Source organism: Ruegeria sp. G2 (genome assembly GCF_056533505.1).
In genome coordinates, this window is record NZ_JBQFON010000001.1 from 114959 (window position 1) to 225156 (window position 110198).

Sequence of the window (110198 nt, forward strand, 5' to 3'; positions counted from 1 at the left end):
CTGGCGCGGCTGCGTTTCGGCATAGGCGGTCCCAACAAGAGGAACAAGGAAGGCGAGGATCAGGAACAGGCGGCGCATTGGTTACTCCAAACGATCCGAGCGGATCGCGTATTCGGTGACAGTGAAGCCGAAGGGATTTTGCCAGACATCGTCGATCGACCGGCTGTTCTCCGGCCGAAACTCAAACATCAGGGTTGCGGTAAAGAGCCCGTTTTGACTGCCGCGCGGTGAGTTCAGCCGCTTGCGCAGGCGCACCTGGGCGCGATTGGCGCTGATATGCGTGATCGACAGAACCTCGACATCAAGCCTGGCATCTGTGCCGTAGCTGTCGGGTGGGTATGCCTCGTGACCACTGGTCCAGAGCGCACGCAGACCTGTTGCGGCCGCTCTGTCCGACTGATCCAGGACCCGCCGCACGCGCACGTCATTGTCGAGCTGATTGTACGTCTCTCGATCGATGACATAGCGGTAGACCTGTGCCTCGATGATAGCGGGGCGTTCCGTGAGTGAGACCGCTTCAACCACGGCATTGGGGAGGGCCATGCCGGTTTCGCTATCAAAGGGCACGATCATGGGCGGCGGGTCCACGTCGAACAGGGCCACGAGGGCGGCGGCGAGGCAACCTGCCATGCCAAACGCTATGCCTGTCAACCCCAGCTTCTGCCACATGAGCTCGCGTCGTCGTGCGCCGTAGACGAGCTCTTCTTCGATGATTTCTGCCTCACTGTTCATGGGATCAGTCCGCGCGCAAGTCTGGCAGGGTGAAGTCCATGTATCGGCGCTCTTCAGCCAGCGTGGCGGCATCCACAACGCCAGATTGGCCCGCGCCGACAGTCTGGATGGCTTCGAGCTCCCACATGCGCGTCATGGCAATAGCCAGCTCGGCTGTGACACGGGTGTTGTGATCGACGGCTTCCTTGAGCGTTTCCATGTCCGGGATTAGCGAGACCAGCTGTTCGACCCGTTCTAGGGATTGCGCGGCTTCTTCATAGCTGTTCTCAGCGGCCGCTGACATCACCGCCCCAGTACCCGCCTGACTGGCAATGCGCTCCGCCCCCGGATTGCCGCTGCTCGCCATGTCGGACAGGCTGTCTTGGTCAAAGCCTGCGTCCTCCAAGGCTTGCGTCATGCGGCCCTCCATCTGAGGGGCGGCATTACCGATCAGGCCGCTGTAATCGCCGCTCTGGATTTGCCTGATGGTGCCCAGAAGATCGCCGAATTCCTGATCGAGAAGCCCGTCGAGATCGCCACCCATGGCCATTTCAATGATGTCCGTCGCGCCGGTCAGCGCGGCGTAGGTCTCATTGAGCGTGTCGAGTTGCTGCTGCACCAGATCGAGCTGCTCGAGAAGCGTGTCGAGTTGGTCGGTCTGGATCCCGAAATCTTCAAGCATCTGCTGCAGCTGACGAATTTCCTGGGCGATGTTGCGTGTGTCGACCGTGGGAACGCCTTGGGCAGACAGGGGTGAGGCAACCAGCAACGCGCAAGTGGCTACGGTGGAAAAAAAGCGGATCATCGGAGTGCCTCCAGATCAAATTGCATGAAGTCTTGTTCGCGCGCCTGAGCGGCCGCCATGGCCAGCTCTGCCGCGCTGAGGGGGCGGGTGTGGGCGGCCTTGAGGCGCGTGCGGATGGCGATCAAGCGGGCGAGTTCGGCCCGCGCATAGGTGTTGAGCGACATGGCAGCGTGAATGTCATCTGTCTCGCCAATGCGCCTGATGATGTCCTGCACGCGCAACGCGGCCGCTTGCACGGAGACCAAGGAGTAATCGCCATAGACCCCTGCGCCGAATGAGGTCAGGCTCATTGTGGAGTTGGCGAGCAAAACTGGATCAATGGTGCCAAGCGCGTCGACGCCGCCCACGCGGACGAGGTAGAGATTAAAACGCTCGGGGATCACCTGAACGTAGTGTTTGGTTTCAGCGAATGGCGGCACACCGCCGTAGCGCTGCACATTGCCGGGACCGGCATTGTAGGCGGCCAGCCCGTGAATGATGTTGCCATCAAACATGGCCAGCATCTGCGCCAGATAGCGCGCGCCGCCCGTGACCTGGATATAGGGATTTTCATAATAGGCGGGATAAATCCCGAGATCCTGCGCCGTACCGGGCATGATCTGGGTCAGGCCGAATGCACCAACGGGCGAGCGCGCGCCGATGGTGAAGCGGCTTTCCTGCCAGATCAGCGCCTGCAACAAGCAGCGCCATTGTTTGGGCGATAGACCGGCAGCGCGCACGCCGGACATATGATGCGTTTCCTGAGAAGCGCGAATGATCAGCTCTTCAATTGATCCCGAGGCATCGCCGAACATCTGGCCCGCGCCGGGGTTCGGATCGACCGAACCATAGAGCATGTCAGCGGCGCTTTCAGGCGATGAACCAGCTTCCAGGCTTGCGACCAGTGCGCCTGAGTTCCCGCTGGCCAACGTCGTGGCATTGAGGATGTCTTCCAGCGCCTGGAGTTGTTCTTGCTCGAGCTCTTCAAGCTCTTCCTCTTTGGTTAACCGATCCCGCTGCAGCGCCAGATCTTGTTCACCTTGCTGCAAGACGCGCTCGCGCTGCAAAAACATGCCCGCATCAAATGTGGGCACGCCCTGGGCAAAGGCCACTGGCGCGGCGAGCGACACCAAGCCTGCAAAGATATGCAGGCGGTACTTACTCACTGAGACCACCAATCGGTCCGAGCAGCTCGAAATTGCAGTTACTGCGGCTGACCTCGGCAAAGGAGTTGAAGCATTCGGCTTCAGATGGCCGGTATTCCGCGCAGGCTGTCAGGGTCAAAAGGGTAAGGGTCAGCACGCAAAGGCTACGCATCAATCTGTCTCCAAAAATCGGGGTTTTGGCGATAATCCGCGCCGACCAGCGCCTCGCCTTTTTCCATGCCGCCAAGGATCGTGAGGTAGGGGCCAAGTACGCTGAGATCGGCATCGATCACGACCGAGCCTTGATCATCACGCACCAGCGCAAGGCGGGAATTGCCGCCGGTGCCGAGCAAGACGCTCAGCTCTTTGTCAGTGAGCCCCAGCATGGTGTAATCACTGGCCGAGGTGCGGATGTTGGGAAGCAGGAGCTGCGTCGGCACAGCCTCGACAATCGTCTTGCCGGTGCGAGTTTTCTCGAGCTGGCTTGCGTATTGGGTCATCATCACGACAACCGCGTTTTGTTTGCGCGCCGTGACCAGCCAGTTACTGAGCCGATCCGCGAAATACGGGTTGTCGAGTGCCTTCCAGGCCTCATCAATGATGATTAACGTCGGCTGGCGGTCTTCGATCACGCGCTCCACCCGCCGAAATAGGTAGGACAGGACCGCCATGCGTTCTTTCTCGCTTTCGCTGTCGAGAATCCCGGTCAGGTCGAATCCCACCACATCACCATCGAGCGAGAAGGTGTCCTCAGAGCTTTGACCGAAGATCCAGCCATAGCGGCCATCTGCGGTCCATTCCTGAATCCGTTCGAACAGATCCCCTTCATCCGCCCCAGCCACAAAGAGCGAGGCCAAATCCTGCCAGTTGCGTAGGGCGGCATCGCTCGCCCCGGCGTTTTGGCGCACCACTTCCTGAATTCGATTGATCTGGACTGGGCTGAGGGGCTTGTCGGTGCGATGTAAGAGCGTGGCCAGCCAATCGGAGAGCCAGGCTTGCCCGCGCCCGTCGATCTCGGTGCGCAGCGGGTTGAGACCAGTTGCTTCACCTGCCTTGATGGCGCTGTAGCGCCCGCCATTCGCGCGCACAGCCATTTCCATGCCCGCGCGATAGTCGAAGACAAAGACGCGCGCGTCGCAGCGACGGGCTTGGGTCATGAGGAAGGCCGACAGCACTGACTTGCCTGAGCCAGGACGGCCGAGGATCAAGGTGTGCCCGCCAGTCGGTTCTTTGTCCGGCTGACCTGTCTCATGGTAGTTAAAGAGAAAGCCCGAACGCTCAGGTGTCGGGAAGAGGGTAATCGGCTTGCCCCAAGGCACTTTGTGTCCGGGTTTGCCCAGTTGACCGCGATGCAGCGCTGCGAGGTCTGCAAAGTTCGTATTCGTGATTGCGGCCTTGCGGCTGCGCATCTGCCCATTGCCCGGATGCTGCGCGAAATAATGCGTCCGAGCCGCAAAGCTCTCATTCACCAGATTAACGCCTTCACTGGCCGCGATGTTGCGCACCTCGGCGGCGATTGCTTCCAGCTTTTCCTCGGTCTCGGCGAAAACCGTCACCGTCATGTGATGATCGCCAAAGCTAAGGCGCTTGGATTCAAGATCGTCGAGCGCGTCGACCAATTCTTCAGCAAGAGAAATCGCACCATCATCACTGGCCTTCATCAGACGCTGTTGGCGTTTGATCCGGCTGGCCATGATGTTGCTGTTGATCGGCGTGAAGGAATGCGTGACGACCAAGTCGACGGGCAGGTTCAGCTCATCAAACATGGTGCAGTTGGTTTTGGCCGGGTAGGTCTTAATCGCAAAGCTGGTGCCAAACCGTTTGCCCGCCGTCCCCTCTTCGAGCAAAAAGCCATGCCCCTGAAACGTGACGCGGGTGTTGGCTACATCTTCGGCAATGACGCCAAAGCGGGATTTTGCGAAGAGCGGCCTTTCCTGGCCGATGTTTAGCGCCCCGAGGAACCCGAGTAGCTCGCCGCATTCAGCGCGTAGCAGGCGCGGGTTTATCTCTGCAAAGGACGACAGCAGAAACCCCACGACTTCCTCGAGCTTGCGCAGTTGCTTGGCTGTCTGGTCTTTCAGCTGTGCGATGGAGTCTGAACGTTTCAGGCGCAGTCGCGCACCGAGGGGCGGACGTTTCAGTACCGTGAGTGTGAGAGTCTTGTCCCGCAGGCCTGCCCGCGCCATTGCCATTTGCCAACGGCTGTCCAGGGCTTGGGCAAACCCCTCATTGGGCACTGGTGGCAAGGCGGTCTCGATCGCTTTTGAAACCTTGTGGACGTAGAAACTGTACTCTGGCCCAATCTGCGCAATGATCGCCGCGAAGAGCGCGCGGATTTTCTCCAAATGCGCGTCATCACTGGTCATGCTGTTGACACCATCAAGGCGGATGCACTGGAACAGCGCATTGCCGCGTGTGCGGATCGTCACGTCATTCACGAGGCTGACATAGGGCAGCATGCTGGCGATTGGGCGCTCTTTGCGCGCCCAGTCCGGTAGCACGGTAAGATCATCCGACGGATCACGGAGCATAGCTGTCCGCCGAATGGATCTTGCGATTTGGCGTCGGAGGCGTTTCCTGTAGGGCAGTGACCATCACCTCAAGAAAGGCCGGATCCCAATCGGCCGCTTTCCACAGCGCAGGGTAGGCCAGAGCGGCGATGATGATCACCGGCCAGCTTTGAACCCAAAGAAACAGCAACGCAAACCCGAATAGCCAGACCATGGCATACATGATCGGCAAGCCGATGAGCTTTGGCGGCCGGATCAGGCCCAGGAAGAGGCGGGTTTGCGTTGCCATGCCAAATTTACGCGCCCCAGATGGCGGTCACGATGGTCGGCGCAGCTGCGATGCCTGCGATAGCGACCAGCACCCAAAGGGCCTGGCGGAAATCCAGAATGCCAAAGAGCCATGAGAGGAACACGCCGATCAGGGCCAAGGTGCCGATGACTATGCCCAGGGGGCCGGTGATCGTGTCGACGATGCCTTGCAGAAGGTTCTGCACCGGCGAGAGGTCGATGCTCTGCGCCAAGGCGGGATTGGCAATCATCAAACTGGCCAGAGCCAGCGACAGGATCGTGCGGAATTGTAAGTGCATCAGGAGGCTCCAGTCAGTCGATCACGCACGGCCATGACGCGGCGCACGTGATTTTGGGTTTCTCGGTAGGGAGGGATGCCGCCATAGCGCGAGACCGCGTCTGGTCCCGCGTTATAGGCAGCGAGCGCGAGTTCGGGCGTGCCAAACTGCGCCAACATCATCAGGAGGTAGCGGGCAGAGCCATCGAGGTTGGCCTGCCAATCATGCGGATCCACACCAAGCTGCGCGGCCGTCGTTGGCATCAACTGTCCGAGGCCGATCGCACCTGCGGAACTGCGCGCATTCGGGCGATAGGCGCTTTCAATCTCTATATTGGCTTGGAACAGCGCCTGCCATTCCGTCACCGACAGCCCGGAGCGACGCAGTGCAGGATGCCCGCCATAACGATGCGCGGTGCTTTCAAGAGCTGCGAGGATTTCGGGCCGGGGAACTGCGCGGGCCGGTGCAGGAGGGGGAGCTTCAGGCTCAGGCGCTGCGAAAACGATCAGCTCTGGCGGGTTTGCACCAATCCCGTCGACGTAGCTTTGTGCAAAACCTGATTGGGGTGCTTTGGTTTCCAGCTGCCCATCGGCTCGCATGGAAAGAACGAAGCCTTCAGAATAGGCGGGTGCAGCAAGGAATGCTGCGAGGACGGCAAGTGGCTTAGCCCGCGTCGTCCAATTTGTGCGAGGCAACCTTGCCTTCGAGCATGGGGATCGAAACGATCGAGACGCCCAGCCCTGCAAGGAAGCTGGATAAGCCGTTGATTGTCTTGAACTCTCGGGCAGCCATGTTGTTGCGCGCAGTGACGAGCAGGCGGCGCGTCTCGCCATCTGGCGAGACACAATGCACGGTCCAAACTCCGGACCACTGAGCACCTGTACGTGTGGGCGTAACCCGGCACACAACATCCGCCGAATGACCCTCGGCAAGTAGTGTGCGCAGCCCGTCTTCACTGACAACATTAGGGGCGTCTTGCATCAAATTCATAGGATCGAGCCTTGCAGAATTGTGCATTAGCCCGGCAGTCCCTCATGGACTACCGGACCGATACAATATTATAATCTTGCAATCAATAGGTGCAATTTGCGTTATTGCGCCATTCATGCGTTGAAACAAATTTACTGCAACGGAGTGGCTGAGCCAAGATAATATGGCGCTTTTGAAACAAACATGGGCGGTTATGGTCGTTCTGAGCTGGGGTTCTGCCGCGATTGCGGGCACTTGCCTGCCGCCTGCGCCGCCTTGGATGCCGACCAATGCCGACGACGTGCGGGCATATGCTGACCTGTTGAGGCGCGATGCGGAGACGTATTTTACCGATGTCGAGAAGTATTTCCGTTGCCAGGATCAGGAGCGACGGGAGCTGTTTGTGCAGGCGCGAGAATTTAGCGAAGCATATGCGCGATTTCTAGAATTTGAAGCTGAGTAGGTATCACAATCAAATTTCTCAGACTTGTCCGGGTGGGGTTTGCAAATGCTTAGCGACAAACATCTGGTCGAAAACAAAAAAGTGGGATCATCAGTGATGCCGGTGTTATGTTGGCTGTGCAGGTTATTTTTACTAGGTACTTTAAATGGATGTATCGCTAGAACACGAGCTGGACGCGCACCAGAAAGAGGTCCAGCTTTTTCTGGGAAAATGCATACTGCGGCTTCAACAATACGAGCGGCTCATTAAAGCTATCGTGGCAGATCACAAAGTATCAGGGCCTGCCAACAGCATAGAGCAAGTTCGAGCGGCGCGAGCGGAGGAAACCGCTCGTAAGACACTTGGCTCGCTGGTTGGTGAACTCCTCGGTTCTTATGTCGTTCCCATTGACGAAAGCGCACCCCAAGATTCATCCTCAAGCTTGCCTGAAGATGGCGCTTGGATTGCCCAAGCGACGCAATTGAGCCTTCCAGCTTCGGAATTTGCGCGAATAGATCAGGAACTCAAGGAGCTTGTAACCTTGCGCAACGATTTGGTTCATCACTTTTTCGACCACTTTGACATGCAAAGTGTGGATGGTTGCGTTGTGGCTAAAGAGTCCTTGAGCGTGTCGCTCAAACTTATCGAAGATCATTTCCAGCAGCTGTCGGAGTGGGCGAAAGATATGATTCGAATGCGCAGGATGTTGTCTGACGTGATTCAATCTGACGCATTTAGAGGTAATGTATTCAACCGTGTTTCCAAAGACCAGGCGCTGGAATGGGAACATAATGGCGTTGTCATAGCACTAAGGGAGGCATTTTCGGTTCTGTCGGTCGACGGGTGGGCATGTGTCGACGAGGCTGGTAGATGGATAGCTGCACGGAATCCCGAGCAAACTCCATCGAAATACGGCTGCAAGAGTTGGCGCCAGGTTGTACATGAAGCGTCTAATTTTAAGCTAAAGTATTTTGAAAAGCAGGGGCGGCGATCAGCGTTCTTTCAAGAAAAATAACGTCTCAAAGATCGCGTGTGTGCTGGGCGGTTTATGTGGCGTTGGTCGGAAAATCAGATCATTCTGATGGTGTTCCAAGGGTGGGCTCACTTAGAGCTCGCACAAACGCACCCAACGACACGCATTGCTGGAAGCGCCCTCTAAACGCTCGCGCCAAAGTACATGCGCGAGGGCGACTAGGCTACCACCGGATAAAATGGTTTACCCCAGTTTTCATTTGGATTGTCCATCATGATGTCGATGAACACAGGCATCAGAAACCCAAGGATTTCAGCACCGTCCCGAACCTGCGCCCGGTTCACATCGCTGTTCCAGGTTGACCCTCCATGAACGAGCTGATTACGCAGGACATACAACCGGTCGAAGACAAAGCTCAGGACGCGTGCACTGTCGCCCATTTGGAATGATGATGCAAAGGAGCGGGACGAGGAGGCAAAGCGATCCTCCCAATCCTCGAACTCATCAACCCCATTGTGGTATTGCCAGAATGGATTGAAGACATACCGGTTTTCCATGAGCATCCGAACCGGGCCTGAAAACCGTTGCCACAGTGCCTTGTAGATGCGTTGGTCTTCATCAAGAGCGACGAGCCGACCGAAGTATTCGACGAAAGCAGCGCGTTCTCCCGGGGCGATCGCTTTAAACTCCTGCTCGTCGGCATATGCGGCGTTGAATGCGATCCAGAGGAAAATGAAGCGTGCATCATCATCCTCGCCGCAGGCTTCTGCACGGCCGACCCAACTGATGGCACGATGAGCGCGCAGTCCCATGGTTTCGGGGAAACCTTCGCGAATGGCGCGTTGTTTTGCCTTTAGAGCTGCATGGTCAAGGCCGTTTGTCATAGTAAATTCCTGTTCAATATCTTCATGGCAAAGCGTCGAAATCCGACCTCTGGTGGCCCGCAATCAATTCGCGCAATCCTGCTGGCGCCAATACGTCTACCTTGTCGCCCCATTGATAGAGGTGCCAAGCCATTTCCAACCAACCCGCTGCCTTGAACCTGACGATCAGACTGCCATCGTCCTGAGGCTCGACAACTTGGGTGGGATGAAAACGGAATTCGGCGGCGCGCTCCGCGGCTTCAGGTGTGAAGCGCCACACGACTTCGCCATATTGTTCGGGGTCCTGATAGACACCAAACGCCTGAGCGGCATAGGTCTCTAGAGAGAAACCCGAGGCAAACTGGAAGCTTTCGTTCAGAACATCCGCCTCATGAATCCGATCCATGCGGAAATTCAGAATGCCTTCTCCACGCGAGGGTTGGCGCGCGACGAGATAGCTGCGGTGTCCCAGCAGTATACCGTGTGGCTCGATCACACGCTGCGCAGCACCCTGAGGCCCATAGCAGACGCGCAGCCGAAATGGACCGCGCAGCGCTTCGATGACAGCATCTGTCACGGCAGGCTTCAGTGTGACGGTAGGGCCGGGGCGCGTGACTTGGCCCAATCCAGCCAGCACCGCTTCAGCATCGGCTTCCGAACGAAGCGCGTCCCTTGGATTTAAACGTGCCAGCAGCGCGTCACGGAGATCCTCCAGAGCGCGTGAATGCCGTATTCGCCCTTCATCGCGCGCGGTACGTGCCGCAATTTCAAGCGCCTCGATCGCCGTTTCCTGCCGGGGCTGCAGTCGGTCTGGCAAGGGTGCGTCCATCCGCCAAAAACGCCGCCTTTCCACATCGTCCTTGGTAGAAACATTTGTAAAAGCTGCTTCGAGAGCCTCGGTCATCCGTTGAGCGGTGCGGTGCGAAACATCAAATTCAGCGCAAATGTCCTCGAGACTGACGCCGCCCCGGCGGGATGCAGCCATTTGAGCGAGGCGAAGCAGATCCTGCGCTTTGGCGAAAGACATTTGACCTCCATGTCAGAAATTGACACCCTTGTAAGGTATTGATGAACTTACAGTCTGTCGAGGTGAATCCCTTGGAGATTGATCTATATTTGTAATGGAGTAGTCATGAGGGATCTCGACGGCCGCATCTTTCTGTCCGCCACGGATCTCATGCGCTTCATGGGCTGCGCACACGCGACCACCCTTGATCTGGCGCATATGCTCGGAACGGGCCCGGCGCCGGGAGAAGACACCGAGGACGCAGCACTGTTGCAAAAGCAGGGCGATGCACATGAGGCAGCACACCTGGCACGCCTCAAGGACGCCGGACGCACGGTCGTGGAAATCGAGCGTGGCAAACTTGGCAAAAACGCCGAGGCCACGCGCGCAGCGCTTTCCGCTGGTCCGGATGTCGTGTTTCAGGGCGCGTTTCTGTCGGGGAGTTGGGGCGGCTGGTCTGACTTTCTGGAGCGTGTCGAGACCCCCTCTGCGTTTGGACCGTTCAGCTATGAGGTGACCGACACCAAACTGAAACGTCGGGCCGATCCCAAACATGTGCTGCAACTGGTTCTGTATTCCGACCTGTTGGCGGAAATTCAGGGTGTGGTACCTACGTTCGCGCATGTCGAATTGGGCGACGGCACGCGCGCGACGCTGCGCCTGGCGGACTACTCTCCTTATGCGCGCATGGCGCGCTCGCGGCTGGAAGCCTTCGTCTCTGACCCACAGCCGACCCGCCCGGTGCCATGTGCTGATTGCGGCCTGTGCCGCTGGGCCGAACATTGCAACAGCGTCTGGCACGCCGAAGACAGCTTGTTCAATGTCGCCAACATCAGTCGTGGTCAGGTGAAAAAGCTAGAAACAGCGGGTGTTCACACATTGGAGGCTCTCTCGACGTTGGATCACCCAGTGCGCGGAATGGCCGAAAACACCCAGGCCCGTTTGGTCACTCAAGCCCGTCTGCAGCAGGCCCGCAAAACCGGGGAGCCAGATTTCGAACTGCGGGCACTGGAGCCAGGCAAAGGCTTCGGCCTCCTGCCTGAACCCCAGCCCGGCGACCTGTTCTATGACATCGAAGGCGATCCGCATTACGAGGGCGGCCTCGAATATCTGCACGGCATCTGGTTCGACGGGCAGTTCCAGGCTTTCTGGGCCCATGACCACGATGCCGAGGCGCGGGCATTGTCGGACTTGCTAGCGTTCTTTCGCGCGCGGATTTCGCAATACCCCACTGCGCGCATCTATCACTACGCGCCATACGAGATCACAGCGCTCAAACGCCTGACCACGAAATATGGGATCGGTGAGGCTTTCCTCGACCGGTTGTTGAGAGAAAGCCGCTTCGTAGATCTGTTCGCCGTCGTGCGCGGCGGGCTGATCGGATCGGAACCGAACTATTCGATCAAATCGATGGAGGCTTTCTACGACCGCAAGCGCGACGGTGAGGTCAAGACGGCGGGTGGCTCGGTCGTGGCCTATGAGCGCTGGCGCGAAATGCAGGACCAGCAGATTCTGGACGAGATTGAGGATTACAACCGCGTCGACTGTATCTCGACCGAGGAATTGCGCGATTGGCTGGTTGGCATCCGGCCTTCTGGTCCTTGGCCAGCACTCGCCCTGGATGCCGGAGATAAGGAGGTCGAAGAGGACGCCGATACGCAAGCTCTGCGCAACATGCTGGCAGGGTCCGGCTTGCCCGAGGCGCGGCAGGATATGCTGTTCAACCTCGGCGTCTTTCACAGCCGTGAGGTGAAGCCTGCACAATGGGCCGTGTTCGATAGCGCTGCGAAAGACGAAGATGATCTGCTCGACGATCTCGATGCGCTTGGCGGGCTTGAGGCAGCGGGTCCTGTCGAACCCGTCAAGCGATCCTTCGCGCGCCGATACACCTATCCCGAACAGGCAACGAAGCTTCGCAGCGGAAAAAAGGCGACGGTTCCCGTATTCGACAGCCCCCCGATAACGGTCGGCATCGAGTCCATGGACCGGCGGGCACGTGAGGTCACGGTCAAAGCAGGCCCGGGCAAGGCCGACCTACTGACGGAACAGCTGACGCTGCATCCGGACTGGCCGATCCAGACAGGTGTCATTGCCGGTGCTTTGCGCGATGTGATCGCGGATCAGTGCGGCGCGCGCCGGTACACGGCGGTGGATGACCTGCTGTCGCGCGCTGCACCGCGTCTGCGCTCTGGTCCAAGGGGCGATCTTCTGGGCGGGGCAGACCCCGTTGCAGGCACCATTGCCGTGGTGAATGACATGGATGGGACGGTCCTGCCGATCCAGGGACCACCCGGTACCGGCAAGACCTATGTCAGCGCCCGCGCGATCCTGTCCCTTGTCCGCCAAGGGTTCCGCGTTGGAGTCGCTTCGAATAGTCACGAGGCGATCCGCAATGTTCTGATGGGCTGTATTCTCGCCCTCGAGGATGACGATCCCGACATCACGTTGGAAAACGCCGAACTGGCGCACAAGGTTGGCGGCGGTGAGGATGGGTATCCCGACGGTTTTTCCGGGATTGCCCGCGCCCAGTCGAACGACGACCCTGCGCTATCAGACGCCCATGTCGTGGGCGGCACGGCGTGGTTCTTTTCCCGCGACGAGAATGTGCAGGCTTTTGACTGGCTGTTCGTCGACGAGGCGGGCCAGGTTGGCTTGGCAAATATGGCTGCCATGGGTCGTGCCGCGCGAAACATCGTGCTTGTGGGCGACCCACGCCAGTTGCCGCAGGTCATTCAGGGAGCGCATCCCGAACCTGCGAACCTGTCGTGCCTGGATTGGATGCTCGGTGAGCACGCGACGGTTCCACCCGAGCGGGGCATCTTCCTTCCCACATCCCGGCGCATGCACCCGGAGGTCTGTCGGTTTATCTCGGAACAGGTGTATGAAGGCCGACTGACCAGCCATCCTGATACCGCTCACCAGCGCGTGGCAGGCACGGCGCTTCCCGAAGCCGGAGCTTTCTGGGTGCCGGTCCCCCATGAGGGTAATGCACAGATCGCACAGGAAGAAGTCGACGTTATTGGCAAAACCGTCACTGACCTTCTCGACGGCAGCTGGACGGAGAAGAACGGCAGCACGCGGCCGATGCTCGAGACGGACATCATTGTCGTCGCTCCGTACAACGCTCAGGTAAACGCTCTGCGGGATGCCCTTCCGTTGGGTGTTCGTGTCGGAACCGTGGACAAGTTTCAGGGGCAAGAGGCGCCGGTCTGCCTGGTTTCCATGACGGCATCTTCCGCCGAAGAAACCTCGCGCGGGATGGAGTTTCTGTTTTCTCTGAACCGCATCAATGTCGCGGTCTCCCGCGCCAAGGGCCTCGCATTGGTATTTGGAGCCCCGCGATTGCGTGAGGCGAAGTGCAATACTGTCGAGCAAATGCAGTTGGTAAATACGCTGTGTGCTCTTCCTCTAGCGCCAGACTTTCAATTGGGAGTTGATCGGAGGTTTAAAAGTGACTGAATTCAAGATACTAACATCAATTAGTGCAGCTTTATACCTTCCAGCAGGGTTCCAAATCCTTCGCCAAGTCTTGAAGTGTTCGGACCGTCTGTCGCTGCTCAGTCTAATCGAATTGTTGAATGCAGTTACGCACGCTCAGACAGAGGTCTGAAACCATGGCCCACCACCCACCTGCCATTGAGCAGCCTACAGACCAAATAGAGGGTACATCGCTGACTCTCCACAGATCCATGATCGAGACGCTAGCGGCCGATAAAATCCGCGGGTTTAGGGGAACCATCGGCGAAAATGGTGAGTACTTGGACGAGGTCTACAAAAGCAATGCAAGCCTAACCGCCAACGTTGCTTCGGACTATCGTGACCGCTTTTTGATCGAACTAATTCAAAACGCCTACGATGCTCATCCGATACAGACGCGGGACGGTCGAATCGAGATAACGCTTGATTTGCGTTATGAGGTTGAAGGGACGCTCTTCGTGGCTAACACTGGCCGGGCTTTCACCTCAGAGAATGTGAAGGATCTTTGCAACATCGGCCTCTCTCGGAAGCCATTGGGTGAGTCGATCGGAAACAAGGGCCTTGGCTTTCGGAGTGTCGTACAGATCACAGACACGCCGAGAATCTATTCCCAGCAAACTGACGCTCCGAGACAAGACAGTTTTTCTGGTTTTTGTTTTCGCTTTGCCGGCGCGGCGGATTACCGGACACTTATCGATGATCTGCGGCATCGTGAACTAGCGACACGAGACCTGCCAATCTTTCATATTCCAGTATGGCAGGATAAGCAAAACGACGCAGTTCGCGCTTACGCTGGCGACAATTTCTCAACTCTCATCGAGCTGCCGCTCCGCAATGCGGCTGCTCAGGACACAGTTAGGCGAGAAATCGAGCAACTTCGTGCTCAGCAGGTTCCGATGCTCCTTTTTCTGGATCGTGTCCAATCATTGAAGTTTCGGATTTTGGGCGTGGACGGAGAAACTGAAACAGAGTTCGTGTTCACACGCTCAGAAGAGACAAAAGAGATTGGGGACATTGCCCTTTCGCGAGTGAATCTTGGAGCCGCGGGGACGTTACTCGTCGCGCGCCGTGCCGTTGCAGAGCGTGTCATGAAGGAAGCCATCTCAGAGGCAATTTCGCAAAAGGAATTAAACGAGCATTGGGAAAGGTGGACTGGAGCAGGTGATGTTGCGATTGCGGCCCGGCTCGATGCGCCGGTCGAAACATCGCGGCTTTACACATATCTGCCGATGGGCGAGCAGGCCGAAGCTCCTTTTCAAGGATATCTGCACGGCAGTTTCTTCCCTTCGTCGAACCGAAAACACCTGAACGCACGAAATCGGTTGAACGCGGTTTTATTGGAGGAAGCGACAGGCCTAGTATCCGAGGCGGTATATCAGATCGTCATGGACCCGGCTGGTATGATCTCAAACTGGCTTACAGATGATGAACGCTCCGCAGCTGTTGCAGACTTCATGTGCTGGGAGAAGGTTGGAAGTCTGGAGGCCGACGAAAATCTGGCGGAAGTTGTTGCGCTCAAAGTGGCAGAAGTCTTTGGATGTGAGGAGTTTGATGACGCTCCAATTGTCCCGTGTTCGGAATCGGGGCCCCATGGCCTTGTCTTGACATGGAAGCCGCCGAAACTCTCGCGTTTGTGGCCGGACAATAGCGGTACGTTCTCCGCCAATGAGGCGGCGTACTTCGCGGCGGCTCTTGGTGTTTGGCCGATCTGGCACTCGATAGCATCCCGGCGAGATCGCTTGGACCACTATCTCTCAAACCATGCTGAAGGCTACGCTGGAGAGCCCGGTGGAGAAGAACGTGCGCGGTTTGTTGAAACCGTGGCCAAAAGTCTCCACAAAAATAGCCGAACAGCCAAGGCCAGTTGGCAGGAGTATTTCTTACAGATTCCAGATTTCATGGGGAGTGACGGAAATCTCTTAGCGGGGCTTTCTGTGCTGATTGGAGACGACGGGCAACTTCACGCTGCCATGTCGCCACCACCCGAAGCAGAACGGAGTTCGCGACCGTCGCGCAGGCGTCGCAAACTTGAGACTGCAATATTTTCTCCTCCCGACCCGCGCAGGTCAGATACGGATGAAGACCTAGAAATCGATCCGCCAAAGAAACTTTCTGAGCGTTTCGGTTTCTTGTCGAGCGCTTATCCTTGGCATCGGGAACTGTCCGGGACACGTGCTTATCTCGAAAAGCACAAACTCGTGGAGGAGTTTGATCGCGAAGCAATACTCGCGCATCTTTCTCGGACACTGCGAAATGAGCGCAACAAAGAAGTTCTTAAGGGCGGCTTGCGTTGGGCGTTTCATTTGTGGCGCCAGCCCCGCGCAGCCAATCGATCTTTTCGATTGCAACCTCAACACCGGTTTCGGGTGCCGACACTTGACGGTCGATACATCGAGGCAATAGAAGCTGTGTTCTCGGAAGGATGGCCCAGCCGAACCTCGGGGGGGCTGCTCCAGAATTTCCTTGATGCCGCTCCGCCGAATATTCCTGACCTGAATGCTTTGTCCTCTCGCCGACTGGCAGCACCCGATCATCTAGCTTTTCGGAACAAGCAGATCGAGGATTGGGTGGAGTTTTTGACCGAACTCGGGGTTGAAAGTGGCATTAGACTCGAGCGAAAATCATCGAAGAAAAACCGTTTTCGAGCAAACGAGATCAGTAGCTTTTCATTTGTTGAAGACTATGGGATGCCGCAAGCATTCGGCGAAGTTTGGCAGGAGAGTATCAGGTCTTCGGATCCGTCTCTCCTCAATCTTCCATCTACCACAGAATACGTGATCGATGGCGAAATTCACTGGCTGCCTGGGCAAGCTGATGTGGATTCCTTTTCTCCTGCGTGCAAGACACTGTACGCCCGACTGATCCTTGATTGGTTGGCGAAAACACCGGAGCTAGCGTGGGAGCTTGAAGTTCACCATCACTTTTCGCGTTGGGCGGATCGCCGAAACTGGCCCACGCCGCTTACGGCGTTCCTACGCTCGTCGAACTGGTTGCCAGTAGAGGATTTCGGGCACTCTGACCTTGGCCAAGTGGCTTCTACGCCATCTGATGTCTGGTTGAACGATGCCGACGGCGAACGATTTCTGTCATACCTTCCGAGACCAGTTCGAGAGGTCAGGCGAATACTCGAGCGATCAGGGAATGACCTCTTCCAGAAATTACGGGAACGAGCGGGTCTTCGCATTCTCGGCGACCCTGACACTTTGGCTGATCAACTTGCTTTTCTCGCAGAGCATTTCAGTAGTGAGGGAGTTGACGATCATTTCAGACCACGATTGCTTAACCTTTATATTCGAACATGGAGGCAGTTCCTCGCGCTCGTAGAAGACGGCACGGAAGATCCGCGCGAAACCGTAGTTCCTGTGGAGATCTTAGTTCAAAAACAGAACAGTAGAGTATCTGTGAACATGTTTGACGAGGACGAAGATCAGGGCGAAATCGTATATATCTGCGACACCGAAAGGGAAAGCGATGCGGGTCTCCTAGCCGCCAGTGGGCAAGCATTCTTTCAATTGAAGGAGAGCGAGCCGGAACGAACTGGAGAGCTCTTCGAGGCGTTCTATGGTGCGCGTATCAGGCGCATGTCCCGTGTCGATTACACGCTTCGTGCTGATGGAAATTCTATCGATGACGCGAAGAAGACCCCAATCCTCGAGGTTTGCCCTATCTTTCGGCCTATGCTGGCAGTCGCGATAGAAGCCCTCATCGGTACCGATGCACAACGCCTTCCATCCGACCGTTCTGAACTTCTGGCGAAACTTGAACGAATAAGTCTCGCAAAAGCATCTACGTTAGGCTTCGTTGTCGACGGTATCGGCATCTCGCCGGAGCAGATAGCCTCTCAGGCCTTTAGTCTGACTGCTGAAAATGGGCAGTCCGTTGTTTTAGTGGGGAGTGGTGAAGAGTGGAACTGGGAGCTCGTCGATCGGTGTATCCCTGCGATCTGTGAGGCTCTGGGACAGCGTGCTCTCGCTCCACATCTCAGGTTGCTCTTAGCTCACATCAGCCGCGACATTCCGCTTGCTGATACGCAAGCATATCCCGGAATAGATGTCGGACGCATGGCCGAACTTCTGCAGCTTTCCGCCTCTTCGACGACGGCTGCAACTACTACGCTGAATGCTGGCCTTGAACGTCAGGCGCCTTGGATACGTGCCGTTCTCTACCATGTTGCGGGCCATTCTGTGGTCGATGCGTTTGATAGAGAGTTCGACCATACATTCAAGGACGAAGGGCTGCTGCGGGCCACACTGACGAAATTGCTTCTGCAGACCTCCATCGATGTCGGCGAACTGTTGCAAGTCTGTCGCACTGCGTTGGGTCCGGGAGATTTCCGAGAAGGCCTTGGTCTTGATTTCGCTGAATTCAATAAGAGCCTAACTGCTGTTGGCTTGGAACCCGAGACATATCCCGAGCAACATGCCTGGTGTCTTGAGAATTTCTTACGGGAGCGTGAGATCGAAATCACTGAGTGCCTTATTTCGGCTTGCGCAGAAAAGCTGAATTTGATGCAGCCCGCGGATGGCTACGCAGTGACCAGAGATGCTATTCGCACACTGAAACCAGATCCGGCTTGGCTTCTTCGGTTCAAAGAGCCTCCAAACTCGGAGATGGAAGTATTGGTGAACGCGTGGCTCGACCTTCAAGGTGCGCCGCCGCTGGGCGATCAGTTTACGACGCCTTCAACCCTGGTACAGGTCCGTGACCATAATCGGAAATTCCTTTCTGACTTCATTCGGAGAGCGCTGCCAATTCTTCGAGCTTGGTGCGCAAAATTCCAACCAGAGAGGCGCCCTGACGCTTTGATCGAGAAAGACGGAGTCGATGATCTTCGCAAACGACTGGATAGTATCGGCGTGTTGGATTTTCGCATGCTTGATGACACTTCGGCGGCAAAGTGGCTTCAGATCTTGGACCTTTGGCCTGCCGGTATGCACCATTCACTTGACCTCAACGAGCTCAAGCTGTCCGAGGATGATGTTAAGGACGAGAGCGTGAAGGCTCGGGAAGCGAAAGAAGAGCGCAAGCGCGAGGCGCGCCTAGTTGAATTCAATGGGAAACTGATTGATCCGACGGAGGTCGATCTTTTTGCTCTGTCAGATGAACTACAGCAGTCGCTTTCAGCGGAGGTGCTAGGAAGCGCTTTGAGCTCGTCTGCTGACTTGGAAAAGGTTCAGCACGATAACGATACGCCCAAGACTGGACGCGAACGGAACAGTGGAAAGAAAAAGCTGCGGCGACCTCGTGTCCCTGAGGAGAAGACTGAACTGATCGGTCGATTGGGCGAGATGATTGTATACCATTGGCTGAAGCGTATCCTAAACAAACAGGATATCGACTCCGCATGGCTTTCGGAGAACGGAGCCTTGATCACTGGTCGCGATGGGAACGATGGGCTCGGTTATGATTTTGAGGTCACTTACAGGAACCAGACCTGGCAGATTGAGGTCAAAGCCAGTGTGGATGACCCTCAGTCTTTTGAAATCGGGGAAACTGAGGTGAGGGCAGCACGATTGGCTGCTCGTGCGCGCAGTGGCGTTCAATACAAGATCGCATATGTCAGTCATGTTGCAAAACCAGCCCAGACAAAAATAGAAATGCTTCCCAATCCTATGACCGACGAAGGCGCACGTGTTTTTGAGCTTCGTGGTGAGGGGATAAGATACGGTTTTGAAAGGAAATAACTACGCGCCAATGACACTTGTCTTTGGCCGATGTTCTTCGTAGGCCCAGAGGAGGTTAGACGTGGGTCCCGTCCCCTCCACCAAAGTTCCAACGCCGTTGCCCCCCTGAATTTCCTCTTCTGGGTATCCACATCTCGACCAGCGGCAGCTTTTCCGCAGCTCCTGGCTATTCGTGCCTGACGAAACAGCCGACAGTCCCGTTCTTGACGTTAGCTTCTGTCAGGATCACGGTTTGTATCTTGCTCAGACATGTTTGGCGTACCAGTTGGGTTTTTCTTATACGGCTCATAAAGCGCTGCCTGGCTATCGCCGTTATCCCACTGATACAGCAGCCCTATTTCTTCGCCAGTCTTGATACACGTAATGCGACCGATGGCTTCGGCTGTTGTGCGAACACTCTCAAGTTCGGGCAAAACTAGCCCCTCTCGTTAAACAATTCCTTGGGATCGACCTCGAGAGCATCCGCGATCCGCTCCAGAACATCGATTGATGCTGAATTTTTGGCGAGTTCGATCTCGCTGATATAGCTGCGATCTATGTTTGCAGCCAAAGCTAGTTGTTCTTGGCTCAATCCTCTGGAACTTCTTAGATTCCGGACATTTAACCCTACTCGTTCCCGTAATTTCATGGCCTCTATTCGGCCAGATCACAAGAACCGCTCTACGGAATATATTCCACAAAGCGCACGCGATTATCATAAACACTATGCTCGCATATGGTGTGAAAGTTGAGGTTGGAGTTAGTGTATCGATAATATAGTAATGTAGTCAAAGGGCATTTATTGATATGCGGTGCAAACTTATCAGGAATTGGACTGCCGGAGTTGCTTTGGCTTTGCTTTCAACCGTGGCCCCGCAGGCGGCAAGGGCCTATCAGGTCGATTGCGCCATTCTGCTTTGCCTGGCCGGTGGTTGGCCCGCGTCAGCAGAATGTGCCCACGCCCGAGCAGTGTTTATCCGCCGGATCACGCCCTGGCCGATTGAGCCGCCGTTGCAAATCTGGCGTTGTCCGATGGGTGTTTCTGAGCGTGCGCCTTTGCAAAGCACGGCCCCGAAGATCTGGGAGGCCAGCAACCACAATGGTCAGACACTCGCCCAAGTTATTCAGTCTCAGGTGGCTGAAGGCAGTGCCGATATCGACATCAGTGGTCTGGAATTCGATTTTGTGCGCTCCATCCGCGTCTGGGATGTGCGGTACTACAGCCATCGCGAGCGCGGTCGCGACGATGATTGCTCTGAGAGTTATTACATGCGCCTCGGGACCTACGGCACGCAGGGCGAATTCGGCTGGCAACGCACGACTCCAGCGGCCGCCCCGCAGTGGGTTCTGCCTTCACGGCGCTGCTCATCATCGAATTGGCGACGAGGTGTCGGTGTGGAATGGGAAGATCACGAAGGCAACCACGGATATGAGTGGGTAGCCTACTAAGGCTATTCGCCGATGTCTTTCATGCGTTCCGCGATATCGCCCGCAATGCGCTCATATAGCGCGGCTTGTTTGTCCCTTGGCGTCCCAGGCTTTGGGTTTCTTCGACGGATGCGTTTGGCGAGCCAGAACAGCATACGGGCCGCTGGATCGGATGTCGCATCCGGTTCTGCGGCCGGATACTTCTCCTCAAGGGCGACGACGATTTCCTGAGACAGGCTGCGCCGGTTCAGTGTGGCATGCGTTTCCAGACGCTTCTTGAGCGCGGCAGGAAGCAAGAGTTTGAATTGGACCAAGGCTTCTTCTTTCATGATTGCATGATGGACAATATTTGTCCTCAATGATATGGACATTTTATGTCCTTTTGTTGAGGTGTAAATATGAAGACAACCCAGTTCAAACTTAACCTTCCAGCGGACGTGAAAGCCTGGCTCGAAGAGGAGGCTGTGCGGAACTTACGCTCACAGGGCGCTCAGGTGGTGTCTTGTTTGCGGGCCGCCATGTCGCGGCAAGAAGCCGTGGGTGAGAGGGCTGAGAAATGAGCCCAAGCCATATTCAGCTGATTCCAACCCCAGAGCTCGCGCTTCTCTTCGGCTACAACGAGCCGAGCGCGTCCTTCTATGACTTCTGCCGTAGGACGGGTATCGCTCCGGTGCCAGGGCGGCGCGGGTGGTATGACCCGAAACTCATTCGCGCGCGATTGGATGCTGTTCAGGGCATCGGCGCGGCAGAACGCGAAGCCACTTCGCAACCGAGTCTCGTTGCACAGCGGAGAGCACGCCGTGCCCAGAAGTAACCTTCCCAAGGGCGTCCACCGTGTCCGACGCAAGGTTGTGTCCGGTGTGCGCTACCATTTCTATGCTTGGCGAGGCGGCCCCAAATTCTGGGAAGGGACGGACCCAAGCCCCAAAGAACCCGAATTCTTCCATGCGTTTTCACAGTGCGGTACGCCCGTGAGCCCGGCTGAATACCTGACGACTCACTTGGTCGACGATTTTCTGTCCAGCGCGTCACTGCCCAAGGCTGAGCGTTCTAAGGCTGATATCCGCAAGTGGCTGGAGCTGTTTCGCGAAGAATTCGGTGCCGATCCTGTCGCGATGTTCGAAGAGCGCGCCTCAAGAGGCGAGGTTAACAATTGGCGCAAGAAGTGGCTTCATTCGCCCAAGCAGCACGATATGGCGGGCACCCATGCGACGCGCGTCCTCAATTGGGCGGTGGAAGAGGGGAAGTTGAAAGAGCATCACTGCCACAAGCTCAAGAAGCTCTACCAATCGAACCGCACAGAAATCATCTGGACGAGCGGCGATATCGCCCAGTTCAACAAACATGCTCCCAAGTGGGTCCAAAGGATCCTGACCGCCGGATGCGAAACCGGTTTGCGAGCGGCTGATTTGGTTCAGGTCAAAATGGACCAATTCGAAGACACTCCGCACGGCAAACGCCTTCGTTTTCGGACCAGTAAGCGTGGCCAAATTGCATATATCCCTGCCACATCGGCACTTGAGAAATTGATTGCAGAGACGCCGGAAGGCCAAGAGGTGTTGCTGGTGTCAGAGCTTGGCAGGCCTTTGACGGCCCGTTGGGCATCGAACCAGATCACCAAGTGGCGGCGCGAAGCTCAGATCCCCCCTTGGATCGACGGCCGAGAGAAGACTTTGTCTGATACGCGCGGGACGGCGGCGACAAGATTGCTGAATGCCGATCTGTCTTTGCGCCAGATTGCGGTGCTGATGGGGTGGTCGGTTCGCTACGCGGCGCAGGTAATCGAGCATTATGCGCAGGTTAGTCCGGACGAAAGCGATGCGGTTCTGCGCAAGCTCAATCGAGCAAAATCACTGTCTCAAGACACAAAAATGTAAACGCCCCTGTAAACGCGGGGCCTCAAACACGGCAAGGAGTGATGTAAGTGATTGTTATTAAATGGAGGCGAGTACCGGAATCGAACCGGTGTACACGGATTTGCAATCCGCTGCGTCACCACTCCGCCAACTCGCCTTTTCAAGCAATATCAGATACTTGCTGTGGTGTGGTCGGCGTTCTAACAGCTTTCTGAGTGAACGTCCAGAGCTTTGAGTGCGATTGTTTCTGCTCTTGTACTAAATTGCGAAGCGCTCTGATAAGATCATTTTGCCGCGCCCGAATTTGCCGTCTGAGCCGTTGCTGCTGGCAGGCGGATGTGGCACAAGCCAATAAGCAGAATGACAAGGATTGAGCGATCAAATGACAGATTTCGCAGCCCGGCGTCTTACGATGGTTGATACTCAAGTCAGGCCCTCGGATGTGACAAAATTCCCGATCATTGATGCGATGCTGTCAGTGGCACGTGAAAATTTCGTGCCGGATTCGCAGCGCGAGGCAGCCTATGTCGGCGATCTGATTGAATTGGGAGGCGGGCGTTGCCTGCTGGAGCCCAGAACTTTGGCCAAGATGTTGGATGCAGTGAATATTTCCAACGATGAAGTGGTTTTGGATATTGCACCTGGATTGGGCTATTCGACTGCGATTGTGGCGCGAATGGCTGAGTTAGTCGTGGCTGTGGAATCCGAAGACGATTTGGCGGCAGAAGCGCAGACACTTCTGATGGAAGCTGATGCAGATAATGCAATTGTTCACACAGGCCCTCTCGAAATGGGTGCCGTTGAGCATGGCCCTTATGATGTAATCTTGGTTCAGGGCGGTGTTGAGCAGTTGCCCGCCACGCTGCTGGATCAGCTCAAGGATGGTGGACGGATCGTTTGCCTGTTCATGGAGGGCAGTCTTGGGACTGTGCGGGTAGGTATTAAGGCTGCAGGCCGGATTTCGTGGCGCTATGCGTTTAATGCCAGCGCTCCGGTTTTGCCCGCGTTTTGCGCTGAGTGTGCATTTTCGCTATAGTTGGCAATAGAAGTATTTTTGATGCCTTGATTACTTGAAAACACCGGCGCAAACTGCTCCGGTGGTTGCGTAATTTCGATTTGAGAGGATTTGGTAATGCGCGGGACGACGACAGGAAAGCTGCTCAAAGGTCTCACTTTGGCTGCTGGTATAGCGTTTAGTGCAATACCCGGACGGTCAGTTTGGGCTGACAATCTGACAGATGCGTTTATCGGTGCGTATAATACCAGCGGTCTGCTCGAACAGAACCGTGCATTGCTGCGGGCAGCGGATGAAGACGTCGCAATTGCGCTGTCTGCATTACGTCCCATCATCAACTGGACTGTGCGTGTTAGCCGCGACTACACGCGGACCAGTACGAGCAGCCTAATCAACACGACCGAACCCTCCAGTTTTTTCTCGGGCCTTACGCTTAGCCAGTTGATCTATGACGGCGGCGCTTCGGTTCTGGGCAAGCAATCGGCGCAGGAAACCGTTCTTTCTACACGTCAGTCTTTGATCGATATCGAACAGCAAATCCTAATTCGTGCAGCGAATGCTTATTTAGGTGTTTTACTGCAGGAAGAAACTGTCGCGATCCGCCAAAACAACGTGGAAGTGTCAGCCGAGGAACTCCGTGCCTCGCAAGACCGTTTCGAGGTTGGTGAAGTGACACGTACAGACGTTGCGCTGTCCGAGGCACAGTTGGCCAGTTCGCAAGCGGATTTGGCCGTTGCCCGTGGTAACCTGAGCATTGCGCAGGCTGAATACGTGAATGCAGTTGGCAAAACGCCCGGAAGGACGGCTGGCCAGCCGAGGTTGCCAAATCTGCCGCGTTCAGAATCCGATGCTGTCAATCTGGCGCAACGTAACCACCCGGCTATCCTTTCGGCGCAGCATCAGGTTCGCGCGCTGGATCTGATCGTACAGCAACAGCGAGCCAATCTTGGACCGAATGTCAGCTTGAATGCTGATGCAGGTATCACCGAGAGCTATGACAACGACGACTACATCAACGATGCAACAATCTCGTTGAATTTCAATCAGCCGATCTATGCTGGCGGTGGTCTGGCGGCTGCAGTGCGTCGGGCGATGGCGACACGTGACGCGTCTCGCGCGAATTTGCTGAATGTACAGAAAAACATCACTCAAGGAGTTGCGGATCGCTATGCGGCATTTCAGGCCGCTACGGCCAGCTTGCGGGCTTCGACCGAGCGTGTTCGCGCCTCGCAAGTTGCCTTTGACGGTATCCGCGAAGAAGCGACGCTAGGTGCGCGTACAACTTTGGATGTTCTGAACGCGCAGCAGGATTTGTTGGACGCTCAATTGGCTGAAGTTGCGTCTCGGACTGAGCGGTCTCGTGCTGCGTATGAGTTGCTACAGGCACAGGGTTTGTTGACGGCAGAGCGCTTAGGCTTGGCGGTGCAGATTTATGACCCGACCTTGTATTACAACCTCGTCAAAAAGGCGCCATCGCAGGTTAGCAAGCAAAGCCGCGATTTGGATCGGGTGCTCAAGGCATTGCGCCGGGATTAAACAGTATCGCTACCTGTTGTGGCGATGGTTTTGATTAGCTACAATCGAACCAAGGTTAGAGCGGTAGAAAAATATGTCGGATCGTGTTGTAAACGCCAATATTCAGGACGTTCTCTCGTCGGTTAAACGAATGGTCGACGAAGACGCCAGTGGCGAATCGGAATTTATCTTTGTCCCTTCGCCCCCGGCGTCCAAGCCTGGGCGGTTGGTTTTGACCGACGCCCTGCGCGTCAGCGAGGAACCGCTGATTGCCAAGAAGCGGGCACCTCTGAAGTTGATGCCTCATAGCAACGCGGGCGATGAGGCAGAAAGACAGGCCGCGAATACGCCTGACAACCCAGATGAACCGATGCGTTTGCAGTCCAACGAATTTGTGCCCGCGAAAGATGCGGAGGTCAGCACCGAAGAACCAAAGCGTGATCTTGCGGGGAGTTTGAGCGCAAAAATCGAAGCCTTGGAAGCCGCGATCGCCCGGACTGAAGATCAGTGGGAACCGGATGGTGAAAGCGACGATGATTACTCTGGTACCAAGACAAAGGCTGTCGAGTGGCCAGTGGACAAGGGATTTGCGCAGTCTAAGGTCGCACAGCCCGACACAGAGTCCAAAACAGAGGCCGTGTTCATACGCGATCCTTCGGTAAAAGCGGATCCGACACCAAAGCCCACTGGTGCAGTGTTTGAGGAGCAGCAGTTGCGCGAGCTTGTTGCGCAGATCGTCCGAGAAGAGCTGCAAGGCGCATTGGGCGAGCGGATTACCAAGAACCTGCGCAAGATGGTTCGGCGCGAAATTGTGCGCGCATTGGCCGCTGGGGATCGAGACTAATCCTCAGCCCCGATTTGGTGTCTGCGCCATCGAGAGAAACAGGTCCAAATCCATGTGCCGCTCAAGATGGTCGGCAAGGTCGTCCAGAACCTGTTCGACGCCGTCTTCATAGGCGTTTTCTGATACAACGCCCAATCCGGACAGATAGCTGGCGCGAAACGCGTCTGATGTGAAAATCCCGTGCAAATAACTGCCGCGTACGCGTCCATTGGCGCTGGCGGCACCTTCTGGCCTCCCCCCCACCTGCAGCCACGCGCGGGCGCAATCCGGACCTTCGGTCCTACCCATATGGATTTCATAACCGCTGACAGGTTCCTTACCGGGTAGGGCGGCCGCTGATCGCAATGTAACCTGCTTTTCACCGGCCATAGTGGTGGTGACATCCAGCAGCCCCAAACCTTCGACGTGACCTGGGCGACCGTCTACGCCATCCGGATCCGCGATGGTTTTTCCCAGCATCTGATATCCGCCGCAAAGGCCCAGAACGTGTCCTCCCCGACGGACATGGGCATAGAGGTCTATGTCCCAGCCTTGCGCCCGAAAATAGGCCAGATCGCCAATCGTGGATTTGCTGCCGGGCAGCAACACCAGATCGGCATCGCCGGGCAGGGGGCGGCCGGCAGGAATGATCTCGACCGTCACACCGGGTTCTGCCGACAGCGGGTCAAGATCATCGAAATTGGCCATCCGCTCTAGCTGAGGCACAATGATCTTGCACGCGCCTCCGGCATGAGAACGAATATCCATCATATCCTCGGCGGGCAGCTTCCATGCATCGTGAAACCAGGGCACTACGCCAACACAGGGCCAACCGGTCCGGGCCGCGATGTCATCGCGACCTTCATCAAATAGGGACACGTCGCCTTTGAACCGATTTATGGCAAAGCCTCGGATCATCTCGAGATCCCTTGCGTCCAGGACTGCCTGTGTTCCAACGATTTGGGCGATCACTCCGCCACGATGGATATCGCCGACCAGAACAACCGGAACGTCAGCGACACACGCAAATCCCATATTGGCAATATCACCCTTGCGCAAATTGGTCTCAGCCGGGCTGCCCGCGCCCTCGATCAGCACCAAATCGGCGTCGCTGCACAACCGGCCGAAGCTTTCCAAAGCTGCACCCAGAAGCTTGGATTTATCTTTGCGGTAGTCGCCCGCTTTCAATGTGCCTGCGCGCCGGCCCTGAAGGATGATTTGCGCGCCTGTGTCGGTTTCTGGCTTCAACAGGATCGGGTTCATGTCGGTATGCGTCGGCCGTTTCGCCGCCCGCGCCTGCAGGGCTTGCGCGCGCCCGATTTCTCCGCCGTTTTCGGTGACAGCGGCGTTGTTCGACATGTTCTGTGGTTTGAACGGCGCAACCCTCAGCCCGCGTCGGGTATATGCGCGTGCCAGTCCGGCCACCAAAACCGATTTTCCGACATTGCTGCCGGTGCCTTGAATCATGATGGACCGCGCCATGGCCTGTCTCCTATGTTGACGCGCAGATGACCTGATTTAAGGGCAAAGGAAAAGCCCCCTATGAACACACCTGCGCATCTTTTGATCGGCGCCGCCGCTTTTGCACGCCCAGCCCAAGGAGCCGCATTATGTGCAGCGTTACTTGGATCGGTGTTGCCGGACTTGTCGTTGTATGTGATGGCAAGTGCCTCGCTGTATATTCTGAACATCCCGGCACAGGTTGTATTCGACCAGCTTTACTTTTCGCCAGCCTGGCAAACGGTGTTCGCCGTCGACAACTCGTTCTTTGTGTGGGGAACCGCGCTTGGCCTAGGGCTGTGGCGAGGTTGGCACCTATTGACCATAGGTGCGTCCGCAGGGCTGCTGCACTTGGTGATGGATTTCTTTTTGCACGCAGGAGATGGTCGGCCACAATTCTGGCCGCTCAATTCTTGGGTCTTCGACAGCCCCATCAGCTATTGGGACAGTACGCATCACGCCATTTGGATCGCGCCCATATCCATGGCGGTGTGTTTGGCGGCCTATGCGGTGCTGTGGCAACGCGGCCTTTCGATAGGGGCTAAGCTCTTTTTTGCTGTTTTTCTTGCAGCCGAGCTCTGGGTTGCAAGGCAATGGATAATGTACTTTTAGCCTGGTCAATGAAAAACGCGCCCCGTCGTCAGGGCGCGTTTTTTCAATCGGATGCGGGGTTCAATCAGGCCGCTTCGGCCTGCTGAGCCGCATTCCTGCGTTCGCTTTCTTCGCGTGACAGAGCCACCGAAGTCCGGACGCCGCGACCGACGAATTCCATCAATCCACCAACAACCCGCTCATTGGGGTCGATACCGGCGCAGGACAGTACTTCGCGACCATCGCGCGAACGGGCCCAGCGGGCAATTTGTTCTGGCCCATTGCCGTATTTCTTGTCGTCAGCGATGGCATCATCCAGAGCAGCCAGTACAACGGCTGCGAAAAGTTTGCGTGCACGATTGCCTTGTTCGTTATTGAAGGCAGTGCCGTCAACGAAATCTCTCATCTCGTTTTTCCTGTTTTTCTTGCTCTTGCAATTTTCGGCGTGACGGTCCTTATGACCTATTACATGCGATTCGGATACACCTAAATTGCATAACTACGTTGCGTCATTTGCATGGCTCGCTGCATGTGCAGCACTAGGTTTCGTTGTCTTGTCAGGTGTGGTCACGCCAGATATAGGGACAACAACTGACGCATCAACCGTTTGTGAAGGATTTAAGTCATGCCCAAGATAAATGGGAACGAAATTCGCCCCGGCAATGTGCTTGAGCATAACGATGGGCTGTGGGCGGCTGTTAAGGTGGATCACGTAAAGCCCGGTAAAGGCGGTGCTTTTGCCCAGGTCGAACTGCGCAACCTGCGTAATGGCTCAAAACTGAACGAACGCTTTCGTTCTGCGGACAAGGTTGAGCGCGTACGGCTTGAGCAAAAAGATCAGCAATTCCTGTACGAATCCGATGGCATGTTGGTGTTCATGGATTCTGAGACATACGAACAGATCGAGCTGCCGTCGGAATTGCTGGGCGAGCGCCGCCCGTTTCTGCAGGACGGCATGACCATTGTTGTCGAATTCTACGAGAGCGAGGCGTTGAATGCGACGCTGCCGCAAAAGGTGACCTGCAAGATTGTTGAGACCGAACCGGTCGTCAAAGGGCAAACCGCTGCAAACTCGTTCAAACCTGCAATCTTGGACAATGGCGTTAAGGTCATGGTTCCGCCGTTTATTGGTCAGGATGAAATGATCATCGTGAATACGGAAACCATGGAATATTCTGAACGCGCCTAAGCTTGTTCCAACCACATTCGAAAGACCGCATCCTTTAGGTGCGGTCTTTTTTGTTGCGCGGTCGCCGGTATCGCTCGGGGTCTGGACCGAACAGTTCAAGCATCAATTCGAACTTGATGCGATTGGCGCTGACTTGGCGATAGAATGCGATTAGGAATGCGGTTGGACCTTGTATGCGTGTTAGCCCGCTGGTGGCAGCAACCACGGTGCCGACGTCCGTACGCCCCTGCAAAACCAGCCATCCGCCAAGCATCAAGATGCCAACCGTCCCGGCACCGTTGATAACGCTCAGCAAGAATTTGGCAGACAATTTCCAGATGAACATGCGACGGCGTGTTTCGTAAATGTCATCAAACAGTGCGTCGATATCTGTAGATACAGCCTCGATATCCTCGGTCGTCAAACGGTCGGTTGAATTGCGCAGGATACGGACCCGTTCGGCGACAAAGACGTTCACGCGCCGTTGCGAGACCAGAACAATGATGATTTGTGGAAGGATCATCGAAAACGCGATCAGACCCAGACCGGGTTGTGTGGATGAGATATAGCCAATCACACTGATCAACGTTCCGATCTGAACAACGGGGTCGGAAAAGGCGCCGCCTGCAAATTTACCAAGCTCTTCAGCCTCGGCAGAGACGGCAGTGCTCATGGTTCCCTTGCGAAAGGATTCTCCGGTTTGGTTGAGATCAGCTGCGCGCACCAACAGGCGTTGACGGATCAGGCGGATCAGGTCCTCGCCCAAAGTGCCCGCCCGGTATCCCAGCACCCATTTCAGCGCAAGGCTCAGCAAAATGACAGCCATCATGCCAGCGCCCAATGTCAACAATCGCTCAACCCCGACATCTGCGGATGTCAGGTGATTGATGATGTCGCGCTGAAATTCCAGCGGAACTGCGGCTAGCGCTGCAACTGCCAATGACAGCAAGATTAGTATTACTTGCCGGCCCGCACTGGCCCGCCAGATTGCCCGATAAAGCCGGAACATCTTTTACATCCCTCTTGCAGTTCCGGCGCCAGTGTTACCGCGCAGCGCGATGGGTTCCAGCGAAAACGTGGCGCGTGGCTATCCGTGGGGCTAGTCGGTCAAACGCACGATCGCATCGCCCGCCAGCATGTCCCCTTGGGCGCGATCAAGGCGCAGATAGGCAATAGCCTTGCCATTGGATTGCGTAAACAAAGTTCCGGCGGGCTTCCCACTAGACTGTATCTCGGATCCGATCGGTGCAGCGCCCTTAATTTCAACAATACGCAAGCCTTTGCGCAGTTCGGTTTTGTGCTTCATGCGCGCGGTGACTTCCTGACCAACATAGCAACCTTTTTTGAAGTCGAGGCCATTCAGGGCTTCGAAACCGGCTTCAAGTATATAGCTGTCTGGCGTTAGTTCGATATTTGTCTCTGGAATGCAATGACGTACGCGGATCGCATCCCAGTCTGTACCATCTTCGTCTTCCGGTGCCGAAGAATAGCCGCGCCAGCCAAGATCGGGATGCCTTGGATCGGGCAGGGCGCCTTCTGGCGCGGGGCCTGTGCCGCGCTGCAGATTGAGGTCGGTTGCTTCGATCGCAACATCAGCTCGCAGCTTGAACATCGTCAGGCGCTTATTCAGCGCGTCGGCCAGATCCTCTGCCACGTCCAGCAGAACCGATGATCCGTCCCGTTTCAAAAAGAAATCAGCCAGATACTTGCCCTGCGGGGTCAGCAGGGCAGCGTAGACCAACCCCTCATTCAACCGCTGTACGTCATTTGTGATCAGCCCTTGCAGAAAGCTGTCTGTATCCTTGCCGGTCAGGCGCAGAATGCGGCGATTGGGCATGGGTTGATCCTCGTCATTTGGTCTGGCCTCGTGATATAGGAGAACGCGCCGCCATGACCAGAGGGTATCAGACGTGTCCGCCCCAATCAGCATCGTAATCCCGACATTGAATGCAGGGCAGGAGCTGCCAAGTACACTGCAATCGCTGATGGAAGGTCTGCAACAGGGACTGATCCGCGAGTTGATCGTCAGCGATGCTGGTTCGGATGATCACACGCTAGAGATCGCTGATGAGGCAGGGGCCCGGATCGTGTCAGGCGCCCCATCACGCGGCGGGCAATTGCGGAGGGGATGCGCTAAGGCCAAAGCTGACTGGTTACTGATCTTGCACGCGGATACCGAGTTGCAACCGGGCTGGACCGCAGCGGTGGCAGAACATCTGAACACAGGCCAACCTGCGGCCTTTCGTTTGCGGTTCCGCGCCAAGGGTGTGGCCCCACTCTGGGTTGCTGGCTGGGCGAATTTGCGCAGCCGCCTGTTCGGGTTGCCTTACGGCGATCAGGGACTGTTGGTCCAGCGCCAGACCTATTTGTCGGCGGGTGGGTATCCGGATCAGCCATTGATGGAAGATGTCGCCCTGGTTCGCGCCCTGCCGCGCTCGGTGCTGTTAAAAGCGAATGCGGTTACGAATGCGGAACGCTATATCCGTCAGGGCTGGTTTCGGCGTGGTGCGCGGAATCTCTGGACATTGGCGCGCTATTTTCTTGGGGCTGATCCGGCGAAGTTGGCGAAGGCATATCGGGGATAAAGGCGGTGCGCAGTTCAACAATGGACTTCCCTAGGCGAAACGGGGCCGCAAAACTGACCAGACATAGGGCGATGATCTGTAAGACCAGAATATGCGCATTGGCCTGCAGATATTCCCATTCTTCCTTCAATTTGCCCACCTGATCAATCAGATCGTCATAGCTCTGGGCGAGGATCAGGTAGTCGCCTGCGATGGCAGGTACTTTGCGGCGCATGTTGTCAACGGCGGCTTGCGTGGTTTCATCCAGAGAGGTGAACACCAGAAACTGCTGGATATCAAAAGCATCGGCCTTAGCGGCCATATCGCGAGCCTCTTCCATCTCGTCCTTTGATGTCCGGCCAAACAGAAAATGCAGCCCTTGCAGCGGTGCAACTTCGTTTGTGACCGCAATAAAGAGCGGTAAATCCGCATTGCTGGCGGTCGAGGCAGACAAGAATTCCACCTTTTCACACAAAACGGCGGTATCGGGATCATATGCCGGGTCGCAAAACCGCAGTCGAAAACGTGCTGCGTCGCGGTCAAAGGCCAGAGTCGCAGCATAAGCGACGTCAATTTGCCGATCCAATCGTGAACTGTCTGATGTATAGAGCCCCGCCAGTACGGCGACCAATGCGCCGATCCCGCCCAAAACCACCCAGACAAGATCTGCCAGTTTCCAGGCTCGATGTCCCGCTGGCTTCCGGAATAAGAAGCCCGTTCCCAATAGGCCGATCAGAAACGAAAGAATAAGCAACGGTAGTTGATTGTCGGCAATAAATGTCATGTGTACAGAATGTACGGTCTGAGGTTGTTCAGACAATAGTGTTCACGCGCAGTTGTATCTCATGACACCACGAAAAAGGCGTCATGATCCCGAGCTTTGGCCGAATTTGCGGAACAGTTTGGTCCTGTCGAATGCCTGCTCAAGCTCTTCGGTACGTTCTTTCACGCTGTCCCACAGACGTTCTTGCATTTCGGCGATCACACATTCCAACAGTACCAGGATCGAGGCCATGGAATCCCACGCAGACGGAACCGCGATACGCGCTGCAAATGTGTGCTTTGCCAGCCGATGGATCGGCGAACGCCATTGATCCGTCAGCAGCACGACCTCGGCGCCTCGTTCATGGCAAAGCTGTCCGATCAGCAGCGTGGTGTTCTCGTACCGCCGCACATCCAAGGCCACCAACACGTCCCCTTCACGCACCTCAAGCAGATCATGGGTCCAGGAGGCCGCATCTGATAGCAGTTTCACGTCGGGCCGTATCATTTGCAGGTGCAGATATAGATACTGCGCCAGCGTCCCGGTAATGCGTCCTCCGGTTATGAAAATGCGTCGATCCGGATCGCACAATAGGCGGCAAAAGCTGTCGAACTCTTCCGGAGCCACCTCATCGATTGAACGCCGTTGGTTGTCCAGCGCCTGCCGGGAATAGCGGTTTAGGATATGTTCCTCTGGCAGATCATTTTGCCAGACATCCCGCTTGGCAACGGGACCCGAGATCATCTCTTTCACTTCGCTGCGGATAGCAGCTTGAAACTGAGGGTAGCCGCCAAATCCGGTTTTCTGCAGCATACGCGCGACTGTCGTGGTTGAAACCGAGGCGATGCTTGCAAGTTCCGTAATGCTGCCAAGACCTGCCATTGGATAATCATCTAGCAGCACATTCACCAATTGCCGCTCCGATGGGGTCATCGTTTCGCGATGGGCAAGGAGTCTTTCAGTTACGCGCACGGATTACATCCTCTTTGGTTATCCACCATCTAATGTGCAATATTTGACATCTGAAACGGTTGTGTGGGATATTTTACAGGAAAATTATTGACAGGTTAAGGCTGGGTGTAGAAATTTTTCCCCATGGAATCGCACAACAACCATTCGCCGATCGGGCATCTGGATTTTGGATCAGTTGTTCACGCACGCGAACCGGCGGACAGCCCATCGGTCATCGTGGTTTGTGAACATGCATCGTGCCGGATTCCCAAAGAATTGAGGGACTTGGGTCTAAACGCGGATGCTTTGCGCAGCCATATCGCATGGGATCCGGGTGCTTTGCCTGTCGCGCAGGCTATGGCACGACAAATGTCTGCTTCATTGATCTACGGAGGCGTTTCGCGGCTTGTTTATGATTGTAATCGACCACCTGAAGCCGACGATGCGATGCCTGCTAACAGCGAGTATTTCGCCATTCCGGGCAACGCCTCCCTGTCCGACGCTGATCGCAAGGCCAGAGTCGATAAGGTCTATACGCCATTTTGTTTGGAACTTGCAGGAATGTTGGATCGTCATCGCGAAACGCTTGAGTTGATGGTGACAATTCATAGCTTTACGCCCGTGTATCGGGGACAGAAACGGACTGTCGAATTGGGCTTATTGCATGGCGAAGACGAGCGCTTTGCGATGAAAATGCTGGAAAAAGCCCCTGCAGACCTACCGCTGAAGACGCGCCTGAATGAGCCATACTCAGCCCGCGACGGCGTGGCACATACGCTGGATGTTCACGCTAAACCAAGAGGTTTGCTGAACGTCATGATCGAAATTCGCAATGATCTGATCGAGACGCCCGAGCAACAACAATCGATTGCTGATGATCTGGTGCACTGGATCGAAAACACGATGAGCGCGATCCAAAGCGAGGGCGCGCGGCAATGAAAATGATGGCCGCATATGTGCGCATCATTGATGCGGTGAACTATCGGATCGGACGGGTCATGATGTGGGGCCTGTTTGTGATGATGGGGATTTTGCTGTGGTCCTCGATCTCGAAAACGTTCTTTCTGCCATCGCTCTGGACGCTGGAAATGGCGCAGTTTGCAATGGTGACTTACTACATCATAGGAGGTCCGTACTCGATCCAATTGGGTTCGAACGTACGGATGGATCTGTTTTATCACAATTGGAGTCCGCGCCGGAAAGCTTGGTTCGACGCCTGCACGGTGTTGTTACTGATCCTATATCTTGGCGTGCTGTTCTACGGTGGACTTGGTTCGACCGCCTACAGCCTCGGCTATTGGGGCGATGAACCGGTTTCCTATTTCACAGGTCTTCTGACCGGCAGTGAAGAGATCGGGAGACTTGAACGCTCATCGACTGCATGGAGGCCTTATATCTGGCCGGTCAAGGCAATTATGGTGTTCGGCTTCTTTCTTATGCTGCTGCAAGCAATTTCTGAACTCTTCAAAGACATCGCACGGATCAACGGGCAGGAAATCGGGGTCAGCCGGGCATGAGTCAGGAATATATCGCCATTTTCATGTTTGCCTCAATGATGCTGATGCTGTTTACAGGCCAGCGCGTTTTCGGGGCCATCGGCGCGGTTTCGGCGATTGCGGCGCTGGCACTGTGGGGAACAGGCGGGCAGGATATTCCCTTTTCGGCCGCGATGAAACTGATGAAGTGGTATCCGCTGCTCACGCTGCCGATGTTTATCTTCATGGGTTATGTTCTGAGCGAAAGCCGCCTGGCTGACGACCTCTATCGCATGTTTCACGTTTGGATGGGGCCGGTGAACGGAGGCCTTGCGATCGGTACAATCGGGCTGATGGTTCTGGTTTCTGCTATGAACGGCCTCAGTGTCGCCGGAATGGCCATTGGGGCGACAATTGCTTTGCCCGAGCTTTTGCGGCGCGGATACAACAAGACCATGGTGACCGGGGTCATTCAAGCCGGATCGAGCCTGGGGATTCTCGTGCCGCCTTCCGTGGTTCTAGTGCTCTATGCCATGATCGCGCGGCAACCTGTGGGTCAGCTGTGGTTGGCCGGTATTGTGCCCGGGCTGCTGATGGCGTCAATGTTCATCCTCTACATATGGATACGCTGTCGCATTCAACCTCAGCTCGGCCCAGCGATGGAGGACGCGCACGAAGTGCCTCGGGCCGAAAAAATCCGGTTGTTGGGGGCAGGCGCTCTGCCGCTGATTATCTTCGCGTCCATGATGATCCCCTTCGTCAATGGCTGGACCTCGCTTGTTGAAAGTTCAGCGATCGGGGCGCTGGCGGCTTTAGCGGCCTCGGTTCTCAAACGCCGGATGACGTGGAAAATCTTTGAGGACTGCACCAAGCAAACGCTGGCCATATCCTGCATGTTCATGTGGATCATTCTGGCCGCGCTGGGATTTGGAGCCGTATTTGATGGATTGGGTGCGGTTAAGGCCATCGACAATCTGTTCACCGAACAACTCAATCTTTCACCATGGATGATCCTGATCCTGATGCAGCTCAGCTTTATCGTCATGGGCACGTTCCTCGATGATACCGCGATGCTCGTCATCGTTGCTCCACTATATGTACCGCTGGTGGGGGCATTGGGTTTTGATCTGATCTGGTATGGCGTGCTTTATACGATCACGACCCAGATCGCCTATATGACGCCGCCGTTCGGTTACAATCTGTTCCTGATGCGAGCGATGGCCCCGCCCGAGATTACGCTGCGCGATATCTATCGCTCGATCTTTCCTTTTGTGGGCGTAATGGTTCTGGCGCTCGCGATAATCATGATCTTCCCGGAAATAGCGCTTTGGCTGCCCGGATATGTTTACGGAAATTAACCAGAAGGCTCGGCAAACGGGCACTTGAACTTTAACGGAGAGGAAATTGACATGACGACAAGACGTAAGTTTCTCAAAACTGCTGGGGTGGGGGTTGCGGCTGCACCTTTGGCCGCACCGGCGCTTGCGCAAAGTACGATTACATGGCGAATGCAGACCTATGCAGGGCCAGCGCTTGCGGCCCATGTGATCGATCCAGCCATCGAGATGTTCAACAAGATCGCCGGTGACCGGATGCAGATCGAGCTGTTCTATGCCGATCAGCTGGTCCCCACCGGAGAGCTGTTCCGCGCCATGCAGAAGGGCACCATCGATGCGGTGCAGTCGGATGATGACTCGATGGCTTCACCCACCGAGGTCACTGTTTTCGGCGGCTATTTCCCATTTGCCTCGCGCTATTCGCTGGACGTGCCGGTTCTGTTCAACCAGTGGGGCCTGAACGAGATCTGGGATGAAGAGTATTCTAAGGTCGGCGTCAAACACATCAGCGCCGGCGCCTGGGATCCCTGCCATTTTGCCACCAAGGATCCGATCAATTCTCTGGAGGATATGAAGGGCAAGCGCATCTTCACTTTCCCGACGGCGGGCCGGTTCCTGTCGCAGTTCGGCGTGGTTCCTGTGACCCTGCCGTGGGAAGACATCGAAGTCGCGGTGCAAACCGGAGAGCTGGACGGCATCGCGTGGTCAGGCATTACCGAAGACTACACCGTCGGTTGGGCCGATGTGACCAACTACTTCCTGACCAACAACGTATCGGGCGCCTGGGCGGGTCACTTCTTTGCCAATATGGACCGTTGGAACGAACTGCCCGAAGACTTGCAGACGTTGTTCCGCGCTTGCTGTGATCAGTCGCACTATTATCGCCAGTGGTGGTATTGGGGTGGTGAAGCCAACCTTCGCGTCAATGGCACCAAGATGCAACTGACCACAATTCCAGATGCCGAATGGGCGCAGGTCGAAGAAGCGGCTGTCAAATTCTGGGATGAGATTGCAGCTGAATCCGAGACCAAGGCCAAGGTTGTTGAAATCTTCAAGAAATATAACGCCGAAATGCAAAAGGCCGGTCGGCCCTATCGCTACGGCTGACCCAACTCGACCGGTCCGCGAGCGAGCGGGCCGGTCGCAACTGCGCAAAAAATTTTCGTTGATAATTATCAATCAAACTGGACGAGTTTATTTGATCCTGCGACATCGGGCGCGGCGCTCTGTCAGGCACACAATCTACCAACATGGGCCTGCGAGACGCATTCATCCGAACGTTTCCAATACCCCAGCCAGACTTCGTCGAATGTGCCTTCATCGACCCAAATGCCATCCAACGGACCGGGGACAATACCCCAGTCCTTTGAGCGCAGTGCAGTAACGGGCTTGCAGACCTCGTCCTTCACCTCACATATTGGTCACAGGTGAGGGAGTTTTTCATGACAAAAGAGATTGTTCTGATCCACGGAGCTTTTGCCGGGCCGTGGTGCATGCAGGATTACGCGGAGTTCTTTCGCGCACGTGGCTGGTCGGTACACACGCCTGCGTTGCGGTATCATGGCGGCGACCCTAACGCCGAACCCGATCCGGGCCTGACCGAAACCAGCGTCTTGGATTACGCCAATGACATTGCCGACTTCGTACAAGGGTTGGATAGCAAACCGGTGCTGCTAGGCCATGCCATCGCGGGCGTAGTGGCACAACAGGTGGCCTCTCGCGGTTTGGCCAGCGCCATTGTCCTGATCAACCCAAATGCGGCCTGGGGCACCTTGCCTGAAACTGACGACGAACGCGCCGTGCCGCGCGCGCTGATGGAGGGTGGGGCGTTCTGGAAACAGCCCATGCGCGTTGATTTCGATCTGATGGCCCCCTTTGCGCTGAACAAGATGCCCGAGGCGCAGCAGCATGAGGTTTTCGACCAACTCGGTCCGGAAAGCGGGCGCGTGATGTTCGAGATGTTCTTTTGGATGTTCGACGATCACCACGCGATGAAGGTGGATATCGACAAGGTCGACTGCCCGGTGCTGATCGTCTCAGGCACCGAGGACCGGGCCGTGAACCCCAATACCTGCCGCGCGCTGGCGAAGCTCTACGGAAACCGCGCGACCTTTCTGCCCGTCGAGAACCACGCGCATTTTCTGTTCATGGAACCGGACTGGGAAGGCCCAGCCGGACAGATCGCCGACTGGCTGGACCAGAATGTTGGGTAGGATGGGGTTTTACCCCATCGCCCTCATTCCGCTCTGATGGGTTGGAAACCCATCCTACGTCAGTTGTTGGTTTGAAACGTGCTCTGCGGTTTCCAGACCAGAGAGCCATCGTCATTGCGATGACACCGCAGCAACCGTTCCTCGCGCGTGCTGATGGTTGAGGTGACGGTATTGTCACCGGTCAGCAAGACGAACGCATCCGGCGAATAGGCCATGCCGTCATAGTAGCAGAACCGCGTCTCGGCGCCGTCTGGAATGGGCGATGCGGTGCTGAGCATCTGCTGTGCGGGGGCGGCCGAGGCCAGCAGGGTCAGGGCCAGCCCGAGGGTTAGTGTTTTCATGTCGTCCTCCCGTTCGAAATCTGTTGTTGGTCTAATTGGGTCTTGGACGCTCGGAACCTCAAATGTCGTTCTTTGATGACGGATTGAGGGTAAGTGTGAACGGGATCAACGGGTTAGGCAAGGGGTTTGCGGGTGCCGGGCTTAAGCCCGGCCTACGGGGTGTTTGTATGTCGTGCGTTATCCACCTGATGCATGATGAGAGGTTACATGCGAGTATACGTTCTGCCCGACCGGGCGGGCGCGATGATGGTGATTGAGTAGGTTGGGTGTTTACACCCATCTTCGAATGGCAGAATTTTCTGGCGATGAGTGCAAGCACTCATCCTACACTTACTTGCTTATAACCTTTCGCAACGTTCTTGAATTTTCGGCCAGAGGCGATGGCCCTCAATTTGAGGGGAAACCATAAAGCTGAAAGATGCTGCCAATTTTTCGTCATTAATTTCTGGCTTTTCAAAAGTATCCACTTTTAATCTGGCGTAGTTGAAACCAGCTGCACAAAACAGCACAAATTCTTGCGTTTGAACCGCAATTTCAGACTTTGATACCAACAGACTGCCTTGAAAAAAGTCGTCGGTATCACTGTCAGAAGACAGGAGAAGATCACTTTCTAGTACTTCCTTATGCCTCGCTGTTAGGTATTGAGCTTTTGCCATTAAACTGGCCAGCACTTTGGAGCTTTCAGGGTCCGCGTTCTCCACGCATTTCCCGACCGCTTCACAACAATCGACAATTTTGTCCCAATTCAGATTGTAGTCAGCTTTTGGATAAATTGCCTGTCTCGAAGCCTTCAGAAAAATATCGTGAAGATCATGCAAAGCGAAACCTAGCATAGCTCGATCTGCAGATAGCTTTCGCTCGCGTCTATCTCGCTCATGTTCTTCTTCGAGGGTATTCTGTTTTTGAGCGGCCTTAGCCATTTCGGACTGCTGTTTAACAGAAGCTTTTAGTTCCCGCGTTTGAAGTCTTAGTGCTGCAACGCTGTTCTGAAGTTCTTTGCCCTGCTGAAAGAAACCAAGAACCAGCCAGAAAAGGGCCAGTGGACCTACGACACCAGCAAGAAAGTCACCCAACTCGTTTAAATCTAGTCTGTTTCCGAACGAAGTGGCTTTGAAATATAGTCCAAGAAAAAAACCTAGATACGCGCAACTAACTAATATGTGCCAGTTGCGCGAAAAGTATGTCTTGATACTCACGCGATGGTGACCTCTTCAAACATCCAACTCCTCCACAAACCGCGCGTTCTCCTGAATGTACTGGAACCGCAGTTCGGGTTTTTTGCCCATCAGGCGCTCGACGAGGTCGCCGGTTTCGCCGGGTTCGTCCTCGTCTATGGTGACGCGGATAAGTTTGCGCGAGGCAGGGTCCATCGTGGTCTCTTTCAGGTCCTTGGCGTCCATCTCGCCCAGACCCTTGAAGCGGGAAACGTCGATTTTGCCTTTGCCGCCCAGACCTTTTTCCAGCCATTCATCGCGCTCGGCTTCGTCCAGACAATAGATGCGTTTGGCGCCTTGGGTCAGGCGATAAAGGGGCGGGCAGGCGAGGTAGAGGTGGCCCGCGTCAATCATAGGCCGCATCTGCGTGAAGAAGAACGTCATCAGCAGCGAGGCGATATGTGCCCCGTCCACATCCGCGTCGGTCATGATGATGATCTTGTCATAGCGCAGGTCGTCGACGTTGAACTTGGTGCCAAGGCCCACACCCAACGCTTGGGTCAGGTCGTTGATCTCGGCATTGGTGCCCAGTTTCGAACTGGCCGCGCCCAGCACGTTCAGGATTTTGCCGCGCAGGGGCAGCAGGGCTTGAGTTTTGCGGTCACGGCCCATTTTGGCGGACCCACCGGCAGAGTCGCCCTCGACGATGAATAATTCCGTGCCGTCCCGTGTTGAACTAGAACAGTCCACCAGCTTGCCGGGGAGACGAAGTTTCTTAGTGGCGGACTTGCGTTGTGTTTCCTTCTCGGCCCGTCGGCGCAGGCGTTCTTCGGCCCTCAGAATGAGGAAGTCGAGGATCGCCCCGGCGGATTTCGTATCAGCCGCCAGCCAGTTGTCGAAATGGTCGCGGACCGAGTTTTCGACCAGCCGTTGCGCCTCGACCGTGGCCAGACGGTCTTTGGTTTGGCCGACGAATTCCGGTTCCGAGATAAAGCAGGACACCAGCGCACAGCCACCGGTGATCAGGTCATCGCGGGTGATCTGACCGGCCTTTTTATTGTTGATCAGCTCGCCATAGGCCTTGATCCCCTTGAGGACCGCAGCCCAGAACCCGGCCACGTGGGTGCCGCCTTCGGGGGTGGGCACTGTGTTACAATAAGACTGGATGAAGCCATCGCGCGACGGTGTCCAGTTGATCGCCCATTCGACTTTGCCGGGGGTGCCGAATTTTTCCTGAAAGTCCACGGTGCCAGCAAAGGGCTGCTCGGCATAGGTGGACGAGCCGTTCATAGTTTCTTTCAGATAGTCAGAGAGCCCGCCAGGGAAGTGGAATGTGGCCTCGGTTGGCGTTTCACCGTCATCGATGGCGGATTTCCAGCGGATTTCGACGCCAGAGAACAGGTAGGCCTTGGAGCGGATGGATTTGAACAGCCGCGCGGGTTTGAACTTGTGATGGCCGAAGATGTCGGCGTCGGCGTGGAAGGTCACAGTGGTGCCACGCCGGTTGGGTGCTGCGCCGACCTTTTCGACGGGACCCAGTGGGATACCGCGTGAGAAGCGTTGTTCGAACAGCTGCTTGTCGCGCGCTACCTGCACGACCATCGAATCCGATAGGGCATTGACCACAGACGCACCCACGCCGTGCAAACCGCCCGAGGTCTGATAAGCCTTGCCCGAGAATTTTCCGCCCGCGTGCAGGGTGCACAGGATGACTTCAAGCGCCGATTTGTCGGGGAACTTGGGGTGCGGATCGATCGGAATGCCACGCCCGTTGTCGCGCACGGTCAGGGCGTAATCGGAATGCAGTTCGACCTCGATCCGGTTGGCGTGGCCCGCTACGGCTTCGTCCATCGAGTTGTCCAGGATTTCAGCCACCATATGGTGCAAGGCACGCTCATCGGTACCACCGATATACATGCCGGGCCGTTTTCGAACCGGTTCCAACCCCTCGAGCACCTCAATGGACGAGGCGTCATAAGTTGTGGTCGCTTCTGGCGTCAACAGATCGTCGGGCATGGGTGCTGCTCTTGTTTTTGAGTTTCCCCCATTATGGCAGGTGATGTGGTCCGGGGGAAGAGGGGCGCGAGGTGTTGTGGGTGTTTTGGACTGCGATTGGTCTGAGCAGTTTTTGCGGCATTGAATCAACCGCTTGTTGCGTTACGCGAGAACGGGACTTTGTAAGCACGCTTAGCCTCCGATTTAAACGCTCTTGAACGTTTGCTTTTAGGCGATTTTCGGACGGGCTTTCAGAACACTTAAGAAACCAGATTCGAAGGACTGAGGAGTTCACTCTTTCTCTTCAATCAATAGCTCTTCAATCAGAACACACAAAAGTTGCGTTCTCGATTTAACATTGGCCTTTCTGTAGATGGAGTTGTTCTGCGACTTAATTGTGCCCTCACTGGTCTCACGCAATTTAGCTATCTCTGCGACAGACAAACCCTTTACAGTGAGTAGCGCAACATCTCGCTCCGCAGCGCTCAGATTCCAGCGGTCGAATTGCAGCTCTAGCATCCGGAAAAACTCACCTTGAGCCATCTGAAGATTATGCTTGATCTCCTGATGTCGCCGCAAAAAAAGTTTGTGGCTCTGCCAGATCAACACCCCCCCGATAACAAAGCCGAACAGGGTGATGAGCGCGGTGATTTCGTGCACCACCCAGCTCACAGAGAAAAGATAATATCCGGTGATTTCGCCAACCAATTCAGCCGCAAACGCAAATGCGGAGATCGCATATATAGCGATCCCCGCCTTGAACATGGCGTCCTTGTTAAACCTATTGTTCAAACTTGGGACCCACTTGCGGGCAAGCGGAAATACACCTTAGTCATCATCTCCCTCACCATCGTCACCTTCGCCATCGCTTTCGCCACCGTCGTCGCCTTCGCCATCACTTTCGCCACCGTCGTCGCCTTCGCCATCACTTTCGCCACCGTCGTCGCCTTCGCCGTCGCTTTCGCTGCCGTCGTCGCCTTCGCCATCGCTTTCGCCACCGTCGTCGCCTTCGCCGTCGCTTTCGCCGCCGTCGTCACGCTCGCCATCATCGCTTTCGCCATCATCGCCTTCGTCGTCACGTTCGCTATCATCACCTTCGTCGTCATCTTCTTCGTCATCAAATCCTTCATCATCATCTTCATCGTCAAAATCTCTGTCGTCGTCTTCTTCGTCATCGTACTCATCGTCACGCTCAGATCGATCGCGGACGATGGTTCCATCTTTTCCCAATACCACTTCTCTCTCGATCCCAGGCCCAGTTGCCTCAAAGCGGAGATTTCCAAAAAGCGTGTTCGTTATTTCAATTCTCTGGAAACCTTGTTCCGTAAGCTCGTTGATGACGTCTTGTTTGGTGGTTTGCGAGAGTGCTGTTGTAGCCATCAAAACAAAGGTTGTCGTAAGACCCATAGTTTTCTTGTTCATGTTCCTATCCTCAACGATTTTGCTGATTAAATTAGACCACTCGCCGCTGAAGCTGGGAATATAACTTTGGATGGTTTCGCCATACTTGAACCAAAGATCTATTTCCTCAACGATAGGGATAACGCACGTAAAGTATTAAGGTGTGGGTTTGGAGAGCCCTAGGAGGTCTGGCAGGGAAGACCCTTGCAGGTGCGCTCGGGGTGATCTGAATATTTTGACCAACAGTTTAGTTGAAGGTAACGCCAAGGACATGCCCGAAGCCAAGAAATTCGAGAAGCTTTTCTCCACTCCAATGATGCGATTTCAAGTGCCCAACAGCGCAGCATTAAATGCGGCGCTGTTGTTTGAGGCCGAAAAGATGCGTGAGGAAGATGAAGGCGTCTCAAAGTCCAATCGAGGGGGGTGGCACTCACGAGGGAATCTCTTTGAACGTGATGCACCGGCCATTCGGACTTTGCGCGACGCAGCAAAAGATGCGGTGTTCCAGATGACACGAAAGGTCTCAGGCAAGGTTGAGCCGGACGAACTTCGTTTGAAACTGTTCGGTTGGATGAACGCCAATCCCTCCGGCGGTTACAATGCACCACATACGCACCCCGGAGCGCATTGGTCAGGTGTATACTATGTCTCCCAACCCGAGGTCGAAGAAGGTTCGTCTGGAATGATTGAATTTCTCGACCCTCGGAATGAATTGCCTCACTGGCGGATACTTGAGGCGAGTGCATTTCGGAACAAAAAGAAGCTGCGCCCATCTCCGGGTGAAATGATCCTGTTTCCATCCTATCTGACCCATTGGGTCCACCCAAATCAAAGCGAGGACAGCCGTGTAACCGTTGCGTTCAACGCAACTTTTCGTCGCCCTAAGTCAGGCACGCTGAAAACGTCAGGAAGCAAGTAGTATTTCATTCTGCGCAAACGATATCTAACGGATACATGTCGAATTCGTCTCGCCACCTGCTCAAAGCACTCCTAGTCTGTGGACATTAATCAGTTACGACAACAGGAACCCAAATGAGCTGGATCAAGACCATACCCTATGCCGAGGCGACGGGCAGGCTACGCAAACTCTATGACCGGGTCGCCGGCCCGGACAACAATGTGGACAACATCATGATGGCGCACAGCCTGCGCCCGCACTCGATGGAAGGCCATATGGCGATGTACAAGGCTGTACTGCATCATTCAGGCAACGCTATCCCGAAGTGGTTTCTTGAGGTGCTGGGCGTGTGGGTCAGCTCTCTGAACCGATGCGGGTATTGTGTCGAGCATCATTTCGCGGGTCTGCAGCGGTTGTTGCAGGATGAAGCACGAGGGAACGCGATCCGGGCGGCGATTGAGGCAGGCGAGCCGGGGCAGGCGCCTTTGGACGCGGCGCAGGTTGCTGCGATGCATTATGCACGTCTACTGACCGAAGCTCCGGCGGATTTGACTGAAGCCGATGTTGAGCGTTTGCGCTCCGCTGGTTGGGATGATGGAGAGATTCTTGAGATCAATCAGGTATGCTCGTACTTTTCCTATGCGAACCGAACCGTACTTGGGTTAGGGTGCTCGACGGATGGGGACGTTCTGGGACTGTCGCCGAACAACTCGGAAAATCCGGATGATTGGGGCCATCGGTGAGGGCAGGAGCGAGGGGCCAGCCCCTCGCGCTCCCCGAGATGTTTTTGGCCAGATGAAGGGCAGATCGGCGCGCCTGCCCGGAGGCTCAGTTAAAACACAAGTCTGTTTGACACCAATCAAAGCGCTGATTGTGCCGAACTGCTAGATTTCTCTTCGACAGGAAACCGAGGAGAGAATGTATGGATGCAACGCCCCAGATCAGTCAGAAATCACCTCATATTAATTCGGCAACTGCCCCGAGTGCGGAGGCCTCTGCGCCGACGCTCGAAAAAATTCGGCAAGCTTTTGAAAGCGGTAACTATCCCTATGGCCGAAAGATGGCGCGCAAGGATTATGAAGCGCAGAAGGCTGAGTTACAGGCCGAGTTGCTAAAGGTTCAGTTGTGGGCACAGGAAACCGGACAGCGATTTGTGTTGTTGTTCGAGGGCCGGGATGCCGCTGGCAAGGGCGGGACAATCAAGCGGTTTATGGAGCACCTGAACCCACGCCAGGCCCGTGTTGTTGCGTTGAACAAGCCGACGGATGAAGAGAAAGGGCAGTGGTATTACCAGCGGTACGTGCAACAGCTGCCGACCTTGGGTGAGATGGTGTTTTATGACCGGTCCTGGTACAATCGCGCGGGTGTCGAACGGGTTATGGGGTTCTGTTCTCCCAACGAGTACTTGGAATTCATGCGCCAGACTCCTGAGTTGGAGCGGATGTTGGTACGCTCGGGCATTCAGCTTTACAAGTACTGGTTCTCGGTCACGCAGGAAGAACAGCAACGGCGCTTTCGGAGCCGTGAAACCGACCCATTGAAACAATGGAAATTGTCGCCGATCGACAAAGCCAGCCTGAGCAAATGGGATGATTATACCGAGGCGAAAGAGGCGATGTTCTTCTACACCGACACGGCCGACGCGCCCTGGACCATTGTAAAATCCAATGACAAAAAACGCGCGCGTCTGAATTGCATGCGTCATTTTTTGTCGACGTTGGATTATCCTGACAAGGATCACGAGATCGTTGTTGAACCTGACCCTCTGATCGTTGGGCAGGCGCATCATGTGATCCATCGCTCGGACCATATTCTTGGAACGGCACTGCATCCGGATGCGAAAATTGGCTAACGGGCCGGGTCATCACCAGACAGGGTGATGGTCCACTTGGTACAAATCAAGTAAGTCTCACATTGAAATAAACCTGTTCTGCTCTTGTCTTGCGCTGCGGGCAAGCCTAAGGCTGGCGGGATGAACAAGGTGATGACATATCCCGGCCATTTGCGGGCAATTACAGTGCTGGGCCTGCCATTGATTGGCGGGCATTTGGCACAATATGCGATCGGTCTGACCGATACCATCATGCTGGGATGGTACGGGGTCGAGGCACTGGCCGCAGTGACGCTGGCCAGCAGCTATTTCTTTGTTCTTTTTCTGTTTGGCGCAGGGTTTGGCTTGGCCGTTATGCCGATGGTGGCGACTGCTGCGGCTGAAGAGAATGAGACCAGCATACGCCGGTCGACTCGCATGGGTCTGTGGCTGTCTTTGATCTATGCGACGGTGATGATGCCCCTTCTGTGGTGGTCACAACCTATACTGATTGCTTTGAAGCAAGAACCACAAGTTGCTGAAACTGCAGCGATTTACCTTCGTGTGGCAGGGTGGGGACTGTTCCCGGCATTGTTGGTTATGACCCTCAAGTCCTATTTGGCCGCACTTGAACGAACGCAGATTGTGCTCTGGATTACGGTTGTTGCTGCTGTTGTGAATGGATTGACGAACTATGCGTTGATTTTCGGCAATTGGGGTGCGCCTGAGTTGGGAGTGATGGGCGCGGCCATCGCTTCGGTCGTGACGCAGATCGTGTCACTGGTGGCGGTGGTGATCTATGCGGTGAAGGCGTTGCCGGAACACAGTCTGTTCCAACGTTTTTGGCGTCCGGATTGGGAAATGTTCATGAGCGTTCTACGCCTGGGCGTTCCGATCGGCCTGACGACACTGGCAGAGGTGTCTTTGTTCGCTATTTCAGCGGTGATGATGGGCTGGCTGGGTCCGGTGCCACTGGCGGCGCATGGTATTGCTCTGAATCTCGCGTCTGCGACATTCATGGTGCATCTGGGACTGTCAAATGTAGCAACAATCCGCGCGGGAAATGCATTGGGTCGTCGAGATCGTGCACATCTTGAAAAAGGCGCCATTACAGTGACCGGAATGTCGCTGGTGGTTTCAGTCTTGACCATTATTCTGTTCTTGACCTGTGCAGAGCCTCTCATTTCCTTGTTTATGGAATTTGATGATCCGAAACGGCCAGAAATTCTGTTGATTGGCACCGGGCTGCTGGCAATGGCTGCTTTGTTCCAACTGGTCGATGGCGCACAGGTGATCGCACTGGGTCTTTTGCGCGGATTGCAGGATGCCAAAGTGCCGATGGTGATGGCCGCGCTCAGCTATTGGGCGATCGGGATACCTGCATCGTATTACTTCGGCTTCGTTCAGGGCATGGAAGGGATCGGAGTGTGGCTTGGCCTGGTGCTGGGCCTTGCCTGTGCCGCTGTCCTTTTGATGTCGCGATTCTGGCTGCGGTCTGTGCGCGAGGTTGGCGAAGTTCCGGCCTAAGGGATCAACCTTTGCTGATCCGATCTGATTTTTTGCGCACAAGCACCGAGCGCAGATCATGCATAGCCATCAATAGCCGATCCGTGACGTCCTCCAACTGCTCATCCGTGGCCTTGGACTGCGCCCATTGCGTCGTCAGATTCAGATGGTCGACGGCGCGATGAATATCATCCAAGTCGCGGTGGGATAGCAGGGCTTTCCGCTCTTCCATCCAGCGCGTGATTTCGGCTTTGTCCGCGTCGGACAGACTACGTCGACCCTGTGGTTTGACCTCACCATTGCGGATGTTGACCACTGCGATCTGATCCATCTCGATCCGGCGTTGGCGGTTTTCCGTATCGATCTTGAACACTGCCGCGCCATTCTCGCGTACGCGGAAGTAATATTCGGGCAGGGTTGTGGACATGGAAACCTCAGGTCAGGGACGCGCAGAAGCGTTGGATACGGTTACAAGCCTCGGTCAGCGCTTCATCAGATGTCGCGTAGCTGACTCGGAAATTGGGAGATAGACCAAAGGCCGCGCCAAACACCACCGCAACGTCGGCTTCTTCCAGCAGGGCAGTTGCAAATGCTTCGTCCGAGTCAATCACCGTCCCTGCCGGTGTGATCTTTCCGATCAGGCCAGCGATGGACGGATAGACATAGAATGCGCCTTCGGGTGTTGGGCAAGAGATGCCATCGATCTGGCTAAGCATGTCGACGACCAGATCGCGGCGGCGTTTGAAGATCTCGTTATTCGGCGCAAGGAACGCTTGGGTGCCGTTCAGTGCCTCAACCGCTGCCCATTGGCTGATTGAACAGGGGTTCGAGGTTGATTGCGACTGCACCTTGCGCATCGCGGCGATCAGCTCGACCGGGCCTGCCGCATAGCCAATACGCCAACCGGTCATGGCATAGGCTTTGGAGACGCCATTGCACGTCAGCGTTCGGTCATAAAGCGCCGGTTCCACCTGTGACGGCGTGCAGAATTCAAACCCGTCATAGGCCAGATGTTCATACATATCATCGGTCAACACCCAGACGTGCGGGTGCCGCATCAGGACATCTGTCAGTTCTTTCAGCTCAGCCCGGCTATAGCCCGCTCCGGTGGGGTTCGAGGGGGAGTTGAAGATGAACCATTTGGTCTTGGGCGTAATCGCTGCTTCTAACTGATCGGCCGTCAGTTTAAAGTTGGTCTGAAGCGAGGTTTCTGTAATCACCGGTGTCCCGCCTGCCAGCAAGACCATATCCGGATAGCTGACCCAATAGGGTGCGGGGATGACGACCTCATCCCCCTCATTCAGCGTGGCCATCAGGGCGTTGTAAAGCGTCTGCTTGCCCCCGGTCCCGACCGAGATCTGAGCGGGTGCATAATCCAACCCGTGGTCACGCTTCATCTTGGCGCAGACCGCCTGTTTCAGCTCGGGGATACCATCTGGCGCTGTGTATTTCGTTTTGCCCGCGGCGATGGCGGCAACAGCGGCGTCCTTGATGTTCTGCGGTGTGTCAAAATCCGGCTCACCAGCGCTCAGCCCAATGACATCGCGTCCGGCAGCTTTCAACTCGGCCGCTTTGGCTGTCATGGCGATGGTGGGCGAGGGTTTTACGCGTGACAATGTCGCAGACAGGAAACTCATAGGTGGCCTCAGTTTGTATGTTCAGCCTGACTGTCATAGGGTGCGCCGAAATATCGATCAAGCCAATTGAACCTCACCTATTGGAGCCCCCAATGAACGACGAAACGGACTGGTTCGGACCGGACACTGCAACCTTTGGAGATCGCGTCGCGGGCGCGCGCGAGGTTGCGGGTATGACACAGACACAATTGGCCCGTCGTCTAGGGGTTAAAAAGGCGACGATAATTTCGTGGGAAGATGATCTGTCCGAACCCCGTGCCAACAAGCTGTCGATGATGGCCGGGCTGTTGAATGTCTCGATCATGTGGCTTTTGACCGGCGAAGGCGACGGCATGGATGAGACCAGCCTGAACGGCGATGTCGACTCGGAGCTGCGTGATCTGGTGGCAGAACTGCGTACAATCAGGGGTGAGATGCGTGCCAGTTCAGAGCGTTTGGCCAGGGTGGAAAAGTCGCTGCGCCTGAAGCTGGAACGCAGTCAATGACCGAATCCCGCGAAACCCGGATCAAGCGCATGAAAATGCGCTCGATGCGACGTGGTATCAAAGAGATGGATTTGATCCTGACAGCCTATGCTGATCGCAACCTGTCATTGATGGATGACGATGGGCTGAATACCTATGACGCGCTGCTGCACGAAAATGATCAGGATTTGTACCAGTGGGTCACCGGTCAAGCCAGCCCTCCGATAGAGCTGTCAGATTTGATCACGGACATTGCGCAAACCTTTCAGAAATAAGCGATAATTCAACTTAACCGATTTTTCGGAAATTCGCGTCATGTTTTCAGAAACAGCGCGATGAATCGGAGGATCGGATGAGTATGGAGTTACAGGTCGCCGCGCCAGGGACCAAAGGGTTCATGACGGGCTATCTTGAGGCACTGGCGCTGGTTGAGCGTCTGCACCGTTTGCTTCTAGATGTCATCAAGGATGAATTTGAACGTGTCGGTGTGTTGGAAATCAACGCCGTGCAGGCCTTGTTGTTGTTTAACATTGGCGATCATGAAGTGACTGCCGGCGAATTGAAGAGCCGAGGCTACTATCAAGGCAGCAATGTCAGCTACAACCTCAAGAAGCTGGTCGAGATGGGGTATATGCACCATCAGAGATGCGAAATTGACCGGCGTTCTGTCAGGGTGCGATTGACCCAACGCGGGCGAGAGATTCGCGATATAGTATCCGATCTATTTGCCCGTCATGCAGAAGGGCTGCAAAATCGTGGCGTGATTGGTGCGGATGGAATTGAAGAGATATCGGGTTCGTTGCGACGGGTCGAGCGGTACTGGACAGATCAAATTCGCTATATTTACTAGCGGTCTAAGCGGTCGGAGGCCGAATTTCATAGGACCGTCCTATGAAGCGACACCTCATGCCCGCAGATGTGAAACATTCATCAGCGGTGCAACTCGGTAAGCTCAAAACCCTTTAATTCTCGTTCCAGCTTGCGTCGCATTGCGTTTTCAAAGTCTTCAAATCCATTTGCGATTTCAAGGAAAGCTCCGGGGCCGTGCAGGACGTTGGACTGAAAAAACGGGATCAGGTCGATTTCGCCCTCAAAGTCGCCAGCGTTGATGACCAGACCATTCACTGTCGTGTTCTGGAACGGAAAATGCTTATAGGCAATTTGAGGCCCGTAACCATCGTTGTTCTTCCCGTCACCTGAAATGTCGATGGTTTGGAACAGGCAGCGGGGCGCGCGTTGCATGAGCGTTGCACCGTATGCCAAAGCATGTCCCATTGCTGTTGGATAATCATTGGCGGACCTCTCGGAATCGCCGATGCTGTGTGCGGCAGCAAGCAGGTCTGCAGGCGCCTCGATCAAGAGCCAATCCAAAAGAAGTTTCTGGTTGAAACTGCCGGACCATTCGTAGACCGCCAGTGCAACCGGCTGCGGAGACCTAAAAAATGCCTCTTGCACTTCTGGTGCGATCAGGGCGGCGGCCAACCCTTTGCGCTGTAATGCATCTTCGACAGCATCGACCGAAGTTGAGATGTCCATAGCAAGGGCAAGTGCAAGGCGACATTGCTCGGCCCAAACGGGGCCGCCTGAAACGAGCAACCCCAGAGATGTTATCCGGCGGATCACCAGTAACCGGTGCTTTCCATGCTTGCCCAAGGTTCCGCCGGTTCCAGTGCCTCTCCGTTTTGCAGTAATTCAACAGAGATGTTGTCGGGCGAGCGCACAAACGCCATTCGCCCGTCGCGGGGTGGGCGGTTGATTACGATCCCGTTGTCCTGAAGGTGCTGGCAGGTCTCATAAATATTGTCGACACCATAGGCGAGGTGACCAAAATGGCGGCTGTCGCTGGGCAGTTTATCGTCGCCATCCCAGTTATAGGTCAGTTCGATCGGGGCGTCTTCCTGACCAGGAGGGGCGAGGAAAACCAGTGTGAATCGACCTGCTTCACTGTCGTAGCGGCGGGTCTCTTTCAGGCCAAGAAGCTCATAAAATGCCATGGATTTCTCAAGATCCTTCACGCGGACCATAGTGTGGAGGTATGTCAGCCCCATCGCGACTTTCCTTACATTGATTGTGGTGCCCAGCACCTTAGCGCGCCGCGATGCGGTGTCGAGAGGGAAGGAATGACACAATTCGCAAATTGCGCGCTACGCCGCACATATCGCGGTTCCGGTGGTTGATAAGCCGATATATAGTGGTGGGCGACTCATTGCTGGAAAGGATAATTTCATGCCTCTGTCTTCCGACCAACTGGCCGAGATTGAAGCGCAACGCGCACAATCGAGCCCGACCCGCCGCGTCGTTGCCGAAGGTATGGAAGATCACCTGTACACGGCGCATCAGGTTCTGGATCACGGATTTGTTCGGGTCATCGACTATATGGGCGATGACGCCGCGATCTGTCAGGCCGCGCGGGTATCCTACGGCAAAGGCACCAAATCGGTGCAGAATGACGAAGGCCTGATCCGTTATCTGATGCGGCATTGGCATTCGACCCCTTTTGAAATGTGCGAGATCAAACTGCACGTCAAATTGCCGGTTTTTGTCGCTCGCCAGTGGATTCGCCATCGGACTGCTAACGTGAACGAATACTCGGCCCGTTACTCGATTCTGGATCGGGAATTCTACATCCCCGCGCCCGAACATGTGGCCGCACAGTCTGAGGTGAACAATCAGGGCCGTGGCGATACGTTGCAGGGCGAAGAGGCCGCACGAGTGTTGGAGATTTTGAAGGCCGACAGCGCGCGATGCTATGACAATTACGAAGCTATGATTGGTCAGGATGGCCAGCAAGGGTTGGCACGAGAACTGGCGCGGATGAACCTGCCAGCCAATATCTATACGCAATGGTATTGGAAGGTGGATCTGCACAACCTGTTCCACTTCTTGCGTCTACGCGCTGACCCTCATGCGCAGTACGAAATCCGCGTTTATGCTGATACTATGTGCAAGATCGTCGCTGACTGGGTGCCGTTTGCCTATCGCGCGTTCGAGGATTATCGCTTGGGTGCTGTCAACCTCTCGGCTCAGATGGTGACCTGCCTGCGTCGGATGTTGAGCGGTGAGAATGTTACTCAGGAAAATTCGGGCATGACAGCGCGGGAGTGGCGCGAGTTCGAAGGCGTTATCCGCGAAAGCTGAATAGTCAGGAAAAAGGAAAATAGCGCGTCCCGAGGTGGGCGCGTTTTTTGGGGGTAGCTAACGGTTAACGGCCGGAAATTGGCCGCCAACCTTATTTGTCTTTCCCGCCGGGGCGGGCCTTGCCTTACAGCGGCTTCAAATCAGACGCCATCTGTCGGCCATCACGTCCGTCTTCCAGCTCGTACGAGACCTTCTGATTGTCAGCGAGTCCGGTCAGGCCGGATCGTTCTACGGCCGAGATATGTACAAACACATCTTTGCCACCCTCATCGGGCGCAATAAAACCATAGCCTTTGGTTGTATTAAACCATTTCACGGTGCCAGTTGGCATTTCCCGTGTCTCCTTCTACTTACACGTTGTCCCACAAATTGGTGGGGGTAGTGGTTGGCAATACCGCAACACATCACTGTTCGCCCACACGATACAGCCCGGGTCGCGTGTTTCGCCTTTTTCAACATTGCACGGTGAAGTAAAAAATCAAGAATAACCGGGCCATGCCAATGGAAATGCCCGATTTTGCAGCGAAGACAGGATCAATCAAACTATGCGCCTCTATGGATTGAAGAATTGCGACACATGTCGCAAGGCATTGAAATCGCTTCCGAATGCGGAGTTTGTCGACGTGCGGGGGCAAGGTGTTCCCGAAAATATCCTGTCGGAGGCGTATGAGACTTTCGGCAAAGCCTTGCTCAATACGCGGTCAACAACCTGGCGCGGATTGGATGAGGATACACGAAATCGGCCGGTGCTTGAGCTGTTGGTTGATCATCCGACCTTGATGAAGCGCCCATTGATCGAGACTGATGGCCGGATGTATTTGGGCTGGACGCCTGAAACGCGTCAGGCCCTTGGTCTTACCTAATCAATTGCCTATGTGACATGGGCAACAAGCGGAGACCTGTGAATGCGAAACGCTGCCATGATACTAGGTGTGATTGCCGGGCTGATCGGAATGGTCGTTGGATTTTTCGGCTATGGATTTGTGGAACTGATCGACCAATTTGGTGAGATCGAAGGGATTGCCGAACAGGTCGATAACCCGGAGCTGATTCAAACCGCTTCGATTGTGGCACCGCTATTGGCGATAGTGGGTGGAGCGATGGCCCACTCACGTGCTCTGGTCGCGGGCATATTACTGCTTATTTCTGCGGCGGGCATGTACTACGCCTTTGGCTTTGGCGTTTTTACGATGTTCCCAATAGCCTTTGCCGGAGTAGCAGGAGTGCTTGGGCTCGCGGCTGGAAAACCGGACGAGCCCAAGGCGCATTTTTAAGTCATTTCAGGCGCAGCAGCCGATCCAGTGATAGCGGGCCTGCGCCGTTGACTACGATCACCAGCAATAGGAATGTCCACATCACGCGCTGATCCATCAGCGTGATCGCGTTGTCGAACAAGCCACCTAGTTTGACACCATGTCCAGTAACATCGGTCAGGGTCTGCACCCAGACAAATCCAATCATGCCAAGGGCGGCGAGACGGGTCAGCAGGCCGACCAGCAGCAGTACGGGTAATACAAACTCAGCCACGGTTCCAAAGAAGATGACAATTCGCTGGAAGAAAGTCATTTGGCTGACGTCATACAGGACGGCTTCGGCAGCCTTGGGGAAGATTTGCCCAAATGCCCCGGCGGATGGCGAAAAGATTGAGCCGTCGATCTTCAGAGTGGCCGAATTCCAATAATACACGAATAGGACAGCGATAAAGACGACCCGAGCGAGTGTAGGCGTCAGCCAGCCGGACGTGTTCGCCACTTTGTCCATCGTGTCATTGTAGGTAGTGATCAGGGCAGTCATGTGTCCAGCCTTTCGATAGTCACAGAAGTTATTGCACCGCCCTGCAAAAGCAGTGCCAGAGTGGTTCCAAGGTCAAATTCGGGCGTTTCCGCGACAGTGGCTTCAAATGCTTCGCCGATGCTTTGCCCGTTTCGAATGCGTGCGATCCATGCCGCGCCGCCTTGTGGCAGCGGCTGCGGGGCAGGATCGTATTCGGGACGTGTAATCAGTACATCCTGAGAACCCGCTTCAGGTTTCGGGGCGCCGTCTTCAGTGTTGAACAACCAGATCGCGTGAACAGGCCATTCAGATCTTAAAACAGTTGCCGCAGGTGCGAGGGTCAGCTTGGCGCGCATCAAGTCTTCTGGTGTGACGCTCAATGCCTCGGGATCGATAGGCTGGGAGTCGGCAGCGTGATAGGCCCGCCGCAACGCCAGCTCCAGCCGCGCTACATCTGGCAGGTATCCCAGATGCGATAATTGCTCCATACCTTCCAAAAAGGCAGGGAATTCATCACCGTAAAACATCATAAGCGGTGAGGTAGGCGGGTGCTGGCGCAGGAAAATCCCGGCAAGCCCATCCATGTTCTGTGATCCCAGCAACTTAGCAATGACTGGAAACGCCTGATGCATTGCCTCGGTCAATGAAACGGCGACATTGTTGCGATACACGCTGAAACGACGGCCCGCCGCGTTTGCTTGCGCGTCCAGCAATCCATCCGGAACCGACTTGTTGGCGTCCAGCAAAGCGTCATAGAATGTGGTCTGAGACACGTTCATGCCGGAATCTTGTCCAACGCAGATTGGGCACGTTCGGCTTCGGCCCTCAGGATTGCCCAGTCCGGTATGTCGGTATCCCATTCGATCAGCACCGGCTTCGGTCCCGATTTGTCCAGAACGTAGTCCAGCAATGCCCAGACCGGATCAACCACCTCGCGCCCGTGGCTATCGATCAGCAAGGGGTGGCCATGATCGTCTTCGTCTTCGTCGTGACCGCCCAAGTGAATCTCACCCACCTGATCCAGCGGGTAGGCGTCGATATAGCCCTGAGGCGAGAAATCCAGATTAGTGGCAGAAACAAAGACGTTGTTTACATCCAACAGCAAACCACATCCGGTACGGCGCGTTATTTCGCGCAGGAAATCAGGCTCGGACCAGGTGCTTTCTTCGAAAGCCAAATAGCTGGAAGGATTTTCCAACAGCATTTGCCGTCCAACGACCCCTTGCACCTGATCAATATGATCGCACACGCGGGTCAGAGTGGCATCGGTATAGGGCAGGGGCAGCAGATCATTCAGGAAGTGGCTGTCATGAGTTGACCATGCCAAGTGTTCCGAGAAGCTTGCTGGGTTCAGCCAACCAACCAAGTGTTTCAGGCGGGCGAGGTGATCTGGGTCCAGCGGTGTTTCACCACCAATGGAGAGGCCAACGCCGTGAACGGATATGGGAAATTGTTCGGATAGATGGTGCAGTTGTGCTAAAGGACGCCCGCCATCGCCCATATAGTTTTCTGCATGAATCTCAAGCCATTCTACTGGCTTCGCATGCACAAGGATTTGCGAGAAATGCTGCGGTTTATATCCGACGCCTGGGGCGGCGGGCAATCGATTTGATCTGAGCGCATTATCCAACATGTGCAAATCCCTTGATTATCACAGAAAGGGCGGGCGATGGTGCCCGCCCTTTCCGGTTCATTCGGGCAGTCTTATGCTGGCAGATCGCGTTCCAGCGGTTCGAGCGAGCCTTTGCGGTCCGCACCATCTGCTGTTTTTGGCAGCTCAATGTCGGCGCAGGTGCCTGCGTCAACCAGAGTCCATGCATTACCCTGATAATCTACAGTCGACGTGCCCGCGCAGGTCGTACCGGGGCCAGCCGCGCAGTCGTTTTGACCGGCCAGCGAAACGCCATAGCATTTCTCTTTGGCCTGAGCGGTCGCCGTTGTTGCAGCGCCGGAAACGGCGGCGGCAACTGCGCTTGCGATAACCAGTGTTTTTGCGGTGTTCGACATCTCGGATTTTCCTTTTGCTGACTTTACGTGTCTGCTTGTGACAATGACAAAGGTAGTAGCTTGATGATCAGAGTTGAATTCACGAGCCCGTGTCTCACAACCCCGTCAAAGACCGTCATGGCCCCTTGAAGGTTAACAAACTGTTTTTGAAATGAAAAATGGTATTTGTTTCAATCCGGCCCTAAAATCAGGGCCGGATTTTCGGCAATTTGGCACCGAATGTTACAGCATATCTGGCGGCGTTGCGGCCTGACCCAGCTCTTTTGTTACAGATTCAAGCGACTGAACTTGTGTCTGTTTTTCACCGAGACGGCGGACACTGACCGTGCGCTCATCGACTTCGCGGTGACCGACGGCCAGAATGATCGGGACTTTGCCAACCGAATGCTCGCGGACCTTGTAGTTGATTTTCTCGTTACGAATATCAGCTTCGGCCCGAACACCAGCAGCGCGCAAGGCTTCAACCACTTCGGCTACATACGCATCAGCATCGGACGTGATCGAGGCGACCACGACCTGACGCGGGGCCAGCCAGAAGGGCAGTTTGCCTGCGTGTTCTTCAATCAAGATGCCGATAAACCGCTCGAAAGAACCCAGTGTCGCGCGGTGCAGCATGACCGGACGGTGTTTGCCGCCATCGGCGCCGATATATGTGGCGTCCAGACGCTCTGGCAGAACAAAATCTACCTGATGGGTGCCGCACTGCCAGTCCCGACCAATCGCATCGGTCAGAACGAACTCCAGTTTCGGGCCATAGAACGCCCCTTCACCCGGGTTGAGTTCCGGTTCGATCCCCGCAGCACGAGTCGCACTGAGCAGGGCGACCTCAGCCTTGTCCCATACCTCGTCGGAGCCAGACCGCTTTTCGGGGCGATCCGAGAACTTGACCGAGAAGTTTTCGAACCCGAGGTCTTTGTAGATCTCGGACAGGAACCGAATGAACTCGGCGGTTTCAGATTCGATCTGATCTTCGGTGCAGAAGATGTGTCCGTCGTCCTGGGTAAAGCCGCGTACGCGCATGATACCGTGCAGAGCACCCGAGGGTTCGTACCGATTGCACGATCCGAATTCGGCCATACGCAAAGGCAAATCGCGATAAGATTTCAGGCCTTGGTTGAATATCTGCACGTGACAGGGGCAGTTCATCGGTTTCAAGGCGTTAATAGCCTTTTCCCGCGCATGTTCCTCGTCGACTTCGACGATGAACATGTTTTCCTGATATTTGTCCCAGTGACCCGAGGCTTCCCACAGCTTGCGGTCGACAACCTGAGGCGTGTTAACCTCGACATAACCGCCCTTGCGCTGCTGTCGGCGCATATAGTCCTGAAGTTGGGTGTAGACGGTCCAGCCGTTGGGATGCCAGAAAATCTGCCCCGGAGCCTCTTCCTGCATGTGGAACAGGTCCATCTCGCGGCCCAGCTTGCGGTGATCGCGCTTGGCGGCTTCTTCTAGCATATGCAGGTAAGCCTTGAGCTTTTCCTTGCCCGTGAAGGCCACGCCGTAGATGCGTTGCAACATGGCGCGGTCGCTATCGCCGCGCCAATAGGCGCCGGCGATGGACATCAGTTTGAACGCATCGCCCGGCACCTGTCCGGTATGCTGCAGATGCGGACCGCGGCACAGGTCCTGCCAGTCGCCATGCCAGTACATGCGCAATGGCTCATCGCCCGGGATGGCCTCGATCAGCTCGACTTTGTAGGGCTCGTTATTGGCCGTATAAAAATCGATCGCACGCTGACGATCCCAGACCTCGGTGGTCACGGCGTCGCGCTTGTTGATGATTTCCTTCATCTTCTTTTCGATCTTACCGAGGTCTTCTGGAGTGAATGGCTCGGCCCGGTCGAAGTCATAATACCAGCCGTTCTCGATCACGGGGCCAATGGTGACCTTGGTGTCCGGCCAGATTTCCTGCACGGCGCGCGCCATGATGTGCGCCAGATCGTGACGGATCAGCTCATTGGCCTGCGCTTCGTCTTTCATGGTATGGATGGCGATCTGTGCATCGGCTTCGATGGGCCACTGCAGGTCCCAATGTTTACCATCGACCGTCGCCGAGATCGCTTTTTTCGCCAGCGATGTTGAAATGTCGGAAGCGACCTGAGCTGGCGTGACGCCTGCGTCAAAGGTACGGGAATTGCCATCGGGAAAAGTAAGGGAGACTGACTGTGAGTCCAAGGCCATATCGGCTCTCCTCGTCGGTTTGGCGCCCACTGAACGCCCGGTTGCGGGTTATGTGTGTTCGGCTCATGTGGCAGGTGGGGATGCGCGTGTCAAGGGTGGGAACGAGGGGCGCTGCCCCTCGCGCACCCCGGGATATTATTGGCCGGATGAAAAGGGATCGGGGAATTGCGAAGCGCGTGATGACGTGCATGATGCAGGAAAAGAAAAGAGGATTTCATGGCAGAGACGAAATTTCTTGAGACAGCGCAGGGGCGACGGCTGGCTTATCACAAGTCTGAAGGAACGGGGCCAACCATCGTTTTTCTGGGCGGATTGAAATCGGACATGGAAGGCACCAAGGCTGTGCATCTTGAGGCATGGTCCAAGGCGCGAGGGCAGTCTTTCTTACGCTTCGATTATTCGGGGCATGGTGAAAGTTCCGGTGAGTTTACCGACGGGTGCATTGGGGACTGGCACGAGGATACGTTGGCTGCAGTCTCACGGTTGACCGCGGGCCCGTTGATTATTGTGGGATCATCCATGGGCGGATGGCAGGCATTGTTGCTTGCGCGGGTTATGCCTGAGCGGATGGCGGGTATGGTGACGATCGCCGCAGCGCCGGATTTTACCGAGGACGGGTATTGGGCTTCGTTTTCAGATCAGCAGAAATCTGATCTGGAGACCGTTGGGCATGTGGAGCTGCCTTCGGACTATATGGAGCCCTACGTCATTACCAAGCGGATGATTGAAGATGGGCGGCAGCGTCTGGTTTTGCGTACGCCGCTTAAATTGCCCTTCCCGGTGCGTTTCCTTCAGGGAACGGCAGATACGGCGGTATCCACTGAAACAGCAGTAGGCTTGCTTAACCACGCGTCGGGTCAAGACATGCAGCTTCTGCTAGTCAAAGACGCGGATCACCGATTCTCGGACGGACCGTGCCTTGGTTTGATCGAGCAGGCCGTTCGGGATGTAATAGGAGGCACCTGATGCAGCTCTTTGGCTGGATTTTGGGGCGTCTGCTGCTGGGATTGGCCCTGATTGGTGGGTTGGTCTTTGTATTTGGCCCCCGTGAGCCGGTAGACCTGCATCCCCGTTTCGATCCACGCAAATTTGGTGAAGGCGTTCAGGTCTATTTTGAAAGCATCGAAACTGCCTATGAAGACGTCGTGCCGGGCGTCGAAAAGCGTGTGATCTGGCAGGATGGGTATTACGAGCAGCGAACACCGTACGCGGTGCTTTATATCCATGGGTTCTCGGCCTCGTCAGAAGAGATCAGGCCGGTGCCCGATCGAGTCGCCGAGGCGCTGGGTGCCAACCTTGTTTATACCCGGCTTCAAGGGCATGGGCGTGATGGTAAAGCGATGGTCGAAGCGACGGCCTCGGGCTGGATGCGGGATGCGGCCGAGGGGTTGGCGGCAGCCCGGGCAGTCGGAGAGCAGGTAGTTGTAATCTCGACATCTACTGGCGGAACTCTGGCGGCAGCAGCTGCGCTGGATGCCGAACTGAGTGCGGATGTGGCCGCGATGATTTTTGTCTCACCAAACTTCGGTGTGAACATGGCTGCGGCCTGGGTGCCAACATTGCCATGGGCGCGAAATTGGTTGCCTCTTTTGATGGGGGCCGAGCGGGATGTATCCAGTTCTGATACTGAAAAGAATAGGTATTGGACAACAATCTACCCATGGGAGGCGGTTGTGCCGATGTCTGTCATCGTAGATGCAGTCTATGGGTTGGACTTTTCAGGTGCACGGATCCCCGCGCTATTTTGGTTCTCGGATGAGGATCAAGTCGTGCGGCCGGACAGAACGCATGAGGTGGCAAAGACATGGGGAGGCCCGGCCTCCGTTACATTGGTGACCATGAGCCCCGGGGATGATCCAGCCTCGCACGTTGTGGCGGGGCGGTTGATGTCGCCCGGTCAGACGGATGCAACGGTCTTAGGTATGTTGGAGTGGCTATCGGAGCAGGGGATTGAATGATGGAGCAGCGTGTAAGTCTGATCACGATCGGCGTCGAAGACTTAGAAACAGCCGCTGTTTTTTATGAGAAACTGGGCTGGCGACGTGTTGAAAGTCCGGATGGGGTGATTGCGTTTGATCTGATCGGGCAAACGCTGGGCCTCTATCCACTTGCCGCTCTAGCTGACGAAATGGGAGTGGACGTCGCAACTCTGGGAGGCGGACCAATGACGTTAAGCCATAACTGCCGAGCGAAAGATGACGTGGCAGCGCTGATTGATCAGGCGGAACGTGCCGGAGCGGAGGTGCTCAAGCCAGCATCAGACGTCTTCTGGGGCGGACATCACGGGTATTTTCGCGCTCCGGACAAGACGATCTGGGAAATTGCGTTCAACCCGTTCTCGACCTTAGCAGCGGACGGTTCCTTTCGCTGGAACGGGTACTGATCGTGCGTCGGCCGGGCAGCATGTGGAGCCTCGAGAACCTGGGTCGTGTGCGCCTTTCCCGGCATTTCTTCATGCGGGATTTCCTTTATTCCGAAATTGGAAACTTTCACGAGATACAGAACGTACCTGACAACCCCGATCTTGCGATCGAAACGGGGGGTGCGTTTTGTGAAACACTGATGGATCCACTGGAAGAGACCTTTGGGCGGGTCGCTGTACGCTCGGGCTATCGTTCTCGGTCCTTGAACCGGTTCGGGAACGAGAACAGATTGAACTGCGCCCGCAATGACAACCCATTAGAGTGCCACATCTGGGACTGGGGCGAAGGCGACGCGCGTGTCGCGGGTGCTTCGGTCGTTATTCCATGGTTTGCCGACCGGTATGAACAAGGGCGCGATTGGCGGGATCTTGCGTGGTGGTTGCATGACCATCTGGAATACTCTGAAATCTGGTTTTTTCCGAAACTCTGCGCGTTCAATCTGGTATGGCGGCCCAAGCCTGTTAGGCGGATCGACAGTTATATTGCGCCGCGCGGCTGCTTGTTGCGGGCGGGGGCCGATCCGGAAGAAACGCTGGCACAAAGGCAGGCGCGCTACGCGGATTTTCCGCCATTCAGGGCGATCAGTTATCCCTGAAGTTTTACTTGCCCGCCCCTGGCAATCCTCTCATCCTGTAACAAAACAATAAACAACGAGCGGAGGGCGCCAGGGTGATCGAGCCGTTGGTTTTGCTGCCCGGATTGATGTGTGACGCGCGGTTGTTTCAGGCGCAGATCACAGCGATGTCGCATGATCGTGCGGTCACGGTTGCACCAATCACCGGTGGTAAGCGGATAGAGGAGATCGCGTCGGGTCTGCTGGATCAACTACCGCATCGGTTCGCATTGTGCGGGTTTGGTCTGGGTGGAAGCATCGCGCTTGAAATTGTGCGACGCACGCCTGAGAGGGTGACACGATTATGTCTGATCACGGCAGAGGTGCAGGCGGACACGCCTCAGATCGCTGCAGACCGCGAAGAATTGATCATAGGGGCGCAGGCGGGACGGTTGGACGACGTCATGCGCAGAGTGATCGGTTCAGACATGCTGGCCCCGGGACCGCAACGAATTCCGATTCTCGACGATGTATTGCAGATGGCCGGGGCGTTAGGGCCGGATGTATTTGTGCGACAGATGAGAATATTGCAGCGGCGTCCGGATCAGCAAGGCACGTTGCGACGGATCAAGACGCCGACAGTGATCATGTGCGGTGCTCATGATGCCGAAGACACGGTGCGGAAACACGCTTTCGTGGCAGATCTCATTCCGGATGCGGTGCTGCATGTGATTGATGGAGCTGGACATTTCCCAACGCTGGAAGCTCCTGACACAGTAACTGAAACGCTGCTGGACTGGATTCAAACTCCGCTACGGCTGACCTAGTCGTAGAAAGCTGCGCGTTCTTCTTTTGTTAAAATGGTCGGTTGAGCAACGGGGGTGCCCGTCTCGGAATCGAAAAACGGTGTTTTCTTCCAGCTTCCCGACAGGCGCGATTTTAGTACCCGCTTCAGCAATCCCATGGCCGCATAGCGAATTTTTTCGTGAGATTGTTTGCCATCAGGCCTGGGCACAAATCCGCGTGTAGTAATGGGACCAAGACTGTTGTTGTCGGGGATGCGTTTCACTATGACCCCCGCGAATGGAAATTTGGGGGTCAATGGCGTTGTTGCCAATGGCGCGTTGCAGCATTTGGCATACCACCGCAACATGCCCTTGGGACTAAGCTGCATCAAAGCCAAGTGCTCGGCTCCTCGGTCTATCTCGATTTCTTCCGGGGCCATCTGAAAAATGTCGACAGGACCGGGGGCCGGGTCTGGCTGTTTGAAATACAGCTGGGCTGCGCGACAATCATGGCAGAAGCAGACGACATGGGTGCCTGATTTGACGCCGCGCTCTGTGATGTGGCCAGAAAGCGCGCCGCAGTCGCAGCTGAAGGAGAGTTCCTTAGCCGCGGTGCCGCTCATGCCACTTTGTTGCTATTGGCGGCGCGACGGCGTGACTTACGGCTATTTTCATTCATGAAATCAATCACAAGCGGGCGGATGTTGTCACGCCAGCTGCGGCCCGCGAAAATACCATAATGGCCAGCGCCAGGTTCGACATGGCTGGCTTTTTTGCTGTCCGGCAGGCCGGTGCACAAATCAAGCGCCGCAATGCACTGACCGGGTGCCGAGATATCGTCGTTCGCGCCTTCAACCGATTTCACGGCGACATCGGTGATCTTGCCGATATCCACCTTGTGTCCGGCGACAACAAATTCGTTCCGCGCAATCTCGCGGTTCTTGAAGACCCGTTCGACGGTTGAAAGGTAGAACTCGGCCGTCATGTCCATCACGGCGAGATATTCGTCATAGAACCGATTGTGGGCATCGTGATCCGAAGCTTCATCCCGGATCACCCGCTGGATTTGGTCCGAAAACGCCTTGCTGTGGCGCTCGGCATTCATCGACATGAACGAGGCAAGTTGCAGCAGGCCGGGATAGACCATGCGACCGACCCCTTTGTATTTGAAACCAACGCGCTGGATCATGGTTTCTTCCAGTTGGCCCATTGTAACGCGGCGACCAAAATCCGTGACCTCGGTTGGGGTCGCATCCGGATCGACCGGCCCACCGATCAGGGTCAGTGTGCTGGGCTGCGCTTTTGGTTCGACTTCGGCCAGATAGGCGGTTGCAGCCAATGTCAGAGGGGCGGGCTGGCAAACGGCGACAACATGTGTGTCGGGCCCGAGTTCTTTCATAAAATCGACAAGGTAGAGGGTGTAATCCTCAACATCGAACTTGCCTTCGGACACAGGGATATCGCGCGCATTATGCCAATCGGTGATGTAAACTTCGCAATTGACCAACAAGCTTTTGACGGTCGAGCGCAGCAGCGTCGCATAATGGCCCGACATGGGTGCCACCAGCAGAACTTTGCGAGGCTGCGCTTCACGCCCGTTGACGCGGAAGTGGATCAGGTCGCCGAAAGGGCGCTCAAGCACTGTTGTGACATCGACCAAATGGTCTTTACCATCTTCGCAGGTGAAGGTGCGAATACCCCAATCGGGTTTGACGATCATACGTTGGAATGTTCGCTCGGTTACTTCACCCCAGGCTGCCATCCAGTTGAAGGCCGGATTGGGTGTCATCGAAAACAGGGGATAGGACGCCATCGCGCTTGCGGTTGCACCAAGCCATTGGTTGGTGTTACGCATGGTTTCCATCAGGTCATAAGTCATCATGTAGCGCATCGAATGTGCCTCCTGAGTATCAGCCTGAGAATTCGGACCATTCGCCGCTTTGCCCCCCGACGCCTACGACGTTATTCTGCACAGCAGCGAGACTAGGGGGGAATTGTTAAAATGACAACTACCGACGACCAGACGCCAGAATTGACTGAAGAACATATTGAACGACTTAAAGAAAATATGGGCAAAGTCGAAGAATTGTCCAAACGCCTCGTCGAAGTCATGGCGGGAAAAACGCCGCATACCCCTGCGTTAGACGGCCCGAATCAAGAGCTTTTTGCAAAAGCAGCAACAGCCTATTGGGCTGATGTTATGCAAAACCCTTCGAAGCTGCTGGAACAACAGATCGAGTATTGGGGAAAGTCAGTACTCAACTTTGCCGAAGCGCAGAAGGCGATGACCACTGGCGAAAGCGAAGAGCCGGACGCCCCAGTCAAAGATAAGCGGTTTTCCAACCCGATGTGGGACACCAACCCCTATTTCCGCTTGATCCGCCAGCAATACCAGACCAATGCTGATGCGATCGCTCAGGCTGTCGCATCTGTTGATGACCTAGATACCAAAGACAAACAGCGCCTGCGTTATTTCTCGCAACAGATCATCGATATGATGGCGCCGACGAATTTTCTGGCCACCAACCCCGATGCGCTGGAGAAAGCCGTCGAGACTGAAGGTCAGTCATTAATACAAGGGCTTGAAAACCTCGTATCCGATCTTGAGGCCAATGACGGCGAGATGGTTGTCCGGCTCGCCGACGAAAGCGCCTTTGAGATCGGTGGCAATATCGCGACAACGCCCGGAGACGTCGTTTACCGCAACCGGATGATGGAACTGATCCAATATAAACCGGTGACCGAGACGGTGCATGAAACCCCCATCGTTCTGTTCCCGCCCTGGATTAACAAATTCTATATCCTCGACCTGAAGGCTCAGAACAGCTTGATCAAGTGGGTTACCGAGCAAGGCTACACTCTGTTTGTGGTCAGCTGGGTCAATGCCGACAGCTCTCATGCCAATATTGGGATGGAAGATTATATTCAGGAAGGGTTCCTGACTGCCATCGAAGAGGCCAAGAAAATCTGCAAGGTCAAGCAAGTCAACGCGGTAGGCTACTGCATTGCTGGAACGACACTCAGCCTAACCCTTTCGCTGATGAAGCAACGCGGCGACAAATCGGTCAAATCGGCTACCTTCTTCACAACTCTGACGGATTTTGGCGAGCAGGGAGAATTTACGCCGTTCCTGCAAAACGATTTCGTAGATGGGATCGAAGATCAGGTTTCAAAAGACGGAGTGCTGAAGGCCTGGATCATTGGCCGGACGATGTCCTTCCTGCGATCACGGGATCTGATCTACACACCGGCGATCCGCAGCTACATGATGGGAGAGACGCCGCCCGCCTTTGATCTGCTTTACTGGAACGGGGATGGGGCCAATCTGCCCGGTAAGATGGCGATCCAGTATCTGCGTGGTTTATGTCAGAGCAATGGTTTCGTGACGGATGGGTTCGAATTGCTGGGGCATAAGCTGCATATCAAAGATGTGGATGTGCCGCTTATGGCGATTACCTGTGAAACAGACCATATCGCCGCCTGGAAAGACTGCTATCGCGGTGTGCAGCAGATGGGTTCGAAATCAAAATCCTTTGTCGTGTCTGAATCCGGTCATATCGCAGGCATCGTCAATCCGCCCAGCAAGAAGAAATACGGCCACTATACCAACCCTGATCTTAAAGCGGAAGCTGAGACCTGGCTGAAAGAGGCTGACTTCCACGAAGGTTCGTGGTGGCCGATGTGGGAAGCGTGGTTGAAGACGCGGTCAGGCAAGCAGGTTCCGGCCCGGGATACCGGCGATTCGGATCATCCGCGCCTTTGCCCGGCTCCGGGGACCTATGTTTTGGTCAAGGCAAACCGCTGATATCACTTTGAAACTCAAAATATTCTGCATCGCAGCAAGAAAAAACTTGCAATGCTGCGATGCAGCAATCATATTGCCTTCAAGCTGATGAGAACCGGGGTGGGCCCGGAACGGCTAGAAGGATTTAGGACAATGGCAAAGACCCAAGACTTTACCGCGACCCTGAAAGACATGATGGGCGCGTTCCCGGTTGACACAACCGCTCTGGAAGACGCATTCAAATCGACCGCTTCGCTGAACGAAAAGCTGTCGGGTGTTGCTCTGGACGCAGCTGAAAAATCGGCTGAAATCTCGAACAAATGGACCAAAGAAACTCTGGCCAAACTGACCGAGATGTCGAAAGCAAAAACCGAGCCTGCAGATTACGCAAAAGCCGCAACCGACTTCGCAAGCGCGTCGGCTGAAGTTGCTGCTGAAAACCTGGCTGCTTTCGCTGAGATTGCGAAAAAAGTTCAGACCGAAACCGTTGAGCTGCTGATGGCGGCTGGCAAAGACGCTGCAGAAGATGCAACCGCAGCTGTCAAAAAAGCTACCAACGAGGTGACCGCTGCTGCAAAGAAAGCAGCAACCGCCAAGTAAGATAAGACTGCGATATAGCACCCATTCCTCCCAAATGGTGCAATCGCTGCGGGCAGGTCGCTTGACCTGCCCTTTCTTTTTGTTCTGCAGTCGCATAACCTCTGCTGCAACGCATCATCCTTGGGGAGGGTACAGGGTGTCGGAACAAGAAAAACCTCTGCTGATCAAGCGTTATGCCAGCCGTCGGCTGTATAATACTGAGACTAGCGATTACGTGACGCTTGAAGATATCGCGGGCTTTATTCGCGACGGGCGTGAAGTGCAGATCATCGACCTGAAAACCGGCGATGATCTGACCCGCCAATATCTGCTTCAAATCATTGCCGAACACGAAAGCCGCGGCGAGAATGTGCTGCCGGTCAACGTCCTGAATGATCTGGTCCGTAGCTACATGGTGCCGGGCGGGGGCATGATGCCACAATTCCTGCAGAGCTCGTTCGAGATGCTGCGTGAAAGCCAGTCCAAGATGATGGAAAACATGAATGCGATGAACCCGATGTCACAGATGCCGGGTTTCGACGCGATGCAGGCGCAGCAAAAGGCTTTCCTGAAGGCAATGACCGGGGGCTTGGCTGGCAACTGGTCCAGCCCCGAGCAAGAGCCTGAGGCACCGTCCGAGCCGAAAGAAGATCTGGACGACATCAAGAAGCAGCTTGCCGATTTGCAGCAGAAGCTTTCAAAGCTGAGCTGATTTTACCGATGCGCTGGCTGTTTGTGCTGTGCGCGGTGCTTTGGGCTTCCCAGACTGCAGCACAAGGGCAGTTCACGTCGATCTGGGAACCTGTCTGCACATTAGGACAGGATACCGCTGCGGGCTGCGATGATATCCGTGCGCGCGAAATTCTGGACGCTTCGACTGAACCTTGGCGCGCGATAGGGCGCGTCAATTTTGCCAGTCGTAGCCAACGGTCGCACTGCACGGGTGTTCTTGTCGCTGAACATTTGGTTCTGACCGCAGCGCATTGTCTGTTCAACACTGCTCGTCAGCGCTGGATCCCTCCTGGCAGCATCCGCTTTGCATCGGGTTATCAACGCGGTGAGGCCATTGCTGTTTCATCCGTCGCTGCCTACCGACTTGATGCAGAGCAGGGTGTCGGAGGTCGTTTCAACAATCGCGCTGATCTGGATTGGGCCGTATTGGAACTGGATCAACCGATTGGAGCCCAGTTGGGCTTTTTCCCGATTTCCCAGACCGCTGAGAGGGTCGGTTCGGTCGTAGGGTATCCCGGATTGCGCCCGCATGTGCTGAGTCAAACGGGCTCATGTGCCCCAAACCCGTCAGGTGATGGGCTTTTCCATGGGATTTGCCCGGTCATGATGGGAGATTCTGGTGCACCGTTCCTCGTACAAACCGATGCGGGCCTCGCCGTTGCAGGAATACTGTCGCGTATTGCACCAACCCCCGATGGGATTGATGCATTGTTTCTGTCTATACAGGAGTTCGATCTGGGTAGGCGTTAGAGTTAGGTGCCATAAACCGGCATCGGACCAACAACTTCACCAATCGAGGCCAGTAGGATGTCGGCAATGACGTCCAGCTCTTCGCGTGTCAGGCGCACAGGCAGGCGCACATCACAGGCCTTCATCAACATTGCGCGGGTCTGCGGCAGATCAAACTGCTCGGGCAGGAACTGCCAGTTCCAGAAGGCGCGGGCATTGTCCTGACTCATGCCAAACACCTGCACTTTGACGCCACGCGCTTTGGCAGCAGCGGCGAAGGCGCGAATTTCTTCGTCGTTAAGGTCAACCAGATTAAACTGGATTGAATCCGGTGCGCGCTGCTCGGGCGCCAGAGGGGCAGGGACATCGATATAGGGCGACGTGTTCAGTCGATCAGCCACATAGTCATGGTTTGCCAGCCCGTCACGCACTCGGCGGGCCAGTTCGGGGATTTGCGGGCGAATGACTGCGGCGCTGAGGTTGCTCATGCGTAGGTTATACAGTGGCAATCGGTTCTGCCATTTGGCAAAGGCCTGTTCCAGCTCTGACGAACCTGAGTGCTTTTTCCAGTTGTGCTCGTACGCACCCGACATGATGACCGCCTGAGCAACCAGATCAGCATCATCGCTAACCAGAATGCCACCTTCACCGGCGTTGATCATCTTGTAGGACTGGAACGAGAAGCAGCCTACCTTGCCGATAGTGCCAATATTGCGCCCATGCCATGTGGTACCCAACGAGTGGGCTGCATCTTCGATCACCGGGATATCGCGTGCGTCACACAGCTCCATGATGGCGTCCATATCCGAAGTATGGCCGCGCATGTGGCTGATGATCACCGCCTGCACGCTGTCGAGCTTGGCGGCGAAGTCGGCCATATCGACGCGATAGTTGTCGCCGACTTCGCACAGAACCGGAATGCAATCCGCGTGCACGATTGAAGACGGCACGGCCGCAAAGGTAAATCCGGGAATCAGAACCCGCGCATCGCGGGGTAAGCCCAACGCTTTGAGCGACAGAAATAGTGCTGCGGAACAGGACGAAACAGCGAGCGCGTATTTCGTGCCAAGTAGTTCTGCGAATTCTGTTTCCAGCAGGGCGACAGGCGCATCCTGCGGGGCGGTATAGCGGAACAGATCGCCTGACTTCATCAGGGCGTCGATGGCGTCTCTTGCGGCTGCGGGGATAGGTTCGGCTTCATGAACGTTGGGTACAAGCGTCATATTTGGATTTCCCGAATTTTATCTTTGGGAAATATAAATTCGATGCTCTGACAAGCCAAGTCCCAATTCGCATCGTCAGCGAGATTTCACCAATTCGTCGTATGGAATGTGTTCAGATACCCAGCCTGTCGCGCGTCGCGTACCAAGTCATCGCCAAGATCAACAGGGGCGTTCGCAATGCGGGTCCACCAGGGAATGGCAGCGCAGGAACGCGGGCCATGGTATCAAACCCCTCAGCCTGTCCCTGAATCGCCAGTGCCATTAGTTGCCCCGCATGGGTCGCAGTGCCAACGCCGTGACCGGAATAACCCGAGGCGGACAGGATATTCGGTGCGATCCGGGCGAGGTAGGGCATACGCCGCATGGTGATACCGAGGGTTCCACCCCAAGCATAGTCAATCTTGACGTCTCGCAGATGCGGGTAAATCTCGGTCATCGGTTTGCGCACCTTGGCGGCGATGTCCTCGGGGAAACGATAACCATAGCTTTCGCCACCCCCAAACAGCAGCCTTCCATCTGCACTTAACCGGAAGTAGTTCACCACGAATTTCGTGTCAGCAACGGCGATATCCTTGGCCAATACCTTTTGCGCCTCGGCGCCCAATGGCTCGGTTGCCGCGATGAAATTGTTGATGGGCATCACACGCGATGCAACTTGCCGGTTCAGATCGCCGAGATATCCGTTGCAGGCCAGAATAACGTTATCTGCGGTGATCTTGCCTTTTTCAGTGCGCACAGTCACGCGAGCGCCCTGATCGATGCCAAGAACCTCGGTGTCTTCATGCAGTCGTAACCCCGCTCCGACCGCGGCGCGCGCAAGGCCAAGCGCATAGTTCAACGGATGCAAATGCGCCGCACCATTGTCCAGATACCCACCCGCATAGGCAGGTGAGGGACAAAGCCCGCGCGCAGCATCGGCATCCAGGGCTTCGATTTGGTCGTATTTGTATCTGCCCGACAGATGCGCCGCGTGATCATGTAGCTCAGCGCGCTCCGAGTCGTTGAAGCCCAGAACAGCGATTCCTGGCTTCAGATCGCAGTCGATCTGATGCTTTGAGATCAGTGATTTGACCAGATCCTTTGCATCTTCGGCCAGATCCCAAAGCTTTAAGGCGTCGTCATCGCCAACGAGCCGCTCAAGATCCTCCTGGTCCATCCGCTGTGCGCTGCCCAGTTGGCCTCCGTTGCGACCCGAAGCGCCAAAGCCCGCGCGGTGAGCTTCGAGCAGGACAACATCGAACCCGGCCTCAGCCAAATGCAAAGCGGCCGAAAGGCCCGTATATCCGCCCCCGACAATGCAGACGTCCGCGGTGTGGTCGCCTACAAGTGCCGGATAGCGGTCGAATGGATGCGCAGTCGCGGCGTACCAGCTCGGCGGGTACTCCGCCTTGCGATCATTGGAATACAGCAGGTTCATCGCGTCGTTGCCTTAGACGTTCATCAGCAGATGCTCGCGTTCCCACGGGGAAATGACCTGCAAGAACTCTTCGTACTCAGCACGCTTGACGATGCCGTAGACGCGGGCGAATTCAGGACCCAGAACTTCGTGCAGGGCTGTTGCTTCATCAAACAAGTCCAGGGCTTCACCCATGATCTGAGGGATATCGCCGTCGCCTTCATAGGCGTCACCGTAGAATTGGCGGCGTGGGCGTTCTTGCTGAGTCAGCCCCAAATAGCCGCAAGCCAGTGACAATGCGATGCCCAGATAAGGGTTGCAGTCCATGCCGGCGATGCGGTTCTCGACCCGGCGCGCCTCGGGGCCGGACAGAGGTACGCGAATGCCGGTTGTGCGGTTGTCGCGCGCCCACTCCAGATTGATCGGCGCCGCGTGGTCTTTGACGTAGCGGCGATAAGAATTCACATACGGCGCCATCACCGCAAGCCCTGCGGGCAGGTGGTTTTGCAAGCCGGCGATGAAGTTGTAGAATGCGTCTGTCTCTCCGCCCTGAGGGCCCGAGAAAATATTTTGACCCGATTCCATATCGATAATCGAGTGATGGATGTGCATGGCCGAGCCCGGCTCATCTTCGATCGGTTTCGCCATGAACGTGGCAAAGCAGTTGTGACGCAGCGCGGCTTCGCGGATCAGACGTTTGAAGTAGAATACCTCATCGGCCAGTTTTACAGGATCGCCATGACGCAGATTGATCTCAAGTTGACCGGCCCCGCCTTCTTGCGTGATCCCGTCGATTTCAAACCCCTGAAACTCGGCAAAGTCGTAGATGTCGTCGATCACCGGCCCGAATTCATCGACCGCCGTCATCGAATAGGCCTGCCGCGCCGCCGCCGGACGGCCCGAGCGGCCCATCATCGGCTTGATCCCTTGCGCCGGGTCTACATTCGGCGCGACAAGGAAAAATTCCATCTCAGGGGCGACAACCGGCTTCCAACCCTTGTCATGGTACATCTTCACAACGCGTTTAAGCACATTGCGCGGGCTGAAGGGGATCGGTTCCCCATCCCGGTCGAACGCGTCGTGAATCACCTGCAACGTCCAGTCACCCGTCCAGGGTGCAGCCGACGCAGTTGAGAAATCAGGCTTCAGGATCATGTCGCGTTCAATGAAACCATCTTCACCTGCGGCTTCGCCCCAATCCCCAGTAATAGTTTGGTAGAAAATACTGTCGGGTAGGTGAAAATAAGATTGCTTTGCGAATTTCGACGCCGGGACCGCCTTGCCGCGGGCGATGCCGGGCAGGTCAGAGATGATGCATTCAACCTCATCCAGCCGTTTGCCTTCGAAATATGTGCGTGCCGCTTCAGGCAGCTGATCTGTCCAGTCGGCCATCAGGCCCTCGCTTTCTTTAGGAATTCTGCCATGTGGCGACCGATTTTGGCATTGTCATCCGGGGCATCATGTCGGTTCGCGGCCGCCTGCATCAACGCATCAGGAACCACGCCTTTGCCTCGGGTCTCCATCAAGCCCTGAATGAAGTCGTTTCCGTATTCAGGATGGGCCTGCACGGTCCAGATCGTATCGCCATAAGTGACCATGGCGTTTTGGCAAAAGTCATTCGTGCCAGTGACCACAGCACCTTCGGGCAGTTGGGTCACCTGATCCTGATGCCATGCGTTCAGGGTGACGGTTTGATCGCCAAAACGATAATCGGTGCGTCCAATGGCCCAACCATCTTTGAACTTTTCCACTTTTCCACCAAGGGCTTGCGCGATGATCTGGTGACCAAAGCAGACACCGATCAGCGGGTTTCCGGTTTTCTGAATGTCCCGGATCAATTGTTCGAGCGGTGGTATCCACGGGTGATCTTCGTAAGCACCATGGCGTGAGCCCGTGATGACCCATCCATCCGCCTGATGTGCGTCCTCAGGAAACTCGCCATCGACGACTGCATATGTTTGGAATTCGAAGCCGTTCCCGCCCAGCAATGCACGAAACATTCCATCATATTCCCCGAATTGATCATACAATTCGTCGGGTGGGTGGCCGGTTACAATGATGCCGATTTTCATAGTTCACCAAATTTGATCAAATTTATTCTAGCGGAGCAGAACGAGGCGGGCAAGAGGCTCATACGCTCTCGAGATAGCTAAGCCAGTGGCTTTCAGGGGGCCGCTCTGCGAAGCGCGCGATTTCCTGCCGTTTTGTCATCACCATGTTGCGGATCAGGTCAGCAGGGAAGATGCGCGCAACCAACGGGTCTGCCTCAAATGCGGAAATGGCTGAGGACCAATCGGGTGCAAGCTGCGGAAGGTCTGCAACCTCATAAGCATTTCCGGATATCGGAGCAGGTGGCTGCAAGCCGTCCTCTATACCAAGCAGCGCGGCACCTAGCACGGCGGCCAGCATGAGATAGGGGTTGATGTCTCCCCCAGCGACGCGATGTTCGATCCGTCGGGCGGCAGGGGCACCGCCCGGAATGCGCAGGGCGGCTGTGCGGTTCTCGTAGGCCCAGCTTGCCCCGGTGGGGGCGTGCGCACCGGGTACGAGCCGTGTGTAAGAGTTTCCATGCGGCGCGAAGATCAGGGTTGAGCCGGACATCGCGGCCAGACATCCCGCAACCGCTGAGCGCAGCAATTTGGTGCCTTCGGGCCCCCCGTCGTCAAAGATATTTTGGCCATCAGCGTCAATAACCGAGAAGTGCACATGCATCCCGTTGCCAGCATCCTCGGCGTAAGGCTTGGCCATGAAGGTCGCAGTGAATCCGTGTTTTCGTGCAAGACCACGCGTCAAGCCTTTGAAAAGCCACGTATCATCGGCGCAGCGCAAGGCGTCCTGATGATTTAGGTTGATCTCAAATTGGCCAATCCCGCTCTCAGAAATGGCGGTTTGGGCCGGGATGCCCATTGCGGTGCAGCCATCGTAGAGATCGGTGAAAAACGCATCAAAGGCATCCATCTCGGCCATCGACAGAACGGCCTCGTCCTGCAGCCTGCGGCCGGTGACCGGGTTGATAGGAGCTTGCGGTTGGTCGCCTGAAGCGTCGAGCAGAGTGAATTCCAGCTCAGTGGCGGCAACAACCGACCAGCCTCGTTCTGCATAGCGGTCCAGTACCGCAGATAGCGCGTGCCGGGGATCGCCCGCAAAGGGAGTTCCATCATCATGATAAAGGCACATGGGCACCAGAGCCGTGGCTGTGTCGAGCCAGGGCACCGGCGCTGGGCCACGCCCCGTCGGACGCAGGACGCCATCGGCATCTCCGCTTTCGAAGACCAGCGGGCTGCCATCAATATCGGCTCCCCAAAGATCGACATTGAGCGCTGAGAACGGCATTCGAACAGCCCCCTTATCCAGCTTGGTGGCATAGGAGGGCGGCACGCGTTTGCCGCGCATCTGTCCGTTCAGGTCACAGGCGGCGACGCGAAATGTGTGCAGGGCGCTCAGGTCCATTGTAGGCTCCGTGGTCTTGTCACGAGAGGTTTAAATCAGGATTAGCGCCTTGTCACTAAATTTGATCAAATTATGAGTCAACGCTTATTGCGACGAGGGCCGAAGCTGGAAATCTTCCAACTTGTACAGGGATCAAAACCGCTTTCTTCCGAGTTGTACAACATTCAGGCACCTGATTGTGCCTGGCGCGGTGATCCCTATAGTCTCGGGTATGTTCATCTTTCTTACTATTGCGTTACTGGTCGCAGGCGGGATCGGCTATTACCTCTGGTCCAAAAAGCAGGCCCGCGCGGCACTGCTGGCGACCCATCTGACCTCGCATCAGGGTGACATCATCGAACAACAGGTGCCCATCATCCGGCGGCTACCCGCCTCATTGCGCAGCCACCTGGATGGCAAAGTGAATCTGTTTCTGGATCAGGTCAGCTTTTATGGCTGCGACGGGCTGGAAGTGACCGAAGAGATGGAGCTATCGATTGCGGCGCAGGCCTGTCTTCTCGTGATCAACAGCGATCTTTGGTATGACAATCTGACGACCATTCTGATCTATCCCAATGCGTTCAAGTCAAAGCAGCAGCGACGCTCGGGTTATGTAGTCTCGGAGAAAGAGATCGTACGAACCGGAGAAAGCTGGGATCGCGGGCCGGTCATTTTGTCATGGGCACACAGCCGGCAGGGCGCGCTGGATGATCGCGATGGCCAGAATGTGGTGCTACATGAATTTGCGCATCAGATTGATGATCTGTCCGGAGGTACGAATGGTGTGCCGATCCTGAGCGAAGGGCAGAGTTTTGCCGAATGGGAAAAGGTTTTCCTGACCGCCTATGACGCGCATGTCCACGCTGTTGAAAGCGGGCGGCGTACGGTAATCGACCCCTATGGTGCGACGGGGCATGAAGAGTTCTTTGCGGTCTCGGTCGAAGTATTCTTCGAGCGCCCCCGTGCGTTGAAGTACGAGGTGCCAGAAGTCTACGAGCAGCTTTCGAAACTGTTCCGACTCAATCCAGTGGACTGGGCTTAGCGGGCAAGGTTCAGGCGGAACCGCATCTTTGCTTTTCGCTCGGCTGGCAGGTGGCGGTTCAAGCGTTTGTTGATCATGCCAAACCCCCAAACGATCACCAGCGTCAACAGGATGAAATAGAATGCCAGAATCGGGTAGGGGATGAACGGGTTGAACGTCTTGTCCGCGAAATAGCTGGCGTAGTACAGCGCATCGCCCCTTTGCTGCCAGGCCGGGAAGGCCGAGAAGAAGACCAGCGTAGTTGCGTGGAACAGAAAGATCGCCTCGTTCGTATAGGCGGGCCATGCCAGTCGCAGCATGGTGGGCCAGACGATGCGGCGGAACCGGGACCAGCCCGACATGCCGTAGGCATCTGCCGCTTCAATATCTCCCTTGGGGATCGAGCGGAGGGCGCCATAGAAGATCTCGCCCGAATAGGCGGCTGTGTTCAGGAACAGCACAATCAGGGCGCCCAGCCAAGCCGAGGTCAGAGCGTCGAACATCGGGTAAGTTTTCTTCAGTGACAGGAAGAAGAAATACGCAAAGAAGAACTGAATGAAGAGCGGCGACCCCCGGAACAGGAAGATGAACCACTCGGACGGTTTGCGCAGCCATTTGTTGGTGGATGCTTTTCCAACGGCCAATGCAGTGGCCAAAAAGAACCCGGTCGCCAGCGCCATCGCGCCGAAATAGACGTTCCAGATCATACCCGAGCCGATCAGGGTAAACTGCTCACACAATGTGAAATCGGTCTTGGGCAGAAGGCGTTCACCGAAGCCAAGCGAACGGAGGCCATAATCCTGTATGGTCTGGATGCAGCTCATGCGGTGGTCTCCTTACGCAGAAGCTCGCCGCCTGATGTGGCCTGACCGTGGGACAGGCGACGCATCAGTTTCTCAAGCCCGAGTTCCGAGAAACGCGTCATGCCAAGGTAGAAGATCAGCAATCCAAGGAAGTACCACATGCGCCAATCGCCATGGGGGTACTGCGTGAATTTCGAAGTTTTTGTGCCGCCCAATTCGCGGGCCCAATAAACGATATCTTCGACCCCCAGCAGGAACAGCAGGGGGGTCGCCTTGATCAACACCATCCACAGGTTGGACAGACCGGGCAGGGCATAAACCCACATTTGAGGAACAAGGATTTTCCAGAATGTCTGGCGTCGGGTCATGCCGTAGGCTTCTGCCGTTTCCAGCTGCGCATGCGGCACGGCGCGCATGCCGCCGAACAAGACGTTGGCAGCGAAAGCGCCGAACACAATGGAAAATGTGATGACCGCGAGGAAAAAGCCGTAGGTTTCGTGCACCCATTCAGGGGCGCTGCCCAGTGGTAGTTTGGCGGCCTGGCAGACGAGGAAATCGTTGCCCTGACGGATCGGATCGGTCCAGTCGGGGCAGAGAATCTTGTGTCTTACCCACTCAAAACCCTGATCCAGAGCGATCACGAAGAACATGAAAAAAGCAATATCCGGCACGCCGCGTACGATCGCGATATACCCTTTGCCCAACCAGCTAACCGGCGGGATATGCGAGCGCGCCGCCATTGCTCCGACAAAGCCAAAACCCAACGCAACCGGGGCGGTGACCGCCAGCAAGGCCAGCACCTTCAGGAATGAGGCGTAGAACGACCAGTGGACACCGTTGGTCAGGTAGCATGAGAACCAACGGAATGTACCCAGCGTATCGGGATCGGAGCAGTACGAGAAAATGGCGGGCCTCTTAGACTGGCAAGGGCGCTGCAGCGACGCGCCCAGCGTTCAGGGCGCGCCACTTGGATCATTAGATTAGAAGGTCGAGGACACTTCCCACTTGGTGATCAGCTCGTTCAGGCTGCCATCATCCTTCATGGATTGGATCGCTGCGTTGAACTTTTCTTTCAGTTCACCGTCCGATTCACGGATGCCCATGCCGACGCCACCGCCCAGCGGTACGTCATCGGCAACAAATTTCAGCTCACCGTCTTCTTCGACGATCGGTGCGAGGAAGGATTTGTCAGCCAGCACAGCATCGGCTTCGCCGTTGCGGACGGCTGCGATGGTTTCTTCAGGGCTGGCGAATTCGACCAGAGTTGCACCGGATTCAGCAATGTAACCTGCCTGAATGGTTCCGGTCTGAGCTGCGACAACGCCACCAGCGACGTCAACGTCATCGGACAGCGCAACATAGGCAGACGGATCCGGTGGCGTATAGTTCTGGGTGAAGTCGATGACTTCGTCGCGCTCGTCGGTGATCGACATACCTGCGATGATCACGTCATAGTTGCCCGACACCAGGTTCGGAATGATCGAATCCCAGTCGTTCTTGACCCATTCGCATTCCAGATTCGCGCGCTTGCACAGCTCATCGCCCAGTTCACGTTCGAAACCGTCGATCTCACCCGCGTCGTTGATGAAGTTCCAAGGCGCATAGGCGCCCTCGGTGCCCATGCGCACGGTATCGGCCATGGCGATACCGGCGGTCAGCGCCAGTGCTGCAGTGGTCAGAATCAGGTTTTTCATTGTTACTCCCCTTATTGGTTCTGTCCGTTGATTAAGCCGCCTGAGTGGCGGAGAGAAAGCCCTGAAGCCGTTCGGATTCAGGGGTGGTGAATAGATCTTCTGGTAGGCCCTCTTCTTCAATCAGGCCCTGATGCAGGAAGACGACGTGGCTCGAGATATCCGCAGCCATCTTCATGTCGTGGGTCACGATGATCATGGTGCGGCCTTCCGCAGCCAGATCCTTGATCACCTTGATCACTTCCTGTTCCAGTTCGGGATCGAGCGCCGAGGTCGGTTCATCGAACAGCAGCGCCTGCGGTTCCATGCACAGGCCGCGCGCGATCGCGGCGCGCTGTTGCTGTCCGCCCGACAGCTGTGCCGGATAAACATCGCATTTGTCGCCGATGCCGACCTTTTCCAGATACCTGCGTGCGCTGTCCTCAACCTCAGACCGATCTCGGCCCAGAACGGTGACGGGGGCCTCCATCACGTTTTGCAGGATGGTCATATGCGCCCACAGATTAAACTGCTGAAACACCATCGACAGGTTGGTGCGGATGCGCAGCACCTGTTTGGGGTCGGCGGGACGACGGTGATTGTGGCTGCCGGTCCAGCGGACAGGTTCGCCTTTGAACAGAATCTCGCCTTCTTGGCTGTCTTCCAACAGGTTGCAGCAGCGTAATAGGGTGGATTTCCCCGAGCCTGAAGACCCGATCAGCGAGACAACGTCGCCGCGATGCGCGGTGATATCCACGCCCTTGAGCACCTCAAGTTGGCCAAAGCTTTTGTGAAGGTTCTTGATCTCGATGACGGGAGCGGCGTCTGTCACGGGCTGTCCAGATATGATTGGTGTTGGTGCGGTAATAGGGCTGAAAAATCGGGCTAATGCAATGCGCAAATAACAAGTTCACGCTGAGAAATAGCCAATTTGGCCAATGACGCTGTCAGAATTGTCAGTTGGTTGGGCGATTTGCGTGCCGTTAGGGCGAACAGACAGGTAAGCTTATGAGATTTGCTGTGACGGTTCTCAGGCTATCGACACCACCATCATATGAACGATATCCAATGCCAACATTGCGGGACTTACCGGCCGTTCGTCTAATCGTTCACGCTTTTGAGAATTTGTTGATAGAACGCGACGTTTCCATCCTCACCAATAGGCCGTGCGACCCATTCCAAATCCAAACTCAGTGCTCCTGCGGGTACGATTTGCCGCGCGATATCGGGCGGTGTGGTTTCGTCAGACGTTCCATTCTTCCAGTCGTGAAAGGCTGATGAGTATCGAAAGACCGCTCCGCTAACCGGCAAATCGAGCAGCCCGCCCTCGGCAAAGAACGTCAATCCGTCACCCATTTCTTCCCCGATGAGTTTGAGCCTGTTTCCCAATCGATGTCTAAGGATGGCTACAAACACTATCGCTGCGGAAAACGTGAATTTATCGACAAGCACAACAACCTGCTTGATTGCGCTTTCCGAGATCGCGTCGATCAAGGGCATCGTTAAAAGAAAGTCGCCACCAGTATTTCCGCGAACGTCAATCAGAAGTGTTTTGGTCGAGCCGGCGCGCACATGTTCCACTGCGGCTGAGATGGCTTTGGGTAGCGCACTTTCGTTCGGATCAAAGAAGCTTGGTAACACTATTGATAGCCCAAGCTCTTGCCAGTCCTGTATTTCCACAAAAATCTCGGGCTCCCAAGCTGGATCAGCCTTGCCGTGCTCGTTTCTCGGGTAGAGCATCGATCCGGGAACCGTATGTTCATTTGCCAATTTCAGATTCGCTATCTGTCCATTTTCGTCCTGCACACGATATTCGGTCGCTTTGCCGTTTGACGAATAACCCAAATGTGCCAAAGCGTACGGCCACGCAAAAAGGATCGGACCGATGACCCTTTTCCTTTGGCATGTTCCCGCCAGAAAACTCTCTGCCGTGGCTTCGATTTGGCTCAAGGCCACACCGTTGATCGCGATCAATTTTCCTCGCGGTGCAATTACCCCTGGTGCCGCCCCCATGACCTGCACTGAACGCCCCACGCTCACAAACCTCAGCGGCAGCACCGAGATCGCATCATTCGGGATCAGCCTTGTGTGCCCATTTTGGGGGAGTGCCAATAGGCGCATCGCGGACATCAAGAAGGCTTCGATGCAGCCCTCCGAGGCGTATCTCCGGGTTTCACTAAGGCAGCTGTCTATTACGGCCTTATCGATCCGACGAAAACTGGGATCGGTTGGCAGAGCAGTTTCTAGAATTTGCTTCAGGTCTTCCGTCAGCGCCATGATTCACAGTGCGCATAGCCAATCGTCAATGTCTAGATTGGGCTCGAAGCCGACATCAAGCTTTCTCAGCTTAGGTAAAATTATCCAGCAGCTTCGTAGTTGGGCTTTTCGCTTGGCTGTGCTGCAATTGGCTCAGGCCTTTGCTGCTTTTTGCCGTGCCAGTGCCGAATCCACGTCGCTGACACCCAACAGGCTTACGACGAGACGCAGCAGCGAATCCTCTTCTCCGCTGCGGTGTCCATCTGCCAATGCAACCGACCACATTGCCTGCACCACGGCTAGGCGATCATCATAGGCAATGGCCTCTTTGATGGCGCGGGTAAAGCGGACGGTGTCGGGGGCTTCTGCCTCAAGATCTTCAGCACGGGCGCGCAGGGCAGCAGCTTCGAACGGGGACAGGTCAAAACGTTCAGCCGAGATGCGGTCGATCCGGGCCATTTCGGTATCGGCATAGTCATTGTCGGATCGTGCTATGCGCACCAACAAGGCGGTGAGGGCCAGACGCGCGTCATCTTCTACAAGCGGGTCGGGCTGCGGCTGTGTAAGCCGGGACAGGAAATCACTGAACATGGTCAAACATATAGAGGCTGCTCAAGTCGCTTCCAAGCGGCTTTGTATCCGTTCGCGTGCGGCCTTACTGTCGTTGAAGCTGAGACCCATGGCAATGCGGGCCTCTTCGACGATCTTGACCTCGCCTTCATCCGTATTGCCGTCGGCCAGAACCACCTCCCAAAGCGCGTCCAGAGCCGCCAGACGTTCGTTCAGGTTGGTGGTTTCGCGGATCAGTTTGCCGAACGTGTCGGTTTCGGGAGCGGCTGCGTGCAGCTTCTCGCAAGTGGCGCGGACCTTGGCGGCCTCGATCGCGTTGTGCTGGTAGAGGCGCGCAAGGATGCGGTCGATCAGGCTGATCTCTTCCAGCTTATAGTCGCGATCGGCCTGTGCTACGCGCACTAGCAGCGCCCCCAAAGCCAGTTCGGCATCAGGATCGGGCAACTTGTCATGTTGCGGAGGCCGGAAGGCCTGGAAGAATTTTTTCAACATGAGGTCAAGATATTCCGTAATTCGAGGCGCGCCAAGCGGTGCTAGCCTTCATAGCCTTGAATAATCACAAGATCAGCGGTTGAAACCGGATCGCGAAGGGCTTTGGCGGCCTGATATCCTGCGCTTTCATAACAGGCCAGGGCTTGTTCATAGCTGGGAAACTCGATCACGACTGTACGGGCGCGGGCTTTACCCTCGACATCGGTTCTTTCACCGCCACGCACAAGAAATTTGCCGCCATATTCGGCAAAAGGGGCCGCGTTGGCAGCGACATACGATTTGTAGGTTTCGATGTCGTCTACGTCGACATGGGCGACCCAATAACCTTTGGCCAAAGCAATTCCTCCGCTGATGTCTGATGCAAGGTGCGGAGGAACTGCATAAAATGCAATCCCTTAAAAGTGGATCAACCGCTGGTCTGCAGTGCCTCGCGCGCTTTGTCCTGCAGCCAAGCGATCATTTGCCGATAAGGCACCGGGCCATAGCTGATCCGCGCCACGCCGAGTTTTGCAAGCGTTGGCGTATCCGGCGTGCCGGGCAGGGCGATGATGTTGACCGGCAGGTCGGTGGCCTCGCAAAGCTGGCCAATCATCGCTTCGTCTTTCAGGCCCGGCGCAAAGAAGCCGCTGGCCCCAGCATCGGCATAGGCTTTGGCGCGGGCCATGGCATCATCCAGCATCGCCTGGTCATGCGTTTCCGGAGTGGCCTTGAGGAAGATGTCAGTGCGTGCGTTGATGAAGGCGGGAACACCGGCCACGTCACAGCTTTCGCGCATTGCGGCGACACGCGCGGCTTGGGTTTCAATGTTATAAAGATCTTTAGTACCAACAATTTGGTCTTCGAAGTTGAAGCCGACAACGCCGGTTTCCAGCGCGCGTTTGACATTGGCCGATATACCGAAAGTATCTTCGGCATAGGCGCCTTCAAGGTCCATCGTAACCGGGATATCGACCGCCTCAACAATGCGGCGGGCGTTGTCCAGCGCCGCATCAAAGGGGATGTTCTGCCCATCCGAAAACCCCTGTGCCATCGCGACCGGAGCACTGCCGGTCGCTAGTGCCTTGGCCCCCGCATCGCGCACAGCGGTGGCGCTGCCGGGGTCCCAGATATTGTAAAGGATGACCGGATCGCCCTTCTTATGCAGTGCGGCAAAAGTTTCTGCTTGGGTAATCTGGTTGGTCATGGCCGGTCTCCTGTCGCTGCTATGGCGGCAGTTAACCGTGTAACTGGTCGGCGCGTAAAGATATTTCGCGCCGAGGGGTACAATACTGTTATCGGTCCGTGATCAGACCAGACGCGAGGTGTCTTTTGCGGCGCGCACGAACTCGCGGAACAGGGGGTGCGGATCGAAGGGTTTGGATTTCAGTTCCGGGTGGTACTGAACGCCGATGAACCATGGATGATCCGACCATTCGACGATCTCGGGCAGACGGCCATCAGGGGACATGCCCGAGAAGTTCAGGCCGGCTTTTTCCAGCTTGTCGCGGTACTTGATGTCAACTTCATAGCGGTGTCGGTGGCGCTCCTCGATCTGGGTGCTGCCATAGACGTCTGCGACCTTGGAGCCTTCGGCCAGGACGGCGTTATAGGCGCCTAGACGCATGGTGCCACCTTTGTCATCACCGACTTTGCGCTCGACCTTGTGGTTGCCCTGCACCCATTCCTTGAGGTGGTAAACAACGGGCTCAAAACGCTTTTTTCCGGCCTCGTGGTCGAACTCCTCGGACCCGGCTTCGGTGATTCCCGCCGCATTGCGTGCAGCTTCGATGACCGCCATCTGCATGCCCAGACAGATGCCCAGATAGGGCACCTTGTGCTCGCGGGCGTATTGAGCAGCCTTGATCTTGCCTTCAGTGCCGCGTTCGCCAAACCCTCCGGGGACGAGGATGGCGTGGAAACCTTCGAGATGGGGGGCGGCGTCTTCGGTATCGAACACCTCGGCATCAACCCATTCGACCTTGACCTTGACCCGGTTGGCCATGCCGCCATGCGTCAACGCCTCGGCGATCGACTTATAAGCGTCTTCCAACTGCGTGTATTTGCCGACGATCGCGACCTTCACTTCGCCCTCTGCGTTGTGAATGCGGTCGCTGACGTCTTCCCACTTGGCCAGATCGGGCTTGGGGGCAGGACTGATCTGGAACGCGTCCAAAACCGCCTGATCCAGACCTTCGCGGTGATAGGCCAGCGGGGCGTCATAGATGGTGGACAGATCCTGCGCTGCAATAACGCTATCGGGGCGGACGTTACAGAACAGGGCCAGCTTTTCGCGTTCTTTCGTCGGAATCGGTCCTTCCGAGCGACACACCAGAATGTCAGGCGCAAGACCGATCGAGCGCAGCTCTTTCACCGAATGCTGGGTCGGTTTGGTTTTCAGTTCGCCCGAGGCTTTGATGTAGGGCAGCAGCGTCAGGTGCATGAAAAGGCACTGACCGCGCGGCTTGTCTTGGCTGAACTGGCGGATGGCTTCAAAGAAGGGCAGGCCTTCGATATCACCCACGGTTCCGCCAATTTCGCAGAGCATGAAATCAACCTCATCCTCGCCAATGGCGATGAAGTCCTTGATCTCATTGGTGACGTGCGGGATCACCTGAATGGTTTTGCCGAGGTAATCTCCACGGCGCTCTTTCTCGAGCACGTTGGAATAAATCCGTCCCGAGCTGACCGAGTCGGTTTTGCGTGCGGCCACGCCGGTGAATCGCTCATAGTGGCCAAGGTCCAGATCGGTCTCGGCCCCGTCATCAGTGACGAACACCTCGCCATGTTCGAACGGCGACATCGTGCCCGGATCAACGTTCAGGTAGGGGTCCAGCTTGCGCAGACGCACCGAATACCCTCGGGCCTGTAACAGCGCGCCCAGAGCCGCCGAAGCCAGTCCTTTGCCCAAGGATGAAACCACACCACCAGTGATGAATATAAAACGCGCCATGTTGTTCGGCTGCTCCCGTGAGACGTCATTATCAGCTGCCCGGCGGCTTACAAAAAACCGCTGCATCACGGGACTTCACATATAAAGGATTCGCGCACATAGCGCAAGAGAACCGCAAGATGCTGTTGCAGTTCCCCTATGAATTTCTAGGTTTTGTGGCTTAGTCGGCAGCCTGCGGGATCAGCGGAGCGTTGTCGCCTTGTGCTGGCGGCAGCAGTTCATCCGCAGTTGGAACCGTCGGAGCGCTTTCCTCAGCCGGTACCGGAGCAGGTACGCCCAAACGATCAATTACTGAGCTGCCCGAAGATTTCTGAGCGGCCAGAATCGTCAGCGTGATCGAGGTTACGATGAAACACGCAGCCAGGATCCAGGTCAGCTTGCCCAGAGCGGTCGCTGCCGCGCGGCCGGTCATGGCCCCGCCACCACCGCCACCCATGCCAAGGCCGCCGCCTTCGGAACGTTGCATCAGCACAACGACAATCAGGCCCAAAGCCAGAAGAAGGTGGATGATGAGAACGACGTTTTCCATGGTGGTCCTGTACAGCGTGGCGTGTATCGCGTGGTACTTATGCAAGTTTGCCAGCGGGGGCAAGTCACGAGTTGGCATCACGAGCAGTGATGTTTCATATCACGCCAAAGAGACTGGACAGGGTGCGGTTCTGTCGCGCAGGCTGCGCCCCATGCCACATGATGATCACGACCACCCGCACGCCCTGTTGCCCCCTGAACCCGCGCTTCGCGTCAAAGCGCTTGAAACGATTCTGACTCGCAATGGGCTGATCGATCCGGCCGCTTTGGATGAAATCATTGATACTTATCAAAACAAGATCGGTCCTCAGAACGGCGCGCGTGTTGTTGCCAAAGCCTGGAGCGATCCTGCTTTCAAAGCCGCGCTGCTGGAAGACGCCACTTCGGTCGTGGCCGATCTGGGGTATTACGGGCGGCAGGGTGAGCATATGGTTGTGGTGGAAAACACGCCCGAGCAGCACAACATGGTCGTGTGCACTCTGTGCAGCTGTTACCCGTGGCCGCTGCTGGGTATCCCCCCCGGCTGGTACAAATCCGATGCCTACCGCGCCCGCGCCGTACGCGAACCACGCAAGGTTCTGGCCGAATTTGGCGTGACGCTGCCCGAAGATACATCCGTACGGGTGTGGGACTCGACCGCTGAGATTCGCTATCTTGTCCTGCCGATGCGACCGGAGGGGAGCGAGGGGCTGAGCGAGGAAGAACTCGCCGCGCTGGTAACCCGCGACAGTATGATCGGCACCGGGCTGCCCAAGGTGCCTTCATGACGCGGGTTCATGACATGGGAGGGCGTTTTGGCGATGGCGCGGTTGTGCCGGAGGCTGAGGACGCTCCGATCTTTGCGGAAGACTGGCACGGTCGGGCGCTGGCGGTAACACTCGCTGCGGGATTTCTGGGGCAATGGAATATCGACGTCTCACGCCACGCGCGTGAAAAACTGTCTCCGAAAGACTACGCGCGGTTTTCTTACTATGAGAAGTGGATATCCGGTCTAGCCGATCTTTTGGTCGATAAGGGTGTCCTGACGCTTGAAGATTTGCGCGGTGTGGACCGAGATGGTGCCCATCCATTGGCAGAGCGCACCCTGAAGGCTGAGGCAGTTGTGGACGCTTTGGCCAAAGGTGGACCCGCGGATCGCCCGTCGAACGTCGAAGTTCAGTTTGAAACCGGGCAAGCCGTCCGAACTCTGGGCCAGAGCGCAAATCGCCTGGTTGAGGGCGGTCACACCCGACTTCCGGCCTATGCCTCGGGCGCAAAGGGTCGCATTCTCAGATTGCATGGCACCCATGTGCTGCCGGATTCCAACGCCCATGAATTGGGTGAGGCCCCTGAGCCGCTTTACGCCGTCGCGTTTCCCACCTCGGAGCTTTGGGCAAATCCTGAGCATCCGTCAGACGAAGTCGTATTGGATCTGTGGCAATCTTATCTGGAACCCGCATGAGCGATTGTATCACCCAATCGGCCCCGGATCCGATTTTCGCCGAGCCCTGGCACGCGCAGGTTTTTGCAGTCACCGTAGCTTTGAACGAAACGGGCCGGTTTGATTGGTCGGACTGGGCAGAGCGGTTTTCCATTACTTTGAAACGGAACGGTCTCAAAAAAGAACTGGATGGTGGTGACGATTACTTTCACGCTTGGTTGGAGACCTTGGAGGCGCTGCTGGCTGAGCAGGGAGAAGCACCCACTGATGATGTCCAGGATCTTCGCAATGCATGGGAAGAGGCCTATCTGACAACACCCCATGGTCACCCCGTACACTTGCGCTAAAAGCAGAAGGGGCGCTGCCCCCGCCGCCCGTCCGGGCGACTCCCCCGGGATATTTAAAGCCAGATGAAGCAGGGCTTCCGCTCTTCATCTGGCCATATCTACCTCCGCCGAAAGCATCGCGCGCAGCGTGATTTGCATCTGCGGCGAAATATCGGTTTCCCTGCCGTCTGTGCCCCGCTATATGAGCCGGGTTTGAATATTCAGCGCAAAAGGACCGGATATGGCCAATGTGGTTGTTGTCGGCGCCCAGTGGGGTGACGAAGGAAAAGGCAAGATTGTCGACTGGCTCAGCGAGCGTGCAGACGTGATCGCGCGTTTTCAGGGTGGACATAATGCCGGGCACACACTGGTCATTGAGGGCGAGGTATACAAACTGCACGCGCTGCCTTCGGGCGTGGTGCGCGGCGGCAAGCTGAGTGTGATCGGCAATGGTGTTGTTCTTGATCCGTGGCACCTGATCAAAGAGATCGGAACAATCCGTGCACAAGGCGTCGATATCACGCCAGAGACGTTGATGATCGCCGAAAACACCCCACTGATCCTGCCGTTCCATGGCGAGTTAGATCGTGCGCGCGAGAGCCAGAATTCAGTCGCCAAGATCGGGACAACCGGTCGCGGGATCGGTCCGTGTTATGAAGACAAGGTCGGGCGTCGCGTAATTCGGGTGGCTGACCTGGCCGATGACGCAACGCTGGCGCTCCGGGTGGATCGGGCGCTGGTCCATCACAACGCGCTGCGCAATGGTTTGGGGCTTGATCCGATTGATCGGGACGCGTTGATCGCGCAGCTGAAAGAGATCGCGCCGCAGATTTTGCCTTTCGCAGCACCGGTGTGGAAGGTGCTGAATGAGAAGCGCAAGGCTGGCAAGCGTATCCTGTTCGAAGGCGCGCAGGGCGCGTTGCTGGATATTGATTTCGGGACCTATCCGTTTGTGACATCGTCGAATGTGATTGCAGGCCAGGCCTCAACGGGCGTCGGAATCGGACCGGGCTCGATCGACTTCGTTCTGGGCATCGTCAAGGCTTACACGACCCGCGTGGGTGAGGGGCCTTTCCCGACTGAGTTGGATGATGCAGATGGCCAGCGTCTGGGCGAACGGGGACATGAATTCGGAACGACGACGGGTCGCAAGCGACGCTGCGGGTGGTTCGACGCCTGTCTGGTACGCCAAACCTGCGCGACCAGCGGTGTGAACGGCATTTCGCTGACCAAATTGGATGTTTTGGATGGGTTCGAGACACTGAAAATCTGCGTTGGATACGAGCTGGATGGCAAACGTCTGGACTATCTGCCGACAGCCGCCGACCAACAGGCGCGATGCACTCCTATCTACGAAGAGATGCCGGGGTGGAGCGAATCAACCGAAGGTGCACGTAGCTGGGCTGATCTGCCAGCCAACGCAATCAAATATGTGCGCCGGGTCGAGGAACTGATCGATTGCCCGGTTGCCCTATTGTCCACCAGCCCGGAGCGGGAGGATACCATTCTGGTTACCGACCCGTTTGCAGACTGATGAGCGGTAGCGACAAGCCTGGCCTTAGCTACAAAGCACGGCGGCGCTGGTCTCTGGTACTGCTGCTGGTCGGGTTGCCAGTCTATATCGTTGCGGTTGTGACTATCGTGAACTGGCTGGACCGCCCGCCAATCTGGTTGGAGCTTTTGGTCTATGTCGCGTTGGGCATTCTATGGGCATTACCCTTCAAGTTTGTCTTTCGTGGTGTGGGTAAAGAAGACCCAGATCAGGATCAAAATTAGACTTTCCGACTGCCGGTGCGTCATTCGCGAGGCACGCTGACTGTAGCTTAAACGCGTTGCAGGTAAGGGCGGTTAGGGCATGAACAAAGGGCTTTTCGCGGCGTTCGCCGCGTCTTGTGTCGCATACGGCGCTCAGGCTGGAGACTGGAGCTACACGGTTGCACCCTTTTTGGGGGGCTGGAATTCAGGACCTCCCTTGAAGTGGGGCAGAACCCGCCGGTGAACGGGGATACCTCGATCTTCAATATTTCAAAGGGGGCAATTCTGATTGTAGGCGAGGCCCGGAATGGCCGTTGGTCCATTGGATGCGAGTTCAACTACCTGAACCTAAGAGACTATGTTTCCATCGGACCATCTAACAACGCCGCCAGTTGAGAGCTTGAGGGCACCATGACATCGCTGGGGGCCGGTTTCGCGGTTTATGAAGATGAACAGTCGCGGCTGGAAGCGATTGCCGGGCTGCGCCATTGGGATCTTGATGTCTCAACCACGGTGCTGGTTCGCACATTCAGCGCGGATCAAACTTGGACTGACCCGTTGGTTGGAGCGCGCTACAGTCGTGCTCTGAACGATCGATGGAGTGTCACCGCAATAGGAAACATTGGCGGCTTTGGTTATGGTTCAGAGTTACAGTGGGAGGCGCTGGCACAAGCCAACTAGAAATGACGACCTGGCATCAGCGTCGCCGGTGGGTGCCGCCATCTGGATGTTGTGTTTCAAGATGGACGTGAATTGATCGATCTGATCCTGACCGACCCCTACGTGGCGTTGGCCTTATTATTCTAATCTGGTTGGTCGCGCCGAAGCCGCGCTATTAAAAGAATTAGGGCCAGAGTATCCTCTGGCCCTACTACGACTCGAGGGGGGTAATGGATTCGCTGGGACCTAGCCCGCAGCGCGTTCGTCGTCATTGGGGCGGAAGCCGATTTCGGTTGAGGCGGCGAATCGACCACCTCCGGCTTTCTCGATCTTGCCATCACGAAGCAACTGACCGAAGGAGCGCAGGCTTTCTTCGCGATTAAACGCATCTTGCTTAAGCGAGCGGACCTTGTTCATAAGTTGCGGGCGCGAGAACTGCTCTTGACCTTCGATAAAGGACAGATAGGCAGCTGCAGCTTCAAGCAGATCAGGCAGCGACTGGGCGCCCTGTTCCTGTGCGAAAGTGGCAAATCCGCCTTCTTCTTCACCCGTGTCTTCATCAGTTGAAGTGATCCGGCGCGGCGTAACAGGGCCAGTATCGGCATTTTCGGTATCGATGCGCTGTTCGGCAACCAGCTTCAAGGGGGCGGCCGATTCTGGGGTCGGGCGCTGGCTGGTGACTTCAACCGCGGGACGACGTGGATTGACGACTGAGGCCAGATCGCCGCGAAAATCATCTTCGGGTGTCTTTGTCTTGTCGCCTACGGCTTCGCGTTCGGCCTCGGTCGCGGCGACCGCAGCGCGCAAGTGCGAGTAGGTTTCACGCTGATCGCTGGTAGCGGGATCGTCCAGCTGAACATCTGCTTCGTCCATTAGGCGCGAGACGTCCTCATCTGGTCCGGAAATACTGGGCACGTCAGCTTCAGAAATTGCTTCGAGTTCGGATTCAACAAGCGCGATCTCATCCAACAAAAGCGCTTCTTCCTCGACCGAGATGATGCCGTGCTCGATTCCGGTCAATGCCTCAACGGCAACGCTGCTGGATTCATCGCCTAGAATGTTTGATGGGTTTTCTTCCTCGACTTCGGGGGCCTCATCATCCAGATCAGAAAACAGAACGTCGTTTTCCGTTACATCAGCTGTGGCAGGTTCCGACGCTTCGATTTCTTCAGCTTCATCCGCCGATTCTGCGGTAGCGACCAATGCACTTAGATCGTCGGAGGTCTCATCAACCGTTTCATCTGAGGTCTCTTCAACCAATTCGTCTGAGCTTTCTGGTTCCGTAACATGAGCCGCCTCGTCGGCCTGTGCTTCGGCTAACTCGTCGACATGTTCCGGTTCGGCAGTCAGCTCGGTTTCGGGCGCAGGGAGGGTATTCTCTTCTGTTTCCTGCAAGTCGGCGGGATCCAGTGCGCCTGCTTCAAAGGCGGCAGAGATGGCATCAACCTTTGGCTTCACCGGCTGAAGATAGCTGGAGTCTTCGTCCTCTGAATAGCCGGGGGAGACTTCTTCGGAATGCGAAACCACAGCTCGGATGCGCTGGAGTTTGGCCGCAATACTGTCCGCCGCTGGGTTGTCCACTGCAGCAGCGGATTGTGCCGCGACGGGCGCAGGGGCGGGGGGAACAACATCGGTGGTCTGAACAGGTGCAGGCTCAGGCGCACTCGCGACTGCAGCGGGGGTCGGTACTGCAGGGGCGTCGGTCTCGGTCGCGCGTAGCAGCAGACCGCTGTCGTTCTGACTGGCTTCTACCTTTCGTGCGACATCGCGCTGGGCTATGCGGGTCAGCATCTCGGCATCGGGCTGAGGGGGCTCAGAACCAAAATAGCGGTCGTCCGCCGCGAGATCCCGGAAATACTCGGCTATGGCTTTCATCGTTTCAAATGAATCGTCGAAGCCTTCGAGCGTGCATGAAAAGGTTCCGTAGGAAACGGTAAGTACCTTGTTGTTCTGTACCATCAGACGCATGTCCTTTACAAACTACCAGGCCGATCGCCAGACACAGCAGCAGCAATCGACTCGAAACTCTAGTCATGAAGCTACCATTTTGTGGTTTCATTATGTCCAAAACCGGGAATTATGGTCAATCTTGTGGAATCTGGGGTGATTGTTCAGGCTGAAATGCCAATCGGTCTGTTTGGCGGGGGGGAAATCACATCTGAAGATGTGAGTCTGGTCCTGAATCGCGTCAAAAGCGCTGTTGCAGCGGATGGGGGCGCTGCCGCGTTGATTGATTCGGGGCGAATTCCGGATGCGGTGATCGGCGATTTCGATTCGCTTTCATCCAGCCATCGCGCGCAGATACCGGCTGATCGGTTGCATCCAATATCCGAACAGAACAGCACCGATTTCGACAAAGCCCTTCGAAATGTCAGTGCCCCGGTCGTCCTGGCAGCGGGATTTCTGGGCGCTCGGGTTGATCATCAGTTGGTCGCGTTCAATACGCTCGTTCGTTTGCAGGACCGGCCCTGTATCCTGTTAGGGGCACGCGAGATAGTGTTTCACGCGCCTCCCCAGATCCGGCTGGAATTGACTGCCGGAGATACCGTTTCTCTGTTCCCTTTGCGACGGGTGACCGGGCGCAGCGATGGGCTTGAATGGCCGATCAACGATTTGGTGCTTGAACCGGACGGGCGGGTCGGAACCTCGAACCGGGCGCTGGGTGCAATTGCACTTGAGGTGGACGCGCCTGGTCTGCTGGCGATCCTGCCGCGCACCGCGTTGGATCAGGTCATGCAGGCGTTTCTGTCGGGCCAGACCGGGCATTGGCCCGCTCGTGCAGGATGACATAAAGCCCCGCGGAGATGGTGATGCCGATGCCGATCGCCGCCAGCCCGTTGGGCAGGTCGTGGAAAATCAACCAGCCGATCAGGGTGGCGACGGGAATTTCAAGATATTGCATCGGAGCGAGGGTCGCGGACGGTGCATAGCGCAGCGACCACGTCATCAGAAGATGTGCCACAGTGCCCAGCACGCCGATGCCCAGCAGCAGCCAAAGCGTTTCACCCTTGGGCATCGTCAATGACATGGCGGGCAGGCCAGCCTGAGAGCCCACATAGACGATCGGCAGCAAGAGAGCTGTCGCCATAGCCCCCGAAACCGCTTGCAGCGCAACCGGGTCTGTTTCTTTGGCGATCTGGCGTGTGACCAGCATGAACAGAGCAAAGACCACGGCGACAATCAATGGCAACAACGCAGGAGCACCAACCTGCGCAAAGCTAGGTTGGATGACGAGCAAAGTGCCGATGAAACCCACGACACAGGCAATCAGGCGGCGCGGGCCGACTTGTTCGCCAAGAACGTACTTGCCCAGCAGCAGCATGATAAACGGCATCACAAAAGCAATGGCGACAGTATCGGCCAGCGGCATATATTGCAGCGCTGTAAACATCGCCGCGATCCCAACAATGTGCAGCAGCGTACGGACCATCGTCAGACGCAGGACCCTTGGTGTCATCCGCCATGGCTTGCCGGTTACAGCGATGAGCGGGATCAGGATCATCGCTTGCACGCCGAACCGCACCAGAACCAACAAACCCAGAGCAATGGTTTCGCCCAACAGCTTCGCCATCCCGTCACCAAGCGGAGCGAGCACGCAAAAGCCGAGCATCAATACGATGCCAAAAACGGGACGATCCTGAGTCATGTGCGCGACGCTAGCGTTTTCGCGGCAGAGGGGGAAGCTCTGATCTCAGGTGTCGGACAGGGGTTGGACTTTGGTGTAATCCGGGCCGATGCAGGTGGGCAGGCCATCACCAAGCTGCAGCCAGCTTAGCTTTTCCTCGTGCGCGACATGCAGAGTCGGGATTAGCGCCTCAGGGTTTTCTAGCGTCGCCACATAGAGGTGCATCACATTCGACATCACGGTAGACCGAAAGGATATAGGCGTACCGCAATTGGGGCAAAAACTGCGCTCGACCCCGGGAGAAGAGTTAAACCTTTTCGGTTGTTCTCCGGTCCAGCGCCAATTGCCGTCGCGCACCCCGAAATAGGTGGTCATAGGGGCCGCGCATTGGCGACGGCAGCTATCGCAATGGCAGGTGACACAGGACAGAACCGGAGGGTCAACCTCGTATCCGATCTTGCCGCATAGGCAATGTCCACGCATGTCACCCGCTCTTTCTTGCTGTCAGATCAGCAGTTCGGCACGTTGACGGCCAGCCCGCCCAATGAGGTTTCCTTGTACTTCGCGTGCATATCCTCGCCGGTCTGGCGCATGGTTTCAATGGCTGCGTCCAGGGGCATGAAGTGCTTACCGTCACCGCGCAGCGCGAGTGACGCTGCCGAAACGGCCTTGATCGCGCCAAGGCCATTGCGTTCGATACAAGGCACCTGCACCAAGCCCGCGACTGGGTCGCATGTCATGCCGAGGTGATGTTCGAGCGCGATCTCGGCGGCGTTCTCCACCTGCTCGGGCGTACCACCCATCACAGCGCACATGCCGGCGGCAGCCATGGCCGAGGCACTTCCGACCTCTGCCTGACAGCCCGCCTCGGCGCCCGAGATTGAGGCATTGAACTTGACCAGACCGCCGATGGCGGCCGCGGTGAGCAGGAAATCCTCGACATGGCTTTCGGACGCGCCGGGGACATGATCGAGGTAATAACGCAAGACTGAAGGCAGCACGCCTGCCGCGCCATTGGTGGGGGCGGTGACAACTTGACCTCCGGCGGCGTTTTCCTCGTTCACGGCCATCGCATAGACGCTCATCCAGTCGTTTATCGTATGCGGCGCGTTCAGGTTCATGCCGCGTTCGGCCAGCAGGGCATCGTGGATCCCCTTGGCGCGGCGGCGCACGCTAAGGCCACCGGGCAGGATGCCATCGGTTTTCAAGCCGCGCTCGATACAGTCATTCATGACCTGCCAAAGACGTGCCGTGCCTTTGGCAAAGCTATCCGCGCAACCGCGCGCGATTTCATTTTCGCGCTTCATCTGAGCGATGCTTTTGCCGTTGTCCTTGGCCATCTGCAGCATTTCCGCCGCGGATTTGAACGGGAAGGGCACAGGCGCACCTTCGTCGGTTGCCTTGCCTTCGGCCAGTTCTTCTTCGGTCAGGACAAAGCCGCCACCAATGGAATAATAGACCTGACGCAATATGACATCGCCTTGTGCGTCAGTGGCCATCAGGATCATGCCGTTGGCGTGGCCGGGCAGATTGTTGTCGTAGTCAAATATCAGATCGGCCTTAGGATCGAAGCTTAGCGTAGGCAACCCTTCTGGGGTTACCGTATGCGTATCGGAAATCTGCGTCAGCGCGGCCTCGGCCTTATCGTTGTCATACGTGTCGGGCACGAACCCGGCGAGACCAAGGATCGTAGCGCGGTCAGTCGCGTGGCCGACGCCGGTGAAAGCAAGCGATCCATGCAATGAGCCGCGCAACCCCGCAAATTCAAACGGTGATGCACGCATCAGATCAAGAAACCGTGCGGCGGCAACCATAGGGCCCATGGTGTGTGACGACGATGGGCCAATGCCCACTTTGAACATATCGAAAACTGAGAGAAACATGTCAGGTAGCTGAGCCTTCTGGAGGGGTGGCGTAGGTTGGAGATGTGAACGGCGTCGCCCCCAAACCCTCGGCGGCGATGACCGATCGGGTTGCCGGGCGAAATTCGAGTTGATGCAGTATCTTTTGCAAATAGGGTGTATCGGCCAGTTGATACCAACTGCGGTCAGCCTTGGCGGGATAAAGCGCCATCCAGCGCATCATGCAGGCGACATAGACGGTCAGGGCCGAGGGCACCTGCGTGTTGAACCAATCGGGCGCGTCTTGGGCCAAATCATCCAGCCGCTTCAGATGCTGGCGCAATCTGGGGCGAATACCGGCACGCAACGCTTCAGCCTGTGCTGCGTCAATGTATTTCTCAGCGTAGAACAGGATGCGCAGATCGGCATGCAACGTGTTTGAGGCAAAGAACAGCCATTTCAGAAACGCCGCCCGATCGGTGCTTTCGGGCGCGGGGGCCATCTGTCGGTGCGTGTCGGCCAGCCACAACAGGATTGCGGCTGTCTCGAAAATTGGTCCTTGTGGTGTTTCCAATACGGGAATCAGCCCATTGGGATTCAGTGCCCGATAAGCGGCACTGTCTTGTGCGTTACGTGTGCGATCGACCAGCGCCGTCTCATACGTCAAGCCCATCTCTTCCAATGCCAATCGGATTATCAGCGAGGCATTGTCGGGGGCATAGTGAAGGCGATAAGTCGATTCCATGACGTCTTTCTAGAGTGTCTGGCGACCAGTATAGTGATCGATTACGACGTTTCCTATAGGAAACTCGTCGTTAAGTGTTAAGTTAGCGCTGCGATCGAGTGAATTGCCTCTCGCAGTTGCGCGGGGCATTCCCTATAAGTCCGTCAATATTCTGAGGGGAAGCTGCCATGACCAAGGATTTGTCGCCCATCGACAAAGCAAAATATGTTGCGGCCTGCCGTGCCGCTGATCTTGTCCAAAGTGGAATGCGCGTGGGCCTGGGGACCGGGTCGACCGCCGCGTGGCTGGTCCGCCGTCTAGGCGAGAGGGTGCGCGACGAAGGTCTGTCCATCAAAGGCGTTCCGACCTCGACCGCAACCGCGCAATTGGCGCGGGAAGAGGGGATCGAGGTTATCTCGCTGGATCAGGCTGGATGGTTGGACCTGACCATAGACGGCGCGGATGAATTCGATGGTGAATTCAATCTGATCAAGGGCGGCGGTGCTGCGCTGCTGCAGGAAAAGATCGTGGCCACGGCCAGCGACCAGATGGTGGTTATCGCCGATGCCGGCAAAGAGGTCGAGACCCTGGGCGCGTTCCCCCTGCCGGTTGAGGTGATCCCATTCGGCTGGCAGACCACCCGCACGCTGATCGAAGAGGCGCTGGACACGATGGATGTGCTGGGCACGTCGGTTACTTTGCGGATGAATGGCGAGGCCCCCAAGGTCACGGATGAGGGCAATCACATCTTGGACCTGCACCTCAAACGGATCGGAAATGCGCGGCAGTTGGCGCTGGTGATGAACCAGATCCCCGGCGTAGTCGAGAACGGGTTGTTCATCGACATTTGCGACAAAGTAATCGTCGGCCATGGTGACGGGCGCGTTGAACTGCGCGACCTCAATGAAGGCACTGTGCTGACCAACATGCTGGGTGAGGGTGGGGACAACCTGTTCTCCGATCTGGCAGATTAAGGTTGGGTCAGATAGCGCGGCAGGTATCTGATGAAATCTTGATATTTCAGTGCTCAGGGGTTGGCAGTTTGAAATTTGCGCCCAGATATCCACTGAATTTTAGCCACGCGGCAAGCAAAGGAACGCATGTATGAGCTTTGACTATGATCTGTTCGTCATCGGAGGTGGCTCGGGTGGTGTACGCGCGGCGCGTGTAGCTGCGGGTGAGACTGGTGCCAAAGTGGCGCTGGCAGAAGAGGATCGTTACGGCGGAACCTGCGTGATCCGCGGCTGTGTGCCCAAAAAGTTGATGGTTTTTGCCAGCGAATTTTCTGGGATGGTCGGAGATGCTCAGGCATTCGGTTGGGATATTCGGCCCGGTGAGTTCGACTGGAACTTATTCCATGGCAAGTTGGTGGCTGAGTTGGACCGTTTAGAGGGCGTCTATCGCAACATCCTTAAAAACAACGGTGTCGAAAGCTTTGATCAGAGGGCCCGTGTGGTCGATCCGCATACGGTTGAACTGGCTGACGGGACGCGCAAGACCGCCAAGCACATCCTGATCGCCACGGGTGGGCGTCCGGTTGTGCCCGAGTTTCCCGGCTCGGATCTGGCGATCACCTCAAACGAGATATTCCATCTGGAAAAATTACCCGAAAACATCCTGATTGTGGGTGGCGGCTATATCGCAAGTGAGTTTGCCGGCATCATGAACGGATTAGGGGTGAAGACTACCCAGTTCTATCGTGGACCTCAGATTTTGCGCGGCTTCGACGAAGAAGCGCGCGGCCTGATCTGCGACGAGATGCGCCAGAACGGCATTGATGTGCGTCTGGAAACCAACGTGGTCGAAATGACCAAAGATGGCGACAAGATCCGTGTCAAAGCCACCGATGGTAGTGAAGATCAGTTCGATGTGGTGATGTATGCCACCGGCCGCGCACCCAATGCAGATGATCTTGGGCTCGAGGCGCTGGGTGTCGAACGCGGCCGCAAGGGCGAGATAGTCGTGGATGAATACAGCCAGACCGGCGTGCCATCGATCTACGCCATTGGCGACGTGACGGATCGGGTGAACCTGACTCCGGTTGCGATCCGCGAGGGCATGGCCTTTGTCGAGACGGTTTTCAAGGGCAACCCGACCCCGGTGGACCACGAACTGATCCCGACCGCGATCTTCACGCAGCCGGAAATGGGCACAATTGGCCTCAGCGAAGAAGAAGCCGCGGCGCAGGAAATGATCGAGGTTTATGCGACTTCGTTCAAGCCCATGCAGAAGTCATTTGCAGGTGGCTCACAGAAGGTTCTGATGAAGCTGATCGTGTCACAGGCGACGCGCAAGGTGCTGGGCTGTCACATTGTGGCTCCGGGCGCGGGCGAAATGATCCAACTGGCTGGAATTGCCGTGAAGATGGGGGCCACCAAAGAAGATTTCGACCGCACTGTTGCAGTTCACCCAGTCATGGCTGAAGAACTGGTGACAATGCGGCAACCTGTGCGCACGGCTTGATTTGCAAGCGCGCGCACACACGTTACAAGGGAACCCGTGATCACACGGTCCAATATAAGGGAAAAGATACATATGGCGGGCAACAGCGGCGGCCCCTGGGGGGGCGGAGGCTCATCCGGAGGCGGAGGAAACCGGGGTAACAACGGGGACGGGCGCAAGCCCCCCGAAGGCGACGGCCCGCAGATCCCCGAGATCGACGAGCTGATGAAAAAAGGCCAGGAGCAGCTGCGCGTCCTAATGGGCGGTCGCGGCGGCGGTGGCCGTGGGACCAATGGCAAAGGCGGCGGCGGTGGTCCGGCATTTACCAAGGGTACAATTGCAATTGGTGTGCTAGTGGCAGCAGGCCTCTGGGCTGCGGCAAGCTTCTACACCGTTAAACCCGAAGAACAGTCTGTTGAGCTGTTTCTGGGCGAATTCTCAGCTGTTGGAAATCCAGGTCTGAATTTCGCGCCGTGGCCTCTTGTCACCGCTGAGGTGATTCCGGTCACCCGTGAACAAAACGAAGACATGGGTGGTGCCCGCGGCAGCGACGATGGTCTGATGCTGACCGGGGACGAGAATGTGGTCGATATCGACTATCAGGTCGTCTGGAACATTAACGACCCGGCCAAATATCTGTTTAACCTGCGCGATCCGCGCCAGACGATCCGTGCCGTTTCGGAATCGGCCATGCGTGAGATCATCGCGCAAAGCGAGCTGGCACCAATCCTGAACCGGGATCGTGGCATTATTGCCGACCGTTTGCAGGAACTGATCCAGGCGACAATGGACAGCTATGATTCAGGTGTGAACATCGTCCGTGTGAACTTCGACAAGGCCGACCCGCCGCAGGACGTGATTGCCGCGTTCCGTGATGTTCAGGCCGCCGCGCAGGAACGCGACCGGTTGCAGAACGTGGCGGATGCTTATGCCAACCGCGTTCTGGCCGAAGCGCGGGGTGAAGCCGCTCAGGTTCTGGAAGAGGCTGAAGCCTATCGTGCCCAGCAGATCAACAGCGCAATGGGTGAGGCCAGTCGTTTCAGTGCGGTTTTGGAAGAGTACTCCAAAGCGCCGGATGTAACCCGCAAACGTCTGTACCTGGAGCGGATGGAGCAGGTTCTGGGCGATGTTGACAAGATCATTCTGGATGAAAACTCCACAGGATCAGGGCAGGGCGTCGTCCCGTATCTGCCGCTGAATGAACTGCGCCGTAGCCCTGCAGGGGAGAGCAACTGATGCGTAAATCGACAATCATTCTGCCGATCGTATTCGTCGCAATCGTCGGCATCCTGTCCTCGATCTTCATCGTGGATGAGCGCGAACGTGCGTTGGTTCTGCAATTTGGCCGCGTTGTTGCAGTGAAGGAAGAGCCGGGCTTGGCGTTCAAAATCCCGTTGATTCAGGAAGTGGTGCGCTACGATGACCGCATCCTGTCGATCGATGTGCAGCCGCTAGAGGTTACGCCTTTGGACGATCGCCGTCTGGTGGTTGACGCCTTCGCGCGCTACCGGATTTCGGACCTGAACCAGTTCCGTCAGGCTGTCGGTGTCGGTGGCATCCCGGTTGCCGAGGATCGCCTGGACCGTATCCTGCGCGCTGAAACGCGTGAGGTTCTGGGTTCGGTATCGTCCCGTGATATCCTCAGCTCGGATCGTGCTGCGCTGATGCTGCGAATCCGCAACAGTGCGATTGCCGAAGCGCAGGCGCTGGGCGTTAACGTGATCGACGTGCGTCTGAAAGCCACCGATCTGCCGCAGGCGAACCTCGAAGCGACGTTTGACCGGATGAAGGCCGAACGTGAACGTGAGGCGACCGACGAACGTGCCCGTGGTAACGAGGCGGCGCAGCGTGTACGCGCGCAGGCCGACCGAACCGTGGTTGAACTGGTGTCCGACGCAAATCGCGAGGCTGAAATCATTCGCGGTGAAGCGGATGCCGAACGGAACTCGATCTTTGCCGAAGCCTACGGTGCCGATCCGGAGTTCTTTGAATTCTACCGGTCACTCACAGCTTACGAAAACGCCCTGCAAGGCGGCAACAGTTCGTTGATCCTGAGCCCGGATTCAGAGTTCTTCAACTACCTTGCTTCGCCGACCGGACGTCGGGCGCCGGCCGCTGCGGCTTCCGAGTAATGGGTATGATCCTTCTGGCCTTTGGGCTGGTGTTGATCGTTGAGGGGCTGGCATATGCGCTGGCCCCTTCGCTTATTGAACGTATGCTGGAAGCGTTGCGCACCCTGCCTGAACAGGCGCGGCGTTTGGCCGGATTGCTATGTGTCGTCAGCGGTTTGATCCTATTGTGGGGCGCATATCAGGTCGGTTTTTGATGCGATGGTTTCACGCACCGGTGATTTCCCCGCGATCCCGAGTTGCGGGCTTGGCCAAACTGACTACATTGGTTGCTAAGAAGGGTGATCTTTGGTTGCCCGCAAAAGAAGTGTCGACAAGGAGACCCCAAGTGCAGGCGAAAGCGCGCAGTGTGTCCGTCCGGCGGGACGATGTTATGGTAATGATGCGGCTTATGTGGCTGGCCTTTTTGGGGATGCTGCTGGTTCTTGCACAGTCGGTGGCCGCGCAGTCGCGCGGTGACAGTCTGGCACCGCTTGCTGAAAAGATCAGCCCCGCGGTGGTCAATATTACCACCTCGACCCTGATCGAAGGTCAGACCGGTCCGCAGGGGATCGTGCCCGAAGGCTCTCCGTTCGAGGATTTTTTCCGCGAGTTTCAGGACCGCAATGGCGGGGATGACGAAAACCGCCCGCGCCGCAGCAACGCCCTGGGCTCGGGGTTCGTGATTTCGGAAGACGGGTATATCGTCACCAACAACCACGTCATCGCCGAAGCCGATGAAATTCTGGTCGAGTTCTTTCCCGGTGATGGTCAACCTGCAGAAGAGCTGGTTGCAAAGGTGATCGGGAAGGATGAAAAAACCGATATCGCGCTGCTGAAGGTCGAAGCCGAAGGGCCTTTGAAATATGTCCAATTCGGCGACAGCGATACAGCGCGCGTTGGGGATTGGGTGATAGCGATGGGTAATCCGCTGGGGCAGGGGTTTTCGGTCTCGGCCGGGATCGTGTCGGCGCGAAACCGGGCGCTGAGCGGGTCGTATGACGACTATATCCAGACAGACGCGGCGATCAACCGAGGGAACTCGGGCGGTCCGTTGTTCAACATGAATGGCGAAGTGATCGGTGTGAATACAGCGATCCTGTCGCCCAATGGCGGCTCGATCGGGATTGGATTCTCGATGGCCTCGAACGTGGTGATCAAGGTTGTTGATCAGTTGCGCGAGTTTGGTGAAACCCGCCGCGGCTGGCTGGGCGTGCGCATTCAGGACGTGACCGAGGATATGGCCGAGGCAATGGGTCTGGACAAACCCGGTGGCGCGTTGATCAGCGATGTCCCGGACGGCCCGGCCAAAGAAGCCGGTCTGTTGGCCGGAGATGTGATAATCAGTTTCGATGGTGTCGAGGTTGAAGACACGCGCGGCCTTGTGCGGCAGGTGGGTGAGACCACGGTGGGTAAATCCGTGCGCGTCGTTGTGCATCGTGACGGCGGTACGCAAACCGTGCTGGTGACGCTGGGGCGTCGCGAGGATGCCGAGCGCGCCGAAGAAGGTGATGAGCCAGAAACCGAAGCACCGGTGGAAGAGGATAAAGACATTCTTGGTCTGACCATCGCTCCGTTGGGCGACAACCAGCGCGAGGAATTGGGGCTAGATGCCGATGCCGAGGGGCTGTTGGTCACCAATGTGGATGAAACCTCGGAAGCCTTTGAGAAAGGCCTGCGCACCGGCGATCTGATCACCGAGGCGGGGCAGCAGAAAGTGACTTCGATTGCTGATCTTGAGGCCCGCATGGAAGAGGCGCGAGAGGCTGGGCGTAAATCGCTGTTATTGCTGGTACGGCGTGGGGGAGAGCCTCGCTTTGTGGCGCTGAGCCTGGGACCGTAAACAGCATTCCAATCAAAATTCGTGAAGGCCGGGTGAATATCCCGGCCTTTCTTCATTTATTCATACTTTCTTAAGAAAGAAGCCATATGCCGGGGAAGGCATATGGCTCTTGTACAGGGAGAGGTCGGTGGACAGATATCGGGGATGATAAAACCGACCTCCTACGGTAACAGGATTGACCTTAGGGCAATCTTGATGCCGCGTATGTGAAGCGGATCACATCCGTGCAACTTTAGATCAGATCAGATTCGGCAAGTTGCCGTAGTGCGTCGAAATCGTGGATTTGCAGACCTCCACGCGAGGCTTCGACCACATTGTCGCGCTTCCAAGTCGATATGGTTTTTGACACCGCTTCACGCGTTGCACCGACGAATTCAGCCAGTTCGCTTTGTGACAGCGTAATCCGAGCCGTCGGTGTGTCTTGTTGACCTGCCAAATGCAACAGCTTGCGCGCCAGTCTTATCGGCATTGGCAGGAACACCTGCTCGTTCAACTGATCGCCCATCCAACGCATGCGCACCCCTGCGAGGCGGATCAAGTCGACCGCGAGATCGGGGTTCTTTCGGATCTGTTCCATGACATCCTTGTGTCGAACGCGAAGGACTTTGGCAGGCTCTGCTGCGGTGACAGTGGCGGTCCGGGGACCGCTGTCGAACAGAGCAATCTCGCCGAACACTTCGCCAGCGCGCATCAGCCTAAGCGACAGTTTACGTCCGCTCATGGCCAAAAAGGATACCTCGAGCTTGCCGGACAGGATCGCATAAAGCGCCTCTCCTGGGTCGCCTTGTTCGAACAGTACATCGCCCCGGTCGAGCGTCAATTCTGTGGCCTGGGCCGCCAGCATTGTGCGCAGCTCTTCAGAGGCTTCGGATAGGAATCCGCTATTGGGGAAAGCCATCATGCGGGCGATTGTCTCCGGAGTTGAGTGGTGCGGGTGGTGACCCAGCTTTCCACAGCTTGCGTTCTAAGCCAAGAAAATTCATCAGATATTAACGCTGAGTGATCCGACCGGTTACTGATCCGGGTCATCCATATAGCGTTGCAGCATGCTGAACTGCATCATCAGGAACACCATCAGCGCGATGGGAAAGCCGAAGGTTTCGATCTTGACCCAAAGGTCGGTCGACATTGTTCTCCAGACCAGTTCATTGGCGACCGCAAGCACCGCAAAACAGGCACACAGTCGGCGCGTCAGGATCATCCAGCCTTCGTCACGCATGGGCAGCATTTCGTCCAGAACGTAAGCCAGGTAGGACTTTCCCTGCAAAAGACCGATCCCAAGGATGGCGGAAAAGAAGCCATAGACCAGCGTTGTTTTCATCTTGAAAAACCGCTCGTCATTGAACCAGGCGGTAAGGCCACCGAAGAAAATCACCATGAACGCAGTGAAAATCTGCATGCGGCTGAGCTTGCCGGTCAGGTACCAGAGGATGCCCATGGCAGCCAGCATCAGAGGCACAAACAGGATGGTGGCGACGATAAAGCCCGAATACTCGGTGCCGCCGATCACGAAATTGTCATCACGCAGGCGCAGGTAGATGAAGAAGAAGGCTAGCGGAGGCCCAAGTTCCAGAACCTGTTTGAGGAAAGGGTTGATGTCTTTTTTCTCTGCCATGATTCCAACCTACTGCTTACCCGCCCATTTCAACTATTACGGCGCCGAGTGCAATCAATGCCATTAACGCAATGCGCCTGGGGCCGACGGTTTCTTTTAGCACCAGCCACCCGATGAGCGCGGCGAAGACGGTTGAGGTTTCGCGCAGGACAGCGGCTTCTCCGACCTTGTCGAGCCGCGTGGCCAACATGACCGCACCAAAAGACAGCGGTGCGACGATACCGCCGACAAAACCGCGTAGCATCAGGGGGCCGAGTGCTGGTCGGTGAATCATGGCACGGTATCGAAGCGCGGCGTAAATCGGCATGGCGGCTCCGTCGATCATGAAGAACCACGCGAGGAAGGTGAACGGGTCGGCTGTGGCGCGTATGCCGTAGGCGTCATAGGTCGTATAGAGCGCGACAAAGAGGCCAGTGGCAAGCGCCAGTACCAGCGCGATATGTAGCGTGTCACGATTGGTCTCAAGATAGCGCAGGTTATAGGCGGCGAGGCCGAAGATACCTGCCAGCAAAGTGGCCACACCCAGCCATTGAACACCTGTGAATGTCTCGCCAAACAGAATATAGGCCCCGATTACGGTAAAGAGCGGGCCAGTGCCACGCACGACCGGATAGACAACCGTGTAGGAGCCTTTGGTATAGGCCATCGCCTGCAGGACCTTGTAGCCGATATGGATCACCCAAACGACGCCAAAGATGGGCCACATATATGGTTCGGGCCATGGGACGACGAAAAAGGCGAAGGGCATCGCCATAAGGCAATAGCAGGCATCGATCGCCCCACGCGACATCCACGGGTCATGGCGACCCTTTTGCAGCGCGCCGAAGACTGCATGCAGGAAGGCCGCCATCAGCGCGAGGGCGAGGGCGAGGTGGTGGCCTGCTTCGGTGCCTTCGAGGGAGATTAGCCAGTCGCTCAAATCGGGGCTTTCGCTTGGGCGGAGAGAGTGGGGGGCTGTCTGCCCCCCACGCCCCCCGAAGGTATTTTTGGCCAGATGAAGGGGTGGATCAGGATTGCAGGCCCGTCAGGGCGGCGGCGAATTCTTCGGGGTCGAAGGGGGCGAGGTCGTCGATTTGTTCGCCGACACCGATGGCGTGGATCGGTAGGCCGAACTTGTCGGCGAGTGCAACCAGCACGCCGCCCTTTGCAGTGCCGTCGAGCTTGGTCATCACGAGGCCCGATACATCGGCGAGTTTGCGGAAGGTTTCGACCTGGCTGAGGGCGTTCTGGCCAGTGGTGGCGTCCAGCACCAGCAGCGTGTTGTGTGGGGCGCTGTCGTCGACCTTGCGGATGACGCGGACTATCTTGGCCAATTCCTCCATCAGGTCGGCACGGTTTTGCAATCGGCCCGCGGTGTCGATCATCAGAAGATCAGCACCTTCGTTTTGCGCTTTTGTCAGGGCATCGAAAGCCAGCGAGGCAGGGTCAGAGCCTTCCGGGGCGGTTAGCACGGGTACACCTGCGCGTTCACCCCAGACTTGGAGCTGTTCAACGGCAGCGGCGCGGAAGGTATCTCCGGCGGCGATGACGACCTTTTTGCCTGCGGCTTTGAACTGGCTGGCGAGCTTGCCGATGGTCGTGGTTTTGCCCGAGCCGTTCACGCCCACGACCAACACCACTTGTGGGCGTTTGGGGTAGATTGGCATTGGTTTGGCCACAGGGTCCATCACACGCGCGACTTCCTGCGCCAGCAGCTGTTTGATTTCCTGGGTCGAGAGTTTGCGGCCAAAGCGCCCCTCTGCCATGTTGGACGTAACGCGCAGGGCGGTGTCGACGCCCATGTCCGAGGCGATCAGAAGCTCTTCGAGCTGTTCCAGCATGTCGTCGTCCAGAGTGCGGCGAACAACCATGCGGTCTTCGTTGCGCGTAAACAGGCGGCCCAGCAGGCCTTTGGAATCGGGGACTTCCGGGGGCGGAGGGGCCGGTGTGGGATCAGCCGGGATCGGAGCTGGGGGTTCGGCCGGTTGTGGCACAGGCGCAGGCTCCGGCACTTCGGGAACCGGTTGCGGTTCTGGCTCGGGGTCAGGGATCACGGGGTCAGGTGTGGTTTCCTCGCCGCCATCCTCGACAATCGCATCCAGCCCCTCTTCGAGGCGCGACGAGGATTTGAACAGCTTGTCCTTGAGCTTTGAGAAAAACGCCATTTTTGGTCTCCGCAGGTGTTCCCCTCACCTAATGCGGATTGAAGGCAGTTGCAAAGGGTCAGGTGAAGGTGATCAGAAACCCGGCCTGCGCCCCCCAATAGAGCGGCCAGACCAGATAGGGCGTAAGCTTCAGGGCCGGGTGCTTGGCGGGCAGCAGAAACTTTTCAGTCGCAAGGGTCAGGTCCGAGGCGATGAAGGCCATAGCGGCGGGCAAGGCCCAGCGTAATACACCAGTATCAGGAAGGGACAGAACGGTAATGCCCATGCCCAGGATGATCGGGATATAGGCGAGGACGGGGATCTTGAGGTCTCCGGCGCGGGGGGCGAGCAGCGTGGCCATAACGATGCCAACAATGATCAGGGACCAGAAGGTCGCGGGGTGGTCGAAGATCAGTTCCAGGTTGCTATCGGGATGGGTCAGGAACAGAGCAATATAAGCCAGATGGCCAGCCGCAAATGTGCCGATGCCTGCCATGAATGTGCTGTCGGTTTCGCGTGACAGAAGGGCATCCCCGATGGCGCAGAGGGTGAGCGCAAGGATCAGAAGCCATGGTGCATTTGCCAGTAGGGCGATTCCGGCCAGCAGGGCGACCGACGCTGTTTTCAGCGTGCTGCGCAGGGCGCTGGCAGGGCGCGGGGTTAGTGGCAGGTAGGCCAGCGCGCAGGCCCCCGCGATCCAAAACAGAAGTGTCGTCATGGTGCATCCCCGATGTTTTTGAGGCAATCATCGCCATGATCACCGCGGTGCATCAAGGCGTGACGTTGAGTTATCTTGCCGATTTGGCAGAGCCAGAAAGGTTGAATGGTACTCGGTAGCAGCATCTGACAGACTGAAGACATGTTCAGAGCTATTATGATTCTGCTGACCTTCGTGGCGCATTCCGTTGCGGCGCAGTCGCCTCTGACTGCGACTGAGTTCGATGCGTATACCCGTGGGAAAACGTTGTTTTACGGGTTCGGTGGGCAAGCCTATGGGGTCGAGCGGTATCTTCCTAATCGTCGTGTGATCTGGTCATTTCTGGATGGCAAATGCATGGAAGGGGTCTGGTACGAGCAGGAAGATCAGATCTGCTTTATCTATGAGGATCAGCTGGCGCCGCAATGCTGGGTGTTCACGGAGTTTGGCGGCGGGCTGATCGCGCAATTCGAAGGTGATCCGACTGCGACGGAGCTGTACGAGGCTGAGGATATTGGCGAAGAGATGCTATGTTACGGGCCGGATGTCGGGGTCTGATGTCAAGCGTCGGGTGGCCTTAGCTCTTCGTAGCCAATCATGACATGTCTTTTATATGCAGGTCTTTCGGTTAACGTGTCGTAGTATCTGCTAAGATGCGGGAGCGTCGCGCGGTCTATTTCGATATCGTAGTAGCGGTAGAGCACGTGGCCGAATTGGATATCGGCCAAAGTGAACGTATCGCCCGCCAGGTAGGGTGAGTCGGCAAGCAGAGTGTCTGCTATGGTTAGCTTGATCTCCAGATCGATGACGGCCTGTCGGATTGCCTGATCGTCCCGCTGTTTTGCAGGGGTGCGAACCACTTGCCAGAAAATCGGGACGGTAAACGCCATTGCGATGTTTAGTTTTGCCCATTCCGCCCATTTGTCGATCTGCGCGCGCTGAATGGGATCTGATGGCCAGAAAGTTTCGTTCCCATATCTGGTAGCAAGATACCGCAGGATGGCACCGGTCTCCCAGAGCGGTGCGCCGTCACCATCTCTTAGAACCGGAATGGTTCGGTTTGGGTTCAGGGCCTGAAACGCCGCGCTGTCCAATCCGCCAAAGAGATGACCCAGATCGTGGCGCTGGTACTCCAGATCGAGTTCGCCGACACACCACATGAGCGCCTGAACATTGGATGATGTTTTACGGCCCCAGATCGTCAGCATGGATCAGAACAACGATCCCTGATCAGGCGATGCCTGTTTGGGTTTTTTGGTCGATGCTTTGCCCTGTGTTCCGGTTTGGAGGCGACCATCGGCGAACTCGATCTCAAGTGCCGTGTGACCGGCGGCCTGTGCTTTGGTTGTGATGACTTCCCCGTCGGCGCGCACGACGGCGTAGCCACGCCCGAGCGTCGCCTTGTAGCTCAGCGTTTCGCGCAGGCGGTCGGTGGCCTCCATTTGCTGGCGTAGGCGGTCCAGCCGCGTGGATTGCGCGGCGTTCAGGCGATCGCTCAGTCGGTTGAGGGTATCGCGCCGTGTTTCCAGCTCGCGCTGGATCGGGCGCAGCGACAGGCGTGAGGACAGGTTGCGCCAGCGGTCGCGGCGGGTTTCGACAAAGCTGCGCAGGGTCGAGGGGCGCAGACGCGCCGCACTGTCCAGCAGCTTGACGCGGCGGTTCTGAACACCCCGGATTAGCGCGTTGGGCAAGCGCTCGGATATCTGGTCGAGCCTTTGGCGCGGGCTTTCCAGCAGTGTGTCTGGGCGCGGCAGCGCGCGCGACAGGTCGCGCAGGCGTTGGCTGCGGCGCTGCACGGCGTCCGTTGCCGCGCGCGACAGGCGGGCCCCTTGTTCGTTGGTCCAAGCCAGCAGTTCCATGCGGACCGGTACGGCAAGTTCGGCAGCGGCGGTTGGCGTAGGGGCGCGGCGGTCCGAGACATAGTCGATCAGGGTGGTGTCGGTCTCGTGTCCCACGGCCGAGATCAGCGGGATTTCTGAAGCGGCGGTCGCACGCGCAACGCTTTCTTCGTTGAAGCCCCAGAGGTCTTCGATTGATCCGCCCCCGCGCGCGACGATAATCAGGTCGGGGCGCGGCAGCGCTCCGCCGGGGGTAAGGTTGTTGAAGCCTTCGATGGCGCGGGTCACTTCAGGGGCGCAGTTTGCACCCTGGACCGCGACGGGCCAGATCAGTACTTTGCGCGGGAAACGATCGCGCAGCCGATGCAAGATGTCCCGGATCACCGCGCCGGAGGGCGAAGTGACAACGCCGATGATTTGGGGCAGGTAGGGCAGCGGTTTCTTGCGTTCGGGCGCAAACAGGCCTTCGGCTTCGAGCTGTTTCTTGCGCTTTTCCAGCAATGCCATTAGTGCGCCTTGGCCGGCGACGGCGACCTCATCGACGTTCAGATTGTATTTCGACTGGGCTCCGAAAGCTGTGAGACGTCCGGTGACGACAACTTCAAGACCTTCCTCGGGAACAACCGACAAACCTGATATCTGCCCTTTCCACGTGGTGCAGGCCAGAACATTCCGGTCGTCCTTAATGTCGTAATAGAGATGCCCCGAGCGCGCCTTGAACACCCGCCCGACCTCGCCGCGTACACGGATTCGGCCAAACGTGCCTTCGAGCGTGCGCTTCACCTCACCCGAGATGTCCGAGACGGTGTATTCGGGGGTGTTTTGGCCCGGAATCGGGTCATCAAGCAGGTCGGACATTTCAGCGCCTTGTGTCAAATCTCTGCGCAGCTTAGAACGCCGCGCAGGCAAGGCCAAGCAGATCGGAGCGTTTCATGAATATCCTCATTCTCGGCAGCGGCGGGCGCGAACACAGCCTTGCCTGGGCGGTGATGCAGAACCCTAAATGTGATCGCCTGATTGTGGCGCCGGGTAACGCCGGGATCGCGCAGATCGCAGATTGTGCTGCGCTGGATATCGAGAATGGTGGGGCAGTCGTCAGTTTTGCCGAAGAAAACGCGATTGATTTCGTAATTGTCGGCCCTGAGGCTCCTTTGGCGGCGGGGGTTGCTGATCGGTTGCGTGAAGCAGGCGTTCTGGTCTTTGGTCCGTCAGCCGAAGCGGCGCGGTTGGAGGCCTCAAAAAGTTTCACCAAGGAAATCTGTGACGCATCTGGCGCGCCGACAGCGGGTTATGCCCGGTTCACGGAAGCAGAACCAGCCAAGGCTTATATCCGCGCGCAGGGTGCCCCGATCGTGGTCAAGGCCGATGGTCTGGCTGCCGGTAAGGGCGTGATCGTTGCAATGGATGAGCAAACCGCGCTGGACGCCATTGATGACATGTTCGGCGGTGCCTTCGGTGGCGCGGGGGCTGAAGTTGTGATCGAAGAATTTATGGAGGGCGAGGAGGCTTCGCTTTTCGTTCTCTGTGATGGTGAGGATATCCTGTCGATTGGCACGGCTCAGGATCACAAGCGTGTGGGCGAGGGGGATACCGGACTGAACACCGGAGGCATGGGTGCGTATTCTCCGGCCCCGGTTTTGAGTGCCGAGATTGAGGCCCGTGCGATGGATCAGATCGTGCGCCCAACCGTGGCTGAGATGATGCGGCGGGGGACGCCATTTCAGGGTGTGCTTTATGCAGGGCTGATGATCAAGGATGGTCAGCCCAAGCTGGTGGAATACAACGTGCGTTTTGGCGATCCGGAATGTCAGGTATTGATGATGCGGCTGGGCGCACAGGCGATGGATCTGATGCACGCTGCGGCCGAAGGGCGGCTGGGTGAGACGCGCGTGAACTGGGCCGAGGACCACGCGATCACCGTCGTGATGGCCGCAAAAGGATATCCCGGCACCTACGAGAAAGGCACTGCAATCAAGGGATTGGAAGACCTGCCCGAGGACAGCCGGAACATGGTCTTCCATGCGGGTACTAAGGCGGCTGAGGGGCAGGTTCAGGCAACAGGCGGTCGGGTTCTTAACGTGACCGCACGCGGGGACACGCTGCAAGAAGCGCGCGACCGGGCTTATTCGATGGTAGAAGGCGTGGATTGGCCCGAAGGCTTCTATCGCCGTGATATCGGTTGGCGCGCGCTGTGATCTGATTGCCGGTCTATGCCCGACTTGATTGATTGCAAGTAGGGGGCATTGCCCCCTCGGCATTTGACCTCACCCCCAGGATATTTATGGCAAGATGAAGACGGGATCAGCACTTTAGCGCTGCGGTCAAGTCATCGCGTTTATTGAGCGGGCCGAGATCAGCGGTTTGCCAGCCGTTTTGGTATGAGACGCTGATGATGCGCGTCCAGTTCGCGTTTGCAACGATTAACTCTGGGGCACCGTCGCATTGACGTAGGCCACCCGAGATGAAGTCCTCTCCGATTTTGTGATTGGTAAGGCTGGGGATCGACTGGATTTCGGTCAGGACGCCGTTTTCAAAGCGCCAGATGCGCAGGGTTTTAGCGAGGTGTGGGCGGTCGACATAGGCGATCTCGATATGGCCGTCACCATCGAGGTCGGCGGCGCCGATGGGGGCAAGCCAACGATTCCGTGTTCCGATATACGGGGTGG

The 110198-nt window shown here is 56.3% G+C and carries 119 protein-coding genes, 1 tRNA gene and 1 pseudogene (2 of these 121 running past the window's edge); 52 read left to right on the forward strand and 69 right to left on the reverse strand.

All coding sequences use genetic code 11. The features are described 5' to 3' along the window. The 10 genes from ACR0DU_RS00525 to ACR0DU_RS00570 all read right to left on the reverse strand — a co-directional run. Positions 1–78, reverse strand: partial view of a TrbG/VirB9 family P-type conjugative transfer protein gene (locus tag ACR0DU_RS00525; protein WP_480871885.1) — the 5' portion only. Its footprint begins 618 nt before the window's first position; 78 of the gene's 696 nt are visible here — the first part of the coding sequence; its start codon is at positions 76–78; the stop codon falls past the left edge of the window. A 3-nt stretch (positions 79–81) separates the two neighbouring features. Next, entirely contained in the window at positions 82–732 is a 651-nt protein-coding gene (locus ACR0DU_RS00530; protein WP_480871887.1) for a VirB8 family type IV secretion system protein, read from the reverse strand. A gap of 4 nt (positions 733–736) precedes the next feature. Beyond that, a complete protein-coding gene (locus ACR0DU_RS00535) occupies positions 737–1516 on the reverse strand; it encodes a type IV secretion system protein (RefSeq protein WP_209596957.1) in 780 nt (259 codons plus the stop codon). Continuing rightward, the gene (locus ACR0DU_RS00540; RefSeq protein WP_480871889.1) at positions 1513–2661 is read right to left on the reverse strand and encodes a lytic transglycosylase domain-containing protein; all 1149 of its coding nucleotides are present in this window, start codon (positions 2659–2661) and stop codon (positions 1513–1515) included. The genes ACR0DU_RS00535 and ACR0DU_RS00540 overlap by 4 nt, the downstream gene beginning before the upstream one ends. Beyond that, entirely contained in the window at positions 2654–2812 is a 159-nt protein-coding gene (locus ACR0DU_RS00545; RefSeq protein WP_480871891.1) for a hypothetical protein, read from the reverse strand. Before ACR0DU_RS00545 ends, ACR0DU_RS00540 begins: the two co-directional genes overlap by 8 nt. Continuing rightward, positions 2805–5171 (reverse strand): VirB4 family type IV secretion/conjugal transfer ATPase, encoded by a 2367-nt coding sequence (locus ACR0DU_RS00550; protein ID WP_480871892.1) that lies wholly within the window; start codon positions 5169–5171, stop codon positions 2805–2807. Before ACR0DU_RS00550 ends, ACR0DU_RS00545 begins: the two co-directional genes overlap by 8 nt. Next, entirely contained in the window at positions 5161–5439 is a 279-nt protein-coding gene (locus tag ACR0DU_RS00555; protein ID WP_480871894.1) for a VirB3 family type IV secretion system protein, read from the reverse strand. The genes ACR0DU_RS00550 and ACR0DU_RS00555 overlap by 11 nt, the downstream gene beginning before the upstream one ends. A 7-nt stretch (positions 5440–5446) precedes the next feature. After that, complete coding sequence (locus ACR0DU_RS00560; RefSeq protein ID WP_480871896.1) at positions 5447–5737, reverse strand: TrbC/VirB2 family type IV secretion system protein; 291 nt, start codon at positions 5735–5737, stop codon at positions 5447–5449. Then, entirely contained in the window at positions 5737–6315 is a 579-nt protein-coding gene (locus ACR0DU_RS00565) for a lytic transglycosylase domain-containing protein (protein ID WP_480871898.1), read from the reverse strand. The genes ACR0DU_RS00560 and ACR0DU_RS00565 overlap by 1 nt, the downstream gene beginning before the upstream one ends. 64 nt (positions 6316–6379) lie before the next feature. Continuing rightward, on the reverse strand, positions 6380–6697 hold the full coding sequence (locus ACR0DU_RS00570) for a hypothetical protein (protein WP_480871900.1): 318 nt from the start codon (positions 6695–6697) through the stop codon (positions 6380–6382). Positions 6698–6869: 172 nt separating this feature from the next. Here ACR0DU_RS00570 and ACR0DU_RS00575 point away from each other — a divergent pair, with 172 nt between their 5' ends. Together ACR0DU_RS00575 and ACR0DU_RS00580 are read left to right on the forward strand one after the other, a co-directional pair. Next, entirely contained in the window at positions 6870–7148 is a 279-nt protein-coding gene (locus ACR0DU_RS00575) for a hypothetical protein (protein WP_480871902.1), read from the forward strand. 145 nt (positions 7149–7293) lie between these two features. Beyond that, on the forward strand, positions 7294–8142 hold the full coding sequence (locus ACR0DU_RS00580) for an OST-HTH/LOTUS domain-containing protein (RefSeq protein ID WP_480871903.1): 849 nt from the start codon (positions 7294–7296) through the stop codon (positions 8140–8142). Between the two features lie 176 nt (positions 8143–8318). Here the strand turns inward: ACR0DU_RS00580 and ACR0DU_RS00585 are convergent, their stop codons facing one another. Together ACR0DU_RS00585 and ACR0DU_RS00590 are read right to left on the reverse strand one after the other, a co-directional pair. Further along, entirely contained in the window at positions 8319–8984 is a 666-nt protein-coding gene (locus ACR0DU_RS00585) for a hypothetical protein (protein WP_480871904.1), read from the reverse strand. A 22-nt stretch (positions 8985–9006) separates the two neighbouring features. Beyond that, positions 9007–9990 carry a helix-turn-helix transcriptional regulator gene (locus ACR0DU_RS00590; protein WP_480871906.1) on the reverse strand — a complete coding sequence of 328 codons (984 nt, stop codon included), beginning with the start codon at positions 9988–9990 and terminating at the stop codon, positions 9007–9009. A 105-nt stretch (positions 9991–10095) separates the two neighbouring features. Between ACR0DU_RS00590 and ACR0DU_RS00595 the strand changes: the two genes are divergently transcribed. Beyond that, on the forward strand, positions 10096–13428 hold the full coding sequence (locus ACR0DU_RS00595; protein WP_480871908.1) for a TM0106 family RecB-like putative nuclease: 3333 nt from the start codon (positions 10096–10098) through the stop codon (positions 13426–13428). A 119-nt stretch (positions 13429–13547) separates the two neighbouring features. Next, positions 13548–19130: a sacsin N-terminal ATP-binding-like domain-containing protein gene (locus ACR0DU_RS00600; protein WP_480871910.1), complete on the forward strand. Its 5583-nt coding sequence runs from the start codon at positions 13548–13550 to the stop codon at positions 19128–19130. A gap of 209 nt (positions 19131–19339) precedes the next feature. Here the strand turns inward: ACR0DU_RS00600 and ACR0DU_RS00605 are convergent, their stop codons facing one another. Then, positions 19340–19543 (reverse strand): hypothetical protein, encoded by a 204-nt coding sequence (locus ACR0DU_RS00605; RefSeq protein ID WP_480871912.1) that lies wholly within the window; start codon positions 19541–19543, stop codon positions 19340–19342. A gap of 2 nt (positions 19544–19545) precedes the next feature. Next, positions 19546–19758 (reverse strand): helix-turn-helix domain-containing protein, encoded by a 213-nt coding sequence (locus tag ACR0DU_RS00610; protein ID WP_058239030.1) that lies wholly within the window; start codon positions 19756–19758, stop codon positions 19546–19548. Between the two features lie 158 nt (positions 19759–19916). Between ACR0DU_RS00610 and ACR0DU_RS00615 the strand changes: the two genes are divergently transcribed. Further along, positions 19917–20558 carry a hypothetical protein gene (locus tag ACR0DU_RS00615; protein ID WP_480871913.1) on the forward strand — a complete coding sequence of 214 codons (642 nt, stop codon included), beginning with the start codon at positions 19917–19919 and terminating at the stop codon, positions 20556–20558. A gap of 2 nt (positions 20559–20560) precedes the next feature. Here the strand turns inward: ACR0DU_RS00615 and ACR0DU_RS00620 are convergent, their stop codons facing one another. Continuing rightward, entirely contained in the window at positions 20561–20866 is a 306-nt protein-coding gene (locus tag ACR0DU_RS00620; protein ID WP_050673817.1) for a hypothetical protein, read from the reverse strand. 471 nt (positions 20867–21337) lie between these two features. On the opposite strand from ACR0DU_RS00620, the gene ACR0DU_RS00625 reads away from it, so the two are divergent. Continuing rightward, positions 21338–22414: a tyrosine-type recombinase/integrase gene (locus ACR0DU_RS00625; protein ID WP_480871915.1), complete on the forward strand. Its 1077-nt coding sequence runs from the start codon at positions 21338–21340 to the stop codon at positions 22412–22414. 62 nt (positions 22415–22476) lie between these two features. Here the strand turns inward: ACR0DU_RS00625 and ACR0DU_RS00630 are convergent. After that, positions 22477–22550: transfer RNA gene (locus ACR0DU_RS00630), tRNA-Cys, on the reverse strand. Positions 22551–22775: 225 nt separating this feature from the next. On the opposite strand from ACR0DU_RS00630, the gene ACR0DU_RS00635 reads away from it, so the two are divergent. The 3 genes from ACR0DU_RS00635 to ACR0DU_RS00645 all read left to right on the forward strand — a co-directional run bounded on the left by ACR0DU_RS00635 (position 22776) and on the right by ACR0DU_RS00645 (position 25767). Further along, complete coding sequence (locus ACR0DU_RS00635; protein ID WP_170779206.1) at positions 22776–23429, forward strand: protein-L-isoaspartate O-methyltransferase family protein; 654 nt, start codon at positions 22776–22778, stop codon at positions 23427–23429. A gap of 96 nt (positions 23430–23525) precedes the next feature. Beyond that, positions 23526–24944 carry a TolC family outer membrane protein gene (locus ACR0DU_RS00640; RefSeq protein WP_170779204.1) on the forward strand — a complete coding sequence of 473 codons (1419 nt, stop codon included), beginning with the start codon at positions 23526–23528 and terminating at the stop codon, positions 24942–24944. A 73-nt stretch (positions 24945–25017) separates the two neighbouring features. Continuing rightward, positions 25018–25767, forward strand: coding sequence for a hypothetical protein (locus ACR0DU_RS00645; protein ID WP_170779202.1), 750 nt, complete (start codon positions 25018–25020; stop codon positions 25765–25767). 3 nt (positions 25768–25770) lie between these two features. On the opposite strand, the gene ACR0DU_RS00650 is transcribed toward ACR0DU_RS00645, so the two are convergent. Further along, entirely contained in the window at positions 25771–27228 is a 1458-nt protein-coding gene (locus ACR0DU_RS00650; protein ID WP_480871917.1) for a cobyric acid synthase, read from the reverse strand. 60 nt (positions 27229–27288) lie between these two features. On the opposite strand from ACR0DU_RS00650, the gene ACR0DU_RS00655 reads away from it, so the two are divergent. Then, on the forward strand, positions 27289–27858 hold the full coding sequence (locus ACR0DU_RS00655; protein ID WP_170779199.1) for a cobalamin biosynthesis protein CobQ: 570 nt from the start codon (positions 27289–27291) through the stop codon (positions 27856–27858). Positions 27859–27922: 64 nt separating this feature from the next. Here ACR0DU_RS00655 and ACR0DU_RS00660 read toward each other — a convergent pair whose 3' ends face one another. Continuing rightward, positions 27923–28243, reverse strand: a complete 321-nt coding sequence (locus tag ACR0DU_RS00660; protein WP_008757056.1) for a DUF6280 family protein — start codon at positions 28241–28243, stop codon at positions 27923–27925. Positions 28244–28462: 219 nt separating this feature from the next. On the opposite strand from ACR0DU_RS00660, the gene efp reads away from it, so the two are divergent. Further along, positions 28463–29026: an elongation factor P gene (efp, locus tag ACR0DU_RS00665; RefSeq protein ID WP_010439041.1), complete on the forward strand. Its 564-nt coding sequence runs from the start codon at positions 28463–28465 to the stop codon at positions 29024–29026. A 34-nt stretch (positions 29027–29060) separates the two neighbouring features. On the opposite strand, the gene ACR0DU_RS00670 is transcribed toward efp, so the two are convergent. Next, positions 29061–30014: an ABC transporter transmembrane domain-containing protein gene (locus ACR0DU_RS00670; protein ID WP_010439045.1), complete on the reverse strand. Its 954-nt coding sequence runs from the start codon at positions 30012–30014 to the stop codon at positions 29061–29063. 90 nt (positions 30015–30104) lie between these two features. Beyond that, a complete protein-coding gene (gene ygfZ, locus ACR0DU_RS00675; protein WP_480871920.1) occupies positions 30105–30842 on the reverse strand; it encodes a CAF17-like 4Fe-4S cluster assembly/insertion protein YgfZ in 738 nt (245 codons plus the stop codon). 73 nt (positions 30843–30915) lie between these two features. On the opposite strand from ygfZ, the gene ACR0DU_RS00680 reads away from it, so the two are divergent. Continuing rightward, the gene (locus tag ACR0DU_RS00680) at positions 30916–31590 is read left to right on the forward strand and encodes a TIGR04283 family arsenosugar biosynthesis glycosyltransferase (protein WP_480454571.1); all 675 of its coding nucleotides are present in this window, start codon (positions 30916–30918) and stop codon (positions 31588–31590) included. Between the two features lie 7 nt (positions 31591–31597). Here ACR0DU_RS00680 and ACR0DU_RS00685 read toward each other — a convergent pair. After that, positions 31598–32353, reverse strand: a pseudogene (locus ACR0DU_RS00685) (hypothetical protein); the annotation flags it as partial. A gap of 81 nt (positions 32354–32434) precedes the next feature. Next, on the reverse strand, positions 32435–33304 hold the full coding sequence (locus ACR0DU_RS00690; RefSeq protein WP_170779195.1) for a MurR/RpiR family transcriptional regulator: 870 nt from the start codon (positions 33302–33304) through the stop codon (positions 32435–32437). 123 nt (positions 33305–33427) lie between these two features. Here ACR0DU_RS00690 and ACR0DU_RS00695 point away from each other — a divergent pair, with 123 nt between their 5' ends. From ACR0DU_RS00695 to ACR0DU_RS00710, 4 genes are read left to right on the forward strand one after another with little or no spacing between them, the layout of a single operon-like run. Next, on the forward strand, positions 33428–34222 hold the full coding sequence (locus tag ACR0DU_RS00695; protein WP_480871922.1) for an N-formylglutamate amidohydrolase: 795 nt from the start codon (positions 33428–33430) through the stop codon (positions 34220–34222). Continuing rightward, positions 34219–34800, forward strand: a complete 582-nt coding sequence (locus tag ACR0DU_RS00700) for a TRAP transporter small permease subunit (RefSeq protein ID WP_170779191.1) — start codon at positions 34219–34221, stop codon at positions 34798–34800. Before ACR0DU_RS00695 ends, ACR0DU_RS00700 begins: the two co-directional genes overlap by 4 nt. Continuing rightward, positions 34797–36116 (forward strand): TRAP transporter large permease, encoded by a 1320-nt coding sequence (locus ACR0DU_RS00705; RefSeq protein ID WP_480871924.1) that lies wholly within the window; start codon positions 34797–34799, stop codon positions 36114–36116. Before ACR0DU_RS00700 ends, ACR0DU_RS00705 begins: the two co-directional genes overlap by 4 nt. Before the next feature lie 51 nt (positions 36117–36167). Beyond that, entirely contained in the window at positions 36168–37202 is a 1035-nt protein-coding gene (locus ACR0DU_RS00710; RefSeq protein WP_010439065.1) for a TRAP transporter substrate-binding protein, read from the forward strand. Between the two features lie 122 nt (positions 37203–37324). On the opposite strand, the gene ACR0DU_RS00715 is transcribed toward ACR0DU_RS00710, so the two are convergent. After that, positions 37325–37504 (reverse strand): hypothetical protein, encoded by a 180-nt coding sequence (locus ACR0DU_RS00715; protein ID WP_480871926.1) that lies wholly within the window; start codon positions 37502–37504, stop codon positions 37325–37327. Between the two features lie 33 nt (positions 37505–37537). Between ACR0DU_RS00715 and ACR0DU_RS00720 the strand changes: the two genes are divergently transcribed. After that, on the forward strand, positions 37538–38308 hold the full coding sequence (locus tag ACR0DU_RS00720; RefSeq protein ID WP_480871928.1) for an alpha/beta hydrolase: 771 nt from the start codon (positions 37538–37540) through the stop codon (positions 38306–38308). Positions 38309–38367: 59 nt separating this feature from the next. Here ACR0DU_RS00720 and ACR0DU_RS00725 read toward each other — a convergent pair whose 3' ends face one another. The 5 genes from ACR0DU_RS00725 to ACR0DU_RS00745 all read right to left on the reverse strand — a co-directional run bounded on the left by ACR0DU_RS00725 (position 38368) and on the right by ACR0DU_RS00745 (position 43220). Continuing rightward, entirely contained in the window at positions 38368–38649 is a 282-nt protein-coding gene (locus ACR0DU_RS00725) for a hypothetical protein (protein ID WP_010439073.1), read from the reverse strand. A gap of 338 nt (positions 38650–38987) precedes the next feature. Beyond that, positions 38988–39722, reverse strand: a complete 735-nt coding sequence (locus tag ACR0DU_RS00730; protein WP_480871929.1) for a hypothetical protein — start codon at positions 39720–39722, stop codon at positions 38988–38990. A gap of 138 nt (positions 39723–39860) precedes the next feature. Next, positions 39861–41819: a DNA topoisomerase IV subunit B gene (gene parE, locus ACR0DU_RS00735; protein ID WP_480871931.1), complete on the reverse strand. Its 1959-nt coding sequence runs from the start codon at positions 41817–41819 to the stop codon at positions 39861–39863. Positions 41820–42089: 270 nt separating this feature from the next. Then, positions 42090–42590: a helix-turn-helix transcriptional regulator gene (locus tag ACR0DU_RS00740; RefSeq protein ID WP_480871932.1), complete on the reverse strand. Its 501-nt coding sequence runs from the start codon at positions 42588–42590 to the stop codon at positions 42090–42092. A gap of 36 nt (positions 42591–42626) precedes the next feature. Then, positions 42627–43220 carry a hypothetical protein gene (locus tag ACR0DU_RS00745; protein ID WP_480871934.1) on the reverse strand — a complete coding sequence of 198 codons (594 nt, stop codon included), beginning with the start codon at positions 43218–43220 and terminating at the stop codon, positions 42627–42629. Between the two features lie 250 nt (positions 43221–43470). On the opposite strand from ACR0DU_RS00745, the gene ACR0DU_RS00750 reads away from it, so the two are divergent. The 4 genes from ACR0DU_RS00750 to ACR0DU_RS00765 all read left to right on the forward strand — a co-directional run bounded on the left by ACR0DU_RS00750 (position 43471) and on the right by ACR0DU_RS00765 (position 47434). Further along, on the forward strand, positions 43471–44118 hold the full coding sequence (locus tag ACR0DU_RS00750; protein WP_480871936.1) for a TIGR02466 family protein: 648 nt from the start codon (positions 43471–43473) through the stop codon (positions 44116–44118). Positions 44119–44231: 113 nt separating this feature from the next. Beyond that, positions 44232–44840: a carboxymuconolactone decarboxylase family protein gene (locus ACR0DU_RS00755; protein WP_480871938.1), complete on the forward strand. Its 609-nt coding sequence runs from the start codon at positions 44232–44234 to the stop codon at positions 44838–44840. A 179-nt stretch (positions 44841–45019) separates the two neighbouring features. Then, positions 45020–45949, forward strand: coding sequence for a polyphosphate kinase 2 (gene ppk2, locus ACR0DU_RS00760; RefSeq protein WP_480871940.1), 930 nt, complete (start codon positions 45020–45022; stop codon positions 45947–45949). A gap of 120 nt (positions 45950–46069) precedes the next feature. Then, on the forward strand, positions 46070–47434 hold the full coding sequence (locus ACR0DU_RS00765) for an MATE family efflux transporter (RefSeq protein WP_480871941.1): 1365 nt from the start codon (positions 46070–46072) through the stop codon (positions 47432–47434). Between the two features lie 4 nt (positions 47435–47438). Here the strand turns inward: ACR0DU_RS00765 and ACR0DU_RS00770 are convergent, their stop codons facing one another. Together ACR0DU_RS00770 and ACR0DU_RS00775 are read right to left on the reverse strand one after the other, a co-directional pair. Continuing rightward, positions 47439–47840: a hypothetical protein gene (locus tag ACR0DU_RS00770; RefSeq protein WP_480871943.1), complete on the reverse strand. Its 402-nt coding sequence runs from the start codon at positions 47838–47840 to the stop codon at positions 47439–47441. Between the two features lie 7 nt (positions 47841–47847). Then, positions 47848–49050 carry a pyridoxal phosphate-dependent aminotransferase gene (locus tag ACR0DU_RS00775; RefSeq protein ID WP_480871944.1) on the reverse strand — a complete coding sequence of 401 codons (1203 nt, stop codon included), beginning with the start codon at positions 49048–49050 and terminating at the stop codon, positions 47848–47850. 92 nt (positions 49051–49142) lie between these two features. Between ACR0DU_RS00775 and ACR0DU_RS00780 the strand changes: the two genes are divergently transcribed. From ACR0DU_RS00780 to ACR0DU_RS00790, 3 genes are all read left to right on the forward strand, one after another. Beyond that, a complete protein-coding gene (locus ACR0DU_RS00780; protein ID WP_010439102.1) occupies positions 49143–49535 on the forward strand; it encodes a helix-turn-helix domain-containing protein in 393 nt (130 codons plus the stop codon). Continuing rightward, positions 49532–49789 (forward strand): succinate dehydrogenase assembly factor 2, encoded by a 258-nt coding sequence (locus ACR0DU_RS00785; protein ID WP_319546862.1) that lies wholly within the window; start codon positions 49532–49534, stop codon positions 49787–49789. The genes ACR0DU_RS00780 and ACR0DU_RS00785 overlap by 4 nt, the downstream gene beginning before the upstream one ends. A gap of 77 nt (positions 49790–49866) precedes the next feature. Then, positions 49867–50364: a MarR family winged helix-turn-helix transcriptional regulator gene (locus ACR0DU_RS00790; RefSeq protein ID WP_170538906.1), complete on the forward strand. Its 498-nt coding sequence runs from the start codon at positions 49867–49869 to the stop codon at positions 50362–50364. An 80-nt stretch (positions 50365–50444) separates the two neighbouring features. Here ACR0DU_RS00790 and ACR0DU_RS00795 read toward each other — a convergent pair whose 3' ends face one another. Further along, the gene (locus ACR0DU_RS00795) at positions 50445–51140 is read right to left on the reverse strand and encodes a DUF1194 domain-containing protein (protein ID WP_480872727.1); all 696 of its coding nucleotides are present in this window, start codon (positions 51138–51140) and stop codon (positions 50445–50447) included. Further along, a complete protein-coding gene (locus tag ACR0DU_RS00800; RefSeq protein ID WP_170779167.1) occupies positions 51134–51562 on the reverse strand; it encodes a VOC family protein in 429 nt (142 codons plus the stop codon). The genes ACR0DU_RS00795 and ACR0DU_RS00800 overlap by 7 nt, the downstream gene beginning before the upstream one ends. 178 nt (positions 51563–51740) lie before the next feature. Here ACR0DU_RS00800 and thyX point away from each other — a divergent pair, with 178 nt between their 5' ends. Beyond that, positions 51741–52652 carry an FAD-dependent thymidylate synthase gene (gene thyX, locus ACR0DU_RS00805; protein WP_170779165.1) on the forward strand — a complete coding sequence of 304 codons (912 nt, stop codon included), beginning with the start codon at positions 51741–51743 and terminating at the stop codon, positions 52650–52652. Between the two features lie 124 nt (positions 52653–52776). Here thyX and ACR0DU_RS00810 read toward each other — a convergent pair whose 3' ends face one another. Further along, on the reverse strand, positions 52777–52983 hold the full coding sequence (locus ACR0DU_RS00810; protein WP_010439113.1) for a cold-shock protein: 207 nt from the start codon (positions 52981–52983) through the stop codon (positions 52777–52779). Between the two features lie 214 nt (positions 52984–53197). On the opposite strand from ACR0DU_RS00810, the gene ACR0DU_RS00815 reads away from it, so the two are divergent. Together ACR0DU_RS00815 and ACR0DU_RS00820 are read left to right on the forward strand one after the other, a co-directional pair. Next, positions 53198–53515 (forward strand): ArsC/Spx/MgsR family protein, encoded by a 318-nt coding sequence (locus ACR0DU_RS00815; protein ID WP_480871947.1) that lies wholly within the window; start codon positions 53198–53200, stop codon positions 53513–53515. Between the two features lie 42 nt (positions 53516–53557). Then, entirely contained in the window at positions 53558–53926 is a 369-nt protein-coding gene (locus ACR0DU_RS00820) for a hypothetical protein (RefSeq protein WP_170469113.1), read from the forward strand. Position 53927: 1 nt separating this feature from the next. Here ACR0DU_RS00820 and ACR0DU_RS00825 read toward each other — a convergent pair whose 3' ends face one another. The 5 genes from ACR0DU_RS00825 to thrS all read right to left on the reverse strand — a co-directional run bounded on the left by ACR0DU_RS00825 (position 53928) and on the right by thrS (position 58613). Next, entirely contained in the window at positions 53928–54446 is a 519-nt protein-coding gene (locus ACR0DU_RS00825; RefSeq protein WP_480871949.1) for a hypothetical protein, read from the reverse strand. Beyond that, positions 54443–55204, reverse strand: coding sequence for an HvfC/BufC N-terminal domain-containing protein (locus ACR0DU_RS00830; protein WP_480871951.1), 762 nt, complete (start codon positions 55202–55204; stop codon positions 54443–54445). Before ACR0DU_RS00830 ends, ACR0DU_RS00825 begins: the two co-directional genes overlap by 4 nt. Next, the gene (gene bufB, locus ACR0DU_RS00835) at positions 55201–56058 is read right to left on the reverse strand and encodes an MNIO family bufferin maturase (RefSeq protein ID WP_480871953.1); all 858 of its coding nucleotides are present in this window, start codon (positions 56056–56058) and stop codon (positions 55201–55203) included. Before bufB ends, ACR0DU_RS00830 begins: the two co-directional genes overlap by 4 nt. A 71-nt stretch (positions 56059–56129) precedes the next feature. Further along, positions 56130–56432: a BufA1 family periplasmic bufferin-type metallophore gene (locus ACR0DU_RS00840; protein ID WP_010439128.1), complete on the reverse strand. Its 303-nt coding sequence runs from the start codon at positions 56430–56432 to the stop codon at positions 56130–56132. A 222-nt stretch (positions 56433–56654) separates the two neighbouring features. After that, positions 56655–58613 carry a threonine--tRNA ligase gene (gene thrS / locus ACR0DU_RS00845; RefSeq protein WP_480871955.1) on the reverse strand — a complete coding sequence of 653 codons (1959 nt, stop codon included), beginning with the start codon at positions 58611–58613 and terminating at the stop codon, positions 56655–56657. Positions 58614–58829: 216 nt separating this feature from the next. On the opposite strand from thrS, the gene ACR0DU_RS00850 reads away from it, so the two are divergent. The 5 genes from ACR0DU_RS00850 to ACR0DU_RS00870 all read left to right on the forward strand — a co-directional run bounded on the left by ACR0DU_RS00850 (position 58830) and on the right by ACR0DU_RS00870 (position 62416). Continuing rightward, positions 58830–59579 (forward strand): alpha/beta fold hydrolase, encoded by a 750-nt coding sequence (locus ACR0DU_RS00850; protein ID WP_480871957.1) that lies wholly within the window; start codon positions 58830–58832, stop codon positions 59577–59579. Further along, positions 59579–60571 (forward strand): alpha/beta hydrolase, encoded by a 993-nt coding sequence (locus tag ACR0DU_RS00855; protein ID WP_480871959.1) that lies wholly within the window; start codon positions 59579–59581, stop codon positions 60569–60571. The genes ACR0DU_RS00850 and ACR0DU_RS00855 overlap by 1 nt, the downstream gene beginning before the upstream one ends. After that, positions 60571–60996: a VOC family protein gene (locus tag ACR0DU_RS00860; RefSeq protein WP_319547305.1), complete on the forward strand. Its 426-nt coding sequence runs from the start codon at positions 60571–60573 to the stop codon at positions 60994–60996. The genes ACR0DU_RS00855 and ACR0DU_RS00860 overlap by 1 nt, the downstream gene beginning before the upstream one ends. Before the next feature lie 20 nt (positions 60997–61016). Continuing rightward, on the forward strand, positions 61017–61631 hold the full coding sequence (locus ACR0DU_RS00865; protein WP_480871960.1) for a hypothetical protein: 615 nt from the start codon (positions 61017–61019) through the stop codon (positions 61629–61631). A 74-nt stretch (positions 61632–61705) separates the two neighbouring features. Further along, complete coding sequence (locus ACR0DU_RS00870) at positions 61706–62416, forward strand: alpha/beta fold hydrolase (RefSeq protein WP_480871962.1); 711 nt, start codon at positions 61706–61708, stop codon at positions 62414–62416. Here the strand turns inward: ACR0DU_RS00870 and ACR0DU_RS00875 are convergent. Both ACR0DU_RS00875 and phaZ read right to left on the reverse strand, forming a co-directional pair. Beyond that, entirely contained in the window at positions 62413–62997 is a 585-nt protein-coding gene (locus ACR0DU_RS00875) for a DUF6151 family protein (protein WP_480871964.1), read from the reverse strand. The genes ACR0DU_RS00870 and ACR0DU_RS00875 overlap by 4 nt on opposite strands. After that, positions 62994–64265: a polyhydroxyalkanoate depolymerase gene (gene phaZ, locus ACR0DU_RS00880; RefSeq protein WP_480871966.1), complete on the reverse strand. Its 1272-nt coding sequence runs from the start codon at positions 64263–64265 to the stop codon at positions 62994–62996. Before phaZ ends, ACR0DU_RS00875 begins: the two co-directional genes overlap by 4 nt. Positions 64266–64376: 111 nt before the next feature. Here phaZ and ACR0DU_RS00885 point away from each other — a divergent pair, with 111 nt between their 5' ends. The 4 genes from ACR0DU_RS00885 to ACR0DU_RS00900 all read left to right on the forward strand — a co-directional run bounded on the left by ACR0DU_RS00885 (position 64377) and on the right by ACR0DU_RS00900 (position 68219). Further along, the gene (locus ACR0DU_RS00885) at positions 64377–66179 is read left to right on the forward strand and encodes a PHA/PHB synthase family protein (RefSeq protein WP_480871968.1); all 1803 of its coding nucleotides are present in this window, start codon (positions 64377–64379) and stop codon (positions 66177–66179) included. A 132-nt stretch (positions 66180–66311) separates the two neighbouring features. Continuing rightward, positions 66312–66758, forward strand: coding sequence for a phasin family protein (locus ACR0DU_RS00890; RefSeq protein WP_029621740.1), 447 nt, complete (start codon positions 66312–66314; stop codon positions 66756–66758). 136 nt (positions 66759–66894) lie between these two features. Then, positions 66895–67449: a polyhydroxyalkanoate synthesis repressor PhaR gene (gene phaR, locus ACR0DU_RS00895; protein WP_010439148.1), complete on the forward strand. Its 555-nt coding sequence runs from the start codon at positions 66895–66897 to the stop codon at positions 67447–67449. 8 nt (positions 67450–67457) lie between these two features. Beyond that, positions 67458–68219, forward strand: coding sequence for a trypsin-like serine peptidase (locus ACR0DU_RS00900; protein ID WP_480871971.1), 762 nt, complete (start codon positions 67458–67460; stop codon positions 68217–68219). A gap of 2 nt (positions 68220–68221) precedes the next feature. On the opposite strand, the gene ACR0DU_RS00905 is transcribed toward ACR0DU_RS00900, so the two are convergent. The 5 genes from ACR0DU_RS00905 to ACR0DU_RS00925 all read right to left on the reverse strand — a co-directional run bounded on the left by ACR0DU_RS00905 (position 68222) and on the right by ACR0DU_RS00925 (position 74267). Beyond that, positions 68222–69421, reverse strand: a complete 1200-nt coding sequence (locus tag ACR0DU_RS00905) for a DegT/DnrJ/EryC1/StrS family aminotransferase (protein WP_319546876.1) — start codon at positions 69419–69421, stop codon at positions 68222–68224. Positions 69422–69533: 112 nt separating this feature from the next. Further along, entirely contained in the window at positions 69534–70838 is a 1305-nt protein-coding gene (locus tag ACR0DU_RS00910) for an NAD(P)/FAD-dependent oxidoreductase (protein ID WP_010439151.1), read from the reverse strand. A 12-nt stretch (positions 70839–70850) separates the two neighbouring features. Beyond that, on the reverse strand, positions 70851–72209 hold the full coding sequence (locus tag ACR0DU_RS00915; RefSeq protein ID WP_010439152.1) for a glutamine synthetase family protein: 1359 nt from the start codon (positions 72207–72209) through the stop codon (positions 70851–70853). Further along, positions 72209–72889, reverse strand: coding sequence for a type 1 glutamine amidotransferase (locus ACR0DU_RS00920; RefSeq protein ID WP_260025242.1), 681 nt, complete (start codon positions 72887–72889; stop codon positions 72209–72211). The genes ACR0DU_RS00915 and ACR0DU_RS00920 overlap by 1 nt, the downstream gene beginning before the upstream one ends. A gap of 58 nt (positions 72890–72947) precedes the next feature. Beyond that, positions 72948–74267 carry a glutamine synthetase family protein gene (locus tag ACR0DU_RS00925; RefSeq protein ID WP_480871973.1) on the reverse strand — a complete coding sequence of 440 codons (1320 nt, stop codon included), beginning with the start codon at positions 74265–74267 and terminating at the stop codon, positions 72948–72950. 211 nt (positions 74268–74478) lie between these two features. Here ACR0DU_RS00925 and ACR0DU_RS00930 point away from each other — a divergent pair, with 211 nt between their 5' ends. Next, positions 74479–75288, forward strand: a complete 810-nt coding sequence (locus tag ACR0DU_RS00930; RefSeq protein WP_480871975.1) for a M90 family metallopeptidase — start codon at positions 74479–74481, stop codon at positions 75286–75288. On the opposite strand, the gene ACR0DU_RS00935 is transcribed toward ACR0DU_RS00930, so the two are convergent. The 11 genes from ACR0DU_RS00935 to secG all read right to left on the reverse strand — a co-directional run bounded on the left by ACR0DU_RS00935 (position 75285) and on the right by secG (position 84516). Continuing rightward, a complete protein-coding gene (locus ACR0DU_RS00935; RefSeq protein WP_010439160.1) occupies positions 75285–76091 on the reverse strand; it encodes an ABC transporter permease in 807 nt (268 codons plus the stop codon). The genes ACR0DU_RS00930 and ACR0DU_RS00935 overlap by 4 nt on opposite strands. Beyond that, positions 76088–76975, reverse strand: coding sequence for an ABC transporter permease (locus tag ACR0DU_RS00940; RefSeq protein WP_029621742.1), 888 nt, complete (start codon positions 76973–76975; stop codon positions 76088–76090). Before ACR0DU_RS00940 ends, ACR0DU_RS00935 begins: the two co-directional genes overlap by 4 nt. A 75-nt stretch (positions 76976–77050) precedes the next feature. Next, positions 77051–77764, reverse strand: a complete 714-nt coding sequence (locus tag ACR0DU_RS00945) for a transporter substrate-binding domain-containing protein (RefSeq protein ID WP_010439165.1) — start codon at positions 77762–77764, stop codon at positions 77051–77053. A gap of 31 nt (positions 77765–77795) precedes the next feature. Beyond that, entirely contained in the window at positions 77796–78572 is a 777-nt protein-coding gene (locus ACR0DU_RS00950; RefSeq protein ID WP_010439167.1) for an ABC transporter ATP-binding protein, read from the reverse strand. Between the two features lie 269 nt (positions 78573–78841). After that, positions 78842–80017, reverse strand: coding sequence for a S41 family peptidase (locus ACR0DU_RS00955; protein ID WP_480871978.1), 1176 nt, complete (start codon positions 80015–80017; stop codon positions 78842–78844). 132 nt (positions 80018–80149) lie between these two features. Further along, a complete protein-coding gene (locus ACR0DU_RS00960; protein WP_480871980.1) occupies positions 80150–80587 on the reverse strand; it encodes a tellurite resistance TerB family protein in 438 nt (145 codons plus the stop codon). 21 nt (positions 80588–80608) lie between these two features. Then, entirely contained in the window at positions 80609–81058 is a 450-nt protein-coding gene (locus ACR0DU_RS00965) for a tellurite resistance TerB family protein (protein ID WP_170469179.1), read from the reverse strand. A gap of 41 nt (positions 81059–81099) precedes the next feature. Continuing rightward, the gene (locus ACR0DU_RS00970; protein ID WP_480454602.1) at positions 81100–81393 is read right to left on the reverse strand and encodes a DUF1330 domain-containing protein; all 294 of its coding nucleotides are present in this window, start codon (positions 81391–81393) and stop codon (positions 81100–81102) included. Between the two features lie 71 nt (positions 81394–81464). After that, the gene (locus tag ACR0DU_RS00975) at positions 81465–82241 is read right to left on the reverse strand and encodes an isocitrate lyase/PEP mutase family protein (RefSeq protein ID WP_480871982.1); all 777 of its coding nucleotides are present in this window, start codon (positions 82239–82241) and stop codon (positions 81465–81467) included. 102 nt (positions 82242–82343) lie between these two features. Continuing rightward, entirely contained in the window at positions 82344–83987 is a 1644-nt protein-coding gene (locus tag ACR0DU_RS00980) for a CTP synthase (RefSeq protein WP_010439182.1), read from the reverse strand. A gap of 160 nt (positions 83988–84147) precedes the next feature. Next, a complete protein-coding gene (gene secG, locus ACR0DU_RS00985) occupies positions 84148–84516 on the reverse strand; it encodes a preprotein translocase subunit SecG (RefSeq protein ID WP_480872729.1) in 369 nt (122 codons plus the stop codon). A gap of 151 nt (positions 84517–84667) precedes the next feature. Between secG and nthA the strand changes: the two genes are divergently transcribed. From nthA to ACR0DU_RS01015, 6 genes are all read left to right on the forward strand, one after another. Beyond that, positions 84668–85282, forward strand: a complete 615-nt coding sequence (gene nthA / locus ACR0DU_RS00990; protein WP_480871983.1) for a nitrile hydratase subunit alpha — start codon at positions 84668–84670, stop codon at positions 85280–85282. Then, entirely contained in the window at positions 85279–85956 is a 678-nt protein-coding gene (gene nthB, locus ACR0DU_RS00995) for a nitrile hydratase subunit beta (protein WP_480871984.1), read from the forward strand. The genes nthA and nthB overlap by 4 nt, the downstream gene beginning before the upstream one ends. Beyond that, positions 85953–86282, forward strand: coding sequence for a nitrile hydratase accessory protein (locus ACR0DU_RS01000; RefSeq protein ID WP_480871985.1), 330 nt, complete (start codon positions 85953–85955; stop codon positions 86280–86282). The genes nthB and ACR0DU_RS01000 overlap by 4 nt, the downstream gene beginning before the upstream one ends. 220 nt (positions 86283–86502) lie before the next feature. After that, positions 86503–87795 (forward strand): adenylosuccinate synthase, encoded by a 1293-nt coding sequence (locus tag ACR0DU_RS01005; protein WP_010439192.1) that lies wholly within the window; start codon positions 86503–86505, stop codon positions 87793–87795. Continuing rightward, on the forward strand, positions 87795–88037 hold the full coding sequence (locus ACR0DU_RS01010; RefSeq protein WP_010439193.1) for a DUF2842 domain-containing protein: 243 nt from the start codon (positions 87795–87797) through the stop codon (positions 88035–88037). The genes ACR0DU_RS01005 and ACR0DU_RS01010 overlap by 1 nt, the downstream gene beginning before the upstream one ends. 390 nt (positions 88038–88427) lie before the next feature. After that, positions 88428–88697: a hypothetical protein gene (locus ACR0DU_RS01015; protein WP_010439195.1), complete on the forward strand. Its 270-nt coding sequence runs from the start codon at positions 88428–88430 to the stop codon at positions 88695–88697. A 225-nt stretch (positions 88698–88922) separates the two neighbouring features. Here ACR0DU_RS01015 and ACR0DU_RS01020 read toward each other — a convergent pair whose 3' ends face one another. Next, a complete protein-coding gene (locus ACR0DU_RS01020) occupies positions 88923–90635 on the reverse strand; it encodes a hypothetical protein (RefSeq protein WP_480871988.1) in 1713 nt (570 codons plus the stop codon). Between the two features lie 120 nt (positions 90636–90755). On the opposite strand from ACR0DU_RS01020, the gene ACR0DU_RS01025 reads away from it, so the two are divergent. After that, entirely contained in the window at positions 90756–91463 is a 708-nt protein-coding gene (locus ACR0DU_RS01025) for a thiamine diphosphokinase (protein WP_170779109.1), read from the forward strand. On the opposite strand, the gene ACR0DU_RS01030 is transcribed toward ACR0DU_RS01025, so the two are convergent. Genes ACR0DU_RS01030 through ACR0DU_RS01045 form a run of 4 tightly spaced genes read right to left on the reverse strand, consistent with a single transcriptional unit; the run spans position 91408 to position 94887 of the window. Then, the gene (locus ACR0DU_RS01030) at positions 91408–92322 is read right to left on the reverse strand and encodes a DMT family transporter (RefSeq protein WP_010439202.1); all 915 of its coding nucleotides are present in this window, start codon (positions 92320–92322) and stop codon (positions 91408–91410) included. The genes ACR0DU_RS01025 and ACR0DU_RS01030 overlap by 56 nt on opposite strands. A 45-nt stretch (positions 92323–92367) precedes the next feature. Continuing rightward, positions 92368–92784: a GFA family protein gene (locus ACR0DU_RS01035; RefSeq protein WP_480871990.1), complete on the reverse strand. Its 417-nt coding sequence runs from the start codon at positions 92782–92784 to the stop codon at positions 92368–92370. A gap of 26 nt (positions 92785–92810) precedes the next feature. Continuing rightward, entirely contained in the window at positions 92811–94184 is a 1374-nt protein-coding gene (locus ACR0DU_RS01040) for an L-serine ammonia-lyase (protein ID WP_010439206.1), read from the reverse strand. A 1-nt stretch (position 94185) separates the two neighbouring features. Then, positions 94186–94887 carry a glutathione S-transferase family protein gene (locus ACR0DU_RS01045; protein WP_480871992.1) on the reverse strand — a complete coding sequence of 234 codons (702 nt, stop codon included), beginning with the start codon at positions 94885–94887 and terminating at the stop codon, positions 94186–94188. Positions 94888–95054: 167 nt separating this feature from the next. Here ACR0DU_RS01045 and rpiA point away from each other — a divergent pair, with 167 nt between their 5' ends. From rpiA to ACR0DU_RS01075, 6 genes are all read left to right on the forward strand, one after another. Next, positions 95055–95840, forward strand: coding sequence for a ribose-5-phosphate isomerase RpiA (gene rpiA, locus ACR0DU_RS01050; RefSeq protein WP_480871994.1), 786 nt, complete (start codon positions 95055–95057; stop codon positions 95838–95840). Between the two features lie 130 nt (positions 95841–95970). Continuing rightward, a complete protein-coding gene (gene gor / locus ACR0DU_RS01055) occupies positions 95971–97329 on the forward strand; it encodes a glutathione-disulfide reductase (RefSeq protein WP_480871996.1) in 1359 nt (452 codons plus the stop codon). 72 nt (positions 97330–97401) lie between these two features. After that, positions 97402–98544, forward strand: a complete 1143-nt coding sequence (hflK, locus tag ACR0DU_RS01060) for an FtsH protease activity modulator HflK (RefSeq protein ID WP_170538986.1) — start codon at positions 97402–97404, stop codon at positions 98542–98544. Next, positions 98544–99440, forward strand: coding sequence for a protease modulator HflC (gene hflC / locus ACR0DU_RS01065; protein WP_010439217.1), 897 nt, complete (start codon positions 98544–98546; stop codon positions 99438–99440). Before hflK ends, hflC begins: the two co-directional genes overlap by 1 nt. Then, on the forward strand, positions 99440–99634 hold the full coding sequence (locus ACR0DU_RS01070; RefSeq protein ID WP_010439218.1) for a DUF2065 domain-containing protein: 195 nt from the start codon (positions 99440–99442) through the stop codon (positions 99632–99634). Before hflC ends, ACR0DU_RS01070 begins: the two co-directional genes overlap by 1 nt. Before the next feature lie 176 nt (positions 99635–99810). Then, positions 99811–101259: a DegQ family serine endoprotease gene (locus tag ACR0DU_RS01075; RefSeq protein WP_480872731.1), complete on the forward strand. Its 1449-nt coding sequence runs from the start codon at positions 99811–99813 to the stop codon at positions 101257–101259. Between the two features lie 232 nt (positions 101260–101491). Here the strand turns inward: ACR0DU_RS01075 and ACR0DU_RS01080 are convergent, their stop codons facing one another. The 5 genes from ACR0DU_RS01080 to ACR0DU_RS01100 all read right to left on the reverse strand — a co-directional run bounded on the left by ACR0DU_RS01080 (position 101492) and on the right by ACR0DU_RS01100 (position 105715). Next, entirely contained in the window at positions 101492–102160 is a 669-nt protein-coding gene (locus ACR0DU_RS01080) for a Crp/Fnr family transcriptional regulator (protein WP_010439221.1), read from the reverse strand. Positions 102161–102271: 111 nt separating this feature from the next. Continuing rightward, the gene (locus tag ACR0DU_RS01085) at positions 102272–102874 is read right to left on the reverse strand and encodes an inner membrane-spanning protein YciB (protein WP_480871998.1); all 603 of its coding nucleotides are present in this window, start codon (positions 102872–102874) and stop codon (positions 102272–102274) included. Between the two features lie 16 nt (positions 102875–102890). Then, on the reverse strand, positions 102891–103793 hold the full coding sequence (locus ACR0DU_RS01090) for an EamA family transporter (protein ID WP_010439225.1): 903 nt from the start codon (positions 103791–103793) through the stop codon (positions 102891–102893). A gap of 88 nt (positions 103794–103881) precedes the next feature. Beyond that, positions 103882–105018 (reverse strand): signal recognition particle-docking protein FtsY, encoded by a 1137-nt coding sequence (ftsY, locus tag ACR0DU_RS01095; protein WP_480872000.1) that lies wholly within the window; start codon positions 105016–105018, stop codon positions 103882–103884. A 58-nt stretch (positions 105019–105076) separates the two neighbouring features. Then, positions 105077–105715 carry a lysoplasmalogenase gene (locus tag ACR0DU_RS01100; protein ID WP_480872002.1) on the reverse strand — a complete coding sequence of 213 codons (639 nt, stop codon included), beginning with the start codon at positions 105713–105715 and terminating at the stop codon, positions 105077–105079. A gap of 141 nt (positions 105716–105856) precedes the next feature. Here ACR0DU_RS01100 and ACR0DU_RS01105 point away from each other — a divergent pair, with 141 nt between their 5' ends. Further along, a complete protein-coding gene (locus tag ACR0DU_RS01105; RefSeq protein ID WP_029621749.1) occupies positions 105857–106252 on the forward strand; it encodes a hypothetical protein in 396 nt (131 codons plus the stop codon). Between the two features lie 2 nt (positions 106253–106254). Here the strand turns inward: ACR0DU_RS01105 and ACR0DU_RS01110 are convergent, their stop codons facing one another. Both ACR0DU_RS01110 and xseA read right to left on the reverse strand, forming a co-directional pair. After that, a complete protein-coding gene (locus ACR0DU_RS01110; RefSeq protein ID WP_319546898.1) occupies positions 106255–106902 on the reverse strand; it encodes a glutathione S-transferase family protein in 648 nt (215 codons plus the stop codon). Positions 106903–106905: 3 nt separating this feature from the next. Next, positions 106906–108390 (reverse strand): exodeoxyribonuclease VII large subunit, encoded by a 1485-nt coding sequence (xseA, locus tag ACR0DU_RS01115; RefSeq protein WP_480872003.1) that lies wholly within the window; start codon positions 108388–108390, stop codon positions 106906–106908. Between the two features lie 74 nt (positions 108391–108464). Here xseA and purD point away from each other — a divergent pair, with 74 nt between their 5' ends. Next, on the forward strand, positions 108465–109727 hold the full coding sequence (gene purD, locus ACR0DU_RS01120; RefSeq protein WP_480872005.1) for a phosphoribosylamine--glycine ligase: 1263 nt from the start codon (positions 108465–108467) through the stop codon (positions 109725–109727). Positions 109728–109833: 106 nt separating this feature from the next. Here purD and ACR0DU_RS01125 read toward each other — a convergent pair whose 3' ends face one another. Further along, a protein-coding gene (locus ACR0DU_RS01125) for an FG-GAP repeat domain-containing protein (RefSeq protein WP_480872007.1) crosses the window boundary here: on the reverse strand, positions 109834–110198 show its 3' portion. It continues 340 nt past the right edge of the window; only the last 365 of its 705 coding nucleotides appear in the window; the start codon falls outside the window, past its right edge; the stop codon is at positions 109834–109836.

What these genes read in the sequence shown, in the direction of transcription:
- ACR0DU_RS00850 (WP_480871957.1), top strand. Translation starts at nt 58,830, where the DNA reads ATGGCAGAGACGAAATTTCTTGAGACAGCGCAGGGGCGACGGCTGGCT.
- ACR0DU_RS01020 (WP_480871988.1), bottom strand. Translation starts at nt 90,635, where the DNA reads ATGGTACAGAACAACAAGGTACTTACCGTTTCCTACGGAACCTTTTCA.
- ACR0DU_RS00590 (WP_480871906.1), bottom strand. Translation starts at nt 9,990, where the DNA reads ATGTCTTTCGCCAAAGCGCAGGATCTGCTTCGCCTCGCTCAAATGGCT.
- parE (WP_480871931.1), bottom strand. Translation starts at nt 41,819, where the DNA reads ATGCCCGACGATCTGTTGACGCCAGAAGCGACCACAACTTATGACGCC.
- ACR0DU_RS01035 (WP_480871990.1), bottom strand. Translation starts at nt 92,784, where the DNA reads ATGCGTGGACATTGCCTATGCGGCAAGATCGGATACGAGGTTGACCCT.
- ACR0DU_RS00980 (WP_010439182.1), bottom strand. Translation starts at nt 83,987, where the DNA reads ATGGCGCGTTTTATATTCATCACTGGTGGTGTGGTTTCATCCTTGGGC.
- ACR0DU_RS00620 (WP_050673817.1), bottom strand. Translation starts at nt 20,866, where the DNA reads ATGAAAGAAGAAGCCTTGGTCCAATTCAAACTCTTGCTTCCTGCCGCG.
- ACR0DU_RS00800 (WP_170779167.1), bottom strand. Translation starts at nt 51,562, where the DNA reads ATGGGGCTGACATACCTCCACACTATGGTCCGCGTGAAGGATCTTGAG.
- ACR0DU_RS01025 (WP_170779109.1), top strand. Translation starts at nt 90,756, where the DNA reads ATGGTCAATCTTGTGGAATCTGGGGTGATTGTTCAGGCTGAAATGCCA.
- ACR0DU_RS00545 (WP_480871891.1), bottom strand. Translation starts at nt 2,812, where the DNA reads ATGCGTAGCCTTTGCGTGCTGACCCTTACCCTTTTGACCCTGACAGCC.
- ACR0DU_RS00640 (WP_170779204.1), top strand. Translation starts at nt 23,526, where the DNA reads ATGCGCGGGACGACGACAGGAAAGCTGCTCAAAGGTCTCACTTTGGCT.
- ACR0DU_RS00765 (WP_480871941.1), top strand. Translation starts at nt 46,070, where the DNA reads ATGAACAAGGTGATGACATATCCCGGCCATTTGCGGGCAATTACAGTG.
- ACR0DU_RS00825 (WP_480871949.1), bottom strand. Translation starts at nt 54,446, where the DNA reads ATGACTGCCCTGATCACTACCTACAATGACACGATGGACAAAGTGGCG.
- ACR0DU_RS00535 (WP_209596957.1), bottom strand. Translation starts at nt 1,516, where the DNA reads ATGATCCGCTTTTTTTCCACCGTAGCCACTTGCGCGTTGCTGGTTGCC.
- xseA (WP_480872003.1), bottom strand. Translation starts at nt 108,390, where the DNA reads ATGTCCGACCTGCTTGATGACCCGATTCCGGGCCAAAACACCCCCGAA.
- ACR0DU_RS00600 (WP_480871910.1), top strand. Translation starts at nt 13,548, where the DNA reads ATGCAGTTACGCACGCTCAGACAGAGGTCTGAAACCATGGCCCACCAC.
- ACR0DU_RS00650 (WP_480871917.1), bottom strand. Translation starts at nt 27,228, where the DNA reads ATGGCGCGGTCCATCATGATTCAAGGCACCGGCAGCAATGTCGGAAAA.
- ACR0DU_RS00840 (WP_010439128.1), bottom strand. Translation starts at nt 56,432, where the DNA reads ATGTCGAACACCGCAAAAACACTGGTTATCGCAAGCGCAGTTGCCGCC.
- ACR0DU_RS00580 (WP_480871903.1), top strand. Translation starts at nt 7,294, where the DNA reads ATGGATGTATCGCTAGAACACGAGCTGGACGCGCACCAGAAAGAGGTC.
- bufB (WP_480871953.1), bottom strand. Translation starts at nt 56,058, where the DNA reads ATGTTGGATAATGCGCTCAGATCAAATCGATTGCCCGCCGCCCCAGGC.
- ACR0DU_RS00865 (WP_480871960.1), top strand. Translation starts at nt 61,017, where the DNA reads ATGTGGAGCCTCGAGAACCTGGGTCGTGTGCGCCTTTCCCGGCATTTC.
- ACR0DU_RS00935 (WP_010439160.1), bottom strand. Translation starts at nt 76,091, where the DNA reads ATGAGCTGCATCCAGACCATACAGGATTATGGCCTCCGTTCGCTTGGC.
- ACR0DU_RS00670 (WP_010439045.1), bottom strand. Translation starts at nt 30,014, where the DNA reads ATGTTCCGGCTTTATCGGGCAATCTGGCGGGCCAGTGCGGGCCGGCAA.
- ACR0DU_RS00900 (WP_480871971.1), top strand. Translation starts at nt 67,458, where the DNA reads ATGCGCTGGCTGTTTGTGCTGTGCGCGGTGCTTTGGGCTTCCCAGACT.
- ACR0DU_RS00595 (WP_480871908.1), top strand. Translation starts at nt 10,096, where the DNA reads ATGAGGGATCTCGACGGCCGCATCTTTCTGTCCGCCACGGATCTCATG.
- ACR0DU_RS00695 (WP_480871922.1), top strand. Translation starts at nt 33,428, where the DNA reads ATGGAATCGCACAACAACCATTCGCCGATCGGGCATCTGGATTTTGGA.
- ACR0DU_RS00920 (WP_260025242.1), bottom strand. Translation starts at nt 72,889, where the DNA reads ATGAAAATCGGCATCATTGTAACCGGCCACCCACCCGACGAATTGTAT.
- thyX (WP_170779165.1), top strand. Translation starts at nt 51,741, where the DNA reads ATGCCTCTGTCTTCCGACCAACTGGCCGAGATTGAAGCGCAACGCGCA.
- ACR0DU_RS00610 (WP_058239030.1), bottom strand. Translation starts at nt 19,758, where the DNA reads ATGAAATTACGGGAACGAGTAGGGTTAAATGTCCGGAATCTAAGAAGT.
- phaZ (WP_480871966.1), bottom strand. Translation starts at nt 64,265, where the DNA reads ATGCGCTACATGATGACTTATGACCTGATGGAAACCATGCGTAACACC.
- ACR0DU_RS01110 (WP_319546898.1), bottom strand. Translation starts at nt 106,902, where the DNA reads ATGCTGACGATCTGGGGCCGTAAAACATCATCCAATGTTCAGGCGCTC.
- ACR0DU_RS00905 (WP_319546876.1), bottom strand. Translation starts at nt 69,421, where the DNA reads ATGACGCTTGTACCCAACGTTCATGAAGCCGAACCTATCCCCGCAGCC.
- efp (WP_010439041.1), top strand. Translation starts at nt 28,463, where the DNA reads ATGCCCAAGATAAATGGGAACGAAATTCGCCCCGGCAATGTGCTTGAG.
- ftsY (WP_480872000.1), bottom strand. Translation starts at nt 105,018, where the DNA reads ATGGCGTTTTTCTCAAAGCTCAAGGACAAGCTGTTCAAATCCTCGTCG.
- ACR0DU_RS00750 (WP_480871936.1), top strand. Translation starts at nt 43,471, where the DNA reads ATGCCCGAAGCCAAGAAATTCGAGAAGCTTTTCTCCACTCCAATGATG.
- ACR0DU_RS00860 (WP_319547305.1), top strand. Translation starts at nt 60,571, where the DNA reads ATGGAGCAGCGTGTAAGTCTGATCACGATCGGCGTCGAAGACTTAGAA.
- ACR0DU_RS01010 (WP_010439193.1), top strand. Translation starts at nt 87,795, where the DNA reads ATGAGCGGTAGCGACAAGCCTGGCCTTAGCTACAAAGCACGGCGGCGC.
- ACR0DU_RS00725 (WP_010439073.1), bottom strand. Translation starts at nt 38,649, where the DNA reads ATGAAAACACTAACCCTCGGGCTGGCCCTGACCCTGCTGGCCTCGGCC.
- ACR0DU_RS01015 (WP_010439195.1), top strand. Translation starts at nt 88,428, where the DNA reads ATGACATCGCTGGGGGCCGGTTTCGCGGTTTATGAAGATGAACAGTCG.
- hflC (WP_010439217.1), top strand. Translation starts at nt 98,544, where the DNA reads ATGCGTAAATCGACAATCATTCTGCCGATCGTATTCGTCGCAATCGTC.
- ppk2 (WP_480871940.1), top strand. Translation starts at nt 45,020, where the DNA reads ATGGATGCAACGCCCCAGATCAGTCAGAAATCACCTCATATTAATTCG.
- ACR0DU_RS00655 (WP_170779199.1), top strand. Translation starts at nt 27,289, where the DNA reads ATGAACACACCTGCGCATCTTTTGATCGGCGCCGCCGCTTTTGCACGC.
- gor (WP_480871996.1), top strand. Translation starts at nt 95,971, where the DNA reads ATGAGCTTTGACTATGATCTGTTCGTCATCGGAGGTGGCTCGGGTGGT.
- hflK (WP_170538986.1), top strand. Translation starts at nt 97,402, where the DNA reads ATGGCGGGCAACAGCGGCGGCCCCTGGGGGGGCGGAGGCTCATCCGGA.
- ygfZ (WP_480871920.1), bottom strand. Translation starts at nt 30,842, where the DNA reads ATGCCCAATCGCCGCATTCTGCGCCTGACCGGCAAGGATACAGACAGC.
- ACR0DU_RS00745 (WP_480871934.1), bottom strand. Translation starts at nt 43,220, where the DNA reads ATGAACAAGAAAACTATGGGTCTTACGACAACCTTTGTTTTGATGGCT.
- ACR0DU_RS00710 (WP_010439065.1), top strand. Translation starts at nt 36,168, where the DNA reads ATGACGACAAGACGTAAGTTTCTCAAAACTGCTGGGGTGGGGGTTGCG.
- ACR0DU_RS00790 (WP_170538906.1), top strand. Translation starts at nt 49,867, where the DNA reads ATGAGTATGGAGTTACAGGTCGCCGCGCCAGGGACCAAAGGGTTCATG.
- ACR0DU_RS00575 (WP_480871902.1), top strand. Translation starts at nt 6,870, where the DNA reads ATGGCGCTTTTGAAACAAACATGGGCGGTTATGGTCGTTCTGAGCTGG.
- ACR0DU_RS01070 (WP_010439218.1), top strand. Translation starts at nt 99,440, where the DNA reads ATGGGTATGATCCTTCTGGCCTTTGGGCTGGTGTTGATCGTTGAGGGG.
- ACR0DU_RS00705 (WP_480871924.1), top strand. Translation starts at nt 34,797, where the DNA reads ATGAGTCAGGAATATATCGCCATTTTCATGTTTGCCTCAATGATGCTG.
- ACR0DU_RS00955 (WP_480871978.1), bottom strand. Translation starts at nt 80,017, where the DNA reads ATGGCGCTGACGGAAGACCTGAAGCAAATTCTAGAAACTGCTCTGCCA.
- ACR0DU_RS00770 (WP_480871943.1), bottom strand. Translation starts at nt 47,840, where the DNA reads ATGTCCACAACCCTGCCCGAATATTACTTCCGCGTACGCGAGAATGGC.
- ACR0DU_RS00975 (WP_480871982.1), bottom strand. Translation starts at nt 82,241, where the DNA reads ATGACCAACCAGATTACCCAAGCAGAAACTTTTGCCGCACTGCATAAG.
- ACR0DU_RS00930 (WP_480871975.1), top strand. Translation starts at nt 74,479, where the DNA reads ATGTTCATCTTTCTTACTATTGCGTTACTGGTCGCAGGCGGGATCGGC.
- ACR0DU_RS00785 (WP_319546862.1), top strand. Translation starts at nt 49,532, where the DNA reads ATGACCGAATCCCGCGAAACCCGGATCAAGCGCATGAAAATGCGCTCG.
- ACR0DU_RS00855 (WP_480871959.1), top strand. Translation starts at nt 59,579, where the DNA reads ATGCAGCTCTTTGGCTGGATTTTGGGGCGTCTGCTGCTGGGATTGGCC.
- ACR0DU_RS01000 (WP_480871985.1), top strand. Translation starts at nt 85,953, where the DNA reads ATGAGCGATTGTATCACCCAATCGGCCCCGGATCCGATTTTCGCCGAG.
- ACR0DU_RS01005 (WP_010439192.1), top strand. Translation starts at nt 86,503, where the DNA reads ATGGCCAATGTGGTTGTTGTCGGCGCCCAGTGGGGTGACGAAGGAAAA.
- ACR0DU_RS00885 (WP_480871968.1), top strand. Translation starts at nt 64,377, where the DNA reads ATGACAACTACCGACGACCAGACGCCAGAATTGACTGAAGAACATATT.
- nthA (WP_480871983.1), top strand. Translation starts at nt 84,668, where the DNA reads ATGCCACATGATGATCACGACCACCCGCACGCCCTGTTGCCCCCTGAA.
- ACR0DU_RS00635 (WP_170779206.1), top strand. Translation starts at nt 22,776, where the DNA reads ATGACAGATTTCGCAGCCCGGCGTCTTACGATGGTTGATACTCAAGTC.
- ACR0DU_RS00780 (WP_010439102.1), top strand. Translation starts at nt 49,143, where the DNA reads ATGAACGACGAAACGGACTGGTTCGGACCGGACACTGCAACCTTTGGA.
- ACR0DU_RS01100 (WP_480872002.1), bottom strand. Translation starts at nt 105,715, where the DNA reads ATGACGACACTTCTGTTTTGGATCGCGGGGGCCTGCGCGCTGGCCTAC.
- thrS (WP_480871955.1), bottom strand. Translation starts at nt 58,613, where the DNA reads ATGGCCTTGGACTCACAGTCAGTCTCCCTTACTTTTCCCGATGGCAAT.
- ACR0DU_RS00815 (WP_480871947.1), top strand. Translation starts at nt 53,198, where the DNA reads ATGCGCCTCTATGGATTGAAGAATTGCGACACATGTCGCAAGGCATTG.
- ACR0DU_RS01030 (WP_010439202.1), bottom strand. Translation starts at nt 92,322, where the DNA reads ATGACTCAGGATCGTCCCGTTTTTGGCATCGTATTGATGCTCGGCTTT.
- ACR0DU_RS00830 (WP_480871951.1), bottom strand. Translation starts at nt 55,204, where the DNA reads ATGAACGTGTCTCAGACCACATTCTATGACGCTTTGCTGGACGCCAAC.
- purD (WP_480872005.1), top strand. Translation starts at nt 108,465, where the DNA reads ATGAATATCCTCATTCTCGGCAGCGGCGGGCGCGAACACAGCCTTGCC.
- ACR0DU_RS00660 (WP_008757056.1), bottom strand. Translation starts at nt 28,243, where the DNA reads ATGAGAGATTTCGTTGACGGCACTGCCTTCAATAACGAACAAGGCAAT.
- ACR0DU_RS01075 (WP_480872731.1), top strand. Translation starts at nt 99,811, where the DNA reads ATGGTAATGATGCGGCTTATGTGGCTGGCCTTTTTGGGGATGCTGCTG.
- ACR0DU_RS00775 (WP_480871944.1), bottom strand. Translation starts at nt 49,050, where the DNA reads ATGAGTTTCCTGTCTGCGACATTGTCACGCGTAAAACCCTCGCCCACC.
- ACR0DU_RS00890 (WP_029621740.1), top strand. Translation starts at nt 66,312, where the DNA reads ATGGCAAAGACCCAAGACTTTACCGCGACCCTGAAAGACATGATGGGC.
- secG (WP_480872729.1), bottom strand. Translation starts at nt 84,516, where the DNA reads ATGGAAAACGTCGTTCTCATCATCCACCTTCTTCTGGCTTTGGGCCTG.
- ACR0DU_RS01040 (WP_010439206.1), bottom strand. Translation starts at nt 94,184, where the DNA reads ATGTTTCTCTCAGTTTTCGATATGTTCAAAGTGGGCATTGGCCCATCG.
- ACR0DU_RS00960 (WP_480871980.1), bottom strand. Translation starts at nt 80,587, where the DNA reads ATGTTCAGTGATTTCCTGTCCCGGCTTACACAGCCGCAGCCCGACCCG.
- ACR0DU_RS00585 (WP_480871904.1), bottom strand. Translation starts at nt 8,984, where the DNA reads ATGACAAACGGCCTTGACCATGCAGCTCTAAAGGCAAAACAACGCGCC.
- ACR0DU_RS00570 (WP_480871900.1), bottom strand. Translation starts at nt 6,697, where the DNA reads ATGCAAGACGCCCCTAATGTTGTCAGTGAAGACGGGCTGCGCACACTA.
- ACR0DU_RS00810 (WP_010439113.1), bottom strand. Translation starts at nt 52,983, where the DNA reads ATGCCAACTGGCACCGTGAAATGGTTTAATACAACCAAAGGCTATGGT.
- ACR0DU_RS00910 (WP_010439151.1), bottom strand. Translation starts at nt 70,838, where the DNA reads ATGAACCTGCTGTATTCCAATGATCGCAAGGCGGAGTACCCGCCGAGC.
- ACR0DU_RS00560 (WP_480871896.1), bottom strand. Translation starts at nt 5,737, where the DNA reads ATGCACTTACAATTCCGCACGATCCTGTCGCTGGCTCTGGCCAGTTTG.
- ACR0DU_RS00945 (WP_010439165.1), bottom strand. Translation starts at nt 77,764, where the DNA reads ATGAAAAACCTGATTCTGACCACTGCAGCACTGGCGCTGACCGCCGGT.
- ACR0DU_RS00550 (WP_480871892.1), bottom strand. Translation starts at nt 5,171, where the DNA reads ATGCTCCGTGATCCGTCGGATGATCTTACCGTGCTACCGGACTGGGCG.
- ACR0DU_RS00755 (WP_480871938.1), top strand. Translation starts at nt 44,232, where the DNA reads ATGAGCTGGATCAAGACCATACCCTATGCCGAGGCGACGGGCAGGCTA.
- ACR0DU_RS00645 (WP_170779202.1), top strand. Translation starts at nt 25,018, where the DNA reads ATGTCGGATCGTGTTGTAAACGCCAATATTCAGGACGTTCTCTCGTCG.
- ACR0DU_RS01105 (WP_029621749.1), top strand. Translation starts at nt 105,857, where the DNA reads ATGTTCAGAGCTATTATGATTCTGCTGACCTTCGTGGCGCATTCCGTT.
- nthB (WP_480871984.1), top strand. Translation starts at nt 85,279, where the DNA reads ATGACGCGGGTTCATGACATGGGAGGGCGTTTTGGCGATGGCGCGGTT.
- ACR0DU_RS00530 (WP_480871887.1), bottom strand. Translation starts at nt 732, where the DNA reads ATGAACAGTGAGGCAGAAATCATCGAAGAAGAGCTCGTCTACGGCGCA.
- ACR0DU_RS00915 (WP_010439152.1), bottom strand. Translation starts at nt 72,209, where the DNA reads ATGGCCGACTGGACAGATCAGCTGCCTGAAGCGGCACGCACATATTTC.
- ACR0DU_RS01085 (WP_480871998.1), bottom strand. Translation starts at nt 102,874, where the DNA reads ATGGCAGAGAAAAAAGACATCAACCCTTTCCTCAAACAGGTTCTGGAA.
- ACR0DU_RS00700 (WP_170779191.1), top strand. Translation starts at nt 34,219, where the DNA reads ATGAAAATGATGGCCGCATATGTGCGCATCATTGATGCGGTGAACTAT.
- ACR0DU_RS00565 (WP_480871898.1), bottom strand. Translation starts at nt 6,315, where the DNA reads ATGCGAGCCGATGGGCAGCTGGAAACCAAAGCACCCCAATCAGGTTTT.
- ACR0DU_RS00615 (WP_480871913.1), top strand. Translation starts at nt 19,917, where the DNA reads ATGCGGTGCAAACTTATCAGGAATTGGACTGCCGGAGTTGCTTTGGCT.
- ACR0DU_RS00875 (WP_480871964.1), bottom strand. Translation starts at nt 62,997, where the DNA reads ATGAGCGGCACCGCGGCTAAGGAACTCTCCTTCAGCTGCGACTGCGGC.
- ACR0DU_RS00820 (WP_170469113.1), top strand. Translation starts at nt 53,558, where the DNA reads ATGCGAAACGCTGCCATGATACTAGGTGTGATTGCCGGGCTGATCGGA.
- ACR0DU_RS00720 (WP_480871928.1), top strand. Translation starts at nt 37,538, where the DNA reads ATGACAAAAGAGATTGTTCTGATCCACGGAGCTTTTGCCGGGCCGTGG.
- rpiA (WP_480871994.1), top strand. Translation starts at nt 95,055, where the DNA reads ATGACCAAGGATTTGTCGCCCATCGACAAAGCAAAATATGTTGCGGCC.
- ACR0DU_RS00965 (WP_170469179.1), bottom strand. Translation starts at nt 81,058, where the DNA reads ATGTTGAAAAAATTCTTCCAGGCCTTCCGGCCTCCGCAACATGACAAG.
- ACR0DU_RS00555 (WP_480871894.1), bottom strand. Translation starts at nt 5,439, where the DNA reads ATGGCAACGCAAACCCGCCTCTTCCTGGGCCTGATCCGGCCGCCAAAG.
- ACR0DU_RS00925 (WP_480871973.1), bottom strand. Translation starts at nt 74,267, where the DNA reads ATGGACCTGAGCGCCCTGCACACATTTCGCGTCGCCGCCTGTGACCTG.
- ACR0DU_RS01045 (WP_480871992.1), bottom strand. Translation starts at nt 94,887, where the DNA reads ATGGAATCGACTTATCGCCTTCACTATGCCCCCGACAATGCCTCGCTG.
- ACR0DU_RS01080 (WP_010439221.1), bottom strand. Translation starts at nt 102,160, where the DNA reads ATGATGGCTTTCCCCAATAGCGGATTCCTATCCGAAGCCTCTGAAGAG.